Origin of the sequence: Tannerella forsythia (assembly GCF_001006485.1) — a bacterium.
Taxonomy (GTDB): Bacteria; Bacteroidota; Bacteroidia; order Bacteroidales; family Tannerellaceae; genus Tannerella; species Tannerella forsythia.
On the sequence record NZ_JUET01000129.1, the window covers coordinates 1 to 115343 of the forward strand.

Sequence of the window (115343 nt, forward strand, 5' to 3'; positions counted from 1 at the left end):
TGACCTTTTGGTTACTTTTGGGTCAAGCCAAAAGTAACAGAAAGAGATTCTTCGCTTCGCTCTGAATGACAAATTAATGGTTAATTGTCAATGGTTAATTGTTATGCGTGGTACACGCCGAATCATGAAATTAATTGTTAATTGTCAATGGTCAATGGTTATGCGTGGTACACGCCGAATCATGAAATTAATTGTTAATTGTCAATGGTCAATGGTTATGCGTGGTACACGCCGAATCATGAAATTAATTGTTAATTGTCAATGGTCAATGGTTATGCGTGGTACACGCCGAATCATGAAATTAATTGTTAATTGTCAATGGTCAATGGTTATGCGTGGTACACGCCGAATCATGAAATTAATTGTTAATTGTCAATGGTCAATGGTTATGCGTGGTACACGCCGAATCATGAAATTAATTGTTAATTGTCAATGGTCAATGGTTATGCGTGGTACACGCCGAATCATGAAATTAATTGTTAATTGTCAATGGTCAATGGTTATGCGTGGTACACGCCGAATCATGAAATTAATTGTTAATTGTCAATGGTCAATGGTTATGCGTGGTACACGCCGAATCATGAAATTAATTGTTAATTGTCAATGGTCAATGGTTATGCGTGGTACACGCCGAATCATGAAATTAATTGTTAATTGTCAATGGTCAATGGTTATGCGTGGTACACGCCGAATCATGTACCTGGTATAACAATTAACCATTAACAATTGAATTATGTTATGCCGTGTAGGGGCGAACCTTGTGTTCGCCCTTTTTTTGTGTGGTGTCGGCAATATCCGAACGCAAATTTCGCAAATGACGCAAATCAACGCAAATAACTGTGTTTGTCATTCTGCCTCCCCCCTTTGTCATTCCGAACGTAGTGAGGAATCTCGCCTCGAACGCCCTCGGCGTTCGTCCCTTCGGCCTCGGGCGGTGAGCCGACGGAGCAGCGAGCAGGGCGAAAGAAAATCAGGCTGTCCGAAGCGAAGCAAGTTACCTGATTTTCCGACCTGCAAGCGTCGCGAAGGCGTGTGAAGCGCACGAAGCCTTGACCTTTTGGTTACTTTTGGGTCAAGCCAAAAGTAACAGAAAGAGATTCTTCGCTTCGCTCTGAATGACAAATTAATGGTTAATTGTCAATGGTTAATTGTTATGCGTGGTACACGCCGAATCATGTATTTAGAAAATAACAATTGACAAATTAATTTCGTCCTTGGGCCTCGGGCGGTGAGCCGACGGAGCAGCGAGCAGGGCGAAAGAAAATCAGGCTGTCCGAAGCGAAGCAAGTTACCTGATTTTCCGACCTGCAAGCGTCGCGAAGGCGTGTGAAGCGCACGAAGCCTTGACCTTTGGGTTACTTTTGGGTCAAGCCAAAAGTAACAGAAAAGAGTGCTCTGAATGACAAATTAATTGTTAATTGTCAATGGTTAATTGTTATGCCGGGTACACGCCGAATCATGTATCTAGAAAATAACCATTGACAAATTAATTTGTAGGGGCGAACCTTGTGTTCGCCCGTCATAACGCCGACATGTACATCCCCCATCCCCCCCTTCCAAGGGGGAAGAGCGAAGCGAAGGGGGATGTTACCCCTTCCAAGGGGGAATTTGCAGGGCTGACTGCTGACTGCTGGCAACTGAATAAAGCATTGGGGACGAGAAAAACCTCAAACACTCTTTGACTTATTGACACACGACGGAAAGGGAAAATACGTCTTACGCTTGGACGATTGATGGAAAAGTTGTAAGTTTGCACTGAAACAAGAGAAAAGTAATCAGGAGGCAAGAGAATGGCAACTTATACTATCCATATCAATGAGCAGACGCAGGAAGGCCGCAGTCTGGTCAATTATCTTCGTGAGTTGGGACTTATCGCCCCCGACTCCGTAGATGACGGCATCGAGGCTACCCGCCGGGCAATGCGTGAACTGCGCCAAGGCAAAGTAACGCACTGCAAGGATTTCAATGAGTATCTCGACAGCGTCAAATAATGCGACAGATTGTCTATACAGGGCAATACAAGCGCGACTTGAAGCGTGCCCGTAAACGCAGATTGTCGGAGGAAGACCTTAACGAGGTCATTCTGTCGCTGGCTGAGGATAGAGCCTTACCACCGGAAAGGTGCGACCATGCGCTCAGCGGTGAATTTGCAGGGTTGCGAGAGTGTCACATCCATCCGGACTGGCTTCTGGTATACGAAAAGGAGGATTCCGGTGAACTGCACATCCTCAATCTCGTCAGAACCGGCAGCCATGCCGACCTGTTCTAACCGCCGTGTTGCCAAGGTTTGCGTCTCTACAATATGTACCACGCATAACCATTGACAATTAACCATTAGAGAAGAGCCCTGAAAGGGCGCGTTAATTCAGCCCAATGTGGAGCGAAGCGAAGCGTTGGGGAAAGAGCGACCCCCTCAGCGGAGGGCTGAAAGCCTGACGTAATTCAATTGTTAATTGTCAATGGTTAATTGTTATGCCGGGTACACGGAATCCGAACGCAGAGGAACATCCCCCCTCCCCCTTTCAAAGGGGGGAAAGAGCGAAAGCGAAGGGGGGATGTTATCCCTTCAAAGGGGGAATGCGGTGCGGTCAGCCATCAGCAAACAGCGTGTGGTATGCCGTGTAGGGGCGAACCTCAGTGTTCGCCCTTTTTTTGTGTGGTGTCGGCAATATCCGAACGCGAATTTCGTAAATGGGCGCAAATCAACGCAAATAACTGTGTTCGTCATTCCGAACACCGTGAGGAATCTCGCAGGGGAAAGGGAAGAGATTCTTCGCTTCGCTCTGAATGACAAATTAATGGTTAATGGTCAATGGTTAATTGTTATGCCGGGTACACGGTATCCGAGCGCAGAGGGGGCTGAATGCTGACGGCTGAACGCTGACTGAAACCTTACGATCCTTGCGATTTATTCTTTACCGCAAAGAACGCAAAACGATTTACACCTTTTCCCGATGGTGGATGATCAGTGTGGAGGGCATATCCTGAAGGGCGTCTTTGCATTCTTCCGAAATAATGTTCCACGCCGTATAGCTGACGAGCATAAAATCATGATCGCTGAACGATTCGCTCATCACGTTCTTTTCGGGCAGTATGTGCGCATTCTCCGTCTCGTTCGTGAAATCAGTCAGGGTACGGACGATGTGGTCGTTTGGGTCGGAGACGAAATTCGTCCGGTTCAGAAGGCTGACCGTGCCATGCGTCGACCGCAACAGCACGTGCACGTAGTCGAGCAGGATCAGATCGTCCGACGAATTGATCAGGATCAGGATATGGTTCGCCTGTACGAACCCTCGGTTGATGAAGACCCCCACCGACGAGTGACTCCGCTCAATGAATTCCTTCGTTTTATCATGAATCAGCGATCCGGGCGAGAACAGGTCTTGCACCTTGAGTTTCTTGAAGATTCCGAAGAACGACTTTTGGATACTCCGTGCATCCATATCGGACGAGAGGTTGCTCATCGAGATACCGGCGCCCACAAGCAGGAAGTCGAACGGCTCGTCATTGACGATACGGACGATGGATTCGCTCGCATGATCCGCCACTTCATAACGCGTATGTATCTGCATATTCAGTTTGCGCGCCTCGTAGAGGATGGGACCGAAACTGACACGCTCAAAATTATCGGTATGCAGCGGGTTAACATCCGCCCCGACCGTCAGGTGCAATGCCGTCAGATCAAGTTTGTCCTTACCCTGCGAGAACATCTGATGCGCCACATCGAGCATAATCTGTCCGTTGCCTGCCCGCCCGAAAGAGAGCAGCACCTTAAACCGTCCTTCTTTAAACTGCTCCATCCGTTGCTGTTTGATCTTCTCACCCGTGCGGAAGCAAAGATGGATGAACTTCAGGAGCGGAGTCGTCATAAACGTGGTGACAAGCGTCATCAAAATTAACATCACGAAGATGGGTGGCGGGAGGATTTTCATCTCATATCCGATGGTAAGCGCAATCAGCTCCATCAGTCCATGCGTGTTCATCAACGCTCCGAGCGAGAAGCTGTTTTTCCAGCTTTCGTGCTCAAATCGTGCCGAGAGCAACGCGCCACCGAACTTGCCAACAGTCGAAAAAGCGATGAAGAGCAGGCAGGTCAGCCACATGTCGGGCGAATCAATCAGCCCGATTTCGGTACGCAACCCTGTCGATGCGAAAAACAGCGGAAGGAACAGCACAAGTGATATATCTTCGACCTTTTCCGTCATAATTTTCCGGAAACGCAAATTCTCCGGCATTACCAATCCTGTGACAAAGGCGCCGAACAGCGCATGCAAACCCAAGATTTCGGTTAGATAAGAAGACATCAGCAAGAGCAGGAACATCAGCATCACGAGCGGTTTACTCACCACCTCCTTGTTATGATACAAGTTGCCGACCATCCGCAACAGCGGACGTACAACAGTAAACATCATCAGGATGTACACGGCTGCGGAAACGATATTATAAACTGCGCTTAGCATCGTACCGGCCTGTGCCACTGCCACCACGATAGCCAGCAGACACCACGCCGTAACATCGCCGTTGGCTGCGCTGGCCAGCGCCACCGTGCCCAGATGGGTACGCGTCAGACGATGCTCCTGAATGATGCGTGCCAGCACTGGGAAAGCCGTAATACTCATCGTGATGCCGATGAACAGGGCAAAAGGCAGAAAAGGCGTATGCTGATCGGCATACCGGTCATAGACAAGATAGGCGGCCAGCATGCCGAGGAAGAACGACATCAACATGCACGTATAACTGATCATCATCGTCTCCCGCAATTTCTTGCGTACCACTCCCATGTCTAATTCCATCCCGATGGTGTACATGAAAAGCATCAGTCCGAACTGACTGAACAGGTTGATGTTCGATAACGATTCTTTGGGAAACAGGAACTGTGAAAACTCCGGTGTGAAATGCCCGAGCACAGACGGCCCCAGAATGATTCCCGCCAAAATCTCACCGATCACCATCGGCTGTCCGATCTTCTTGAAAAGTACTCCGACAATGCGGCATGTAATCAGAATGACAATGATTTGCAGCAACAACAATCCGAACGAAGAGTGAACATGCTCAGACACCAGTTGCAGAAAAACGGTAAACCCCTCGGCCAGATTCTTCGGCGCATCCGCCTGCATGACTGCCTCCGTCACCCTCTGATGGCTTTCGCCTTCGCGGATGACGACATACATCAACGACCCGAAAACCAAAATCATCAACGCATAAAACGTGAAACTTTTCGCTCCTTTTTTCATCGACGGATGCTATTTTAGGACAAATGTACACGATAATTTCCAAATTCCGTACTTTTGCATACTTCAGAATACAGCATATTCATGACGAAAAAAACGATACAACAATTACTTGACGAGCGCATCCTGATCCTCGACGGAGGGATGGGGACGATGATACAAGGCTTTAAACTGACCGAAGCGGATTACCGTGGCGAACAGTTTGCCAATTTCACCGGAACGCTCAAAGGCAATAACGATCTGCTCAACATCACACGACCCGAAGTCATCCGTTCGATACATCGGCAATACCTTGACGCGGGCGTCGATATCTTCACTACCAATACGTTTAATGCCAACGCCATTTCGATGGATGACTATGGCATGGCCTCTCTCGTGCGTGAGATGAATCTTGCAGCCGGACGACTCACACGCCAACTGGCCAACGACTACATGAACGAACATCCCGAACGTTCCATTTTCGTGGCCGGATCGCTCGGACCGACAAATAAAACCGCCTCGATGAGCCCCGACGTGAGTGATCCGGCTTTCCGAGCCGTCTCATACATGGATTTGTTTCGAGCCTACCATGAACAGGTAGAGGCGCTGATCGACGGTGGCGTAGACCTCATCCTCTTTGAAACAACGTTCGATACGCTGAACGTAAAAGCCGGCCTCGAAGCTGCATTGGACGTGATGCGCACCCCAAACCGGGAACGTCCCATCATGCTCTCCCTGACTTTGTCCGGACAGGGAGGACGTACATTCTCCGGTCAAACGCTCGCTGCTTTTCTGGCCTCCGTCCAGCATATTCCGCTGATGAGCATCGGGCTGAACTGTTCATTCGGAGCAGCCGATATGAAACCGTACCTCAAAGAGCTGGGCGACATTGCCCCATACTTTATCAGCGCTTATCCGAACGCCGGTCTACCTAACCAGTTCGGACGATACGACGAGACCCCGGAGAAGATGGCTGCGCAAATCAAAGACTTCATCGACGAGGGACTGGTAAATATCGTCGGGGGATGTTGCGGGACAACCCCCGAGCATATTGCCCAATATTCCGAACTCATCCTCCATGCACGTCCACACATGCCCGTACCTCCACCGGATGCGCTTTGGCTCTCCGGACTCGAACTGTTGGAAGTCAAGCCGGAAAACAACTTCCTGAATATCGGCGAACGCTGTAACGTGGCCGGTTCACGCAAGTTCCTCCGCCTGATCAAGGAGAAGAATTACGAAGAGGCGCTGACCATCGCCCGCAAACAGGTTGAAGACGGCGCGCAAGTGCTCGACATCAACATGGACGACGGACTGCTCGATGCCGTAGAAGAGATAAAAACATTCCTCAACCTGATCGCCTCCGAGCCCGACATCTCACGTGTGCCCGTGATGATCGATTCATCTAAATGGCAAGTCATCGAAGAAGGGCTTATGTGTGTGCAGGGTAAAAGCATCGTCAACTCCATCAGTCTAAAAGAAGGAGAAGAAGAGTTTCTGATACGTGCCGCGAGGATACGGCAATTAGGGGCGGCAACCGTTGTGATGGCGTTCGACGAGCAGGGACAGGCAGACGTTTTCGAACGCAAAATCGAAGTCTGTGAACGCGCTTACCGTCTGCTGACCGAAAAAATCGGGTTTCCTCCACAGGACATCATCTTCGACCCGAACGTGCTGGCTATCGCGACCGGTATGCCCGAGCATAACGGCTACGGTCTCGACTTTATCCGCTCTGTAGAATGGATCAAAAAACATCTGCCCGGAGCGAAGGTAAGTGGCGGCGTAAGTAACCTCTCGTTCTCATTCCGCGGAAACAACTATGTGCGCGAAGCCATGCACTCCGTCTTTCTCTATCACGCCATTCGCGAAGGTATGGATATGGGGATCGTGAATCCGTCGGCATCGGTCACGTACGAAGATATTGAACCATCGTTCCGGAACCTCCTCGAAGATGTGATCTTGGCACGTCGTCCCGAGGCGGCCGAAGAACTGATTGCCTATGCACAGAGTCATATCGAGCAGGCCTCCGGCGAGCAGGAAAAGACACATGACGCATGGCGCGACCGGTCGCTCGACGAACGACTCGAATACGCGTTGCTGAAAGGAATCGGCGATTTCCTTGAAACAGACCTGAAGGAAGCTCTGCAACGGTACGGACAAGCCGTTGCCATTATCGACGGGCCGCTGATGAACGGGATGAACCGCGTCGGCAAATTGTTCGGTGCGGGAAAAATGTTCCTGCCGCAAGTCGTGAAAACGGCACGTACGATGAAGAAAGCCGTCGCCATCCTTCAGCCGGCCATCGAAGCGCAAAAAACATCGTCCGGTGCGACCAAAGCCGGCAAGGTTGTCTTTGCCACCGTTAAAGGCGATGTGCACGACATCGGCAAAAACATCGTCTCTATTGTATTGACATGTAATAATTACGAAGTGATCGACCTCGGCGTGATGGTGCCGGCGGAAAAAATCATCGAAACGGTACGTAACGAAAAGCCCGACCTGCTCTGCCTGTCGGGACTGATTACCCCGTCGCTCGAAGAGATGGTACACGTAACCGACGAGATGCAGAAGGCCGGCTTCTCTACCCCGATTATGATTGGTGGCGCCACCACCTCGAAGCTGCATACCGCACTGAAAATAGCACCGCATTACGACCATCCCGTGATTCATGTCGTTGATGCCTCGCAAAATCCGCTGATTGCCGCCAAGCTGCTCAACCCCGCCACGCATGATGCCTATGTGACCGAACTGACGGATGAATACGAGCGTCTGCGTCAAGCCAAATCGAACGAGGAGGTAAAACCCCTCTTGCCGTATGCCGAGGCACAGAAGCTCAAGTTACAGACGGATTGGGCGAACTATACGCCTGCCGAACCGAAGAAGAAAGGCTTACAGCTGCTCGCCATCCCTGTGGCCGAAATTGTGCCGTACATCAACTGGGTATTCCTCTTTACGGCATGGCGGATAACCGGCCGTTACGACGATCTGATGCAACTGCATGACTGCCCGGCATGCCGTGCTGCGTGGCTCGAAAAACGTCCGGAGGCGGAACGTGCCAAGGCGAAAGAAGCGCTTAAACTCTATAACGATGCACAGGCTCTCTTGAAGCGGCTGATAGCAGGAAACGCTTGCTGTAAGGCTCTTTATGAGATTTTTCCATCGGCAAGCGAAGGCGACAATATCCGCATTGCCGACACAGTCATCCCTGTCTTGCGCCAACAGTCGCCGAACGACAAAGGACAGTGCCTCTCATTAGCCGATTATGTCATGCCGGCTTCGGAAGGACGGAACGATTATGTCGGTGTATTTGCGGTAACGGCTGGTGATTGCATGGAAGAGTTGCGTGCACGGTATGAACAGGAAGAAGACAGTTATCACCTGATGTTGCTCCAGACTCTCTCCGACCGGCTGGCCGAAGCATCCGCCGAATATCTGCATACGAAAGTGCGTCGTGAATATTGGGGATATGTACCGGACGAAGAGCTTTCCGTCGACGAGATGTTTCGCGCCCATTACCGAGGCATCCGGCCGGCTGTGGGATACCCTTCCCTTCCCGATCAGGGATTGATATTCAGTTTAGACCGATTGATCGGAGTCGACCGCATCGGGATCGCCATCACCGAGAACGGAGCGCTCTCACCCACGTCGTCCGTGGCGGGCTTCTATTTTGCACATCCCGAATCTCGTTACTTCATGATCGGTCGCATCGGAGAGGACCAGCTGACGGATTATACGGCTCGCCGGGGTGAGACAGTCGAACATATCAGGAAATTTCTGGGGAAAGTAACGGAATGAAGGAAACGGAAAAACCCAATCCTTCTCCGTCCCGCTTACTTTACGATCCGCATCTCACAACGCCGACAATCGAACTCAAGCCTTAAAGAGGTGTCTTTATATTTGAGGTAGAAAGGTTCTCTATACGGCGATTTCCGTTTGTGATGCACCGGACACCACCCCATGCTGTAACGCAGGCAATGTTTGGTGTACATCAGCGGCACGCCGTCAAGCGGTCTTTCTTCGTATGCACGCTCAAGCCGCTGCACGCCGTGCCGGCGATAAAACGCTTCGGCTTGTGCGTTATAAATGTTCGCCGTATAATCGAGCGTCGTGGAAGGGAATGCAACGGTTTCATTGCACACCGGACGCTTGGCATACCGACGGGGATAGCGAATCCGACGCACGGCGAGCAGTTTTTCTACCGCCTCGCGACGCATCTCGCCCAAAAACGATGAAGGCACGAAATAGTTTTCGCGCATCGTCACCGTAATATCTTCGGCTTCGAACGGTGTCTCTCCGAGTTTCGATAACTGCATGCGGATATTGTCGGACTGCGGCTTCCGTGCCGACTCATGCGCAAACGTCCGAACGACGGTTACGCAAGCATCCGTCTCGTCCGTTATCGTCAAAGCAAACCCTGCGGGACAATCGCTCCATTCCATCGTGACCTTGATCTTACGTTCGGCCGACGGCTTCGCCAGCACCGCCTCGAAATCATGATCGAAATTGCGGTATAGAACCGTCTTCGATCTTACGGACGGCATCTGAGCGGGAAAGATGCGATGAGCTTCCGTTCGGTTCACACGAAATCCTTCCAACTCGCCCCGTGCATTGAGGAAGACAAGGCCGTCGCCGTTATGTAAAGGCTTCAGTCCCGATACGGTCAACGAACATCCCTGCACCTCTTTCACCGTTCCGACCGGTTCGCCGATCGATTTAGGCGTATCAAACGACGTGATCTCCGCCTCCCGACCGTGCAGAAAATATCCCGTAAAGCCCCGGTTGAAACTCTTCTCCGGACATGGTTCAAACGTGAAAGACGAACGTCCGGCAGAAGCGCGGAAGAACACCGGATGCTTGGCCATGATGGCATCTAAGCGGCGGCGGTAAAAAGCCGTGATGTTCTTAACATACGACATATCTTTCAGGCGTCCCTCGATCTTGAACGATGTAATGCCGGCATGCATCATCGCTTCGAGATCGTCCGAGCGGTTCATATCGCGCAGTGAAAGCAAGTGCTTACCGGATGCGATCGTCTTGCCATCCGCATCAACCATCGTATAAGGCAGGCGACAACATTGTGCGCAGGCACCACGATTGGCGCTGCGCCCCGTAAGCGCCTGACTCAGGTAACAGCGACCACTGTAACTGACGCATAATGCACCGTGCACAAACGCTTCGAGCGTCACGTTCGGGGCATGCGCGGCAATCTCCCGTATCTCTTCGAGCGTCAACTCACGCGCCAACACCACCTGCTCGAAGCCTATACGGCCGAGAAACGCCACTTTTTCAGGAGTACAGTTATCCATCTGCGTACTCGCATGCAACGGAATCGGCGGGATATCGAGACGTGTAATCCCCATATCCTGCACAATCAAAGCATCTGCACCGGCATCATAAAGCCGATGGATCATCCGTTCCGCATCCGTCAACTCCCCGTCTCTAAGGATCGTATTCAGAGCAACGTAAATCTTTACATTATATATATGAGCAAAGTCACACAGCGCACGGATGTCGTCGAGCGAATTACCGGCCGCCGCACGCGCGCCGAACTTCGGCGCACCGATATATACGGCATCGGCCCCGTGAAGCACAGCCTCCTTCCCACAGTGCAGGTCTTTGGCCGGCGCAAGTAATTCTATCGGTTGAGCGATCATCATTCAGGCATTAGGGCACGACAAATCTCCGAGCCGGCCGATGTCGGCAGCGCAAAAAGGAGTCTCCTGATAGACATAGTAGTTCAGCCAGTTGGCAAACAGCAAGTTCGCATGCCCGCGCCAACGCACCAAGGGGGGCTTCGACGGATCGTCGTCCGTATAATAACCGACAGGCTTTTCAATAGGTAATCCTTTGGCCACATCACGCTTATATTCGCCGTCGAGCGTATCGGGCGCATACTCCGAGTGACCGGTAATGAAGAACTCGCGTCCTCCGCGTGCCATCATCATGTAAACACCGGCTTCCTCACTCTCGGAAAGGATTTTCAGCTCACGAACTTGCATGATATCTTCGCGTCGCACCTCCGTGTGGCGACTGTGGGGGACGTAGAACTCATCGTCAAAGCCCCGGAAAATGGAGAGAAACGGATCATTCAGGGTGTGACGGAAAATACCAAATTGCTTCGCGGGCAAGTCATGCTTCGGTACTCCGTAGAAATGATACAAGGCCGCTTGTGCCGCCCAGCATATATATAAGGTAGAAGTAACATGTGTCCGAGCCCATTCGAGAATCTGCGTCAACTCATTCCAGTAGGTAACCGCCTCGAAAGGCATCTGCTCGACAGGAGCGCCGGTGATAATCATCCCGTCGTAGAAACACTCGCGCATCTCATCAAAGTCCTTGTAAAACTCACGCATATGCTCGATCGGAGTATGTTTCGGGGTATGTCCCTTGATCTTCATAAGCTCCAACTCGATCTGCAAAGGCGAATTGCTGAGCAATCGTACGAGATCGGTTTCCGTTGTAATCTTCAACGGCATCAGATTGAGCACGATCACACGCAACGGACGAATATCCTGCTTCGTTGCCCGTAACGAATCCATCACGAAGATTCGTTCTCTCTTCAACAGCTCAATGGCCGGCAAGTTAGGAGGTAAGTTTAACGGCATAAAATATTGAATGAATTATATAAACGGTTATATCGGCAGAGTCCATTGACGCTATGGTTGACGATCTCTCATCTCGTTCAACAGCATAAGCAGAGACATGTTCACTGTCCGGCGAATATTTTGATCACGAACGTTCGAGAAACGAAATTCGTTGGAAACGACATCGTCTCCGTGAGCGACAGCGATCCATACCGTTCCAACAGGCTTCTCCGCCGTACCGCCTCCCGGCCCCGCAAGACCAGAAGTGGCCACCGCATAATCGCAGCCCAAAACCCGCAAGGCTCCGCGTGCCATCTGCTCGACCACCGGCCGGCTGACAGCCCCGTACCGCTCCAGATCCGTTTCGGAGACATTCAGAAGTTTATGTTTCAATGCATTCGAGTATGACACCACACCGCCCACATAGTAGTCCGAACTTCCGGCTACAGATGTCAGCGCCGCGGCAATGGCACCGCCGGTACAACTCTCAGCCGTTCCGACCGTCTGTCCTCGCGCACGCAGACGCTCACCGACCAGGACTTCGATATCCTTGTCTCCTTCCGGATTGATCTGTCCGTGCAATCTCTGTTCAAGCTCTTTCCGCAAAGCCGCAAGCGTTGTTTCCGCTTCTTCCGACGTCCGGCTATATGCCGACAGTCGCAGACGAATGATACCAGCCTGCGGCAAATAAGCGAGTTTTACAAACGAAGGCAGACGTTTCTCAAAATCGGCCAATTCAATTGCCAAAGCCGACTCGGTATATCCCGTCACCCAACATGTATCATGCTTGATATACAAATCTTGACGGAATCTTTTTTTCAGACGGGGAATAACTTCATGCGTCATCAACCACTTCATCTCGGCCGGAACACCGGGCATCGAAACGAAGACTTTGCCGTCGCGCTCGAACCATGTGCAGGGAGCTGTCCCTGCTTCGTTCCGAATCACAGTCGCTTTGTCGGGCACCAGAGCCTGATTCCGGGTCAGTTCGTTCATCGTCAAATTCCGACGTGAGAAAATCTTTTCAATATGGGCATACACCTCTTCCGAAAAACGTAACGATGCGTCGAAACAGTCGCATAGCGCGTGCAATGTCAAGTCGTCCGAGGTTGGCCCTAATCCTCCGGTAATCAAAATCACATCGGCACGACATCCTGCCGCATTGACGGCTGATACGATATTCTCTGCCTTATCGCCTGTAACCGTCTTATGTACCACCTCGAATCCGTTATCATTCAATAGCGAACCCATCCATGCCGAATTCGTATCTACCACCTGTCCGATAAGCAGTTCATCTCCGATCGTTATAATCTCTACAGTCATTTCTTTGTACAATTAAGATTTCGCTTCCCCGACTACAATTCCACCCGCGCGAATGGCGTAGCATCCATCGGACAAAAGATCCGATCCCAATATTTAAAATATCCGGTCATGGCCACCATCGCCGCATTATCGGTCGTAAAAGCGTTCGGCGGCAAGTAAATCTTCCAACCAAACCGACGGGCATGGTCATGAAACGCATCGCGCAGACCCGAGTTAGCCGAAACCCCTCCGGCCACGGCAACCTCATAAATGCCGAAATCATCGACAGCCTTCCGCAATTTGTTCATCAGGATGTCGATGACCGTAGCCTGAAGCGAAGCGCAGAGGTCGGCTTTCCGTTGTTCGATAAAATCGGGATTCGTCTTCAACTCATCACGTAACGTATAGAGAAATGATGTTTTCAATCCGCTGAAACTGTAATCGTATCCGGGAATATGCGGCTTGCTGAAAACAAACGCTTTCGGGTTGCCCTCATTCGCCAGCCGATTGACGACCGGCCCGCCCGGATAACCCAGCCCCATCACTTTGGCACATTTGTCGAACGCCTCTCCGGCAGCATCGTCGATCGTTTGGCCCACCACTTCCATCCGGTCGTAGGCATCCACCTTGATAATCTGCGAATTTCCCCCGGACACCAACAGACAGATAAAAGGAAATGACGGGTGATCGTGGTCTTCGGGAGACCGCTTGATAAAATGTGCCAACACATGAGCTTGCAAATGATTGACCTCAATCATTGGAATCCCCAGCGACAAAGCCAGTCCTTTGGCAAAAGAAGTGCCTACTAATAACGAGCCTAACAAGCCCGGCCCGCGCGTGAAAGCAATGGCGCTCAATTCCGATTTGTCAATGCCCGCCCGTTTGATCGCTTCCGAAACGACCGGTACAATATTTTGCTGATGCGCCCGCGACGCAAGCTCCGGCACAACACCGCCATACGCCTCATGTACTGCCTGACCTGCAATCACATTCGAAAGCAGCACCCCGTTACGTATCACGGCGCATGATGTATCGTCGCACGAAGATTCGATCCCCAATATCGTTACATTATTATTTGTCATACTAAAGTCTTCGGTTTCGCTTAACGAAAATTAGGGCACAAAATAACAAAATCTACGGCGATAATGATTAGTTTTGTGAGTTAAATTTGATTTTCAGGCCGTTCATATAAACAGATCGCAATATTAAAGCTTTAAAATACATCGTTATATCAGCACTCATCATCGGGTGGATAGGCTATGCGTTTCCCGCATTGCTACTGCATATCCCGATGGTACAGGAGAGGATTGCATCGGAGGCGGAGAAAGAACTCTCCGCCCTGCTCCACGCGCCCGTTACCGTAGGCAGAGCCGATATCGAATGGTTAAACCGTCTCGTGTTGGGAGATGTTTCAATCGACGATCAAAACGGACAGAAGATGTTTGAAGCTGATCATATCTCGGCCGGATTCAAAATCTGGCCGTTACTCCACGGACAATGGGTTTTCACGACTGTCCGCCTGTTTGGTTTCTCGCTGAACATCGAACGGGAGACGCCCGACAGTCCTTTAAACCTTCAATTTGTTATGGATGCCTTTGCATCAAAAGATACGCTCTCCAAAACGAGTATAGACCTAAAAATCAATTCAATTATGATTCGTCGGGGGCGACTGAGATATGATGTGCTTAATGTACCCTTTCCGGATAATCGATTTAGTACCGGACATATTCATTTAGAAGATATTAACGGAAAAATAATATTGCCGTCCTTGCACGCTCCGACCTTTTCGGTAGAGATTCATAAGCTCAGTATGAAAGAACGATCGGGATTCCGGTTGAATAAGTTATCCGCTTTCGTAACCGGTAATCAGGACAGTGTCACTGTTCGTCAGTTAAAGATACTCTTGCCACAGACACAATTGCATATTGCCGGCGCTTCCGTCCGAAGCAGCATCGACCGGCTGGTGAAAGGACAGACAGAAGCTCCCGTAGCAATACAGATCGCTCCTTCTAAAATCAGTCTCAGTGATTTGTCCGCATTTGTGCCGGCCTTTCAACATGCTTCGGAGCCTTTCCGGCTGTCGGCTTCCGCATCGGGAACAGTCGACAATCTGACAATTAACAACTTAACAGTAACGCAGGGCCGTACCCTATCGCTGAAAGCACAGATGAACCTGAAAAATATCCGGCATCCGAAAAAAAGCTATTTATTCGGAAAGGTAAGCAGCTTACAACTGGCGTCAGAAAACTTAGGACGGCTCATCCATAACTTTCAAGAAACGCCCGTCTCGCTTCCTGCCCCCATCAACCGACTCGGGATGATCCGTTTTACCGGAGAAATTTCCGGATTTATCGATCAGTTAGTGGCTTTCGGGAAGCTGTCTTCCAACATCGGATCGCTTGAGATGGATATGCTTATCGGTCGGGAGAAGGAACACCGATTTGCGACGTATCTGAAAGGTAAAATCTCATCTTCCGAATTGGATATCGCACCTCTGTTCGACGAAAACACCCCCTATGGAAAAGTTCAATTCAAGGCGGAGTTGGATGCTTCCAAGCCGGCCAACGGGGCGTTTTCCGGCACTGTTCAGGCCAAAATCGACCGGTTTGAATACGAAAAGTATACATACGAGAACATCTTACTCTCCGGGGGCTTCCGTCCGAAAGAATTCAACGGTACCATCCGCATCGATGACCCGAACGGGAAACTTCATGCCGAAGGGCTCTTCAACAACAATGGAGAACAGTCGGAATTCAATTTCTCCGCCACGTTGGAACATTTCCGTCCGGACAAGCTACATCTCACCGAAAAATATGATTCGCCCGAGCTTTCGTTCCAAGTAAATAGCAATATCACCGGTAACCATATCGATAACTTCCAAGGACAGATTACCATCGACAATCTGTCATTCCTGACACGTACCGATACTTTTCTACTGAATACGGCACACATTCAGGCATCGGGAATATCCTCCGAACGGAAACTAACAGTCTATTCGGATCTTTTGAACGGAGAAGTAACCGGCTCCTGTTCTTTCACTCATCTTCTACCTTCGCTGGTGAATCTTATTCGTCCTTATCTTCCTTCGCTGAGCACGACTTTCCCTCCAAGTACTTCTATCGGAATAGACAGTTATTCCTTTACGATAAACATTGAGAATACCGAACGACTCTCTAAAGCGTTGAAGCTCCCGGTCGCCTTGTTAGCTCCGTCGCGCATCTTCGGGCACTACGACAATCCGAATGGACGATTCCATCTCAATGCTTCATTACCTCGATTCGAGGTTTCCCAATCCGTCTTCAAAGATGGTTCCATCGTGTTAAACAATCCGAATGGGGCTATGGAGGCAGAAATACGAACGACTCAACTGCAACAGAAAGGCTCTCGGAATCAAATCCACATCAAGGCCGATGCCGCCAACGACCGATTGAGGACTTCTTTTACACTGGAAAACAACCGGAAAGACGGAGTTAAAATAGCCCTCTCTTCTTCCACGCAATTTTCCATAACGGAAGAAGACGGAAGCCAAAGGCTGCTTTCGAAAATCTCTATCGAACCGAACAGAATCATCGTCAAAGATTCCACCTGGGATATCCGGCCGGCCTCCATCACCATTGATAAAGAAAAGATATCCGTAGACAACGTTCATCTATCTAAAGGCGATCAGTACCTCCGAATCAACGGGACAATCTCTTCTTTCAGCCCTCAGGAAACCCTCACACTCGATTTGAACGACATTGAGTTAAGCTATATTTTCGACATTGTCAACATTCCCGCTCTGCAATTCGGCGGACGGGCTACCGGAACTTTCCGCCTGAATGATCTTTACGGAAGCCGCATCATCAATACCAATCTTGAAGTGCACGATTTTTCGTTTAACCGGGTCGTGCAGGGGCGCCTGAATCTTTTCAGCGAATGGGATAACGACCAGAACGGTATCCTGCTGCTGGGCACCATCTACAAAGACCGGTCTACATGGACGGATGTGAACGGATACATTTACCCTGTCGGCGAAAAAGAGGGACTTTCTCTTTATTTCGATGCAAAAGATTTAGATATCGGTCTGTTACGTCCATACCTCAGCTCTTTCACCCAAACCTTTGAAGGCAGTTGCTATGGGAACCTCCATCTATATGGACCTTTCTCCGACCTCTCCTTCAAAGGAAAGGCGTTGATCCGGAATGGCCGTATTGGAGTCGATTTTCTTCAAACGGCATATTCTTTTTCCGATTCGATATTTCTGACTCCGACCACCATCGAAGGCCGAAATATTGTTATTCACGATAAACATGGAAATAAGGGAGCTGTCGACTTTACCGTACAACACCATCACCTTCGGGATTTCGGTTTTTCAGCCGACATCAAAGCAAACAATCTATTGTTATACGATGCTTCGGAAAGAATAAACCCCAACATTTACGGAGTCTTATACGGAACGGGAAATGCCAGCCTTCGAGGCACCGAACGACTTATCCATATCAACGCCAATATGCGAAGCGACCGCAATACGACAGTCGGCTTCAACTTTGCCAACGGATCATCAGCCGAAGAGTACGATTTCATCCGATTTAAGGACAATCCGACGACAAAAGACAGTACCCTTACAAGAACAATCGCACAGGCTGCCAATGACGATGATGAAGGAACGGAAATACGCATCAACATCGTTGCCGATGTAACTCCGGACGCCAAGCTGGAACTGATTTTAGACCCTGTCAGCGGAGACAAAATAAAAGGCGACGGAAGCGGCAATCTCCAAATCCAATACGGAACAAGCAGCAATTTGGCCATGTATGGAGGATATACGATCCGTGAAGGAAGCTACAATTTCAGTCTGCAACAATTAATCCGCAAAGACTTTAAGATTCGGGAAGGGAGCCGCATCGATTTTCGTGGCGATCCGCTGAGTGCACTGCTTAGTCTGGATGCAAGCTATCACTTGAAAGCCAATATCCAAGATTTGGATGAACGCTTGGCTGTGGAAAGCGGTATTCAACGTAACATCCCAGTAAACTGCCTGCTGAAACTGAACGGACGACTACAAAACCCGACGATCTCGTTCGATATGGAGTTCCCGAATTCAACCCATGAACTGGCGCGGCAAGTACGTTCGTTCATCGGCACGGAAGATATGATGACGCGACAGATCGTCTACCTGCTTGTACTCAACAAATTCTATACCCCGGACTACTCAAAAAATGCGTATCGGTCGAATGAGTTCAGCGCCATGGCATCTTCGGCTTTGTCGTCGCAGCTCTCCGGCATCCTGAACAGTCTGACCGATAAGGTGCAGATCGGAACGAATATCCGCTCTCGTCAAGATGGGGTCACGGATACCGAAGTGGAGATGCTTCTTTCAAGCCAGTTATTAAACAACCGTTTGTTATTTAACGGAAACTTCGGTTATCGCGACAATTACATTCAAAATAATGCTTTTGTCGGAGAATTTGATCTGGAATATAAACTGACTCCTTCCGGCGAAATACGTCTGAAAGCGTACAGCCATGCCAACGACATGTATTACCGATATAATATGAAGTCACCGACCCGACAAGGGGTGGGGCTGATGTTTCACAAAGATTTTTCTACGTTATCGGAGATTTTCCGGAGGCGAAAAAAGCGTACCGCAAACCTGTTCTAAGTAAACAAGTCTTCCGCTCTTTTTTAGAACAGAATACCCACCGACATGCTCAACCCGTTCAGGTATTTACTGATATGCAACGATGAGGCCCTCTCCGTTCCTCCCGAATGATATGAAAACGGGTCGAAATCAGAATGCAAGCGATTCAGGCCGTATTCATAGCCGATATCGAAAGTCAGTTTGCCGATCAGTACTTCCATCGCCGTGTAGGCCGCCCAATGATAAGGCGATGTATCCCCGTTATATGAGAAAGAAGTATGCGGACTATTCGCCGTAAACTGCACGTCGTAATTATATTTTAACTTGACTCCGCCCATAAGACTAAACACATACGGACGTTGTTTAATCAAATGGTAACCTACCACCACCGGTACTTCGAGCGATTTGATCTCCATCGTCATCGCCTGGGGAAATTCCATGGCTGATTCGTTTGTCTGCTCCGAAGCGGGACGAATCACATCGAACCGAATGTCTCCGCTCGAATAATTCCAAAAAGCCGACGGCTGAATAAAAAAACGGTCGACATTGACCCGTATCAGAAAACCAGCCATATAACCTACATCGTGTTTGAGGTGGATATCTTCAAACCTGACCTCATCCAAGTCAATCGATGAAATATCCGACTGTAAAGCCCGCAACCCGACCTTTACTCCCAGATTCACCACCTTATGATCCGGCTTGATAAGTGACTGAGCTGGTGCCGCAATATAGCACATCGCGCTTAATATCAAGAGAATAAATCTCCCCATGTGCTTATTTTTTCTTTTTTACCGACCAACCGAAGAAACCGAGCAAGTCTCCCATTCCATAGTATTTACCATGCACATACGTCAGTAAATCTGCCTTCTGCATATCGAAAGCACCGGTCTCGGGATGAAGGTATTTCTCATCGGCCTTCACATTGACTACCTCAGAGATAAACATGTCGTGTGAGCCAAGTCTCATCACCTCTTTGACCCGGCATTCGATGCAAAGCGGCGATTCCTCGATCAACGGAGCCCGAACGATAGAAGCCCGTCCGGGAGTAAGTTTCATCTCCTCGAATTTACAATGGTCCTTCCCCGAAACAACGCCGCACCAGTCTGTTGCAAATGCCATATCACGAGTCGTCAGGTTAATCACGTATTCCATATTCTTTTTCAGAATGGGATATGAAAAGCGTTCGGGACGCACCGAGATGTAGCACATCGGCGGGTTCGAACAGATTGTTCCCACCCAGCTTACAGTCAAAATATTATATTCCGACGGATCACTTCCGCACGAAATCATCACCGCCGGCAGCGGATAAATCATAGTTCCCGGTTTCCAGTCTTGTTTCATAATCATTTGTTTTACAGTAAAATTCCCTCGCAAGCCGGCATCGACTTACTATTTAATTGTAATTTCTTCCTTATTCGTTTTACGTTCACAATAACGGCATTTGACGGTGCCAGTCTCTTTATCTGTCACATAGAAATGTGATTTCATCGGCTCATTGTTCGTGATACATTTAGGATTGTTGCATCGGATGATATCAATCAGTTCATCGGGCAGACGGACACATTTCTTTTCTACGACTTCATAATCTCGGATGATGTTGAGCACAACATTCGGTGCAACAAGTGCGATTCGGTTGATCTCGTCTTCCTCAAAAAACTTATCCGCAATCTTAATCATGCCCTTGCATCCCATCTTCTTACTTTCAAAGTTGTTACCGATCGTAATGCGGTTGTCCATCTTATCAAGTCCAAGCAATTCGGCCACCTTAAACAATTGAGCCGGGGGAATATGGTCTATGGCCGTACCATTTTCAAGCGCGGCCACCTGCAATTCTTTTCGTTTACCTTTGTTTGACATCTTTATCTCTGATTAATTGTCGATTTTCGTCTTTATATCAATGCCCAGCACATCGCAGATAATCGCCTCGCGGGTAAAAAGACCGTTCCGCGCCTGCTGGATGTAATACGCCTTCGGATTACCATCCACATCGTAAGCGATCTCGTACACACGTGGCAGCGGATGTAATACGCGCAGATTCGGACGCGAATGTTCGAGCATCCTGTTATGCAGAACATAAACATTTTTGACCCGTTCGTATTCAACAAGATCTGTAAAACGTTCCCGTTGTACACGCGTCATATAAAGAATATCCGTCTGGTTGATAATATCTTCCGAAAAGACGGTATGTTCATGAAACCCGATGTCGTGTGTACGACAGAAATGCTTCTGTTCTTCCGGCATCTTCAATTCCTCCGGAGCGATAAAATGGAATGTCGGATGGAAGTGCGACATGCCGACAATCAGCGAATGAATCGTACGTCCGTATTTCAGGTCGCCTACCATCGTGATGGTCAGGTTATCAAGAGTCCCTTGCGTCTTTTTGATCGAATAGAGGTCGAGCAGCGTCTGCGAAGGGTGTTGATTGGCGCCGTCACCGGCATTGATGATAGGTACCTTCGTCACTTCGGAAGCATAACGGGCAGCCCCTTCAAGATGGTGGCGCATGATGATCACATCAGCATAATTGCTGACCATCAGAATCGTGTCTTTAAGGGTCTCCCCTTTCGACGAGCTGGTGGTCGAGGCGTCCTGAAAACCGATAACACGTCCTCCCAAACGATTCACCGACGTCTCGAAACTCAGACGTGTACGTGTCGAGGGTTCGAAAAAGAGTGTGGCCGCGATCTTGCCTTCAAGCAGGCGGCGGTCGGGATTTTCTTCAAACTTCCGGGCGTTCTCAAGAATACGCAGAATATCTTCTTTCGTACATTGATCAATCGATACTAAACTTTTATTCAACATAACGGGATGATTGTATGACCACAAATGTAAGAAAAAAAAATGATCCGCTGCGAAGATGTGAAAATAAGTTTCTCGTATGCAAAAATACGTGCCTCATTGGGATATATACCCAATGAAGCCGTTTCTGACAATCCGACGCCTTCCCAAGCATCGGGAACCGATGAGGAAGACTGTTCTTCGTCGGGTATCTTCCAGTAAGCTTCCATATCTTCATCCGGTTCTTCGTCTTCGCCTTCAAAAGGATCGGGTGGAGGCGGCGGGCCCCAACGACGTACATAGATCGCCAGAACAATACCCGAGACCAAGCCGGAGAAATGTCCTTCCCACGAGATGGTTGTATGCCTGTAGAGCGAAGGAAAGAATGCCCATACGAATCCACCGTACAGAAAAGCGACTAACAGGGCGAAAGCCATCTGCCGGGGTACTCGCCGGATCATGCCGGTCACGAAATGGAACGCCGCCAAAGCATAGATCACTCCACTGGCTCCGATATGGACGGAACCGGCCGAAGCAATACTCCACGTGAACAATCCGCTCATCAAATAGAGGTAAGCAAAAATCGTCCGGCTTTTTTCACGATAGAACAGAATGAGTCCGAAAGTGAGCACCCATAGCGGCGGCATGTTGGAGAGCAGATGATCCCATCCCGCATGCAGCAACGGCATCGTAAGAATGCCGGACAATCCTCGAAGATCATGCGGGGCCAGCCCAAAACGTTGCAGCCGCAGCGAGAAGCACGCATTGACGATATGTACCACACAGGGTACAGCGACCAAAAGACTTGCATACAACGCGGCGCGTCGTGTTTCTTTCTTATCGTTACCTTCCTTCACGAATGTACCATTGTCTCCCACCACGGAACAAAGATACGATTTCCGAATCTATTCTCGCTACGATCACAAGTGTGGGACAAGGCTCGCGCTATTGTACATTGTGCATGGCCGAAAATTGTTTTTTCTTTTGTTTATGTACCGTATGCGGTTATTTCCGTTGAATCGTTTATTTTTGCATCCGGAATTTAAATACAAGAATAAAGATGAGATTGATACGGGCAGGCGGTCTGTTGTTAAGCATTGCATGGTGCTCCTGTTCTGCAGCAACAGCGCCGGATGAGCATGATACGAACAGGATCTCCGAAGAGGCGATATCCGCTTTCTTTGCCGACCGTCTGGCAGGTAAAACAGCCACTTTCGCAGGAGAGAAAACTATGAACCTATGGGAGGTCGAGCAGCAGCGCCAATGGGTGTGGGAGACATGGAAAGCAGCCAACGAAGCCTTTGCCGAAGAAAAACTAATCGACTTGAAGCCTTTGTCGGAAACGTCGTTGGGGCGCTGGGTATTACCCGAAAACCTGGAACGTGATGCCGTCATGCCCTACTATTGGGGAACAAAAGGAGAAGGTAAGCCCAAGGACGGTTTTCCGCTCTACCTGTATCTGCACGGTTCGGGCGATAAGCATCAGGAATGGGCAACAGGGCTGACCCTTTGCACCCGGTTCGACGATGCTCCTTCGGCCTATTTCATTCCTCAGATACCGAATGAGGGCGAATATTATCGCTGGTGGCAAAAGGCCAAGCAGTTCGCATGGGAGAAGCTGCTGCGACAGTCACTCGTATCGGGGCAGATCGATCCCGACCGGATGTATATCTTCGGTATCTCTGAAGGGGGATACGGCAGTCAGCGGCTCGCATCGTTCTACGCCGACTATCTGGCCGGCGCCGGACCGATGGCGGGAGGAGAACCGCTCAAAAACGCTCCGCCCGAGAACTGCCGCAACATAGCATTTTCCTTACTCACAGGCGCGGACGACAAGGGTTTCTACCGGAATACGCTGACATCGTATGTGCAAGAGGCTTTCCGACAACTCCATACGCAAGACCCTGAACATTTCATGCATCGCATCGAACTGATTCCCGGCAAAGGACACAGCATCGACTACCGTCCTACGACTCCGTGGCTAAAACAGCATGTACGAAACCCGCATCCGAAGCATGTGACGTGGGAAGACTATGAGATGGACGGCCGGCACCGTCCGGGCTTTTACAACCTTTACCTTCCCGAACGGGCAGATAACGCCGGACGGAAACGTTACGAGATGAATATTACGAACAACACGATCACCCTGCAAATCGACGATGTAACCTATGAGACGGTTGAGACCGATCCGCATTGGGGCATCGAAATGAAGTTCAAGAAACATTATACCCCTTCGCGTAACGGGAGACTGATACTCTATCTGTGCAACGAGCTGGTCGACCTGAACCGTGAAATAACCGTAACGGCAAACGGCGAGCAAGTATTCAAAGGTACCGCCACACCCGACCTGAAACATTTAATAAACAGTTGTGCCCGATTCTTCGATCCTCACCGGCTCTATCCCGTTGCGATCGAAGTAGCCTGGTGATCCCAAAGCGAACGGAAAGTATAATCTGAAAAAAAAGGATTATTTTTGCGGCACGGTTTCCCGACGCAAACGGACATGGACATACGGACAAAAATCATCTCTCCCTTTTTTGCACGACGACAACGCGCAATCGAATCGTTCGGAAAGCGGACTGTCGACATCCAGCGGCAGCAGCTGCGTTACCTGCTCGGCAAGGCACGCAACACCGTTTGGGGGAAACGTTATGCTTTCGTAGAAATCTCCGGGTACGACACCTTTCGCGAACGTATCCCGCTTCAGAGTTACGAAGACTTGCACCCGTTCATCGAACGGATGATTAACGGAGAGAAAGACGTGCTGTGGCCCTCGACCGTGCGATGGTACGCGCAAAGCAGCGGCACAACGAACGACCGCAGTAAATACATCCCCGTCACGTCCGACATCCTGCGCCGCTGCCATTATGCGGGAGGCTTCGACACCGTTGCGCTTTACCTGCATAATTGCCCCGACACGCGTTTCTTTTCGAAGAAAGGGTTGATCCTTGGCGGCAGTCACAGCCCGTCGCCCCTGAACAGGCGGGCACATTGCGGCGATCTCTCGGCCGTGCTGCTGCAAAACCTGCATCCGCTCGTCAACCTGATACGTGTGCCGCGCAAAGAGATCATTCTAATGGACGAATGGGAAAAAAAGATCGAGGCGATTGTGGAAAACACATGGAAGAAGGATGTAGTCAGTCTTTCCGGTATTCCGTCATGGATGCTTGTGCTGATCAAAGCCGTTTTGCAGCGAGCAGGCAAACAGACGCTGCCCGAAGTATGGCCGAACCTCGAAGTCTTTTTCCACGGCGGGGTCGGGTTCGAACCGTACCGCACACAGTACGAACGACTGATACCGTCGGACCGAATGCACTATATGGAGACGTACAACGCTTCGGAAGGATTCTTCGGGTTACAGGACGACCCGTCGGACAAAAGCATGCTCCTGATGCTCGACTACGGGGTGTTCTACGAATTTATCCCCACGGGCGAATCCGGGCGTCCGGACGATGGGATCGCTATCCCGCTCGAAGCGGTCGAGACCGGCGTGAATTATGCGATGATCATCACCACAGCCGGCGGACTGTGGCGTTACCGCATCGGCGACACGGTGCGCTTCACGTCTACCTTCCCGCACAAATTCGTGATCACGGGACGTACCCGTTTTTTTATCAATGCTTTCGGCGAAGAGTTGATGGCGGACAATACCGAGAAAGGCATCCGAAAAGCTTGCGAAGAAACAGGCGCCTTAGTGAGGGCGTATACAGCCGCCCCCTTGTTCCTGCTCGACAAGGCAAAAGGACGCCATCAGTGGGTGGTTGAGTTTGAGACACCGCCGCCCTCCATCGAAACATTCGCCACCGTGTTGGACGATGCTTTGCAGACACTTAATTCCGACTATGCCGCTAAACGTTACAAGGAAATCTCCCTGCAACCCCTCGAAGTAATTCCCGCCCGCGAACATTTGTTTTACGACTGGCTCAAGAAACGCGGCAAATTGGGAGGACAGCACAAAGTACCTTGCCTGAGCAACAGCCGGGACATATTGGAAGAACTCTTGTCGATGAACGGCTGATCACGAAAAGAAGACCTCACATAAGGTCGGAAACTATCCGTATTCTTCAAGCAGAGTACGAATATAAGCCATTTTGTTCTCCTGATCCCACGAATAGGTTTTGCTGTTCTGTTGCAAAAATTCGAGCAGAAGCAATGCTTTCTCCAACAAGTCGTAGCGCAGGGAACCCTCTTTTTTGATCAGTGCGTCACGATAGAGTAATTCCGAGAGCATGCGCATTTTGGCTAACGCTTTCTGTTCACTGTTTTCCGTCCACAGGTCGTTAAGCAGGTCTTCTTTTTCGATTTCATAGAAATGATGTGCCGGACAACGGAAAAATTGCTCGTAGATGGCATTATAACGCGCCTGCATGTCAGCCGTAGCAGCCTCGTCATCCTCATCACTGCGCCGCACCACTTTGGCGATGGCCTCGAAGAACTCCTGTAAGATCTTCAGGATGTAATCTTGTTCTATCATTGTCTCTGTCGTTTATTTTATCTACCGAAACACAAAAATATGAAACATGGTAAGATTTGCCAAATCCCGGTACGGCAAATCGGTTTGCCCATATCGGCATGTCCTGCCGCTCTTTGCAGGACGAAACACGATACAGTCAAATGCGAAATACCGTATTTTTTCTACCTTCGTTGTAGCAAATCGCCCTTTACCTCGTTATAGGGATGAACAGTCAAACGAATGGATAACGAATATAAGAACCTCGTCGATGGCGTGCGAAGATGCGAGCAACAGGCGCAGATGGCTTTCTACGACCGCTTCTTCCGTCCGGTTTATCAGAGTGCCGCAGCTGTTGTCGGCAATCGCGACGAAGCCGAAGAGATCATGCAGGACACTTTGCTGAAAATCTTCGTCCGTCCCGAACTGCTCAACGACGATCCGCAGGCGATGGAACGCATCCTGCGACGGATCGCAACAAATGCGGCCATCGACACCATACGAAAGCAGAAGAACTTTTACACTTCAATCAACGAAGAGCAGGTGTCGGAACCGGCCGACGAAGACGAGCCGGCCGATGAGCAGCCCGACATCGATGAAATACGTACCGGCATCGGACGCTTACCTGTCGGTTACCGAAGCATCCTCAGCCTGCGTCTGTTCGGCGATATGAACTTCGCCGATATCGCCGCAAGGCTACAACTTAACCCCTCCACCGTGCGCGTACAGTACACGCGGGGATTGTCTCGGTTACGAAACTTATTGAATCAGACCCAACGGATATGAACAAAAAGAATAACATATTAGAACATACGATCAAAACGCATTCGCACGAAATTTTTGCCAGTGGCGAACCGAAAGACGGACACCGCGAACGCTTTGCCCGACGACTCGAAGCGTTGCATGCCGAAACGATATCGGAAGTCGAGACCGATACACACGTAACGCACGAAGCGAAAGCAAACAACGGACGGAATCGCGTCTTGCGTGTCCTTATCGGAGCTCTCACAACGGCTGCCGCCGTGATGACCGCCTTCTGGCTGTTCACTTCACAACCGGAGATGACCGAACCGATCTCACCGGAAGACTCGCCGGCCGATGTGCAAAACCATTATGCCATGCTGTTTGAAAACGAACTGGAAACAACGAAACAAATGCTTACCTTAATGGACGGAAGCGAACGCTCTAAAGTACTCCAAGAGTTAGAGACGATGAAAACGGAGCCGGTACCGGAAGTCCAGATGCCCGATGAAAATAAGATTACATTGATCGTCAGCATCTATTCGTCCAGAATTAGTGCTTTACAGCAAATACAAATGAATTTAATAACCTCTCAAATAGAAACATCATGAAGAAAATTCTGTTTATTTTGGCCATCACCTTGCTGGCAACCGAAGCTTTCGCCGCGCGGAAAGAGTATAAAAGAGAAATCGTCAAGGAGTTTTCCGTCGGCGACAATCCCGTTCTTTCCATCGAAAACAAATACGGCAATATCCGGATCATCGAAGGAACGAACCGCAAAATTACGTTCAAGATCGAGATCAGAGGCGAAGGACGCACCGAGGAGGCCGCCCGGAAATATGCCGAGAGCGTATCGGTCGATTTTTCCCACAGCGGCAATCAGGTTTCGGCCCGGACCAAGTTTGAGTCGCTCAACTGCAACAACTGCGGACGTTCGGTACATTATATCGTTACCGCTCCTAAGAGCGTCATTCCTCTGCTGGAGAACAAATACGGGAATATTTACCTCGATAACCTCGTGCAGCCGCTCACCGTCGAATTAAAATACGGAGATCTTTTCGCAAACGCCCTCAATAAAGCGACGATCGACATCCGTTATGGCAAAGCGACGATGAACAAATGCAAAAATCTTTCCATCGAGAGCAAATACTCCGGGATCAAAATCGACGAAGCCGGGCAAGTTGTAGCCGATTCGAAATACGATAACTACCGGATCGAATCAGTGAGCGACTTCGAAATCGAAACCGGCTACACCGATGTGCGAATCGGCAAGTTGAACAAACGCCTGACGGCCGATCGGTTGAGATACGGAGGGTTGAAAATCTCCGAAGTAGCGAAAGATTTTTCGGAAATCCGGGTCGACGCGGCATACAGTAATGTAAAACTCGGACTGACCGAAGAGCATGCCTTCAAAGCCGCTCTTTATACGAACTACGGAAATATCGACACCGGCAACCTTACGTTCCACAACGTATCGTTGAAGAAGAAAGGATGTATCGTCGGTACGGCGGGTAAAAGCAATAACCCGAACGCTTCCGTCAATATTTCCGTCTCGTACGGAGGAATCGTATTTAAATAAATTGTCACACCCATCGACTTACAGCTCTCTAATAATCGCGTATATTGATTTTTATATCGAGCTGGCCGTCCGTAATCATTTTGATGATTCAGCTGGTTTTATGTTGTTATTTTAGGAATATCCCTATGTGAGCCGCTAAACCGATACAGCACGATACGGATCGGGCGAATGCCGTCATCACTGTATCGTGCCGTCGATAAGGTCGGTGCCGGAGAGCATACGGTCATTCGTTGCGGGTGTGGACGACCTTATGGGTCGCCACGGCCTGTCCCGCCTGAATTCGGACGAAGTAAACGCCTTTTGCTTCGTTGCCGAAAGGAATCCGGGTTTCGTAACGATTCTGTTGCTGTTGCGCCACAAGCATTCCCTGCGCGTTGAAGACAGCCACATTGAACATGCGACCGTCTTCAAGCGATACGGTCAGTTGTCCGTCCGAAAACCATACCTTAGCCTCCGATAAGCCGCCTGTGATGATTACGTTGGATACCTTCTGTCCGTCGCAGTTTTTAAATGCCGGATTCCGGTACAGCAATCGGTTGTCTACATGGCAACACATAAAGGTTGGCCGGCTCGGCATTGTTGGAAGAGCGTGGGCAAGCATAAAGAAAGGAGAATAGCGGTCGTTGCCCAACCCTTCGATATAACTGTAATATTCTCCGACATGTATTCGCTTGTGTTTGTGGCCGTCTTCGAACATGACGGAATCGATTTTCGTAACTTTCCCCGACGGAACAATGCCGATTGAAGGGATACTTTCTCCTACCTTCAGCGAGAAGTCGTAGATGACAGTCTCCTGCTGTTTCAGGTAATCCGGGTGCACCTTATTTTCATATCCGGGATACGGTTTGAACATGACTCGATTGTTTTCGGAGCGAATCAACCCTTTCAATGCTTTTCCTTGGCGGATGATTCTCCATTGCTTTCCGCTGACTACGGTGTCGCCATGCAAAACGGTTTCATCGAATGGGTCTTCGAGTTTTATTTTTTCCTCGCTAAAATCCCAATAACATTTCCAAACCACGGAATCTGCCTTAAAGGCATTTACATACTTGCCGCCGAAAGCGTTTTCTTGCGGCCAAACTCCTGCCGATACCAACAGCATCAGCGAAAATGATAAAAAGATACTTTTCTTCATGATTATACTATTGAACAGTTCATTTTTTTCGAAAGTCGATATATACGGAAAAAAGAAAATTTCTACCCCTATTATTTTACCGAGAACCATACATGGCATCGGGAGCAAAAGAGAAATGCCCTCCCGAAGCTATATCAAGATTTTTGCAATATAATTTAGATCGACTATCAATGATTAATTTACCACCGGGCTCAACTGTGATTTTTTTAGCCGAAACATCTAACGTAGCTCCATTGGTGATACATAATGTCGCTCCGCTTTTTACGATGATATCTCGATCGTATTGCCTGTCCGAATGGATGTTTACCGTACCGGTAATGACGACGTCTGTCGGAACACTGTTTATTTCCCGAACCAGGAAAGATGCTGCTGCTTGGAAATGCGTATGTTCTTGATTCGATGCCGGCATATAAGACCTCATAAATTTTGTTTTACCTGCTTGATGAAGATTCTGACCGGTTAGCCTGCTGTTCAATTGACTTTGCCAGTCTGATAATGCTAACGCACTTACTGTTGGAACAAAAGAAAAGTAATTCTTCAACAACAGTCCGTCGGGAATTTTGCCTGCAACGTTGCTGACGTTGTAAATCCCAGCCGGGGCACCATCTAATGGATATACGAAAGCATTGCTGTCCATGCTTTTTTCTGAAATATCCAATTTTATATTTATTAAAAATAGAATTTTTTTATGTATCCGTATCCTGCCCCAATAAACATTCGATGTATTTCTGTTTGGTGCCGCATGGATTTTTACATCACTGACGACATCTGCACTTCCTGGTATTTTCAAAACAAACAGCTTCGGAAAATTCGTCAGAAGAAAAAACTTTCCATAATAATAAGTCAATAAATGCATCCAGATGGAAAATTTATATGTTTCCCGATGGTCAACCAACATCGTACCTGGCTCCATCACTTTCGTTCCGTTTCCGGTACCGTTAGTTATCGCCACATTTTCGCATTGCAGGGGAAATCCTACATTATCATACTCTGTCTGAAATGCATTATGTTCGTTACCGTCAATTTGCAAACGACTGTCTACATGATAAACCAGCATCTGTTTGGCCGCTTTGCTGTCTAATATTTCGAGCCCTTTTTTAATCATATCGATATTCTTTGCCTGAAAAATCTTGATGAAGGCTACCGAGAATTTTACGTCGGCAAGATGACGAAGCATTGCCTGCATGCCGATCGGAACATTGGCTCCTTTATGAGGAGAATCGACACTGATAAATTTCCATGTATCATGTTTTCTGTTTTCCAATTCCATCTTTCTCAAAGCATATCTCGCCACAAGTCCTCCCATGCTGATTCCCATAACGACATTGGGAGAGGCTCCTTTCTTATTTCTATTAACATAGTCGATCACTTCCTGAAAAAGAACTGCGTTTCTTCTGATATCATCCAATCCGTCATTATAATCCAAATAAATGATATCGAAAGAACTTATGTTTTCCCATATATTGGGATCACCGATATTCAAAGTCCCGATCTCTTCTTCATCAATACTTAGGTTGGTTATATCCATATTCGTTGTTCCCAGCACATGGCTCGGGTCAAATCCTTCGGCTATAATCAACGGTTTTCTTATTTTCTGCGAGGTGTTGCCTTCCGCATATTTTATCTGTATCTTCCCTCCGGAATGTCGGGAAGAAGCGGGTATATCCGATGTCAGGTCGGCTGATTTTAATGTGACGGGCGGCTCTTCCCCTATGGATATTTTCGTTCGGCATGTATATGTCGTATTATCTGTATACGTTATTCTGAAGTAAATATCTTTAATGCCGGTCGATGAAAATGTATGGGTAATGTCGTTGTTCCACGACGCCGTTCGATATCCTCCCTCGTTGTTGAAGTTGACCTGGAGGTTTTTAACGACTCTGCCCGTATTGTTTACGAATAAATTCGAACTGAATTTAAAACGTATGGTTTTACCGTGGTAATACTTTTCTTTGGGAGCGACGGCGAAGAGCATCTTCTGTTCGTATGGATTCTTGCCATTGACGTCATAAATCTGTTCATTGACAACTTTTACCGAACCGGAACCGATGGCATCCTTACGATACATATCATATCTAAGATGTATAACTGCAAGTGATGTGGCTCCCTCACTTGAAATTCGGGCATTCATTTGGTCCGGAGTCGGCAAAGAGATATTGCCGTTTACTTTCGAGCTGTACATCCCCCCGTAAAGAGCGTTCCATATCGATATAGTTTTCGTCGGTCAATGCCACCCCATCATAATATACCGGGTCTATAAGATGCAGTCCGTAATCATACAGTAACCCCGTGGTTACTCTGCTTTTGTCGACATGCTGAAACACCTTGCTTATTTTAGCATTATATTCGGCAACCTCCTGCGCAATCAGGATATAAATTGGGCTTATTGCCATTATTATTATGGTACGTACCCTGTTTCTTATTCTTTTTATCCTATTTTTCTTAGTCATGAATATTAATTTTGATATCGAACCGTCCGTCCGTAATCATTTTGATTTCACCGGTTTCTGGATTCTTTACACTGAAAGAAAAAGTCCCGCTTATAATACCATTCTCTTTGTCGAATTTCAACAAACAATATTCGCTCGGCAGGTCTTTGCATAAACGGTAATACCTATTATTATCTTCATACATTGCACTGGATATTTTATGCTTAAATCCGACTTTTACGATGCTGTCCGTAATGCTGATAAAGCGACCCTTATTAGCGTATGAATAAAAACCTAAATATTTCCCTCCTTCACTGTAGTAGCCGCTGATAGGACTGTGTCCCAACACGCCGCTGCCACGGGTATATACAAACAATTCTTTGTCTACATAGCAACCGAACGTATTTTTGCCGGAAGTCGAAAATTCCGGCAGTTCGAATGCTTCTTCTTCTTCGCAACGAGGGAAAAAGAAGCATAAAAGAAGAATGAAAAAGAAACTGTTGAGTCTCATCCCTATATTTTATTTATTCACCAATTTTTTTGTTCCCACTACGACACCATTGGCGATCAGTTTGTAGATATGCAGTCCGGAGGCGAAATCGGCTGAAGAAACGGTTATCGAGCCTTTTCTGCCATGTACGTCGAGCGGTATGTTTTTTACTTGTGTTCCGTTGATCGAATAGAACGCGATAGCTGCGCTTGTTGTTCCTTCGGGCAAGGTGTAATCGATTCGGGCGTTACCGTTTACCGGATTGGGCACATTCTGCGACAGATACTCCTCCGTATCGAGGATTTTTTCATTGGTTGTCGTCGCTTCACCGCTCTTGAAAGATATCTGTCCCTGATTCTCTAACGTTTCCACTCTGGCCTGAAGTTCTTTGATCGCTTCTACAAGTACCGGTATCAGTCCGGTATAATTTACCGCATAGATACCCTCGGCATCCTGCTCTACCAATTCCGGGAAAAGCTCTTTCACTTCTTGTGCGATAAAACCGAATTCTTTCTTATATGCTTTGCTCCCCGACAGATTGAATGGTTCTGCCAATGCGCTTTGGGCATTTTCCTTACTGATTTTACCCTGTGCAATCATGGTTTCCACCTCCTTGCGTCGGTCTGCTTCGGATGCAATTTGTTTCTCGTAAAATTTACCGTGGAGGCGTTTGAGTCTACTCAGATATGAACTGTTGATATTGATAATGTTCCTTTTGAGTCTCTCATCCGAAGTAATCAACAACCCTTGTGTGGTCCAAACTTGTCCGTTCACTTCGAGGGCATACGTGGTCGGCTTCCGCCCGATACCGATTTTGCCGGTTTGATCAATAAACAGTTTGTAATTTCCCCAATTTGAGGATCCATGTGGTCGCCAGATATTTAATCCGCCTTCGGAGAATTCCATGCCCCAATTGGGACCGATGTATACTCCGGGGGCACTGCCGACACTATTCCAGTTATTCGGCTTCTGACCGATGAACAGATGGCTGTCCTGATAAAACAACTGTGCCTTTAAAGAAGGCATCCAACACATCGCCAAAACTACGACTAAAGTCGTCCGTAAAGTAAAAATTTTTTTCATGATTTCAAATTCTTTGATTATTATACGATAGCAAACGTAAATAAAATAATTTTGTTACAGTTTCTTTATTACAAAAGATTAACTTTTATTATTATGGTTGGTTTTATGAATAAATGATTAAAGTTTACGCTCTTTTTCGGACGTGTATCGGCATGTACAAGTTGTATCATCCGTATACGTTATTCTGAAGTAAATATCTTTAATGCAGGTCGATGAGTTCGCTCGACAGCCCTATACATAAACGGTAATATTCATTATTGTCTTCATACATTGCACTGATGTGTTTTTGATATTCCGAAAAATAGCCTACTTTTGTAACTCAAAAATCAAACATTAAAAACAACGTATACTATGAAACAACGTATTTTTTCTACATTTCTGTTTTTACTTCTGGCAACTGCCTCGTATGCCCAAAAGAAGCCCCTTGATCATTCGGTCTATGATGGCTGGAAAAGTCTTTCGAACATCCGCATCAGCAAGGACGGTAAAATCCTGACGGCACTGATCCAGCCGCAGGAAGGTGATACAACCCTATGGGTTAAAAACTTATCAAAGAATCGAGCGCTCACGATCGAGCGGGTCAAAACGTATGTCGTCTCGCCTGACGGAATATTTACGGTAGGACTTGTAAAAGCTCCCTTTGCCGAACGGCGCGAGGCGCGGATTAAAAAGAAAAAGAAAGAAGACCTGCCGAAAGATTCACTCGTTATCGTAGACAACCGGACATTGGCCATACGGAAGATTGCGGGAGTGAAAGCATTCAAGGCGCCCGAAGAGATGAGCGGTCATATTGCTTATACCGTTACAGCGCCGAAAGATACGGCCAAGAAAGACAAAAAAGAGAAAGACCTGCTGATTCTCCACAACCTGATTACACAGTACGAAGATACGATTCGCAATGCCAAAGACCATCTATTCAATAAATTCGGGAACGCTTTTGCCGTGAACACCGAGCCGGACAAAAAAGATACGACCCGAACACCCGAGGTCCTTTTCTTTGATCTGAAGAATGATGTACGCCAAACCATCTCGAAAGAGAAGGCCGAATACAAATCGTTCGCGTTCGACGAGCAAGGAAAACAACTCGTTTATCTCGCCACGAAAGATACGTCAAAGATCGAACAGAAAGCATTCGAGGTGCGTTATTTCAAAAAAGGCGCCGACTCGGCAGTAGTGATCGCCGGAAAGAACGTTGCGGGACTGCCCGCAGGATGGATATTCAACGAGTTTTCAACCCCGCGTTTCAGTAAGAATGGCGAACGGATTGTGATCGGGGCTGCCCCGAAGCAGGCAGCCAAAGACACGACAATCATCGACTTTGAAATGGCAAAACTCGATATCTGGCATTGGAAAGACCCGCTCATCCAGCCGCAGCAACTTGTAGAATTGAGACACGAACAGAGCCGTACCTACACAGGAATCATCGACCCGAAAAAACCGAATGCTTTCCTTTCCGTAGCAACCGAGGAGATGCCTTTCTGTAGCATCGCCAACGAGAATAACGGCCGCTTTGCACTTCTCGGATCCGACAGACCCTACCGGCTGGAAACGCAGTGGGATGTATCGCCCCGGTTCGACACGTGGACATACGACTTTGAAACCGACCGTCTGCAACCTGTGGCACGTGCCATGGGAGGCCGTCCGACGCTCTCGTCGCAAGGAAATTATACGATCTGGTGGGACGCCGCTCAACGTCACTGGTTCGCTTTCGACAATCACGCCCGCACCACGGTAAATCTGACCAAAGACATCGGCGTGAATTTCTGGAACGAAGAGCATAATACGCCTTCTCTGCCCGGTTCATACGGACTCGTAGGATGGGGCGAAAACGACGAATACGTACTGCTCAACGATGCATTCGATATCTGGAAAATCGATCCGAAAGGCATCAAAAAACCGGAAAACTTTACGCTCGGAAAAGGACGGAGCAACTCCCTCGTGTTGCGCTACGTGCGTACCGACCCGGAAAAACGTTTCTTCGCACCGAACGATCTGCTGCTGCTCTCGGCCTTCGACAAGCGCAGCAAAGAAAACGGATTTTATACGCTGAAGACAGGTCGGCGAAACCTGCTGCAGAAGCGACTCATCGATACGTATACGTTCCCGTCGGTCGTGAAAGCCAAAGAAGCCGATGTGTTTGCTTTTCTGAAAGGCAACTTCCAAACATCGCCCGATCTATACGTTACGAGGGACTTCTGGAAATCGACCGACAAACTGACCGACATCAATCCCCAAATGCGTGATTACAGATGGGGCACGGCCGAACTGTTCGCGTGGACGTCTTTCGCCGGCATCCCCTTGCAGGGCCTCGTCTACAAACCCGAAGACTTCGATCCGCAGAAGAAGTATCCGGTCATGATCTACTTCTACGAGAAACATTCCGATGAGCTTTATCGCTACTATCCTCCCGCTCCGAGCCGTTCCATCATTAACATTCCTTTTTTCGTCAGCCGGGGATACGTGGTTTTTGTTCCCGATATTCACTATACGGTCGGCCATCCGGGCGAAGACGCTTACAACGCCATCGTCGCGGGAGCGGAAGCGCTGGCACGGAACGCGTGGATAGACAAAGCAAACATGGCCATTCAGGGACAGAGCTGGGGAGGCTATCAGGTCTCTTATTTAGTGACGCGCACCGATATGTTTAAGGCGGCCGGTGCAGGTGCGCCCGTGTCGAACATGACGAGTGCATACGGCGGCATCCGCTGGGAGTCGGGACGCAGCCGCCAGTTCCAGTACGAGCAGACACAGTCACGTATCGGTGCGACGATGCAGGACTCATTGAATCTGTATATTGCCAACTCGCCGGTGTTCTTTGCCGACAAAGTGCGCACACCGTTGCTGATTATGCACAACGACAAAGACGGCGCGGTGCCCTGGTATCAGGGAATCGAATATTTCATGACACTGCGGCGTATGGGCAAACCCGTGTGGATGCTCCAGTACAACAACGAGGCGCACAACCTCCGCGAACGCCGTAACTGCAAAGACCTCTCCATCCGTCTGCAACAGTTTTTCGACCACTACCTCAAAGGCGCTCCCGCTCCGGTATGGATGACAAAAGGACTCCCGGCCACCGAAAAAGGCAAGTCGTGGGGCTACGAATTAGATACGGACAAGTAAGAGCAATCGATTCGGACGATTCGGAGGATGTGCCGGAGCTTCTCGTTCCGATACATCCTCCGATGGTCTGTAAAAGTGTGAGGAATGTCCGGCGAAGAGAAAGAACTGACCGCCTTAAAGAATGGCTCGTATCAAGCGTTCGAGGCCATTTATAAACGGTATGCGGGCAAGCTTTACAACTTTATCATGACTCTCTCGCACGGCGACTGCTATATGGCAGAAGAGATCGTGCAGTCGGTTTTTATCAAATTATGGGAAGTGCATCGTGAGATCGATCCCGAAAAATCTATTCTTTCTTTCCTTTCCGTGATCGCCAAAAACATGCTGATCAACAAATATCAGCGACAGACGATGGAATACTTGTATCAAGAATTTGTGCAGAATGAAGAACCTGCCTGCGATACCATCATGGAAAAGGAAATCGACGCCAAATGGCTCGAACAATTTATCGACGAGCTAATCGAACAGTTGCCTCCGTCGCGCAAAAGAATCTTTATCCTGAGCCGGAAAAAATATCTATCGACCAAACAAATCGCCAAAATCATGCAGATTTCCGTAAGTACGGTAGAAACGCAGCTATGGCTGGCGGTCAAATTCATTCGTAAGCATTTTGAAAAGAACTTCCATCGATTATTTCTTCTCGGCCTCATTCTGTTAATTTAGTATAATTGTATGATATCGCATTCGGGGAATTGGCGTCATCGATTGTACTGTGTATATCATCATATAAGGAAAAATGAAAAAAAACGATTATATCCGTCTATCTGAAAAATATATCCGCGACGAAGCCACGGAAGAAGAAAGAGAACGTCTCTTCGACTGGATTCGGCACAATGAAAAGATCAACCGGTTAATGCTAAAGCGGCTGGAGCAAGCGGCATGTGACGTAGATCACGACACGGAAATGCGGATGTACGAACACATACGCACGTCCATTCTGCCTAAGAACAAACAGGTATGCCTTAATCGTTCGTGGCGTAAAACGATTCGACAGGCTGCCGTATGGTTGCTCCCGATCTTATCCGCGTGGTCAGTCTACCTCTTTACTTCTCGCCCTTCATCCGAAAACGATCTGCTAACCATCACCGCACCTCCAGGAGAAAGAGCCGAAGTGGTGCTGACGGATGGAAGTCGGGTCTGGATCAACTCCGGTTCAACGCTCACCTGTGACGGGACCTTCAACCACAAGGAGCGAAGAGTTTTTCTGAAAGGAGAAGCCTATTTCGAGGTTCAAAAAGACGCGCGATGTCCTTTCATCGTACATGCCGGTGAGATGGAGATAGAAGCACTCGGTACGTCCTTCAACGTGAACGCATATCCCGATATCAATCACGTTTCTTCCGTTCTATTGGAAGGAAGTATTCGGGTCAATGCAGAGGGAGAAGAACACATCCTTTCCGAAAACGAACAGATTATTTTCGATCGTTCGAGCCACACATTATCGACCGGTAAGGTCTATGCGGCCGACTTCATCCAGTGGAAAGAAGGGAATCTATACTTTGAGAACCGTTCGTTCGACGAGATTGCCCTTACGCTCTCGCGCGTTTTCAATGTCGAAATCCGGTTCGCCTCCGAAGAGCTGCGTGCCGTCCGGTTCTCCGGCACACTGGGCGGAGGAAGTATCCGGAACGCGCTCGACATCTTATCGCTGACTTCTTCGATGTGTTATGAAATGAACGGTACGACCGTAGTGTTGTATTGTAAATAACCGTTTGTGGCGGAATCTCTCTTGCATTCCATAACGGGAGAACTGCTCTCGGGCCAGCCGTATGCTCTGATCGGCAGCTTGGATAAAAAAGCTGTTTGCACCGATACGGAAACGGTCTTGAGTGATTACAGCCTGACTTGAACGCTTGCCATGATGCTCCGCCCACGTATGTTATACGTGTAACCCGTTTCGCTCAACAACCCATAGTTCGCATAGTGGTATGCTCTTCGATTCAGAAGATTCATACCCGTCAAACTGAAATCGGCACGCTTTGACACGGTCCACCTTACCGACGCGTCGAGCAATACGAGATTCGTTGAGTTTCCCGAACTGAATCGGGTATAGTAATGTTCACCCCCTATACCGATTTGCCAGGCTTTGTCAGGTATAATCGTAAAGGCAAGATATTGCTTCCATACATCATGAGCGCTCTTTCCGGAAGATTCAATATCCATCGTATTCCTTGTATACAGTAAACGATAATCCATCGACAACCCATTGGTAAAAAAGCCTTTCAGATACGGTTGTACAAAAGTCTTTGTCAATACATACGATGATTCTACATGCTGCTTCATGGAAGTAGTCCAAATCCGTACATGGCCGGCATCAAGTCCTAAAGTCAGTTTACCCGACATCAATCCTTTGCTTATGCTTCCATTTACCGCTAAATTTCGGCTCTCATTCTTGATCGGAACGAACGAGTGAAGGATATAATCCCCCATAAATAATTGACTCCTCATTGATGGATAACGATTCCATTCCAGTCTTCCCATCCCATAAAAAAACAACGAAGTAATGGGATTCCGATATCTGACGTTTAAGGTTGCGGTACGTTCTTCTTTGTATTCGGAAACATCTTCGGGAACAGTTAAATTTCTAAAATCATTCATCATGACATTCCGGAGATGCATATCTGCCTTAGGCGGGCTCAGGGAATACTTGAACTGTGCCGCCATATCCATCTTCGCACTGATTTGATGGCGGAGAGAAAATGCCGGAGCCACGGAAGCAAAATGTTCCGTACCACTCTCATCAGTCAGCTTATTTCTGATGTGATGCAAATGATAGCTCACAGGAACAGATAAGGTAAACAACCATCTGCTTGATCGAAACGAAACGTCCGGAGAGAAGTAGGGATTCAACAAGGAGAAACCCATCTCGTTTCGTGTGGGATAAGAAAGCGCTATTCCGTGCAAATCTGCGTCGATGTTATGATGATTGAAATCTATTCCTCCGCGGGCGGATACCTTCCATCGGTTGAACAGCCAACCGTAGCGAGCCTCCGTAACGGAACGATAATCTCCCGTCGTCACCTGCTGTATGGCGGAATTGTCTGCCGTTATATGCAAGGATTGAGGTTTATAAACATAGCTGTTTCGTGACGAAAACGTGAGCAGACGGTTGTTTATCCGTTTTACTGCCTGCACATCATTCGCAGCACGGAAAGACGGCGTTTCGGCATTTTGCAGAAGAGAACGCGTACCGCCTATCGTCGAAGTCGCCTTATCCCAATCGGCATCGAGATACAGATTGTCTTTCAGAAACAGTGCGGGACGATTGACCTGCAACGCCCAATGACCGCCCAGACGGTGCGTCTGCGTCCGCATCGCCTTTCGTTCAGTGAACGACGGGATCTTTTCATCAAAATAATTCGTTTCATACGCCGTCAGATAATCCAACTTGTCCCCCTCGTATGTCAGGTTGAATTTTGCATCTCTGCCTTCACCTGTACGCCACGAGTTCGAGGTATGGGCAAGCATGGAGAAGTTATCACGGGTTCTCTGCTCGTCGATCGGCGAAGACAACCGCCCTGCTGTGACAGGATCGTCCCAAAGCTGATCGGCATACCCGTTGCCCGAAAGGCTGCTTTCGATCTGTCGCCGGCTTTGTGAGGCCGGATTCCATCCGGTACGGTTGATACGAACCGTTTCCATATTCTGCCACTTGCCGGCGATACGCATGGCAAATGCGGAAGCATCGTATAAAAACGGTGATATCCCTGCCCCTCCGTGAAGTATGGCGATCCATTTATGGCGCGCTTCTTCCTTCAGCTTTATATTCAGTCCTGCCCGTTGAGAAAATTCCAGCCCCTTCAGCACCTGAACGGGTTGATGATTCTCCAAGACATCGACACTCGCTACATCCGAAGGAGAGATGTTTTCGGTTGCCAATCCGTAACGACCGTCCATAAAATCGGAACCGTCAATATAGAATTTATTGATCGGCTCACCATGGTATTTGATTTGCCCGTTCTCTTCCACCTTTACTCCCGGCAGGCGTTTAAGGACATCCGAAAGATTCTTATCTGCCGGTGTGGCATACTTACTCATATAGTAAGTCAGCGTATCGCTTCGCTGTTCTATGTCCGGCGCCGTGACGGTTACATCGTTGAGTTGCGTGGGCCGGGGTACGAGATATACGGTCATAGGCGAAGATGACACGCCGATCCTGATGGTTTGAGAAGCATAACTCATACATTGAAACCTTAAAAACAAGTCAGGGACAGACGTAGGATATTTTATGCCAAATTCACCCTGATCATTCGTTATGGTGTATGGATATGGATGATCTGATGAGTCTTTAACCTGTACGATAACCCCGGCAACAGGAGATTGATCGTCCTTATCGAGCACCACGCCACGAACTTCCTTCGTCTGACCATAAACGACAGACAGGCTAAAGAATGCTGCAAATATCGCTGTTATGATTCTCATAAGCCTATTTTTTAATCCTTCCGCCAGTCTGTTTCGATATAATCGTAAGTTAATCCGCGGGGCTTAGCCAGATCGGTTCTCGTTTCTCCGTTATTCGTTACATCCACCTTGATGCCGCTGACCGTTTCAAGATACCCCAGCGGATTGATGTCATACGTATATTTCGTCTGATAAAACTTCACACGCGAAGTCTTGTTATAAGGTACATCCGGCATCGTGATACGACGATCGGACTTGGAATTTATTCCCACGCAAACAAAGGAATAATGGCTCTTGGCATCTCGCACTTCCATGATAAAGCCGGGAAGCCCGCCGAACTTCCATGGGCCGTCGGCTACCGGTATCTCATCGGTATAATAAGCGATGTAGTCTCTGCCCCTGAAAGCGCATCTTGCACTTTTACACTTGTAGCCAAGCACCTCTTTGGTCTCCTCCGTCATCGTCCATGCTTGCACGGGAACCGGTTCTTCAATAAGAAACCAGTCCGTAGCGATCTTGTCCGTCGTCGTGAACTTGCCTGCCGGATAGTTCTTATAGATCGAATACGTCTGCCCTCCGATATAGCGTCCGGGGTCTGCTTGTATCTGGTCGGCAGTAGACATCCGAATCAATGAATCGACCTGCATGGTGCGATAACTGGAAAACTTGGATAACCCCTGCCCCACCTGCAAGATCATACGGTCTGTTACAGCCGGCGACATCCGGGTTGTATCACGCAAATACCTGTAATCGAACATAAATTCCATAACCGTCTTGCCCATCTCTTTTTGTTCAGCCGATGCGACGGAGTTTGCCGACATTTGCCCCCCCTCCACGCGAATCACCTGCACCTTCTGTGCATAACCTGCGACGATAGCACTCAGGCTAAGCGTCATCATCCATACCATTTTTTTCATACGCTATACATTTTGTTATTGATTTAACTTTTCCGCAAAACTACGGGCGATGCTCTCGCGAAAGAAAAATAATCCTTACTGCAACATTGACAATTATTACTAAATTATTACCGAAGTCGCTATTTGCCTGTTCATCGATTCTCCCAAACGAGAAATAGTTTATTTTTGCAGTATGGAGAAGAGGATTAAAATACTGCATGGGCTAACGATAGGAGCCATCCTTGCATTCTGCACGATGCAGAGCTACTGGCTTTATCATCGTTATTCATATACACTGGAAACCCACGAGAACGAATTATATGAAACGGTTCTCGAGGTGATGCAAGAAGAACGGGAGGTAAGGAAATTTAAGAAAAGACCGGATATAAACATCCTGACCAATACGAAAATAACCGCATCGACCGAACCGGGAAAAGCTGGCATCTTAAGCACCGTATTCGACATTTATGCGGTTGACTTAAAGAAAACCGAACGGAAGGATATCACCGAGAAAGACATCAAAAACATCATCCGTATGTATCAAACGGCCCAAACAGAAGGCATCACGCATTATCGTTTCAACATAACCAATCATCCTAAAGATCCTAACGAATATGACGCATTGGAACGCTTTATCATCGATTTTCGCAGTCCGTTCGAAATCGCACGAGTAGATTCTCTGCTCCGTCAAAGAGGGATTACGGCAAAAGATATCCACATAGAACGAGCTGATTCGATGGTTTGGTTGCCTCTGAGATTTAATCATACCTCAACGTTCAACCCGCACATCACCATATCATACCCATACGATATATTTGAAAGGGAGATGGTGAACATTACGTTACCGGTCGAATTATCTCCGGTACTATCCCAAATGATGAATTTATTACTCTTATCGATCGTTCTTTCCGTTTTTCTCATCAGTTGCCTTGTGGCACAGATTGCAACGATACAAAAACAGCGCAAAGTGGAAGAATTGCGGCAGGACTTCATTCATACCATGATCCACGAACTGAAACGCCCCATATCGACTTTAAAGATGTGTATCTCTTTTATGCGTAACGACAAATTGATGGAAGATAAAGAAAGTAAAGAGGCTGTTCTTGCAGATTCCCGTCATGAACTGAATAACCTGTCGTCCTATTTCTCGAAGTTACGAGACCTCACCTTCAACGATGTAACGGAAATACCGCTCACGTTGTCGGCTTTCGACTTGCGGAGTACCATAACCGACTGTATCGAAAAGCTCAGCATCCCGAGCGGAAAAACAGCCGCCATCCATCTCCTTTCTGACACAAAATTGACGGTAACAGCCGATAAAATGCACCTCAGCCATATCATCAGCAATCTATTGGAGAATGCGATCAAATATTCGGGGAAAAAAGTGGAAATAAAAATCGGCTACTGCGAGAATAACCACGAATCCATTGCAATCTCTGTTCAAGACAATGGCTTCGGCATTTCAAAATCAGACCGCAAATACATCTTCGACAAGTTCTTTCGCAGCCCGTCCATCACAGACAGGAATATCCCGGGCATGGGACTGGGGCTGGCCTATGTCAAACAGTTAGTGACAGCTCATAAAGGTTCGATCGAAGTGGAAAGCGAAGAAGGAGCCGGCACCGTTTTCACCATTAAACTACCGCAATGACAGACGCTATACACATTTTATTGGTCGACGATGACATCAAAAATTCCATGCTTCTGAAAAAGTTTCTGGAAGTTGAAGAGTATCGTGTAACCTACGCCAACAATGGAGCCGTAGGTTGGGAACTGTTGCAAACTGTTCGTCCCGATTTAATCCTGCTGGATATCAATATGCCGGAAATGAATGGCTTTGAACTTGCCCGCAAAATACGGGAGGTGAATCAGAAAGTGCTGATTTTTTTCCTGACAGACCGCACAGAGAAGAATGACAGACTGAAAGGATTCAGTCTCAAAGGGAACGATTACATCCCCAAACCCTTCTATCCCGAAGAACTTATCGCAAAAATCAAAGAGCGTTTTGAACATAGAGCAGTGGAAACTCAAAAACAGTTCATCATCGGAAAAACATCGTTCGACAGCAATCTTTCTTCTGTTTCGTATCAGGGCGTCTCACACGTATTAACCGCCAGACAGACCGACATCCTTCTCCTGTTAGCCCAGAATATGGGAACGACGGTTGAACGTGAACATATTCTCAAAACCGTCTGGGGAGATGACAGTCATGCAAACTCATTGGCTCTGAATGTTCAAATCACCTATCTGAGAAGAATACTTGAAGACGATCACAGTATTTCCATCATCTCTTTGAAAAAGAAAGGGTATATCCTTCAGGTCAGCTTGTAAAAACCCGACTTGCCGTGTAATCTCTCCGAAAATCGGCTGAAGAAAAAGAACGTCATCATTCCGATAAAACAGTGCATTTTTGTTCTTCCTTAATTCCGCAACTTTATTATAATCCTTGATATAGTAAAGCACTAATTAAATTTCATAGTATTTTATCAATTTCCTTGTATGATAAATCGCTCATTTATTTGCAGACGCCATAGCTTCCCCTTACCCCACCAAGCGTTTAAGGGGAGGGCTGCGCATGATATCCCCACAAAAACTGAAGGCTTATCCAAAATCAAACTTGAAGATAGAGGCGTATGCGTGTTGGCTTGTGTATATGTTCAGCATATTTTGCCTTGCTGTCTCTATCCTTTTAGCAGGTACTGTGATGAATTTGAATACGAAGGTCTTAATCCTGCTTGTATGCTTCAATCCAAACGCCTTGATGTCCTCGTCCTGCATGAGAAGTTTGTAGAAGTTTCGTATCATGGCGGTAAGAATCAGGAAGACGGCGTTTTCTGCCATGAAGGACTTAGGCAGATGGTTCCAACAAATGTTGGTGTGTTCGTTTGGCATCAAACTTTTCTGCTTCAAGAAACTCATGGTCAAAATCTATAATATAGTCCGTATTGGTATCTAATTGTCCCGATTGTAATAATGTATCCAGAGGAGAGGCTCATTTACTTTCTCTGCGGAATTAAAATTATAAGACTTGTTCAAAGAGTGGACTCATAGGTAATATTGTCTGTCTTGAGCTCATCTATCGCCCTGAGTATAGTATCGGAAGAGCAAGTTCGCAAGGAAGGATGAATTCAGGCGGGACAGGCCGTGGCGACACATAAGGCCGTCCACACCCGCAACGAATAACCGTATGCTTTCCGGCACTGGCCTTATCGACGGCACGATACAGTAACGGTATCCGCCTGGCCTGTATCGTGCCGTATCGGTTTAGCGGCTCACATAGTCGTCGAAGTATTTGCAGTATGTACAGGCATCTTTGTAGAAGGCCGTTTCTTTATACTGCACAAGCTGATTGAAATAATTCACCGTTTCGGCGGGTAAACCCGCGACACTTTATGAACAGAAGATACTCTTCGCCGTCGCTCCCAAAGAAAAGTATTACCACGGTAAAACCATATGTTTTAAGTTCAGTTCGAACTTATCCGTAAACAATACAGGCAAAACCGTTAAAAACCTCCGGGACAATTTTCATCATATTGTATTTGCTGATTGACTCTACCCTGCCCTAATCAAAAACCGGGAATTGGTATATCGGAAAGAGTTACGTATATTTGTCGACTTTAAAGATTTATGTTTATGGAACGTTTCAGTGAACTATGTTATCCGATTTTTGAACAGGCTACCGACGATTACCATTTGACAGACGATGTTGATGCCGTGATTCGAAATCCTTATCCGCAAGAGAACATTGAATGTTATCTCTATTTAAAAAATTGGATCGATGCCGTGCAGTGGCATCTCGAAGATATTATTCGCGATCCGAAGATCGATCCTTCCGAAGCTCTGGCTATCAAACGGCGTATCGATCAATCCAATCAGGATCGCACGGATTTGGTTGAACGAATTGACAGTTACTTTCTCGATAAATATAAAGATGTACGTGTTTTACCTGATGCGACCATCAATACGGAAAGTCCTGCATGGGCGATAGACCGTCTTTCGATTCTGGTATTGAAGATTTATCATATGAAGGCTGAGGCAGACCGTACGGATGCCGAGGCTGGTCATCTTGATGCGTGTCGACGGAAACTGAACGTATTGCTTGAACAGAAAAAGGACCTTTCCACCGCGTTAGATCAGCTATTAGATGATATCCGTCAAGGACGGAAGTATATGAAAGTCTACAAACAAATGAAAATGTATAATGACCCGTCGCTTAATCCTGTGTTATACGGTAAAAAATAAAGCTTCGGTATGAAACCGCAAATTACGATTAAAAGAGCGCTGGTAATCCGTTTTCGCCGAGTGGGAGACTCTGTCTTGGCTGTTTCGGTATGCAGGAGCCTGAAAAAAACATTTCCCGGAGTTCGGGTCGATTTTGTTCTGAATGACCATATCGCTTCTTTGTACGAAGGGCATCCGGATATAGATCGGATTATCACTTTTAGTGACAAAGAAAACTATAACCTACCTAAGTATTTGAAACGTGTCCATCGTTTGATGCGTGATACGCATTACGATGTGATTATTGATATGCGTGCTACGGTTAAAACTCTTTTTTTCAGTCTTTTTTCGTTACATACTCCTTTTCGTATAGGAACGAAAAAAGCGTATAGTCTTTTTCTGAATAATTACCGAGTACCTAATCGGGATGACGCATCGTTAGATATGGTACAATCTAATTTAAGGTTGTTGAAACCTTTGGAAAGAGTTGCCAAAGTAAAATATGACAGTTCGTTTTGCTTGTTTGTTCCCGATGAAGAGAAGGCCGTTTATCGTTCATATATGGAGTATCAAGGGATTGATTTTAAGCGAACTGTAGTCCTCATGGCCGTTACTACCCGTATTGAAGGGAAAGGCTGGGATATGGAACGTATGAAAGTCATTATTGAAAAAACGATCGAAGCCTATCATCCGCAGATCATTTTTAATTATGTCGGCGAACGTGAGAAACGGATTTGTTATCGGTTATATGAAGACTTGGGCAAAAATTCTCATATTTTTATGAATATAGAAGCGAACTCGCTTCGAGAATTACGTGCGCTTACTTCGCTTTGCGATTTCTTTTTTGGAAACGAAGGAGGCCTTCGACATATTGCACAGGCCTTGGATGTACCTTCTTTTGCCGTTTATCCTCCCGGGATAAGTAAAACGCTTTGGCTTCCGGGACATCATGTGCGTTTTCAGGGGATAAGTCCGGATGATATTCTTCCGGACGACGGAACAATGACGAAAGAAGAACGTTTCGGATTATTGACGACTGAACGTGTGTGGGAAGAGCTCGATAAGATGTTAAGCACCTATCTCTTAAAATAGGATATGACAGACTCGTAGCATAGCAGTTGATTCATTGTTGTTTTTCGGGGATCATAATTTTATTCGCACGATTCCGCCATAGGGTGTCAGGTTACGGAGGGCTTCTTCGGGAGGGAGGGCTTCTGCGTAAATCCGGGCAGACATCAACACGCCGCCATGCGTAAAGACGGCAATCCGCTCGAAAGGCAAACGGCGGACCTCGTCGAGAAACGACGCGACACGGCCGAAGAGTTCTTGATATGACTCGCCGTTCGTCGTGGCGACATGGAGGTAATCGTCATACCATTCCTGCATACGCGGATCGGTAATCGCGTCGAAACGCTGCATCTCCCAGTCGCCCATGTGTATCTCTTTGAGGCGGTCGTCACGGAGCGCCTCCGGGTATCCGCAGTAGGCAGCCAGCCTCGTGCAACGGCTTAGCGGACTGGTATAGACGGCGTCAAACGCATAGCGGTCAAGCTCTTTTTTGACTGTCGCGGCTTCCGCTTCGAACGAGGGTTTCAGCGGCACATCCGTTTGTCCGTAGCATGTGCCGGCGGGCACATCGACCGACGTGTGCCGTATCAGATAAATATCCATATCGTGTTTAAGGTGATGAAGTAAGATAATTCGCAAAGAAGGAAAGTCGCGCCGCAGCAGTCGCCCGTGTATCCGCCGATGCGGCGTCTCATGTACTGCACGAGCCACACCATGACGCTGTTCGGGACAGAGGCGGTCACACATATCCATAGAGCCATGTAAGGCATTTCTTTCAGGAAAAGGACGCATCCGAGCATCGGTACGAGGGCGAACAACAGTCCCACGGTAAAAGTTCGGGCCGACATCCGGTCGTAGACCTTTTTAATCTTGCAATCTTCTTCGTTACGGGCATAAGGAAGGAGATTGACGATTTGTGAAGCGGACCACTTAGACCATACATCGGCGAAAAAGAGCAGAACGATCGGCAGGTTGGCCGAACGTTGCGCGAGGGAAACCGTCGAGGTAACCCAAAGAGCTACATAGACGACAAGCGCCAGCACGCCATACGTTCCGATATGCGAATCTTTCATGATGGTAAGCACCTGTTCCCGCGACCGTCCTCCGCCGAATCCGTCGAAAAAATCCGCCAGCCCGTCTTCATGCAAGGCGCCCGTCAGCAATAACCGTCCGGTGAAAACCAGCAGGATAGCTAAAACAACAGGCAGATGAAAGAATAACGCTATTCCGTAGATAGCCGTCATCACGCCGCCTGTCACCCAGCCGGCGACGGGCCAGTAGCCGACGATGCGTTTGAAACTGTCTGCCGGCACACGCCGGAGCTTCCACCACGGCAGCCGGGTGAAGAACATCAGCGCGGCAAAGATATCGTCGATCATCTTCAGAAGTATTTCGTGATTCTGCCTTTCCCGAACGAGTCCATCTCGTTGATCATCCGTACGGCTGACTCAATCAGCGGATAAGCGCAAATTGCGCCCGTACCTTCGCCCAGACGCATCCCGAGGTCGAGCAGGGGACGCGCTCCCAACGCCTGCAGCACCAGACGATGCCCCGCTTCGTCTCCACAGTGCCCGAAGACGGCATACGACAAGACATCAGGGTACAGACGCGCCGCGGCCAGCATGCAGTTCGTCATGATGAACCCGTCTACCAGAATCAGCATCTTGGCCTCCGCTGCCTGCAACATCCCACCCACGGCCATCACCATCTCATACCCTCCGAACCGGCTCATCACCTCTTCCGTCGAACGTTCGCCGCGAGCCTGCTCCAATGCCCGGCGGAGCACGTCGTACTTGTGCCGGATGCCGGCGCTGTCCAGCCCTGAACCGGCGCCGACGCATTGCTGTAAGGGAATATCCGTCAGGCAGGTCATCCATAGCGATGACGACGAGCTATTACCGATTCCCATCTCACCGAAGCTGACGACGTTACATCCTGTAGCATGCACGTCGCGTACCACGGCAGCTCCACACTCCACGCACAGTTCCATCTCCTCACGCGTCATTGCCGCTTCATGCAGGTAGTTACGTGTGCCTTTGCGCACTTTCCGATCGATGATACCCAGTCCGGGCGGAAAATCATAATCTACTCCCGCATCGATCACTTTCAGCATGAAGCCGTGCTGACGACAGAGGAAATTGACGCCTCCTCCGCTACTTTTTATGAAGTGAATGCATTGCTGCCAAGTTACTTCCTTGGGCGATATGCTGACACCCTCTTCCGTAATGCCGTGATCGGCCGCAAAAATAAGGTTGAAGGGACGTCGCAACGAGGGGCTGAGTGTCTGCTGAATCAACCCTGCTTGTAATGCCAACTCTTCGAGACGCCCGAGCGAGCCTTTCGGCTTCGTCAGGTCGTCGATTTTTTCCTGTAACGCTTCACGGATATGCTCGTCAGGCTTTTGGATATGGAATTGCTTCATGATGGAGATCCTTTATCTGCAACAAATTTACGCAAACAAAAAAGAATTGTCGTTATAAAACGATCGGAAGTTACCATGACTGTGCAGCGCTCATCGTTTGTTTACAGAATTCGCCCCGTTAAACGAAACGAAAGAACGGGATAGACGACCCATTTCTGCAACGTGTACGAAAACTCAGGCCGGTTGATGTCTGCCTTGCCCAGATTCGTTCCGTGCCTGTCATAAATATCGGGCTTACCTTGTACCATCGCTCCCAACTCCATCCGGAAGCCGACTCTTCGCACGGGAATGGCACGTCCGTAGCCAATGGCCGCATACGGCTTAAAAACGCTCGCGCGCACTTCTGCCTCGATTCGTCCATGCTCCGCCGGAATGATGTAACCATCCCATTTCAGATCGCGGTCCGACTTTCCGTTCAGTTTAGCAATCGCCCTGTTTCCAAGATAGAAACCTCCCGATACGAAAAATGCCGAACGGGTCGGATAGAAATCGAGCAATATCTTGCTGTTCACCATCCGGACCTCACCGTTTATATCGGTTCTGTTGGCGTATTCTTTCCCATGATCATACAGATTCATCTTTGCGGTGAAATCTACCGCAAGCGCTGATACGCCGCCCCGCAGCATCCATTTCGGATGCAGCGAAGTGACCAGCTCCGCATCGATCCCCGTCGTACCCATCGAGAGTCCTGCGCCCAGCGATGAGAAAGTCCCTCCGCCTTGCGCTGCCGTATGCATGGATACCATCCATCCGCATACCATTAATAATACCGTAATCTTTTTCATCTCTTTTTCAAACTTGCAACAAAAATACAACAGCTTGTGATGATTCCGAGTTGAATTCGTTATTTTTCTCGTTTTTCTTGCATGTTACCTATCGGTAACGTAACTTTGCGGTTACTTATCGGTAACATTACAATTGAGAAGGAGACATGAAAGATAGAGAACGTACGGAGAAAAAGATTCTCGACGCAGTCGGAAGCATTATCGCGGGCGACGGCTTCGAAGGGATAGGGATAAATGCCGTAGCCCAACAAGCAGGAGTATCTAAGATGCTTATATATAGGTATTTCAAAGGGTTGAACGAGCTGATTTCCAGTTATCTTCTCCAAAAGGATTACTGGGTAAACACAAACATCGATTTTAGGGAATCGTCCGACATCGGCGAAAGTCTGAAACGACTGTTCCGTGAACAGATCCGGCAGATGCGCGGCGATATTACACTGAGACGATTGCACCGATGGGAATTGTCCACAGCGGATCAGACGGTCCGCCTGTTGAGGGAAAGAAGGGAACGGAACGGCTGTGAGCTGGTAAAAGCGGTGGGTGAGCTGACCCATTCGCCCCATGCGGAGGTCGCCTCTTTGGCAAGCATCCTTTCGGCATCCATCAGCTATCTGGTCTTGATGGAAGAACAGACGGCCGTGTATAACGGCATCGATTTGCAGAGCGACACGGGATGGGAGCAGGTCGCGCAAGGAATCGACCTGATGATTGATTTATGGATGAAACATGTACGACAATGAGAAAGATAGTATTCATCGTTTTATTTTTAGGAATAATGAACCGTATATTCGCACAAAACACAGATTTTCTGTTCATGATTGAGCAGGCAGTGAAAGCTCCTTCGGGACACAACACGCAGCCGTGGCTGTTTAAGACAGGAGAAACAGAGATAGAGATCCGTCCCGATTTTACCAAATCGTTGCCGGTCGTCGATCCCGATAATCGGGAACTGTTCGTCAGTCTCGGATGCGCCGCGGAGAACCTTTGTATCGCGGCGTCGCACAAAGGATATCGCACAAAGGTTGCTATCGAGGAAAATGGAATTATCCGCATCATCCTTTCCAGGGAAGAGGAGGACATTCCTTCTCCGCTGTTCTCTCAACTGTCCGTCAGACAAACGAACAGGAGTATTTATAACGGAAAGATCATCCCTGAGGACAGCATCCGACGCCTGAAATCCATCGCGACGGAGCCTTGTATAGGCATTCATTTCTTCCAAAACGGCTCCTCGGAGTTTGAGGCCATTTCGGAACTGATTTATGAGGGAAACAGTCGGCAGATGCGAGACCAGCACTTTCTGGCCGAATTGCGGCAATGGATGCGCTACAACAAGAAGCATCAGAACACGACAAGAGACGGGCTGAGTTATGCCGTATTCGGTGCGCCCAATCTGCCGCGTTTTATCTCAGAGCCTATTATCTCTCAAGTGATCAATGAGAAATCTCAAAACAAAAATGACCGGAAGAAGATCGCCTCCTCTTCTCATTTTATCCTGTTTACCACCCGAAACAATACGATCGAACAGTGGGTAAACGCAGGCAGGACCTTGGAGCGCATCCTTCTGACAACTACAGCTATGGGGATTGTTCATGCGTATATGAACCAACCCAATGAGATTCCGGAACTTTCACGAAAGATGGCCGAAATGCTGGGTATGACCGATGAATACCCTACCGTCCTGATACGCGTAGGGTACGGAGAAAAAATGCCCTATTCCTTAAGAAAAAGCATAGAGGAGCGGATGGTTAAGGAGTAGTCACGGAGCAACGCGCATTCCGATAATCGCTCTTCTTGCTGCTCAGAACGAATTGCTCGGGACTTTTCTGTGATTTCTGATCAAAAAGACGTACCTTCGAAGTCTGAAAAACATTATGTCTCATTTAAAACGCAATCGTCATGAAAAAAATCGTTATTCTTACAGGAGCCGGAATGAGTGCCGAAAGCGGAATCTCTACGTTTCGCGACTCGAACGGATTATGGGAAAATTATCGGATTGAGGACGTGGCTACGCCCGAAGGGTTCATGAAAAATCCGCAGTTGGTACTTGACTTCTACAATCATCGCCGGCGCGAATTGCTGAACACCCAACCGAATGCCGGACATCGTGGTCTGGCTGATTTGGAAAAAGATTTCGAGGTACATATCATTACACAGAACGTTGATAACCTGCACGAACAGGCAGGCAGTACCCACGTTACTCACCTGCATGGGGAGCTGATGAAGTCTTGTTCAGTCAAGAACCTCAATCGTCCGTACGATATTTCGCCCGAGCAGCCCGATCTGCATGTCGGAGACAAAGCGCCCGACGGCGGACAGCTGCGTCCCTTTATCGTCTGGTTCGGTGAGCCTGTGCCGAAAATTGAAGAGGCGATCCGATACGTCGAGGATTGTGATATTTTCGTCGTGATCGGCACCTCGCTCAACGTTTATCCTGCGGCCGGATTGTTGAACTATGTCCGTAAGGAGCAGCCCATCTTCCTGATTGATCCGAAAGAGGTGAAAGCGTATCGCAGCGATATCGAATTTATCCGGTACGGCGCTTCGGAAGGTGTAAAGCGACTCACCGAACGGCTGAAAACGATGCGGTAAAAAAGTTGTAACAAAATATGCGCTGCTCCGTCTTCTCCATGACGGGGCGGTCTTCCGATCGGCCGAGGAAAGCTGTCCTGTCTTTGCAATAAATTACTATCTCATTATTCTGGTTTACAGCCTGTTTATTTCTTCCAGCAGAAAATCTTCGATGTTGATGTACCGCACACCTCGATCGTCTGTCCATGGCAGGATATCGTCGCGTACCACGACGATTTTGGTATAGGAGTCGTCGGTGCGGTTGAGGGAATTGACCTCCTGCCGCCGTTTTTCTTCATCGGCCACGGTCAGGGCCGACTGGATGTAGTAACGTTTGTCCGTCAGATTGACCACGAAATCAATTTCGAGCTGCGTGCGTACCTTCTTCCCGGCGACGGTGTGGTTATACTCGACCACGCCGACATCCACGTTGAACCCCCGTGCCGTGAGTTCGTTGTAAAGGATGTTCTCCATGATATGGTTTTCTTCCTGCTGACGGAAGTTCAGGCGGGCGTTGCGTAACCCTATGTCCGTGAAATAGTATTTCAGAGGCGTGTCGATATAGGAACGCCCCTTTATATCGTAGCGGTACGATTTACCCAGAATGTACGCATCGATGAAGCAGTCGAGGTAGGCGGAGACGGTTTCGTTCTTTATCTTCAATCCCTTGACCGACCGGAACGTATTGGACAGCCGAGTCGGGTTGGTAAGCGAGCCCACGGCGGAAGCCACGACATTGAGCAGCTCGTCAAGGGTCTCCGCATCGGCGCGCAGACGGTTGCGCTCGATAACGTCTTTGATGTAGGTAAGCCGGAAGAGGTCTTGCAGGTACTTGGATTTCTCCCCGTGGGTACTTTTCTGCATGACAAGCGGCATTCCCCCGTAGGTCACGAACTCACGCCACGCGAACCGTTTCTCCTTGGGGTAGGCGGCGTGAAACTCATCGTAGGTAAGGGGCGTGATATGTATCTCCTCGCCCCGGTCGCGGAAAGCGGTAGCCACGTCGGAAGATAGCATCTTGGAGTTGCTACCCGTTACATAGACATCGACGTTCGACAGACCTTTAAGCCCCAGAAGCACATCTACGAAGGTGATTTTGGAACCGGAGTTTCCAGGCAGATAGGGATTGTCTACCTCCTCCACCATCTGTATCTCGTCGAGCAGGACATAGTAATCTTTCGCGGTGTCGCCGACCAGCTGCCGGAGGTATGCCCCCAGTTCCAGCGGATTGCGGTAACGTGCGTTGATGTCGTTGTCCAGTTCGAGCATAACAATTTGCTCCGGCGCGATGCCCTCCTGCAGGAGATAGTCGCGGTAGAGGACGCCCAGCAAATACGACTTTCCGCACCGTCGGATGCCCGTTATAATCTTTATCTGACCGTTCTTGCGGCTTCCGATCAACCGCCGAAGGATTCTTTTGCGTTCTATTCTCATCTTTGTAAAGGCTGTTTTTGCGGTTGTCCGCACTTTTACCCTGCAAAAATAGGAATAATATCCATAACTCGGTTGTAATCACCCGGTAATTTTTCGTCTATCCCGTTTCTGTTTCGGCAATTCCCTGATTCTACACCGCTGGCGTCGGCGTGACCGGTTTCGCCCTGTCCCGTGTTTCCGGCTGTCTCCGCCTGCCGCATCGCCTTGTTTACGGATGTTTTCTACGTTGTTTCCCTTCTGTTTTACACCTGTTCCGAAGCCATTGCCGCGTCGCTTCCCATGTCTTACTTTGCAGCGTCTTCCCCTTCGGGAAGCGACATTGACAACACGAGTATTTACTAAAAAAAGGCGCAGGGATGGAAAGCATCGGCCACTCCGGCATATCCGTACTGGACAGGCAAGCGGAACGGTCTGCTTTATCGCTCCGATGATGCAGTGTTGAAAAAGAGGTGAAAATCTCTGAACTAAAACGTTTCACAAATGCCAGACCGCCTCACTCCGTCCGACTCTCCTTTATCTCATAAAGTCCGTCCGTTATTTTCTCTATTCTGCTTTCCGATTCGAATTGTTTGAGATACGATTCAAGACGAAAGCTAATGGTAGGCACCAGTATATATTTCATTTCCTCTGCCGGCAGACTTTGGCAAAAAGCCTTTACATCATTCACGAACTGCCACTGCTCTTCCCACCCCCTATCAACCAACCATACGGACAAACGTCTATCTTTATCCTGAATTGTCAACAACCTTTTATCACTATCATAGTAAACATCTTGCCCCTCTGTTAAACACATAGATGCTATTGGTGCCCATGTTGCCCAGCTACATGCTATGATATTTGAAGAAGAAGGGAAGGTTTCAATAGCTCTTTTTTGATTTTCACAGTCAGTTTTCAATTCCGACTTAAGGGAATGAATATACCATGGATAGAAGATATGCCCGGAAGCAAGGCACAGTTCATCTGCGGTAGCTACATACTGCCCGGCCCCTATGCCAAGAGACAACGCAGCACCTGATGAAGAGAACGAAACAGAACAAATGTCAAGAACAAGACCTTCATTGTATCTCCTATCTTCATACGTGTATGACAGATTCGGATTCGGAACCCATAATCTTACCGACACCGTGTAGTAACCAATCACACACACCACCACAGCGTATCTCAATAACCTGCGGTTCGAGAGTGTGCGGCAAATCCATGACAACGCCCTGACGCCTGCTATAATTACAAAAGGTGCGATGTAGAGATAGTGTTTGCTAGCGCAGCCCATCTTGCGAAAGAAAAAATGCAGAAGCAGAATGGGCAGCAAAACGAGAAAGAGCTCTCTCCACATACGCTGACTGCACAGTCTGCATATTCCAAGTGGAAGCAAGAGCAGATATGGAAGGGAGTAGAAGCCGAAAATGGACATCATATTCTGTGTCAGCGTAATTATACCATTCCATGCTTCATAACTATTTGCAGAAGAAAAGAAGTCCGCTTTAAGAAGCCGGAAGAAAAAGATATCTACTGTAACAACTGATGCGGCATAGACAATCGAAAGGATTATGCTTTTTTTCGAAGTCTTGCCCTCGAACAGGAATAAGGGGAGAATGGCGGGATAGGCTATCATGACATCCGCCCGCAGCAATGGAGCCGCACACATAAGCAGGCCGGCTGTCCAGTACCGTTCCTTTGTCAGGCATATCATAGCCCAGACAAAACAGGCGGCGGCCGGAATGGCGGAATTAGGATACATAGCTATGGCATACATTTCAGGCAGGAGCATTGCGGCAATCAGCACATTTACCCGCCTCCCGTTTGTGACGTGACGGGCAAACTCAACGCATCCGATTAGAAAAATAAGACTTGAAACAGCTGTCACAAGACAATATATCTGCTCGCACGTCAGGATGGGCATCAGGTGTTTCAACGCAACCACCATAATGATTGTCAGCGGTTGCATATAGTACGCGTAACTAATGACAGGGGGAAACTCCAGCCCATGACTGTACGCATAATCGCATCCGAGTATAAGCTGCAAACTATCAGTTTCATAGCATGCAAGCGGAAATACACCTAAGGCACACCATACTATGAATACCGACATCAATATAAGGTAGGCATGTCTGTTGGTAAAATTCCACCAAAAGGAAAATAATTTCATAAATTATTTATATGTTTCTGTTTATACATTTTGTAGGCTTCTTTCAGCATATCTTCATCGTTGTAGCGGGGGGCCAGTCCAAATCAGCAACTGTGTCGGAGATGTCCAGCACATATCCCTCGTCGACAATCATATACTGCTCTTTGTACATAATGAGAATACCGAGCGAGGCGAATATCCCGAGCATAGACTTGACAAGCCCCCCGGAGTAGGCAGCACGAATGAGCGAGAGCCCGCATCCCGAATCACGCCCCGCAGCAGATGACAATACACATTCATCTTCTTCATTTATAATTTATAAAGTAGTGTTCATCTGCGTAAGAAAGCATCTCTCTGTCGCCTCGGCTGTCGCCATATGCAATCAGACGGTACTCCTTCCGGTCGGGATATGCCGATTGCAGCCGCCTCACCTTTTCTGTGCCATAGCAATTCGGTGTAGAGAACCGTCCTGTCAGTACGCCGTTCTCGGTTTCGACCTCGGTACACAGCAGCCGGGTGAATCCGGCGGTTTCCGCCCACGGACGAATCCAGCGGTCTATCGATGCGCTGACGACGCACAACTCATATTTCCCGCCGGTATACTCTCTTACGGTCTGCAGCAACTGTTTTCTGAGCATTCGGGGTAACCGGTCTCTGCAAAAATCCTCACAATATGCGTCGAAGCGTCCGACAGACATCCCTTTAAAAAAATGGGAGAATACCCTTTGCTTGGCTTTCCAGTTGGGATAAAACCCTCCTTTCATCGCCACCAACATCGGGGCGAAGAGGGCAAGTCCCACCGCGAAACGCCAAAAGCCGAGGCTGAAGCGGATAAATGCAGGGAATGTGTCCCGCGTCGTCAATGTCCCGTCGAAATCGAAAGCTACCACTGTCCGCATGACCTCACAGATAAATGATTATACAGAACACCGCAATCCAACCTGCTATGGTGCATTGGATAAAACGATCCTCCATCAGAATCCGCGTCGGAGAGCCGCTCGCGCCATCTACCAGAATCCGCTGCAGATAGCGAAGTATCCCCAAAAGCACGAAGACACTCGTCACATACAAATGCTCCGAATTGAGCCGGAGTATTACCTCCGGACTGACGGTGTACATAATATAGCAGACCAATGTCACCGAAGCGATAATGACGATAGCAGCATTGAGAAAGGAGAGGTTGAAACGGGAAACCGTCTTGCGTACTTTCATTCCGGTCTCATTGTAAATCAGCACATCGTCTCTGCGCTTGGCAAATGCAAGGAAGAGAGCCAGCAGGAAGGTCATCAGCACAATCCAGTTCGACAACGGGGTTTGAGTCGCTGAAGAACCCGCTACAAGCCGGAGGACGAAGCCCATGGATACGATAAACACATCGGCAATGGCAACTCTCTTAAGATAAAGACAGTAAGCGATGTTGAGAAGGATATATACGGCAATAACTGACAGCACACTACCCGAATGTGCCCCTCCGGACAAGAGTTCGATTGCTGCGGACAAAAGCAGGAGAGAGCACATGATAGCCCAGCCGATGTTCCTTGACAGGATGCCGGCAGCAAAAGGTCGCTTGCATTTTCGGGGATGGGCACGGTCTGCCTCAATGTCCACGATGTCGTTAAGGCAATAGATGGAACTTGCCGCGAAAGAAAAAGAGAGAAATACCGAGAGCGTTACGGTAAAGTTCGCTATGTCGAACAGACTGCCGTTGAAAAACAAAGGGAGAAAAACAAAGGCGTTCTTTACCCACTGCTGCGGCCGCAATATGCGGAAAACGGCAAGGATTTTCTGTATGTACATAACCTGTATTCATGCGACCCCAGTTCCTAAGACCAATTATAATAAAACAGAGAGCGTGGAACTGTATGTGCCACGTCTTAACGAGAAGATGATAGGAAAAACCTTTGTAAGCAGATGTGGATTAACAGTCCCACGCGGATGTGTGGAGACCATTACACCATTCTCTTACTTACGTGAGTTAAGTTTCCTAGGCTTTTCTCGTACAAGAAGAAGACATAACGCCTCTAAATATTCTGTCCGAATATAGCTTGTGCCAAATTCGTTGCAAAAGTAATGTTTTTTTTATTGAGATTTATACCTTTATACGGATTTTTTCTTACTGGCACATCTCTTTTCAAACCGTCAGACTCCCTCCCCCGTTTTCCAAAGGATTTTGTCCTCTGCCTGTTGCACCAGCATTTGCAGATTCGCGTTCTCGGCCGGTCGATAGTCAATAATCGCATTGATTCTGTCGACTTTTTCAGAAAAACAATTCCCTATCGCAAATTGTAACCATTATGTTACCTAACCACTCGAAAACACAATATAACAGATTGATAATGCGGATGATATAAATTTATTTGGCATATCAGCCCATCTTCCTGATTGATCCGAAAGAGGTGAAAGCGTATCGCGGCGATATCGAATTTATCCGGTACGGCGCTTCGGAAGGTGTAAAGCGACTCACCGAACGGCTGAAAACGATGCGGTAAAAAAGTTGTAACAAAATATGCGCTGCTCCGTCTTCTCCATGACGGGGCGGTCTTCCGATCGGCCGAAAGGATCGCCCTGCCATTGCAATGAATTAAAAAGAAGAACAATGAGAAAGAATGTTTTAATCATGCTGGCAGTAGTCTGTATGTGTCAGGGCTGCTTGCCGAAAGGAAAGAAAGAAATAGCCGAACACACGAATAGTCCGGTAGAACAGCTATTCCGTGATTTTGCGAATGAGAAAGGCGCTGTGCGCGTCGGTGTCGGAGGGATGATGATGGCGTTTGCGCGTTCATTTGCCGATACGAAAGGAGTGACGGACGTGAAAGTCTATTCGTTCGGTGAGTGCAATCAGGAGGTAAAAGACCGTCTGAACGAAGCGATCCGCTCGTTAAAAGACGATACGTATGAGGCGCTTGTCTCGACGAGTCAGGACGGAGAGCGTACGAAAGTGTTGGTTAAGATCAAAGAAGATCGGATTCGTGAGCTTATCGTTATAACCGGCGGAAACGATCCGGCGCTCGTACAGATCAAAGGAAACATCAAACCGGAAGATATCGAAAGCCTGATAAAAGAGCATTCATAAGCGTCGCATATGATGACGGCAGAGAGCTTTAAACAGCGCTACTTTTCTTTGCATCCGAGGCTGTACCGGGTCGCGTTCACGATCTTGAAGAATGAAGATGATGCGGCCGATGTGCTACAGGACGCGTACTGTAAACTTTGGGACAACCGTGAGCGATTAGGCGCGGTCGATCATCCGGAAGCTTTTTGTGTCACGATGGTAAAACGCCTCTGTCTCGATCTGCTCCGGTCGCCGAAGTCGGCACAGAAGAGCGCGGTGGAAGAAGCATTTATCATCAATGATCAGACGCCCTGCGAAGCGTTAGAGCAGAAAGAGTTGCTGGGAAAAGTCAGGATGTGGATGCAACGACTGCCGGAAAAACAACGCCGCGTACTTGAATTGCGGGGATACGCCGACTGCTCATTGGAAGAGATCGGGCGCATCATGGGCGAGACTTCCGCCAATGTGCGGGTGTTGCTCTCGCGGGCACGAAATACATTAAGAATGAAAATAACGAACTGAACGATGGGAGACCGAAGAGAAATAAATGAATTACTGGCCGCTTTTTACGCGGGTACGACAACGCGTGAGCAAGAGGCGCGACTGAAAGCATTCTTTGACGATGCAGACCTGTCCGAACGATGGCATGCCGACCGCGATATCTTCCGCGCCCTCTACGATCCCGCAGACATCGTACTGCCGGAAGGCCTCTCCGACCGACTCGAACAGGTGCTCGACCGATATATCGGAGCTCTGCATCGTTCGAGGAAGCAACCGAGCGGGATCAGGAAACTCTATGTCGCGGTCGGGAGTGTGGCGGCCGCCGCATTGCTTTGTGTGACGCTGTTCTTTATCGGAGAGCATCGACAGCCCGCGCCTGTTACGGCCGATACGTTTACCGACCCACACGAAGCGGAACTTGTAGCGACAGAAGCCTTAGCGCTTGTCTCGATGCATCTGAACAAAGGACTGTCTCCTTTCGAGAAGGCGCGAAAGAATATGGACAAAACGAATGAAGTACTTGAAAAACTAAATTTGAAATGAGATGAAAACGAAATATCTACTGTTCATCCTGTGCTTCGTATGCAGCGGATGGGCTTCGGCTCAGCGATATAGCCTGTTCGACAAATATGCCGATCAGGACGATGTGACCGTCATCAACATCTCGAAAGCGATGTTTAAGATGATGGGGGGCAGCTTTAAGAAAAGTTCCAATGCCAAAATCGATAAGGTCGATATAACCGGTATTGTCGATAAGATAGATAACCTGACGATTCTAACTTCGGATAAGAGCGGGCTGAAAGAGAAGATGTACGCCGACTTCAGCGCGATGATTGCCAAAGATCGCAACTATGAGGAGTTGATGAGAATCAAGGACGGCAAGTCTCGCGTGACGTTTAACATCAAAAAGCGAGGGGCGCTGATTAACGAGCTGATTATGCTTGTCAATGATGAAGATGATTTCGTCATTATTCAGATTGCGGGAAGCTTCACGCTGAAAGATGTGCAGAACATCACCTCACATGTACAATAAAATAGGGCCGGACTACGTTCAGTCTACAACATGATTCCGGAAATATGAGAAAAGACAAAATACTTTGGGCAGACGACGAGATAGATTTGCTGAAGCCTCATATTCTTTTCCTCGAAGAGAAAGGCTATGAGGTTACGCCTGTTATCAGCGGCCAGGATGCCATCGACAGTTGCAGGGAGCAGACTTTCGACATTATTTTCTTAGATGAGAATATGCCCGGTCTGACCGGCCTCGAAACGCTCTCCACCATTAAAGAAATCGCCCCGACAGTGCCGGTCGTGATGGTCACCAAGAGCGAAGAAGAAAGCATTATGAATCAGGCTATCGGAAACAAAATCGCCGACTATCTGATCAAGCCGGTCAACCCGAATCAACTGTTTCTTTCGATCAAGAAAAATCTGCATAAGGACGATATCATCACTTCCGCCACAACGGTTAGTTACCAACAGGAATTCGGACGTATCGGGATGCAGATCGGCGACTCATTGACGGCCGACGATTGGATGGAAATCTATAAGAAGATCATCTACTGGGAGCTGGAGCTGGAAGAGAATCAGGTGCAGATGCAAGACATGTTGATCATGCAGAAGCGGGAGGCCAACAATGCTTTCGGTAAGTTTATCAAAAAGAACTATCTGGATTGGATACGCTATCCTGACCAGCGTCCGCTGATGAGCCCGGACTTGTTTAAGAAGAAAGTCTTTCCGTTATTGGACGAAGAAGAGAAAGTCTTTTTTATCCTGATCGATAACTTCCGGTTCGACCAGTGGCGGGTGGTGAAGAATCTGTTGTCGAGCTTCTTCACTGTCGATGAAGAGATGTATTACAGTATCTTGCCGACTGCCACACAATATGCGCGGAACGCGATCTTCTCAGGCCTGATGCCGGCGCAGATCGAGGAAATGTTTCCCGAACTGTGGGTCGATGAAGAGAGCGAAGAGGGGAAGAACATCAACGAAGAGCCGCTGATCCGTACACAGATCGAGCGATTCCGGAAAAGATATTCGTTCTCGTACCACAAAGTATATGACTCGCATTTCGGAGAGAAATTGCTGAACAACCTGAACGAACTTATGCACAACCAACTCAATGTGATTGTGATTAACTTCGTCGATATGCTTTCGCATGCCCGTACGGAGAGCAAGATGATTCGTGAACTGGCGCAGAGCGAGGCGGCATACCGCAGCCTGACACGCTCGTGGTTTCAGCATTCTACCACGCTCGACCTGTTCAAAAAGCTGGCGGACAAAGGGTATAAAGTAATTGTTACCACCGATCACGGAACGATTCAGGTCGACTCGCCGATTAAAATTACCGGAGATAAAAATACGAGCACGAACTTGCGTTATAAGCTCGGCAAGAACATGTCTTGCGATTCCAAGTATGTTTTCGAGATCAAAGATCCTGCCAAGGCCGGACTGCCTTCTCCTCATCTGAGTACAAGGTATGTCTTCGCAACGAACGAGTTCTTCTTTGCTTATCCGAACAACTATAATTATTATGTTCCTTACTATCGGAATACCTTCCAGCACGGAGGCATTTCGATGGAAGAGATGATGATCCCTTTCATAACGATGCAACCGAAATGAAAACGCTTTATATTACAGACCTGAGCGCCATCCGTGAGGCGGCGAGAGAATTTATCGGCGATATGAAGACATGCGGCCGCGTTGTCTTCGCCTTTTACGGAAAGATGGGCGCCGGAAAAACGACATTCATCAAGGCTGTCTGCGAAGAGCTTGGGGTTAAAGACGTGATCAACAGTCCCACCTTTGCCATTATCAACGAGTATGCTGTCCCTGCATCCGGACAGTCAATTTATCATTTCGATTTTTACCGTATCAATGAAATCGGTGAGGCGCTCGACATCGGAACGGAGGATTATTTCGACAGTGGAGCATGGTGCTTCATCGAATGGCCGGAGAAGATCGAACCGCTCCTGCCCGACGATACCGTCTGCGTGACTCTTACCGAACAAGAAGACGGTACACGCACCGTAGCTTACTGAACCACCTGAAAGAACTCGCGGATTTGCTCTGTGATGTAAGCCTGCATTTCTTCCGTCAGTTCCGTATGCATCGGCAACGACAATACCTCGCGGCTTAGCCGTACCGACTCCGTCATATCGCCGGAAGTGCGGGCAATCCATTTATACGCTTCCTGCTCCTGTACAGCCATCGGGTAATAAACCATTGAGGGGATGCCTTTTTCTTTCAGGAAAGCTTGCAGGGCATCCCGCCGTCCATTCTTCACTTGCAGCGTATATTGATGATAGACATGCGTCGAGAAAGGCGACCTTACCGGGATGCAAACACCGGAGAGCGAACTCAACTCCTTATCGTAATATTGCGCCGCCGTCTGACGCGCTTCGGTAAAACTATTCAGATGGCGTAGTTTGACCTCTAAGACAGCCGCCTGCAACGTGTCGAGACGCGAGTTGCATCCGACGATGTGATGATGATACTTTTGACTTTGGCCATGATTGGCGAGCATCCGGACGCGTTCCGCCAATCGTTCGTCGGAAGTGATGACGGCTCCTCCGTCGCCGTAGCACGCCAGCGGTTTGGTCGGGAAGAAGGATGTTGTACCGATATGTCCGATCGTGCCGGCTTTTTTTACCGTTCCGTCGGAGAAAGTATAGTCGGCGCCGAGCGATTGAGCATTGTCTTCAATCACGCCGATTTTGTATTTCGCGGCGAGCTTCATCACCGGCTCCATGTCGCAGGTCTGTCCGAAGAGATGAACGACGACTATGGCCTTCGTTTGTCGTGTAATGGCTTGTTCGAGTCGTTCCACATTCAGGTTGAAGCTGTCGGGACACACATCGACGAGGATCGGCGTGATACCTAACGCGGCGATCATCTCGGCGGCTGCAATGTAAGTAAACGCAGGGAGGATGACTTCGTCTCCGGCCTGTATATCCCATGCCTGCAGGGCCAGACGGAGCGCGTCCGTTCCATTCCCGCACGGGATTACGCAGGGCACTTGCAGGTAATCGGCCAGATGCTCGCAAAATGTCTGCACCTGAGGACCGTTGATAAAGGCCGTGGAGTTCAGTACCTCTTTTATCGCTTCGTCGATTTCTGTTTCGAGCCGCCGATACTGGCTTTTCAGGTCGACCATTTGTATTTCCATCATTTCACTTCGCTTCCGGGTTCAACTGCTTTCTGAGGCATCACGACGGACAGGCTTCCGTCGGCGTTTTCGGCCGAGAGAATCATCCCTTCGGAAGGGATGCCTTTGAGCTGCCGCGGGGCAAGGTTGGCGATAAAGCATACCTGTTTGCCGACCAGTTCTTCGGGTTTATAATGTTTGGCGATACCCGATACGATCGTGCGCCCGCCCAATCCGTCGTCGATTTTGAATTGCAGGAGCTTGTCCGCTTTGGGCACTTTGGTACATTCGAGCACTGTGCCTACGCGGATATCGAGTTTGGTGAAGTCGTCGAACGCGATGGTGTCGCGTATCGGGGCGGCACGGCGTTCGGCTGCTTCGTTCGCTTTTTTCGTATCGAGCAGTTTTTGTATCTGCCGGTCGATAACGGCATCTTCGAGCTTCTCGAACAGCAGTGCGGACTTGCCGAGCTGATGACCGGCTTCGAGGAGATCGACCGAGCCTAAGCGTTCCCAATCGAAACGGCCGATGTTCAGCATCCGGTTCAGCTTCTCCATGCTGAAGGGTAAGAAAGGTTCGAAAACGATGGAGAGGTTGGCCGTGATCTGGAGCGCGATATGGATAATCGTCTCGACGCGTTTCATCTCCGTCGCGGCGAGTTTCCACGGCTCGGTATCGGCCAGATACTTGTTGCCGATGCGTGCCAGATTCATCGCTTCGCGTTGTGCGTCGCGGAAATGGTACGTATCGAGCAATCGTTCGACCGTTGCTTTTACATCGGCAAACTCGCGGAGCGTTTCGCGGTCGTAGTCGGTCAGTTCGCCGCAAGCCGGCACTTTCCCGCCGAAGTATTTCTCCGTTAAGACGAGGGCTCGATTGACGAAGTTGCCGAGAATGGCGACCAACTCGTTATTGTTGCGTGCCTGAAAATCTTTCCACGTAAAGTCATTGTCTTTCGTTTCAGGAGCGTTCGCCGTCAAGACGTAGCGCAGGACGTCCTGCTTGCCGGGCATTTCTTCCAAATATTCGTGCAGCCAGACGGCCCAGTTGCGCGAGGTAGAGATTTTATCGTTTTCGAGATTGAGAAACTCGTTGGCCGGTACATTCTCGGGCAAGATGAACGAGCCTTCGGCCTTGAGCATGGTCGGGAACACGATGCAATGGAAGACGATGTTGTCTTTGCCGATGAAATGTATCATCTTTGTTTCGCGGTCTTTCCACCACGTTTCCCATTGGCCGTATTTTTGCGGATCGGAGTCGCACAGTTCCTTCGTATTGCTGATGTATCCGATGGGAGCATCGAACCATACGTATAATACTTTTCCTTCGGCGCCTTCGACGGGTACGGGGATTCCCCAATCGAGGTCGCGGCTGACGGCGCGCGGTTGCAGACCCATGTCGAGCCAGCTCTTGCACTGTCCGTACACGTTCGATTTCCACTCTTTATGGTCTTCGAGAATCCATTGACGGAGGAACGGCTCGAAGCGGTCGAGCGGCAGATACCAGTGCTTCGTTTTGCGCATGACGGGCGGATGGCCGCTGATCACCGACTTCGGATTCTTCAGGTCGGTCGGGCTGAGCGAGGTACCGCAACTCTCGCACTGGTCGCCGTAGGCATGTTCGTTGGAGCAATGCGGGCAGGTGCCGGTGATGTAGCGGTCGGCGAGGAACTGTCCGGCTTCCTCGTCGTAGTATTGTTCGCTTTCTTTTTCGATGAAAACGTTGTTCTCATAGAGTGTCCGGAAGAAGTCGGAAGCCATTTTCCGATGCGTATCGGAAGTGGTTCGCGAGTAGATGTCGAACGATATTCCGAAGTCCTCGAACGTTTTCCGGATCAGGCTGTGATAGCGATCCACAATATCCTGCGGCGTGACGCCTTCCTTCTTGGCGCGCAGCGTAATGGGCACGCCATGTTCGTCTGAACCTCCGATCATGAGCACGTTCTCGCCTTTGAGGCGGAGGTAACGCGCATAGATGTCGGCCGGAAGATATACGCCTGCCATGTGGCCGATGTGTACCGGTCCGTTGGCATAGGGAAGCGCCGTAGTCACCAATGTTCTTTTGAAATGCTTTGTTTCCATCTTTTTCTTATCTTCGGGACGCAAATTTAGATAAAATCCTCGAGATTTTACACCGGGCAGATAAAAACACAAGGCCGACGCTCTGTTTTCTGTCCCCTCCTCTGCGTGTTCTTAGCCACAATTTTACTATCTTGGAGGAAAAAAATTCATAAAAATAATTATGAACAGAAGGGGAAATTGAGCAGGAATGTAAAGAATCCAACAAAATACGTTTTAGAGGAAAGGTAGTTAAAAAAGAACGAAGATGAGGAAGAGGCGGCGGAAATTTACGACCGTCCGCGGTTCTTACGGCGCGAGGACGCTTGTCGCCATGGCTTTTCGCGCCCCGGACGGCGTGATGCACCCCCTCGGCTGCTGGGTTGTTCGGTTTTCCGTTCTTTTCGCCGCCCTTTCCCTTCGTTCGCGGAATCGTTGCCACGAGTCAGCTCCACGAAGATGGGGCGTCCGTCGACTTCATACTGATTCATGCTGTCGACTACCCGTTGTGCTTCGCCTTTGTCGACCTCGAAATAGGAAACCTTCTCGCGCAAGTCTATACGGCCGATCTCGACCTTGCGGCCGGGCACGCATCGGTTGATGAGTTCGATGACTTGGGCCGGGAAGATACCGTCGGCCTTTCCGAAGTTCAGGGTAAGGCGTTTGAAGCCGTTCTCGGCTTTCTGTGCGCGGCGAGCGGAGCGTTCGGACTCTTTTTTGCCACGAGCCGAGGGTTCGTCTACGTCTTCAATCTCTCCGGCGTCGCGATAATAATCGATCATCCGGTTAAATTCGAGCGATATCAGGCGTTTGATAATATCTTCCTTTTCGAGCCATTCGAGTTTGCGGAACACGGAGGGCATGAGCGAGGCGATCTCATCTTCGTTTACTTTCACTTTTTCAAGCTGGTCGATGAAGTAGAAGAGTTGCTTTTCGCAGATGGCGTTGCCCGAGGGCAGCGTACCTTTTTCGAATTGCTTGTTGACGATTTTTTCAATCTGCCGTATTCTGCTTTTCTCGCGGACATGGCAGATCGAAATAGAGATACCCGTTTTTCCGGCGCGTGCGGTACGTCCGCTGCGATGCGTGTATGATTCCACATCGTCGGGCAAGCCGTAATGAATCACATGGGTAAGATTGTCTACGTCGAGGCCTCGCGCCGCCACGTCGGTAGCCACAAGCAACTGCAGGTTGCGGAGGCGGAACTTCTGCATCACGTAATCGCGTTGCGCCTGACTCAGTTCGCCATGGAGCGAGTCGGCATTGTAGCCGTCCTGAATAAGTTTGTCGGCGATCTCCTGCGTCTCTTTGCGGGTGCGGCAGAATACGATCCCGTAGATGTTGGGATAGAAGTCGACGAGCCGTTTAAGCGCGAGGTACTTGTCTTTGGCATGCACCATATAATAAAGGTGGCGGATGTTTTGATTCCCTTCGTTTCTGCGTCCGATGATGATTTCTTTCGGGTCACGCATGTATTCTTTCGTGATCCGCGCAATCTCCTGCGGCATGGTGGCCGAGAAGAGCAGCATGTTACGCCCCTCGGGTACTTCGGCCAGAATGGCGTTGATGCTTTCGGAAAACCCCATGTTGAGCATCTCGTCGGCCTCGTCGAGGATGACGTGCTTAATCTCTTGCAGGTTTACCGTCCGCCGGTTCATCAGGTCGAGCAGGCGTCCGGGCGTAGCCACAACCACGTGTACCCCTTTTTTGAGTGCTTTGATCTGACTGTCGATGCTTGATCCCCCATAAACGGGCAGAACCTTGAGCGCATCAATGTATTTGGAGTAATCGCTCAGGTCGCCGGCAATTTGCAGACACAGTTCGCGGGTGGGGCAGAGGATGAGAGCCTGCGGTGTCTGTTTGTGTATGTCTGTTTTTTGCAGCACGGGCAGACCGTAGGCCGCGGTTTTTCCCGTACCGGTCTGTGCCAATGCGATGACGTCGTTATCTTCTCCCAGCAGAAAAGGAATCACTTCCTCTTGTACCGGCATGGGGGCTTCGTAGCCCATCTCGCGGATCGCCTTCAAAACAGGTGAGGCAATCCCTAATTCTTCAAATGTTTTCAACTGATTTCTTTCTTGATAAGGCCGCAAAGGTACGGATTAATTCGGAATATCAGGGAGAAAGACAACGTATTTTGCATTTTCCCGAAAAAGGAGAGGTGCGGATCATTGTTTCACATCAAAGTCCGAATGAAACAAGTCTCAACATTCGTAACCGATAATCTATCCCCCTCCTCAAAAAGCAATAAACACCTGATATTCATATATAATCATCCGGAGGAAATATCCTGAGACTTAAACAATATGCCAGATTTCGAGGCATACTGCCGATACAGTTCGTTGAGCCGGCTATCGGGGGCGATATATCCGAAGACTATCTCGTCGGCGAGCTCGGCGATATATCGGTTTCGCTCGTCGGCGGCAGTTTGGCTCGCCCGCGTCGCTTTCGGTGCGGTGCTGACTATAAGCAGTCGCCCCGCGTCCATCGCGGATTGCAGTTCGGAGGCAAGGACGGTATACATTCGCCGAGCAATAACCACGATGAGAGGCTTCTGCCCTTGCAGGAGAAAATGGAGCACGTCTCGCTCTATTCGCGACTGGAAGCCGCTTACGACCACCCCGTCGGATCGACACGCCTCGGTCGCCCAGTCGTAACAGCGCAGCACCGCCGGACTGCTCACCCTGCGTGAGCAGAGAAAAGCCGTCTTGTGTGTCTCGAGCAACTCACGATTGCCAAGATATTCTTCTACTTTGATTGGCATAAGATTATTTCTTTAGAATTTCTCCGTCGTCGCTTTTCTTTCTATTGTTCGTACGTGCTGCGATACGTTTGAGGTCTTGGTCGAGCTGCTTGATACTCTCGAAGCGTTCTATTTGCCGTTGCTGCTCTTTGTAAGCGATGTACTCCTCTGTGGCTTTCGCTACAGCCATCTCGTGAGAAATTTTTCCGGCATGTTCGAGGATACTCTTCTCGTTCATAGTAAGCACAAGGCGGAGTTTCTGCACCCAATCACGCATATACATCGGTTTCTCGGCTAATGCCTGAGCCTCGGCATAGGCAAGGAATTGCTCTACGATTAGTTTTAGTTGACCAATCTCTTTCTCATTCAGATAGTTCTTACCTATCAGAGCATCGCCCTTGGTAACCTTTCCATCCTTCTCCGTAGACGTAAGTCCCATCATGGGCAGCGAAGCATTAGCACGAATACATAAGTTCGGCAGCAGTCTTGCCGCTGACAGCCCAAAGCAGCTTGTTTTGTATCTCCTTAAAGAAAGCCAAGGTAGTCGCAGCAGAAGGATCATAGTCGATACTGGTAGCATAAATATCCTTTATCTGTTGATAGAAAACCTTTTCCGAAAGCCGTATCTCACGAATGCGTCCTAAGAGTTCCTTAAAATAGTTGTAGGAAGACCCCGTCTTGAATCGCTCATCGTTCAGTGCAAAACCTTTGATGATATATTCTTTCAATCGTTGTGTAGCCCAGATGCGAAACTGTGTGCCTTGCTGCGACTTGACACGATAACCTACCGAGATGATTACGTCAAGGTTGTAGAACTTTACAGGCTTATCGGAATTTGCAATGTGCAAAATTTGCACATTGCTATTCTCATCAAGCTCTTTTTCTTCGAATATGTTCTTTACATGCTTGGTAATTACACTACGCTCGCGACCAAAGAGCACGCACATCTGCGACTGTGTCAGCCAAACCGTTTCATTTTCAAATCGGACATCTATCTTTATCTTGCCATCTGCCGACCTGTAGATGAGCATATTATCGTCTCTGTTTGCTTCCATCATGATTATATCTTTTATTCTTCATTTAGCCCGCCACCCGTGCAGTTTATTTATTGTATCTTTTGGACACGTTTTGTACATTTCCAAACGCCTTTATATCAGACAATTATTCAATAAAAAGGTCTCAAAACACCCATTATAAGATGTTTTTTGGACACGTTTTGGACATTTCGTTCATCGTTGAATTTCTCCACGTTTCTTCATTTTCTCATATAAAAGCAGCCTCGTCTTTCATCTGGGCGGAAAGGCGACGAAGCGTAAACTCATCTTGCTTAGTTGGCATTCCTAGCTGAAGCTGGCGTCTGAAGCCACGAGCTATCTCTAACTTGCATTTATTTACATAATTAACATCAGGCAAGGGTTGCTCTGTATAAAGCTCTCTTATTAGCTCCTCCGCAGGACGATGCATGCCAATCAATAATCGACATTTTCGAAAAATACGATTGTTGTTTTCATCGACATAATCCCCCGGCAATGTATCTACTTGGTCGACTACAAGGTTCCAGCCTCGCAGATTGAAATAGCCGACGCAGAAATCCACACGCTTTACCCTATCATTGGTAATAATCCCTTGCAGCCCTTCGGCAAATTTAGTTTCTATATTATCGTATATTCTTGCCATACTTGATCTGTTTATCTCATTTTCATGTCTGCGTTTTGGCCGGTATGATCCGTTTGTGGGCATTCGCGTACGATTTTCCCCTCAAAAAATAAATAAGACATACTCGTTTAATGGTCATCTTCGCCTTTTTTTGCAAATGCCGGTTACGGATACATATAGTTCTATCCGCTATTTGAGTACGAAAGTGCGCAGAATTTCCCTTCCGGCCGATTGTGCGGGATTATCGTCCGCGATTACATAGCTGAAAGCGAGCATGTATGCTTTTCCATTTTTTACCCAGATATATAGTTCGTTTTTGGTCGTGAACTTCTCCGGAAAATTTTGGGTATAGACGACCATTTGGCAGTCGCGTCCGGCACGTTGGATGCGCTTGCTCTCAATGATGTTTTCCCGAAGCATCTTCAGGGCGGCCTTGACATACTGGTCGAGGTCATATCCCGTGCCTTTCAGGTTCTCGGTAACGAGCGAGATATTTTCCCGGAACTGATCGTCGGCATCTGTTTGCGGAGAATAGATGAAAAACTCCGACCCTTCCACATCGGTTTTCCGCATCCAGTCTTTCGGATAGCGGATGGTGTAATCTTTTTGGTCGATGACTTTCCAGTCGGTATACAAAGAACGTAATCCTTCGTCGGACAAGCTCGTCGAATCTTGCTCGGCCGCGTTGTCCTGCCTTGCTTTGCCCGTTTTCTGGTTGCAGGCTGTGATCATGCAGAGTGTACAGATCAATAAAAAGTACTTTTTCATACGGTTTGGAATAATAAAGGGCGGTAAAATCCTTTTTCAAGATTTCGCCGCCCTTTGGGTATAAAAACAAAACGATTATCGAATCACGTCTATAAAAGTCGAGTTCGTTGCGTATTTCGCAAATTCGAGATCGTTGGCTGCCTCTTTGGCCAGCGACTGTTTTTTACCGATCGCGGCTTTCAGATTGTTGATCACGCCATCCGTATCGTTGGTACGCGCGGCTACGACGGCTTTCAGATAATCCGTTACGGCATCCGGGCGCGTCACCGCATTGAGTGTTTGCGAAGCCTTGCTATAATCCTTCGTCATAAGTTGAGCCAAAGCGGCATTGTTCGTCTTCGCCGCGCCGAACGAGCTGACCGCCTTCGCATAGTCGCCCTGTTCAAGGTAAAGGATGCCCAGCGCTTCGCCCAGCCCGGCTACGTCCGAAGCGCCGCCAATCAGTTGCTGAGCTTTTTCCTTCTCTCCTCTCGTGAGGGCGATGAGACCGAGGTTGATGTTCGCCTCACTGTTCGGCTTCACACTGTTCGATTTATTAAACATCTCTTCTGCTTTCTTCAGATCGCCCGCATAGAAACGCTGCATCCCGATATTGTTCCATGTACGGTAGTCGTCCGGAAATTGCTGGCTGGCTTTCGTATAGATGGCTTCCTTATCCGTGTCGTTATCCGTCAGGGTAGCGGCATACAGCAGCTCTTCCACATTCAGCGCTTTGGGGTCTGCCTGAGCCAGACGGCTGATTTCTTCGTCCGACTTACCGATGATTTCGATATTGGCCGTCAGACGTGAGCGGCGCAGCTGTGGCAGAATCTCGTCGGCCAGCGATTTGAATACGGACGAGATGTTCTTGATCTCGCGTTCACGTTCTTCCGGATCTTTGTACATCGACAATACGCGGAGGACCAAATCCTTGTCCTGCAAGTTCGATTTTGATACCAGCTCCTTGAAGCCTTCCCAGTCCTGAGCCGTGTAATTGGCATCAACAGGGATGTCAATCTTCTGTTTTTTCAATTCACCTTTCACGTAGCGGGTCGTATTGGCTTCACGTTTCTCAGCCAGTGTTTCGTTCAGTTTCAAGCCGCCATCGGGCGATGCATAAGCAGAAACTTCAACCGATACATTCTGGTTGGGAGCGTCATTGGCACTTTTGATCCGGTCTTTCCAGTCACTCAGCTCGTTCTTTTTCAGTTCATTCGAACGAAGTTCGGCTTGTTGAATCAGGAACAGGATATTTGCGTTGTGAGCTTCTTTGATGATGCGTTGAAACTTGTCTGCTCCGACTGCCGGATTAGCAGTTGCCGCATTGGCAAGCGCCGATGTGGCTATAATCCCGTCGGCAATCTTGATGTCCGGCAGACGTACGACCTTATTTTTAATCTTAGCATCGAACGTCAGATACAGCGCCGACTTTTTCATCTCCGGTTTGTATTTGAACGACGACTTCATCGTCACATTCCCTCCCGTACCGTACCGTATCATCGGGTTATTAGCTCTTACCTTTTCTCCTTGATAAGTATAAGCCGTCCCCCAAGTCTCGCCGGTGGCATAACGCAGTACCGGCGTAATCGTCACCACGGCGTTTTTGTTAAACCACTTCGCCGGATAAGCAATGTTGATGGTGACAGGCACCTGGCCACCCACTACTTCGAGCGGCTGAGGGTCAGCTTTGATATAATCGGTGGATAACGGCTTTAACTTCCCCGAACAGGAAGTCAATGCAAAAATTACGGCCATTGCAAGGAATGGCGAAAAAATCTTTTTGTTCATGATGCGTGTTGTTAAGTTTGTATATTTGTTTATATGTCTTCCTATAGATTTCGTCACATCTTTTTTCCCATGCGTCCTGAATACGGACTGCAAAGCTAAAATAAATTCTCGGGATTCACATTCTTTAGAGGCTTAAAAGTGCGGATTTAACATGAATTAAACAAGTCGTTCCTTCAACATCTGCTTCGTTTTCGATCTCGTTACGAAGAATTGTGTAATTTTGCGGTCGATTATGGATTTAACAGTCAAAGCCTCCAATAATATCTGTGCAACGATTTTCCTGCCGGCCTCCAAAAGCATCAGTAATCGTGTGGCGATACTCAATGCTTTATCTCCCGTTCCGCAGCCGCTGTACAATCTTTCCGACAGTGATGATACGGCTGTGATGCTCGATGCGCTATGTACCGACCGCGAAACCGTAGACCTTCGGGCTGCCGGCACTGCCATGCGCTTTCTCACGGCCTACTTCGCTTCCCGACCCGGTCAGCGAACGCTCACCGGAACGGATCGGATGCGTAACCGGCCTGTCCGCGCACTGGTCGACGCCTTGCGTACGCTCGGTGCGGAGATCGATTATATGGAAAAAGAAGGCTTCCCACCGCTGAAGGTTACCGGAAGACGCCTGCCTGGCGGGGAAGTAACCCTTGACGCAGGCGTCAGTTCGCAATATATCTCCGCGTTGCTGATGATCGCTCCCTCCATGACGCGCGGAATATGTCTGCACCTGACGGGTACGCTTGTTTCCGAACCGTATCTTCGATTGACTGTCGCACTCATGCGACAATTCGGGATCATCGTCGAAGAAGAAAGACAGACGTTTACCGTCCGTCCACAGACTGTTCGTCCCATACCGTTTACGGTCGAAGCCGACTGGAGCGCTGCCTCTTACTGGTACGAAGTAGCGGCCCTCTCGCAGACGCCGGTCGAAATCGAACTGCCCGGATTGCTTCCCGACAGTTTGCAGGGCGATGCAACCATCGCATCACTCTTCCGATCGTTCGGTATACACACCGACTTTACGTCCGAAGGGCGTGTCAGGCTTACGCGACGCGGTATGGCCCTACCGAACCGTTTCGACTATGACTGTGTACGCATCCCCGATATGGCTCAAACGCTTGCGGTGACTTGTGCCATGCTGCATGTCCCGTTCCGGTTAAGCGGATTGCAAAGTCTGAGGATCAAAGAAACCGACCGGTTGAAGGCATTACAGACGGAACTGTGCAAACTCGGCGTCGTGCTCACAGAGCATGACGGCAAGGTTCTTGAATGGGATGGCAACCGATGCGACGCCGAACCGGAACCGGTCATCGCCACTTATGACGATCACCGGATGGCCATGGCTTTTGCTCCCGTCGCACTGCGCCGAAAAGGCGGGATCAGCATCGCAAACCCCGAAGTCGTGTCGAAAAGCTATCCCCGCTTTTGGGACGATCTTCAAACCGCCGGATTCCAAACAAACCCTTAACCGAACAAACAAAAGAAGTAAAATGATGATTATAGGGTATATTCTGCTAAGCATCGTCGTGCTGGGATTGATTGCCGCAGGACTGGGACAATGGGAACGGTATGTGCGCCGCCGCAGATATGAGCGCGGCGAAATTGAGCATGTTGACGACGATGAGCCGTCGGCTGATATCGCAGTTTCCTCAGAATGCTGCGGGCAGCATGAGTTATGTGAACGGGAGAGCCTTCTGGCGGTCGTCAGCCGGGCTGTCGAATATTATAACGATGAAGAGCTGGACGGCTATCGCGGTACACCGTCGGACGCCTATTCCGATAATGCTGTGGAAGAATTTCGAGAAGTCCTCTACACACTGCGTGAAGATGAAGTCTCCGGCTGGGTACGCAGTCTCCAATTGCGAGGCATCTTTCTCCCTGACGCAATCAAAGATGAAACTTTCCTGATCGTAGGCGAACGAAGAAAATAACGCAAGGCCAGCCTCCAGTTCTCCGACAGACAAATACGGCAAAATCAACCTGTGCCTTCAAAAACAAATTAGAAATAGAGAAAAATTTCTTTAATTGAATCGTCTATTCCGAAAAATCATCGTACTTTTGTAACCTGAATAAGGAAAAGGTTATCATTCCTGACAAAAACAAAGCAAAGAAACAAAGAGCATTACATATTTTAATCAATTAATTCTTAAACGCAAAATGGCAAATTTAGATTTAAGCAAGTACGGCATCAAGGGCAATTTTGAAATTGTACACAATCCGTCGTACGAAGTATTGTTTCAAGATGAGATGAATCCGGCCAACGAAGGATTCGAGAAGGCAAAACTTACCAAAAGCGGCGCTACCGCGGTTTATACCGGTAAATTTACCGGTCGCTCGCCCAAAGACAAATATTTTGTAAAAGACGACGTAACCAAAGATACCCTCTGGTGGGACGGCACCATCAACCGCCCCTGCACGAAGGAAGCATTCAATTACTGCAGAAGCCGCGTAGTAGCCCAGCTCTCGAAAGCGAAAAAACTCTACGTGGTGGATACCTTCTGCGGAACGAACGAAGATACCCGCATGAAAGTGCGTTTTGTGATGGAAGTAGCCTGGCAGGCTCACTTCGTAACCAACATGTTCATCCGTCCTTCGCACTACGAACTGGCGCACTACGGTGAGCCCGATTTCGTTTGTCTGAACGGTTCCAAAACAACCAACGATAAATGGCAGGAGCACGGACTGAACTCCGAAAACTTCACCCTCTTCGACCTGACAGAAAAGATGCAGGTGATCGGTGGTACCTGGTACGGCGGCGAAATGAAGAAGGGAATCTTCTCGCTGATGAACTACTACCTGCCGTTGCGTGGCATTGCCTCGATGCACTGCTCGGCCAACGTGGGCAAAGACGGCGACGTGGCCATATTCTTCGGCCTCTCCGGAACGGGTAAAACGACGCTCTCGGCCGATCCTAAACGCTACCTTATCGGCGATGATGAGCACGGCTGGGACGACCACGGCGTGTTCAACTACGAAGGTGGCTGCTACGCCAAGGTGATCAACCTGAGCGAAGAGAACGAGCCGGACATCTGGCGCGCCATCCGTCGCGACGCCCTGCTGGAAAACGTCACCGTAGACGACCAGGGCAACATCGACTTTGCCGACGGTTCGACGACCGAAAATACCCGTGTCTCCTATCCGATCTACCACATCAACAAGATCGTGTTGCCTTCGCGTGCCGGACATGCCGACAAGATTATCTACCTCTCGGCCGACGCTTTCGGCGTATTACCTCCGGTATCGATCCTCGACGACAATCAGGCGCAGTATCACTTCCTCTGCGGATTCACCTCGAAGCTGGCCGGAACCGAGCGCGGCATCACCGAACCGCAACCTTCCTTCTCGCCCGCATTCGGCGAAGCCTTCCTCACGCTTCATCCCACGATGTACGCCAAACGTCTGGTGGAAAAGATGAACAAGCACAACGCCAAAGCCTACTTGGTGAACACGGGATGGAACGGTACCGGAAAACGGATCTCGCTGAAGGATACCCGCGCCATCATCGATGCCATCATCGACGGCTCGATTGAGAAAGCGGAAACAAAACACATTCCGATTATGAACCTCACCATTCCGGCTAAACTGGAAAAGGTATCCGATATCCTCGACCCGCGCAAGACGTATGCCGATGCTGCCGAGTGGGAAACCAAAGCCAAAAAACTGGCTGCAATGTACATCAAGAACTTCGAGCAGTACTGCGACAACGATGCCGCCAAGGCATTGATCCCTTCGGGACCGCAGTTAGACTAATCCGTCCGTCTGCCTGAAGCAGTGTAAAAAAAGGGCGTTCTTGCAAAAGAGCGTCCTTTTTTCAGTTCATCCAGCACAGGTATCAGCCCTTGTAAAACTTACGGTTTATCTGACCGCTGATCAACTATTCACGTGAAACGGTTTTGAGCTGAAGGAAATATTGTCGTTGCAGTTCGGGGTAATGTTCTATGGCATATCGTAAAGCGGTACGCGGCATCCGGAGCGCATGTTGTTCGAGGAAGCCTGTCAAAGACTCCCGGTCACGTTTGCCGACTTCGCGCAGCATCCATCCGACGGCTTTGTGTATCAAATCGTGCGGATGAGAAAAGAGTTTCTCGGCTAATGCGAACGTATCGGCAAATTCATTGTTTCGGATAAACGAGATTGTCGAAACGATTGCGATGCGCTGCTCCCACAGACACTCGCTTTTCGCCATTCGATACAGGATATCACGCTCTTTATCGAGCAGATACAGACCTACGATGGTAGGGCAAGTCAAGTCTACCAAGTCCCAATTATTCGCCCGGTCGGCATGCTTCAGGTAGAACTTGTAGATTTCCGAGCGTTCTTTTTCGGAAGCTTTTTTGAATCGTTCCGTCAGGATCAGCAGGGCGCAAAGACGCGCCTCGTGATAATCGCTTCGCAGTAATCTGTGCAGCTCCGACACGGGCGTTCCGAGATTAGCCTTGGCAATGCTGCGGATATGCGGCACAACGACCCCGATAAATACGTCACCTTCACCGTATTGACCGGGGCCTGTCTTAAAGAACCGTTGCAGATGCGCCGCCTTGGCCGGTGTGCCGACAGACTGTAATTCCGCAATGATGAAATCGGCGGTCATGGATGCAATACGCGGCTGACGGGACGGTCGTCCTCAAAGAATCCGATGACGTTATCGCTGACGGCGTGCGCCATCTTGATGCGCGAATACGTAGTCTGCGTACCGATATGCGGCGTGAGCACCACATTATCCATAGTCAGCAGCTCGGGAGACGGACGGTCGTTGAACTCGAAGACATCCAACCCGGCTCCGTAAATTTCTTTATTCTGCAATGCTTTGATCAACGCCTTTTCGTCCACCATAGCGCCGCGTGCCGTATTGATCAGGATAGCTGTAGGCTTCATCTTCTTCAATTCCGCCTCACCGATGATATGGTGTGTCTCGGGAGTGTACGGAGCATTCAGCGAGATAAAATCCGACTGGGTAAGTAGTTCGTCCATCGTAACGTATGTTGCCTCGGCCGTTGTTTCTTCATGAAGGTCGAGCCGGCGACGGTTGTGATAGATCACCTCCATGCCGCAGGCTCTGGCACGTTTGCACAACGCTTTCCCGATACGTCCCATCCCGATGATGCCGAGCGTCATGTCCGTCACCGGCATCCCTAAGTTCTCGAGCGTACCTCGTTTCATTTGGTCGCCGAATTGGCGCACTTTACGGTCGCATTCGGAAATGCGGCGAGCCGTATCGAGCAGGAGTACGAGCGCGAGGTTGGCTGTCGGCTCGGTTGTCGGCGCCGGCGTATTGGTCACCGTAATCCCTTTCTCCAACGCATACGCGACATCGATGTTATTGTATCCCACGGCATAATTAGCCACCAACTTCAGGTTGGTCGCCCGATCGATCAATTCCTTATTGACGGGAAAATCCAACATGGAACACAGCACATCGTACTCCGGAATCATCTCCATCACTTCATCATACGTAAAATCTTTGCCTTTCGGCGGGAAGGTCACGTCATACCTGCTTTCCAGCTCCGCAAACCCCTCGCGGAACATGTCATACGTAATTAATATCTTCTTCATGATCATTCAAAAAAACGGTTTACTGTCGGACAAAAATACGCAACATCCGTTGAATCCCATGAAGTTTTACTAATTTTGTGCCCTAAAGAAAGAAAAAATGGCATTGAACTACATTTGGATCGGATTTATCTTAGTGGCTTTCGTGGTTGCTTTGTGTAAACTGATTTTTCTTCAGGACACCGATGTTTTTACACAGATTATCTCTTCGACTTTCGATTCGGCACGAATGGGGTTCGATGTATCCATCGGATTGACGGGCATTCTCTCTCTCTGGCTCGGACTGATGAAGATAGGTGAAAAAGCGGGCCTGATACATGCTTTTGCCCGGATTGCCTCACCCGTTTTCGGGAAACTGTTTCCGGAGATACCGAAAGATCACCCGGCCGCGGGGTCTATTTTTATGAATATCTCGGCCAATATGTTGGGACTTGACAACGCCGCCACGCCGATCGGACTGCGTGCCATGCAGCAGTTGCAGGAGCTGAACCCGAAGAAGGATACGGCCAGCAATGCCATGATCATGTTTCTGAATATCAACGCTTCCGGCCTGACGGTCATCCCGATTACGATCATGATGTATCGTGCCCAATACGGCGCAGCCAATCCGTCGGATATCTTTCTGCCGATTTTGCTTACCACATTCGTCTCTACGCTCGTGGCTATTATAGCTGTCGGCATTGTCCAAAAGATCAACCTCTTCCAACGTAATTTATTACTCTTCTTTCTGGGCGCTTTCACCTTTATCGGCAGTCTGGTATGGTTCTTCCGCTCACTTCCGCAAGAGAAAGTATCGTTATACTCGACGTTGTTCGCTAACGCGCTGCTTTTTTCCATCATCTGCGGATTCATCATTTGCGGAGTACGGAAAAAATTGAATGTTTATGACGCTTTTATCGAAGGCGCGAAGGAGGGTTTCCTCACCGCAGTAAAAATCATTCCCTACTTAGTCGCGATTTTAGTGGCCATCGGGGTGTTCCGGGCATCGGGAGCAATGGATTATCTCGTCGAAGGGCTTCGCTGGTGTGTAACGTCAGCGGGCTTGGATGCCACGTTTGTAGGAGGCGTGCCGACCATGCTGATGAAACCGTTGAGCGGCAGCGGAGCACGGGGCATGATGTTGGATGCGATGGGAACATACGGTGCCGATTCGTTCGTGGGACGGCTGGCCTGCGTGGCGCAAGGCTCGACGGATACGGTCTTCTACGTGGCGGCCGTGTACTACGGCAGCGTGGCCATCCACAACACGCGACATACGATTTCGTGCGCGCTGCTGGCCGATCTGGCAGGGGCGCTCACCGCAATAGCCATGACATATTTATTCTTTTCAGTATGATTACTTACACTACGGAAGACGTAAAAATGCCTGTATTCCCCAAGCGCAAAACAAGTGCCTGGATTAAACGCGTAGCAGCTCTTCATGGCAAAACGGTAGGAGATATCGCCTATATTTTCTGTTCGGACGAGAAGATCCTCGATGTAAATCGCATGTACTTACAGCACGATTATTATACCGACATCATTACGTTCGATTATTCCGAAGACGACATGATATCGGGCGACCTCTTTATCAGTCTCGATACGGTTCGTACCAATGCCGAAAAATTCGCCGTGGCATACGACAGTGAATTGTATCGGGTGATCATCCACGGCGTCCTGCATCTGTGCGGGATCGACGACAAAGCGCCGGGCGCCCGCGCCGTGATGGAACGATATGAGAACGAAGCGCTGCAACTGCTCGACACGCCGGCTACTTGAACAGTTTACCGAGATTAATGATGGGAGAAACGTCGTAAACGGTTCTCCATTTGCCCTCGAACGGATTAAACTCCCGGCCGACCGTACCATAGAATCCAAAGATATCGTTGAACATCGTTGTAGCAGAGACCCCATAGCCGGTATGAGGAACGAAAGGCGAAGATAACATGGAGCCATGTTGCGCATTATGGCTCGCCCCCATCGAGTATCGGCCGTAAGCTCCGAGGGTAAACCATGAGTTTACCTGATACGACGTCATAAGGAAACTTATGCCGTCATAGTACGGGCGATAACCGAAATTATGGGTATATCGCATCGCGTAAAAACCGCTCTGAAGAAGAAACGACTCGTTGATGTGGGCTTGAACGCCGCCGCCGGCCTTATATACGTCACTCACCCCCGGCGACAATTCCCTGCGGTTATACAGAAAGAGTCGGAGCTTCCGGTCTACGGGATACGAAGTCACATGGAAATCGTCCGATAGATTCATCGTACTTAACAGACGATAATGAGAATACTCCCACCGATGATCGGGCAGATTGAGTTTCATCTTTATCTCTCTTTCTTTTTCCATCTCCGGCGGAACCGGCGCTCTCAGATTCAGTTTGCGCTCCTCTTCCTGTGCATGTGACCCGGAAAACAGGAGAAAGAATAGGCACCCTGCCCCCAAAAACTTCCGAAACGCCCCCACCAATGGTAGAATTGAACTCTTGCTTGCTTTCATCCTATTTCCGATCGTAAACATGTTCTTACTTTTACGCTTTAACATATTAACACCCCAAAAGTAAGCAAAAATCTCGAATCGCCTGTTCGCATCGCCATTTTTTCCCCGATTTTCTTTCGGGCTAATGCACGGTCGGACTATTGTATTCCTCCTTTACTTCTCTTAACCCATTCACCTTGTTTTTAAAAGCGACTGTGCGAAGTTTAAAGAAAATCATATAAATTTGCAGCAAAATTAAGAATTATATAAAAAACGTTTAATGGTCGGTTACGCGCCGTATGAGTTCATACGGCAGACGGTTAACCGAATCAAACAGTGAAAGTATGGATTATACATTCAGGGAAATCGAGAAGAAATGGCAGGCACGGTGGGTCGCAGATAAGACTTACGAAGTAAAGGAAAATGACCGTAAGCCCAAATATTATGTATTAGATATGTTCCCCTATCCTTCGGGGGCGGGATTGCACGTAGGCCACCCGCTGGGATACATTGCTTCGGATATTTACGCGCGCTATAAACGCCTTCAGGGATTTAACGTACTTCACCCCATGGGGTACGATGCGTACGGGCTCCCGGCCGAACAGTATGCCATTCAGACCGGTCAGCACCCGGAGGTGACGACGGAAAATAACATCAGCCGTTACCGCGAACAGTTAGACAAGATCGGGTTCTCGTTCGATTGGAGTCGCGAAGTACGTACCTGCGAACCCGGCTATTACCACTGGACGCAATGGGCCTTTTTGCGGATGTTCGACAGCTATTACTGTAACCGCACCCGACAGGCACGTCCCATCGAAGACCTTGTGAAAGCATTCGAAACGGGTGGCACGGAAGAGCTGGATGTAGCCTGTACGGAGGTGTTGACGTTCACAGCCGGCGATTGGAAGGCGATGAGCCGGAAAGAACAACAGGAGACCTTGATGAATTATCGCCTGGCTTACCTTGGAGATACGATGGTCAACTGGTGTCCGATGCTCGGTACCGTATTGGCCAACGATGAGGTGAGCGAAGGTCTCTCGATACGCGGCGGCTATCCGGTAGAGCAGAGAGTGATGCGTCAGTGGTGTCTGCGCGTGTCAGCCTATGCACAACGACTGCTCGACGGATTGGAGCGGATCGACTGGACCGAATCGCTGAAAGAGACGCAACGAAACTGGATCGGACGAAGCGAAGGGGCTCAAATGTATTTTTCCATTGCAGAAAGTGACAAAAAGATAGAAATTTTCACGACGCGCGCCGATACGGTTTTCGGAGTCACCTTTATGGTCCTTGCCCCCGAAAGCGACTATGTATCTGCACTTACGACCGACGAACAGAAGCCGAAGGTAGAGGCTTACCTTGAGTCCGTCAAACGACGCACCGAACGCGAACGCATCTCCGACCGACGCATGACGGGCGTCTTCTCCGGTTCATACGCTGTCCATCCGATGACCCAAGAACCCATTCCCATCTGGATCAGTGATTATGTGCTGGCCGGATACGGTACCGGAGCCATTATGGCCGTTCCTGCGCACGACAGCCGCGACTATGCCTTTGCCAAACAGTTCGGCCTCCCGATTATTCCGTTGATCGAAGGGTGCGATGTCTCCGAAGAGAGCTTCGACGCCAAGGAAGGCAAAATGATGAACTCGCCGATGCCGGGTAAGGAGCTGCCGGATGGTCTGGTGCTCAACGGACTCGATATTCCCGATGCCATCGCAAAGACAAAGCGGTATATCGAAGACAAAAAATTGGGTTATGTCAAAATCAACTACCGTCTGCGCGACGCGATCTTCAGCCGCCAGCGTTACTGGGGTGAACCGTTCCCGATATACTACGATGCCGAGGGTATGCCGCAACCGATCCCCGAAGAGTGTCTGCCGCTCAGACTGCCCGATGTCGATAAGTTCCTGCCGACCGAGACGGGCGAACCTCCGCTCGGACGGGCGACGACATGGGCCTGGGATTGCGAAAAACGGCAAGTCGTAGAAAACACGAAAATCGACCGCCGTACCGTATTTCCGCTCGAACTGTGTACCATGCCGGGGTTTGCAGGCTCATCGGCCTACTACCTCCGTTATATGGACCCGCACAATGACCGGGCGCTCGTTTCACGGCAAGCGGACGAATACTGGCGCAATGTCGACCTGTACATCGGCGGGACGGAACATGCTACGGGACACCTTATTTACAGCCGTTTCTGGAATAAATTCCTGTACGATCTCGGCGTTTCGTGCGAGGAGGAACCGTATAAAAAATTGATCAATCAGGGTATGATACAGGGACGATCCAACTTCGTATATCGCATTGTCGGTACAAATCAATTCGTTTCACTCCATCTGAAAGACAATTACGAAGTGACGCCGATCCATGTGGATGTGAATATCGTTGACAACGATCTTCTGGATATCGAAGCCTTCCGCAACTGGAATCCCGAATATAAGGATGCCGAATTTGTGCTCGAAGACGGTCGGTACGTTTGCGGATGGGCGATTGAGAAAATGTCGAAATCGATGTTTAACGTCGTCAACCCCGACCTTATTGTTGAGAAGTTCGGCGCCGATACGCTGCGTCTCTACGAAATGTTCCTTGGTCCTCTTGAACAGTCGAAGCCGTGGGATACGAATGGTATCGACGGGGTTCACCGCTTCCTGAAAAGACTGTGGGGGATCTTTTACTGCCAATCCGGCGAATGGGGGGTCATCACCGATGAATCGACGGCTGACGAACGGAAAGCGCTTCATAAACTGATCAAAAAAGTAACGTACGACATCGAACATTTCTCCTACAACACCTCCGTCAGTGCATTGATGATTTGTTTGAACGAACTGACGAGCCTGAAATGTCACAAACGCGCTATTCTTGAGCCGCTGTTGATCGTCCTCGCCCCGTTTGCTCCGCATATCACCGAAGAGCTCTGGCATGCCCTCGGCAACACGACGAGCATCTGTGATGCGGCATGGCCGTCGTACGATGAGCAGTACCTGGTCGAAAGCTCGGTAACATATGCCATTTCATTCAACGGAAAGACACGGTTCAGTCTTGAACTGCCGGCCGATCTGTCGCGCGAAGCAGTGGAGAAGGCAGCATTAACCCATGAGAACTCTGCACGATGGATCGAAGGGAAAACACCCCGAAAGATCATTGTCGTACCTCATAAAATTGTAAATATCGTACTATGAAAGATTCGATTCGAAAAATTTATTATCCTTTGAAGGATTACCTCCTGATCTGTCTCGGTACCGCCATGTATGGATTCGGATTCAATGGTTTTATCCTCTCTAATCAGGTGGTTACCGGAGGATTGAGCGGTATTGGCGCCTTAATTTATTTTGCAACGGGCATCCCGGTTTCCACTTCTTATTTCGTAATCAATCTTCTTCTGCTTGCTATTGCATTCAAAGTATTGGGACTTAAATTCTTGTTAAAAACGATCTTTGGCGTAGTCGCTCTGTCGTTCTGGTTCTGGTTCTTCGAACAGCTGTTAAGCGGTAAACCCATCATGGAGAGCGGTGAAGTCTTTATGTCGATCATCATCGGCGCTTTAATCTGCGGTACCGGCATGGGACTCGTGTTCTCGGCCGGCGGCAGTACGGGAGGCACCGATATCATTGCGGCAATCATCAACAAATACAAACATGTATCCATCGGTGCGGGAATGGTCTTGTTAGACCTTGTGATCGTGAGTTGTTCGTATTTTATTTTCCAAAATGTCGACAAGATTGTGCTTGGGTTCGTGGAGATGGGAATCAACTCGTACATGCTCGACCGCATTCTCAATGCCAATACCCAGTCGGTGCAATTCCTGATCTTTTCGCGCAAATATGACGAGATTGTGGAGCGCATCATCAAAGACCTCGGACGGGGATGTACCATCCTCAACGGCGAAGGCGGCTATTCACACAGACCGATGAAAGTGATCGTGCTTATTGCCAAGCGTCGCGAGAGCGTAACGATCTTCCGTCTTATCAAATCAATCGACAGCCAGGCGTTTATTTCGCAAAGTGTCGTACGCGGAGTATACGGTGAAGGTTTTGAACCCATAAAAGCATAGCCATACAATTTTACGATTTTGATTGCGTTCTTTTGATAGGTGAACATTTGTTGAAAGCCGGATGTTTTAAAAAAAAGAAGAAAAAGCAGTGAAAACATTGGTATTTGCTACGAACAACGAACATAAGCTCCGGGAGGTGCGCGCCATGATGCCACCGGAGATCGAGGTGCTCGGTCTCTCGGATCTGAAATGCTCCGACGAGTTGCCCGAAACGTCATCTTCACTCGAAGGTAATGCGATGCAGAAAGCGCGCTACGTGAAAATGAAGCTCGGATACGATTGCTTCGCTGACGATACAGGGCTGGAGGTCGATGCGCTGTGCGGTGAGCCGGGGGTTTATTCGGCACGCTATGCCGGTCCGGAGTGCGACAACATTGCCAACATTCGCAAACTGCTCGGGAACCTCTCCGGGAAGTCCAACCGTAATGCACGGTTTCGTACCGTGATTGCACTAATTATCGAGGGCAATGAGTATCTGTTTGAAGGCATGATTTACGGACGTATCACACAAGTCATGCGGGGTACGAATGGCTTCGGGTACGATTCCGTATTCGTCCCCGACGGGTACAAACAAACCTTTGCCGAGCTGGACGAGGGTGTCAAAAACGGAATCAGTCATCGTGCGCGTGCCGTACGTAAACTGACCGGTTTCTTGAGCGGGCTGTAAACGGCAAGACCCTGTTATACGAAAGAAAGAGCAAGACCCATCTCTTTAACAAACGAAAAACAATCAACAGCAATGAATATCCGACATCTGATTCTTTTCCTGCTGGTTATCAGCACTTCCATCCGCTCACAACAGCATGAGAGATGGCGCACGTATCTGGCGAGTTACAATACGACAGCCGTAGCCGAGGCGGAAAACGACGTGTACGCCATGGCCGACGGTGCACTCTACGGCTACGGCAAAAACGACAACAGCGTGAAGATGTACACGAAGTTGAACGGATTGAGCGATTCCGACATCAAACTGATCCGCTACAACATGGATGTTCATATGTTGATGGTAGTCTATTCCAACGGAAATATCGACTTGATGAATCGCGACGGGATGTATAACCTGCCTTATCTTAAGAATGCAGGGAACATTCAGGATAAAACCCCGAACGAAATCAATTTCGTCGGAGAAAAGGCGTATCTGTCAACTCACTTCGGCATCGTGGTGATTGACATGAAAAAGAAAGAAGTTTTCGAGTCTTATAAGTTAGGCATGAAAGTGTATTCCTCATGCCTGCGCGGAGAGATGATCTATGCTTCTACCGAACGAGGCCTTTACACCGCGTCCACAAAAGATAACCTGATGGATTTCAATAACTGGAAGCAGCTTCCTATTCATGATGCAGACCTTGATAAAAAGAAAATCGTTCGCATCGGTATCTTTCAGGATAAACTCTGCCTCTGCATTCCAGGTGCCGGTCTCTACTACCGGAACGACGACGGACAAATCATACCGTTGGTGAAACAGATTTATATCGAAGGAATGACGATTCAGGGCGACCGTCTGTTGGCTCATACGGGTGGCGACCTTTACATCTACACTTCGCTCGAAAGTCCTGCCGAGACCGTTTCGCCCGGAGATGTCAAAGATGTATCCGCACTTAAGAATACGAATACCTACTGGATTGCATCCGGCACGAAAGGACTGATCGGCATCCGGCGAAAAAATGCGAACTCGTTTGAAACAATCGTTTCAGGGTTGAATATCGAGGGCCCTAAACGAAACTATAATGATCTTATGTTCATAAAAAAAGGAAAACTGCTCATTGCCGGAGGAACATATACTCCTACGGCGCGAGGGTATAGAGCAGGGACTCTGATGTCTTATGAAAACGGGAAATGGACAAACTTCGACGAAGGAGCTGCAGCAAAAGCGATCGGTTACGATATTCGTGATTTCTTAGACATTGCCGTCGATCCTGACGATGCGAATCATTACTTCGTTTCATCCTTTGGCGAAGGAGTCATCGAAATAAAAGATAATGCCTTTGTGCAATTATATAATCATAAGAACACACCGTTGCGACCAGCTCTTGAAACGGAGCAAGAACATTACGTGCGTGTTGGCGGTATTTGTTTCGATAAGAATAAAAATTTATGGATGACAAACTGTAGTGCCCCCAACGGTATTGTTGTACGGACTGTTGACGGGACCTGGAAGTCGTTATTCTTCAAAGGCGTAAGTAATGCTACTTTTATCGGTCGAATCATGATTACCTCCAAAGGGCACAAATGGGTCAATGTTCCGCGCGGCAATACAGGGATTCTTGTATTCGATGATAACGGTACGCCGACAGAACCTTCCGACGATAAGTCGAACTTTTTTGGCACATTAAAGAACGCTCGTGGAGAGGCGCTGAATCTAAATAACATTTATTGTATGGCCGAAGACCTGAACGGTGGAATATGGCTTGGCACAGATCAAGGGCCGATCATATGCTCTGCACCCGAGAATGCAATCAAAGACCCGAAAAACTTTTTTGGGAGTATGATTGTACGCCCCAACGATGACGGATCGAATGGTCTGTTCCTGAGTAGTGAACAAATCAATGCGATTGCGGTGGATGGCGGAAACCGTAAATGGATCGGAACCGGTAGCTCCGGGATATTTCTCATTAACCCCACCGGAACGGAAACCATCGAACACTTTACGGCCGATAATTCTCCTCTCCTTTCCGATAATATCCTGAGTATTGCCATCGATCATAAAACGGGCGAAGTCTTTATCGGCACCGATAAAGGCATCATCTCCTATCTCGGCACTGCCACCGAAGCCCGTTCTAACTACTCCGATGTGTATGCCTTTCCAAATCCTGTTCGCCCTGATTTCGATGGAAGTGTAACGATTACCGGCTTGATGGCCGACTCGAACATCAAGATTACCGATCTGAACGGGAACCTGATTTATCAGACAAAATCGGCCGGCGGCCAAGCTACATGGAACGGCCGTTCACATAACGGTCGACGTGTCGCCGCAGGGATCTACCTTGTCCTGGCCTCTACTCCGCAAGGCGCTGAAAGTGTAGTCACGAAAATTGCAGTCGTTCAATAAACGATTTTTTTAAATAAAGCGCAAAACATGGAAAAAACGGAGCCGCATTCTTAGGTTTCGTGTGTTTTTAACCGGTAAAGACCGAAAACGAAATCGCTGCGATGTTCTTTCAGATAGTCATCTTCGAATTGGAAAAGGCTTTCTAACAATTCACGACTTCTCCTGTCTGGAGTTGCAAAATGAAAAGCAATGTCTTTTAGCGCAAAAGCCAAGATATTGCCGCCAAACGGCTTCTCTTCTATCGTATGATAATATTCATGCACGGCAGGCATGATATTGGCCGAATCTACCGCTTCCGACGGATCAGCTAAGAAAACTCGAAGCCAACCGGTTCCGTAATAACGCTTTTTATACAACGACGTCTTGTAACGACGGCGATACGGTTTGTCTATCAACCGTATCGCCTTATTAATCGCTTGTATTTGCATACGAGAAAACTGAAATCGTGTCGCCCCAACATATTCGTTAATCAGAAGCATTCCTTCCGGCTTCAGACATTGCTTGATCTTTTTCCCCAATAACGTCCGGACATCACGAAAGTGATGGAGTGAATTGTTGAACATAACCATATCGAATCGCTCGGAAGCAAAATCATACTGTTCAATACTTTTACAGCAAAAGCTCAGATTATGCAGTCCTTTTTCCTTAGCTTGAGCAGCCGCCTCATCCAAATTGCCCTGATTGATGTCAAGGCAAACGATTTCCCTGAAGAGCGGACAGGATGCCAACACCAATTCATGCTGACAATATCCTGATCCCAAAGACAGGACACGCAATGGCGATTGAGCACCGGAAAGATATTTATTAATGAAATACGATTTGAAATCAATTTGTGAATCACCGGTTATCATTCGATTCCATCGTTCTTTTATTAATGGTATTTCCCACCAATTGGAAGTTCCTCCCAACGAAGCATCGAAAGCGCTAATGGATTTCTTTGTGCTGTTGAACGTCAGTTTGGACAAAAGAAAACGAATGCCCCGTTGATGCAACTTTACATACACATCAATCAAATCTTCCCATGTAATCCATCGTTTCATCTCTCAGTATACAAAACAGTTAAGATTAAAAACACGGGACAAATATATAAATAAATTTGTAGCAATCCGATTTTCGAACAAAAATTAAGTCAGAAAACAATATTTTTCTTTCAATGCGATTTATAAGTAGTAAGGTCATCATTATCTTCACACACGGTTCTCGATGCCTTGGCAGGAAAGCTGTCATCTCGATTTTTATGAAAAGACCGTTTTTTTGTGTAGATTTGTCCGTTTCAAAAGCAAGAATAAAATAATGAAAGCAGCGAATTACCATTTTGCAGAAATGATATACCGTCAAGCCGAGAAATACGACGATCGGACGGAATTACTTCATCGTGAGCCGAAGAGTGGAAAATGGCTCAAAATTTCATGGGCAGAACTTGCCGACAAGGTCCGTTTGACTTCACAAGCCATGATCGAATACGGGATCGATATACAGGAGAATATCGGGATCTATGCGCAGAACATGCCGGAATGTTTCTTTACCTCATTCGGCGCTTACGGCATCCGTGCGGCTGAAGTGCCGATGTATCCGACAAATTCACCCGATCAGATCGCATACATTATCCGTGAAGCCGAGATACGTCTCCTCTTCGTCGGAGAACAGCAACAATATAACAATGCTTTCAAGGTACAGCAAGAAATGGGCAATACGCTGAAGAAACTCGTTATCTTCGACCGAAATGTGGTACGTTATCCCGAAGACCGGACATCGATCTACTTCGATGAATTCATCCGTCTCGGCGATAATGCGCATGCCGAGACCGGCACCAAAATCCGCCGCAACGAAGCCATCGATGGCGATATTGCCTTGATTGTCTACACTTCCGGCACGACGGGCGAACCGAAAGGCGTCATCCTCACCCACGCCAATCTGCGCGAAATGATGCGTATCCACGACATCCGCCTGCCGATGGTCAACGATCACGACTTGTCGATGTGCTTTCTTCCGCTCGTACATATCTTCGAAAAAGGCTGGGCTTGCTTTTGCCTCTACAAAGGCGTACGGATGGCGATCAACCGGTATCCGAAAGAGATTCAGAAAACACTTCCCGAAATACGCCCGACCCTGATGTGCAACGTTCCGCGGTTCTGGGAAAAAGTATATAGCGGCGTACAGGAAAAGATCGAACAGTCACCGCAAATCACGCAGTGGCTGTTTCGCGATGCGATCAAGACGGGACGGCGTTATACCTTCGACTATCGGAATAATGGCCGGAAACCGCCATTAGGACTGATGTTGAAATATTATCTCTACGATAAAACACTCTTCATCATGCTGAAAAAAGCCGTCGGGCTTCAACGCGGGACGCTCTTTCCCGTTGCCGGAGCCCCTTTGGCCGACAATATCGCCACGTTCCTCCTGTCGGTAAACATTCCGATCATCTATGGATACGGTCTCTCCGAAACAAGTGCCACCGTATGTTGCTATCCGACGAAGGGATATATTGTCGGGTCTATCGGCACCATCATGCCCGGCCTCGAGGTACGGATCGATGAAGCCACGAACGAGATTCTCGTCCGAGGTAAAACCGTCACTGCGGGGTATTACAAAAAACCGGAGGAAACGAAAAAGGCTTTTACCGACGACGGCTTCTTTCGTACCGGTGACGCCGGCCGGCTCGAAGGCAAAACACTCTATTTCCTCGAACGTATCAAAGACCTGTTCAAAACGTCGAACGGGAAATATATCGCTCCGCAGGCCATTGAAATGAGCCTGAGCGGCAATACTTACATCGAACAGTGCGCTGTCATCGCCGACGAACATAAGTTTGTCAGCGCTCTTATCGTACCGGCTTTTCCGGCACTCGAAGCCTACGCCCGCAAGAAAGGAATTGCTTACGGCGATCATCGCGAACTGATCGGGAAAGAAGAAATCGTACGTCTCTTTCAATCGAACATCGAAGAGTGCCAGAAACATTTTGCTTCGTTCGAGAAGATCAAACGCTTTACCTTGCTTTCCGAACCTTTTTCGATGGAGGAGGGCGAACTAACCGATACGCTTAAGCTGCGCCGCGGCGTAATCGCCCGTCGCTATGCAGCCCAGATCGCCGCGATGTATAAAGAGTAAGCAGAAAAGTGTACCTTTGCAAATAATTGGCTCATTCAATAAAACAGGCAGAAGGTCGGTGTTGGCAAAGCACCGGCTGTAAAGAACGATGATTGAACTTTTCTATACGGGTATGATTATCGGTATTCTGGTCTCGGCTCCGATGGGGCCTATCGGGATGCTGTGTATCCAGCGAACCTTGTCGAAAGGACGATGGCACGGGTTTGTCAGCGGGCTGGGTGCGGCGCTGTCCGATGTCCTTTATGCGGCCTTTACCGGTTTGTTTATGGGACTCGTTGTGAACTTCGTGGAAGCTCATCAGCAGCCGCTCCGGATCTTCGGAAGCATTATGCTGGGCGTCTTCGGATATTACATTTTTCGCAGTAACCCGGTGAAACAGTTGAAGAAAAACAGGGAGCATAAGATGTCTTTCGTTCAGGATTTCGTATCAGCTTTTCTACTGACATTCAGCAATGTGTTGATTGTACTCCTGTATATCGGGCTGTTTGCACGGTTTGCTTTTGTCTTTTCGGCCAGCGTGTGGGATGTACCGAGCGGGTTGGGAGGCATTGCCGTAGGAGCAGTCCTCTGGTGGTTTTTCGTCACCTATATCATCTCCAAGCTTCGGCGCTGGTTTAACATCCGCGGTATCCGTATCCTGAACCAGATTGTGGGAAGCGTGATCCTCGTGCTCGCAGTCGTCGGAATTGTCTATGCCTTTATCGAATAAGTAAAACTTCTTAAATATCAGTACCGTCCATCAATTGGTTTAAATGATTTCGTGCTTTTGTGCCCATAATGGGACGAGTAAATACGCCGATATTCATCCCTTCAAAGCCAAGAGTTAGAGCAAAGCTTCAAGCACGTCTTTCGCATGCCTTGCCAAAGCATATCAATCAGAAGATAAAAAACGTGCTCCCCGAAAAGGAATCAATCAAGAAAGCTATGGATTAAGCATTTTCACGCGCTCGGCTACTTCTTCCATCAACCATTTGGGAGTGGATGTAGCGCCACAGATACCTACGCTACGGATATCCTCCGGAAGCGGCTCGGCAATATCGGCTGCCGAGGTGATAAATACCGAATGCGGATTGGCCTGAAGGCACTGTTCGAACAGCATTTGCCCGTTCGAGCTTTTCTTGCCGGCCACGAAATAGATACAATCATGTTGCAGCGCAAAATCGCGTATGTTCGGCAAACGATTGGCCACTTGCCGGCAGATCGTGTCGAAATATTGGAATGTTACGTCGGACGAAATCCTCGCGCGTATGGCTTCCACCACTTTCCCGAAGCCGTCAAGAGGTTTGGTGGTCTGTGAAAAAAGTATTATATCTCTATGAAAATCAAGTTTTTCGATATCGTCAAGCTTCTCAATCACGATGGCCGTTCCTTCCGTCTGTCCGACAAGACCGTTCACTTCGGCATGTCCTTTTTTGCCGTAAATCACTAATTGTGTTCCGTATTCTTTCGTTTCCTGATAACAGCGATGGATGCGTTTTTGCAATTGGAGTACAACCGGGCAGGTGGCGTCGATGATTTTAATCTGATTCTTTTGGGCAAGTGCGTAGGTCGAAGGCGGTTCACCATGTGCACGGAGCAGTACGGTACGGTTACGCAGATGTGCCAGATCCGCATGCCCGATCGTGTGAAGTCCCAATGCCTTCAGGCGCTCCATCTCGAGGCTGTTATGCACCAGATCACCTAAACTGTAAAGCTCATCGGTTTGCTTCAGCTCGCGTTCGGCACTTTGAATGGCTTTTACGACACCGAAACAAAAGCCCGATCCGCGATCTATCGTTACTTCTACCATGGTTTATTTTTCCGTTGCTTTACGAAACTCACGCATCAACCATGCTTGTTGTTCGGCGATGGTCATGTAAGTGTTATCTAATTCGATTGCATCGTCTGCTTTGCGAAGCGGGCTTTCGGCACGGGTCATATCCAACTTGTCACGTCCCTGTACATTCTTCAGAACTTCATCGAACGAAACGGGCTGTCCCTTCTCATTCATTTCTTTTACCCGTCTCTGTGCACGTATCTCGGCCGACGCGATTACGAAAATCTTTAGTTCTGCCTGTGGAAAAACGACCGTCCCGATGTCGCGGCCGTCCATTACGATGCCTCTTGCCTCTCCCATGGCTTGTTGTTTTGAGACAAGTGCATGACGAACAAACCCTAAAGCCGCAACCCGACTGACACGGTTCGATACTTCCATGCTACGAATCTCGGTCTCCACCGGTTCACCGTTCAGGAATGTTTCCGACATTCCCGTTTCGGGGTTCGGCCAAAAGGTAATATCTACGTTATCCATCGCTTGTTGCAATGCCGCTTCGTTTAGTGTGTCGCCATGAAAAAAGCCTTGACGTATCGCATATAGCGTCACTGCTCTGTACATAGCGCCGGTGTCGATGTAGGTATACCCGACGGCCTTGGCGAGCGCTCTTGCCATTGTACTCTTACCGCACGAGGAGAACCCGTCAACGGCCACAATGATTTTTTTCATATGCTCTGTGATGACTATACATTATATATTAAGGGTTCATTTCAGAGAGTGACATCGACAAACTCACCATTAGCGAAAGTGCCGACGGATGATAACGTGCCACCGATGCACCGATATCGAATCGGGATACATGCAAGCCGGCGCCGATCGAAAAACCGCCCAATCTGTTTCCCCCCTCTTTCAGCTTCATGTCCATGTTGGCCTTCGGATTATATCCCAGTCCGACCCAAAAATTGTCGGAGGGCAGAAAATCTACGCCGAACACGAGATGTTTGGCCAGTGTTTGAACAAAACTATCCTCGAGATTCTTTTCCGCCAGCGTCTCGTCTACATATTTGAACTTCCATTGCTTCAGATGCATGGCCGTTACGGATACACGGATCGGAGCATGCGCCATTCTTTTGGAAATTCCCATCTGAATGTCCCAAGGCAACTGCCTGCGTTCCGAATCGTATGCTTTCAGTTGTGCCCCGATATTTTTCAAGGCCACCCCGAAAGAGAGACCCTTTTCTTCGTCGTAATAGCTCAGCCCGGCATCAACCCCGATCCCGAACGACGAATATTCAGCCAGATGAGAGTATAACATCTTCATCGAGAGCCCCCCCCTCCATTTATCCGAAAGATCGTACGAATAAAAAGCCTGTACACTCATGTCTTTAGCCGAGAATTCTCCTTTGATCATCCGTGACGCATCGACTTCTTTAAAGTTGCCATAGCTGATGAAGGACCCTCCGATTCCCCAAGCACCTCGCTCGCGGTGGGCTTTGGTATAGATCGCACTGCCTACATGAATATCGCCAATATAACTCATGTAATTCAGGTTCACCATGCCGTCCATCTCTCCACCTAACAGGGCCGGACTGTGAAAAGCAAGCGACGGGTCAGCTTCGATCAGTGATACGGTATGCCCTCCCAAAGCATTGGCTCGTGCCGAGGTCGGAAAACGTAAAAACGTAAACACTTCGCCACCTTCCTGCGCCGTCAGAAACCAGGGTAAGAGGCACAGTAGCCCTCCGATTAATCGTATATTTCTTTTTCTCATTCTTTCAAAAGCGTGTGCAAAAGTACACAATTTTACCACTATGGTAATCTTTTCATACCACGATAATCATAACGGATAAAAACAAAAAAAGGTATTTGAAGGCTAACTTTTTTTCCGGGAATCAAAAAAAAAGCAAAAAAGCAAGTTTTTTTTCCGCTTTCACATGCAATCTGTAATTTTTTTGTCTATCTTTGCCTCCACGAGAATCAAATTAAGAGTAATCATTACTTAAAGAAGATAGCTATGGAAATCAAGAAATCGCGTAAAGCAGACCTTGAAGGAGGCAAAGGATTAAGCATCCTGATGGGGATAGTCGTTGGTTTAGCTGTGCTGTTTGTCGGTTTTGAATGGGGTACACAGGAAAAAACCATTCAGAAAGACGAAGGTATAGCCGATATCATCGCAGAAGAAGAAATTGATATTACAAGGCAAGAAGAAACGCCTCCGCCCCCTCCGCCTCCGCCCCCTGTGGAGCAAGTTGCCGAGGTGTTGAATGTGGTGGAAGACGATGTCGAAGTGGAAAATACCGATCTGTTGTCGTCAGAAGACAATCAGGCAGAGGCGCAAACGCAGACGTATGTTCCGCCTGTGGTAAAGGTGGAAGAAGAGGAAGAATCTTCTCAGCAGATCTTTATGGTGGTAGAGGAGATGCCCGAATTCCCCGGAGGGCAAGCGGCGTTGATGAGTTTTATTGCCAAATCGATTAAATATCCGGTGGTTGCGCAGGAGAATGGTATTCAGGGACGTGTTACTTGTTCCTTTGTGGTGAATAAAGACGGATCAATCGTGGACGCGGAGGTTATTCGCGGTATTGACCCTTCTCTAGATAAGGAGGCGCTCCGCGTAATCAACACCATGCCCAAGTGGAAGCCGGGTAAACAACGTGGAAAGCCGGTGCGTGTAAAATTTACAGTTCCGATTAATTTCCGTTTAAATCAGTAAGAAGCACATATACAAGCAGTAAAATTCTTTTTTCATTTCACAAAAAAGGTCGCCCTCTGAAAAAGCGGCCTTTTTTTTCATGTCTAAAATATGCTATCATTTGAAGATACGCTGCCGATCATTGAACATGCCGTTCGAGAGCTGCGGTTTGATGACCCACCACAGAGCCTTTTTGATCCGATTGTTTATACGCTTTCGTTGGGAGGTAAGCGCATTCGTCCTGCTTTCACCTTGATGGCGTGTAATCTTTACAGCTCTGAAGTAGAGCAGGCAATCAAACCCGCTCTCGGAATAGAAGTGTTTCATAATTTTACGTTGCTGCACGACGATCTGATGGATGAAGCTCGAAAGCGTCGGGGGCAACCGACGGTGCATGTCAAGTGGAACCGGAATACGGCGGTGCTCTCGGGAGATGCCATGCTCATCACGGCGTATCGTCTTATCGGGGAGACATCATCCGAACTGCTAAAAAAAATACTGGATTTGTTTACCCGGACAGCCTTGGAGATATGTGAAGGGCAACAGTATGATATGGAGTTTGAATCGAGGCCGGACGTGACAGAAGCGGAGTATCTTGAAATGATTCGTTTAAAAACGGCTGTACTGCTGGCTTGCAGCCTGAAAACAGGGGCGCTTATCGGCGGCGCTTCCGAGCATGAAGCGGATATTCTCTATCGCTTCGGCATCTATATCGGGTTGGCCTTTCAGTTACAGGATGATCTGCTCGATGTGTATGGCAGTCCGGAAACTTTCGGAAAGAATATCGGCGGAGATATTTTGTGCAACAAGAAGACATTTCTATTGATTCATACTTTGGCAAGCGCCTCGCCCGAACAAAAAGAACAGATTGTCTATTATCAGCATCCGGATAAAGCGGCATGCTATACGGCCGACGAAAAAATTAAGGCGATTACTTCTATTTATGATCAATTAAACATAAGGGAGCTGACACAAGAGCAGATGAAGCATTATTATAATCTTGCGATGGATGAATTAGCGCTTCTGAAAATCCCTCAGGAGCGATTGTCCGAGTTACATCGTGTATGCCGTAAATTAATGAACCGCGAAAAATAAGTTTCCGGATAGCATGATGAAATGGATCGATACCCATACTCATATTTACGGAGAAGAGTTTAACGAAGACCGTAAAGAGATGATCGAACGGGCAAAAGAGGCTGGCGTTTTTGCTGCTCTGCTTCCGAATATCGATGCACAAAGTATTCCTGCTTTGTTTCGTGTTTGTGATGAATATCCGGATTTTGCTTATCCCATGATGGGGTTGCACCCGACAAGTATAGATGCTCGTTATGTGTCGCAGTTAATGTCGGTTGAGAAGGCTTTGACACGACGTGATTACTGTGGTATTGGGGAAATCGGGATCGACTTGTATTGGGATCGTTCGTTTCTGAAGGAGCAAAAACAAGCCTTTGAAGAGCAGTTGAGATGGAGCATCGACTTGGGACTTCCGGTCAGTATTCATACTCGTGAGGCGTATGAAGAAGTTTTTGACAGTATATATAAGGTGGGAAGTGATTGCTTGAAAGGGGTGTTTCATTGTTTCTCGGGGACATGCGAAGATTTGGAAGAGATTAAACGTCTGAAAGGTTTTAAGATCGGAATCAACGGGGTGCTTACATTTAAGAACTCCGTTTTGCCCGAAATTATTCGGACGGCGCCTCTCGAAATGTTATTGCTCGAAACTGATGCTCCTTATTTGGCACCGGTCCCTTACCGCGGAAAACGGAATGAAGTGGCTTATTTATGGGAGACGGCTTGCAAGACCGCCGAGATATTCGGAATCGATCTTGAAGAGCTTTCGGTTCATACGGAAAAGAATGCGTTAGAATTGTTTAACATTCCGATCGGCATTCCCGGTTTGAATGGCAAATAACACAAGTACAGCCTTTTCTGAATTGTTTTCGGAATACTTTCGTCTTTTAGATCACTGCTCCTGCCGACAAAAAAGTTTGCATATCATATTTTTTTCGTACTTTGCACTCGTTTTTGAAAGGCATACGATTCTGGAGAGATGCTCGAGTGGTTGAAGAGGCACGCCTGGAAAGCGTGTATACGCCAAAAGCGTATCGCGGGTTCGAATCCCGCTTTCTCCGCAGGCCCAATGGGAAATTCGCCAGAAGAAAAGTATAACGCTTATAAAATAATAGAATTTATTAACAAACAAATTAAAAATAACAAAAAAAGAGAATTATTAATTTTAAATTAGCATCACTATGAAAAAGTTGTTTACAAAAGCAGTCTTAGGCGTTTGCGCCTTGGGAATCTCTACAGTAGCATTCGCTCAAGAAGCTGCAGAAGCTGTGGCTCCTGTGGAAGGGAGCATGCATCAAGCGTTAAAAACCAAGTTTATCGAAGGTGATGCCGGCTTCATGAGTCTGGTAGCGATCGCTTTGATCTTGGGTTTGGCATTTGTTCTGGAACGCATCATTTACCTGAACCTGGCTGACGTGAATCCGAACGGCATGTTGAACGATATTGAAGCTGCTCTTGACCGTGGAGATGTTGAAGGCGCCAAAGCGATTGCACGCGATACCAGAGGTCCGATTGCTTCGATTGCTTATCAAGGCCTGATGAGAATGGATCAGGGGATTGATGTGGTAGAGAAGTCGATCGTGTCGTATGGCGGTGTGCAAAGCGGTTTGTTGGAGAAGAACTTGTCGTGGATTACCTTGTTTATTGCGATGGCTCCTTCTTTGGGATTCTTGGGAACGGTGATCGGTATGATTATGGCGTTCGACAAAATCGAGCGCGTAGGGGATATCAGCCCGACGGTTGTTGCCGGTGGTATGAAAGTGGCCTTAATCACGACGGTGGGGGGATTGATCGTAGCCCTTATCCTCCAGGTGTTTTATAACTATCTGCTCAGCAAGTTGGAAGGGATTCTCAATAAAATGGAAGACGCTTCGATAACGTTGCTCGACATGGTTATCAAATACAATGTAAAATACAAAAAATAAGATCAGGCTATGGCAGTAACTAAAATAAGAAAGATGTCAAGTTGGACATTGCTGGGCGTCATGATTGTCAGTGTAATCGTCTTTGCGATGTTCTACTTTGGTGGAGTCGTTGATTCTGCTGCTGAGAAAACCGAACCGATCAATACTTCCTTGTTATTATATTGGTGCTATGTCGTATTTGGCATTGCCGTTGCGCTTTTATTGTTGTTCGGTTTGGCACAATTTCTTACAACGCTCAAGTCAAAACCTAAAGCAGCTGTCAGTTCTTTAGCGGTACTGATCGCTTTTCTGGCGATGTTGGGAATTACTTATGCAATCGGAGATGTAACTCCACTGCCCGGCATCAATGCAGATTCAGCTCAATATAATGTAGCGAGTTGGCTGAAAATATCGGACATGTGGATCTATTCCATTTACATTCTGTTGGGATTGTCCGTTTTAGCCATCATAGGAGGCTCTGTTAAAAAAGTATTCAGCAAGTAAAACGCATAACAAGAAAGAAAATGGGTAAAAAAAGAAAAGTTCCGGGAATTAATGGATCTTCTTCTGCCGACATCGCTTTCATGTTGTTGCTCTTCTTCCTTTTGACGACCTCGATGGATACCGATATGGGATTAGCGCGAAGGCTTCCCCGTCCTCCTGAAAAACAGGAACAGGATCAAGAAATTGATATCAAAAAGAGGAATATGCTTGTCGTGCTGATCAGTTCCACGAATCAAGTATTATGCGGAGACGAATACATGGATGTGAAACAGATTCGGGCAAAAGCGAAGGAGTTTATCGCGAATGTGAATAATGATCCAAACTTGCCGGAAAAAGAAGAAATTGATGTGCCGTTCTTTGGCAAAATGATGGTGACGAAATCGCACATTATTTCATTAAAGAATGACCGCGGTACGCAGTATCAGGCTTATATCAATGTGCAGAACGAATTGGCTGCGGCCTACAATGAATTGCGTGACGAAATATCCAAACAGAAGTGGAATAAAACGTTTGCGGAATTGAATCCGGAGCAGCAAAAGGCTGTTCAGACCATCTATCCGCAGAAGATATCGGAGGCAGAGCCGAAGAATTACGGTGAGAAAAAAACAAATTAAAAAAGGAGGAATATAATGGGAAAGTTTAATAAATCGGGAGGACGTGAGATGCCCGAATTGAACACGGCGTCATTGCCCGACTTGGTATTCGCCTTTCTGTTTTTCATCATGATGGTAACGACAATGCGTGAGGTGACGTTGAAAGTTCAGTTTCGTGCGCCACAGGCTACTGAGCTTCAGAAGCTGGAGAAAAAATCGTTGGTGACATTTATCTATGTCGGAAAGCCGATGCCGGAATATCAGGCTAAGATGGGTTCGGAAAGTCGCCTTCAGTTGAACGATGCATTTGCGGAAGTTTCTGAGGTAGGAAGTTATATTGGTCAGGAGAAATCGAGTATGAAGGAAGAAGATCAACCTTTCATGACCGTTTCTATTAAAGCCGACTATGACACGAAGATGGGACTTGTTACAGACCTGAAGCAGGCTCTTCGTGAGGCATACGCACTCAAGATCAGTTATTCGGCACGCAAGAAAGTCGATTGATCATGAATATTTGAGAGTGATTCGACAAAGGGTTGAACATCTTCTGTAAAAGGAGAATTTCAGCCCTTTGCCTATTTCTTCTCAAACGAATGACTAAAAAATGGGGAGATAAAATTAAATCGATAAAAAGATTCGCACTGTACTAAAGCATCATGCAAAACTCTAATATTGAAAAAACGATGGCATCATACGAATTAGACAAATTAGATGAAAAAATCCTTAAACTTATCATAGGAGATGCACGTAAACCGTTTCTTGAGGTTGCGCGGGTATGTAATGTTTCCGGAGCTGCAATTCATCAACGGGTGCAGAAATTGATCCATACAGGAGTGATTAGAGGCTCCGAATTTATGCTTGACTATCGTATGGTCGGGTATAAAACATGTGCTTATATGGGGCTTTTTCTTCAGGAACCGGGACAATTCACTTCGATCGTTGAGGCGTTAAAGGATATTCCGGAAGTTGTCGAGTGCTATTATACGACAGGTAAGTACGATCTTTTTATTAAAATCTATGCGCGAGATAACGAACATCTGCTTAAGGTTATTCATGACAGACTCCAACCGCTCGGACTAGCTCGTACGGAGACGTTGATTTCACTTAAAGAAGGGTTTCGCAGGCATTTGCCGATCGATTTTAACAGAGAAAACAGTAAAGAAAAAAAGGTAAAGTGAAAAGCTTGGCTGGGCATGTTGTAGCGATTAACGAGGTCCCCCAAAATACGGCTTTTTTCTTATCAATGAGGCATGTTGGCTAAATGATTATTTCCGGGACAGCCTGTTTTTAGCTAATCGCTGTTGATAACAATTTAAACGGTGGTGCATTGTATGTCGAAAAGCAGTTGTCATTCAAATAAAAGACCGTGGTCGAGCAGAATCGGCTACGGTCTTTTTTAGGATGAGGAAACAAGCAATCGATTATCCGCCGAGGAATCCCAGCAGGATACCGGCTGCAACAGCCGAACCGATAACGCCTGCCACATTCGGACCCATGGCGTGCATCAGCAAGTAGTTGCTCGGATCATACTCCAACCCGACGGTTTGCGAGATACGCGCCGAGTCCGGTACGGCCGATACCCCGGAGTTTCCGATCAAGGGGTTAATCTTGTTACCCTCTTTCAGGAAAATATTGAAGAACTTCACGAACAGGATTCCTGCACACGTAGCAATCACGAATGATAAGGCTCCCAGCATAAAAATCTTAATCGAGTCCAAAGTAAGGAATTGGGTCGCTTGTGTAGAGGCGCCGACTGTCACTCCCAACAGAATCGTAATCGTATCGATTAGCGGCCCGCGGGCGGTCTCTGCCAAACGACGAGTTACTCCGCTTTCTTTTAGCAAATTGCCAAAGAAGAGCATTCCCAAGAGCGGTAAGCCCGAAGGAACGAGAAAGCACGTGAGCAAGAGGCCGATGATCGGGAAGATAATCTTTTCGGTCTGTGATACGGCCCGCGGAGGTTTCATCCGGATCAGCCGCTCCTTTTTCGTTGTTAATATACGCATAAAAGGAGGTTGAATGATGGGTACGAGTGCCATATACGAATAGGCTGACACCGCGATGGCTCCCATCAGGTTAGGGGCTAACTTGGATGAGAGGAAGATGGCCGTGGGGCCGTCTGCGCCGCCGATGATGCCGATAGCTCCTGCCTGACTCGGTTCGAATCCCATTTGCAATGCAATGATATAGGCGCCGAAAATACCGAATTGAGCAGCTGCTCCGATCAACATCAGCTTTGGATTCGAGATCAATGCCGAGAAGTCCGTCATCGCGCCAATACCTAAAAAGATAAGCGGGGGATACCATCCTTTCACCACGCCCTGATACAAGATGTTGAGTACGGATCCTTCTTCGTAAATGCCCACCTGCAATCCCGCATCTTTGAACGGAATGTTTCCGATCAGGATACCGAATCCGATCGGAATCAACAGCATGGGTTCGAACTCATATCTGATTGCCAAGAAGATAAACAGGAGTCCAACCAGAATCATGATCAGGTGTCCCCCGGTTGCATTGGCGAATCCTGTATAGGAGAGAAACGTCTGCATGTTCTCTCCCAAAAATGATAAGAAGCTTTCCTGCATGACTTTTCTTATTTAAGAATGATCAAATCGGTACCTTCCAGTACAGAATCGCCTTTGTTTACTTTAATTTCGGCAACTTCTCCGTCGCGGTCGGCCTGAATGGTATTTTCCATCTTCATCGCTTCGAGAACGAGCAATTTCTGACCTTTCTTAACGGTATCACCCGCCTTGCAGTCGATGCTCAGGATTACTCCCGGTAGCGGTGATTTAATAGCCCCTTTTCCTCCGCCGCTTGACGGACGCGCTACGACCGGTGCGCCGGTTGATGTCGTGGGGGCTTGTGCCGGGCGTTTAACGGCGGCTACCGTCTTTTTCGCCGGTTTGTCCATCATTACCTTGTACGGCGTACCATTCACTTCCACTTCTGCGATGTCATCTTCTACGCGGTTTACCGTCACGTTATAGAGGTTGCCGTTGATTGTATATTTAAATTGTTTCATTGATTTAATTGTTAGTAATTGTATAAAATAAGACCTTTTTTCTCGTTCACTTTTTATCCGGCAAACTGCGTAATCCGTAGATTTTAGAACTCCATGGCGAATAATTTCGTGTGACCCTGTGAATCGTCAGTACCGTATTCTCAAAGTCATGCGCATCTTCAGCCACCTCGTAGAGTGCCGTTGCTATGGCGGCAAATACGGCTCCGGGTTCGTTGGTGTTGTGGGTTACCGAACGTCCCCCGCTGACTTTCTCCGCTCTGCGGCGACTCATCTTAATCGCACTGCGTCCCACCTGTTTGAATATGAGGTAGAGCAAGAGCAAGCCGAGGAATACGACGGTCATAGCCGTGAGTGTCATGCCGACTCCGAACGAGTCGTTACGCTGAAAGTTTTCGATTTTTTCGTTCGAATCGAGCGTTTTGTTATTCGTGTCGGGAGTGACTTTCGAAAGTGCTTCCCAAGTGCCCACTCCGTCGAGGGTCAGACCGTAACTGACGTCGGGCTGCTGACCGGTAGGAATGGTAACCTGATCAATCAGGGTCTTTCCATCCGAGTCGAAGAAAAAGAGACGGTTCTCTTTTTGGGGATCGAGTACAAAGTTCAAATGAAACGTTCCGTGAAACGGTCTGTTATCAGCCCAGAATAACACATGCTGACGGGGAGGGATTTTGGTTTTCACGTCTCCTTTCGGGATCATGTATTTTTTGGGATCGCTCGGATCGTTCGAGATGTAACATCCTCTGATGTCGACTGTTCCGGGCGAGTTGTTGTACAATTCAATCCATCCGCTTCGTGAACCGTATTCGTCGACGAAATTATCGACATTGATGACAAGCACTTCGTTCAGGCGTATGGATGAGGTTGACTGCCCGTTGGCATAGAAACCGCCGATCAGCATCAGTATGGCTAAAAATATTCCTGTTTTCTTCATTTTTCAAATTCTGATAATAAATTACAAAGGAATATTTCCGTGTTTCTTTGCCGGGTTCGTCAGCTTTTTCGTATGAAGTTGCTGCAATGCGCGAATGATGCGGAAACGGGTGTTACGCGGTTCGATCACATCGTCGATATAGCCGTATTTCGCTGCGTTATACGGGTTGGCGAAGAGTTTATTGTATTCCTCTACTTTTTCGGTCATCAAGGTCGCGGGATCAGCCGCTTCTTTCAGTTCTTTGGCATACAGTACTTCGGCTGCACCCGATCCGCCCATGACGGCGATTTCGGCTGTCGGCCATGCGTAGTTCATGTCACCGCGCAGCTGTTTACAGCTCATCACAATATGCGATCCGCCATACGATTTGCGCAACGTAACGGTAACTTTGGGTACGGTTGCTTCACCGTATGCGTAAAGCAGCTTGGCTCCGTGCAGGATGACCGCATTGTATTCCTGCCCTGTTCCGGGAAGGAAGCCGGGTACGTCGACGAGTGTGACGATCGGGATGTTAAAAGCATCGCAGAAACGTACGAAGCGTGCGCCTTTGCGTGATGCGTTGCAATCCAGTACTCCTGCCAGAAATTTGGGCTGGTTGGCTACGATGCCGACGGACTGGCCGTTGAATCGAGCAAAGCCAATGATGATATTTTTGGCGTAGCTGGGCTGTATTTCAAAGAATTCGTTATTATCAACGATGGTCCGGATCACTTCGTACATATCGTAGGCCTGGTTGGCGCTGTCGGGGATGATCTCGTTCAGGTTGTCGTCGAGACGGTCAATCGGGTCATTGCATTCCGTATAGGGAGCTTCTTCCAGATTGTTCTGCGGGATATAGCTGAGCAACTGGCGAATCATGGCAAGTCCTTCTTCTTCGGTAGCTGCCGTAAAGTGGGTAACCCCCGATTTCGTAGAGTGAACGCTTGCTCCACCCAGATTTTCCTGGGTCACATCCTCCCCTGTTACGGTTTTCACCACTTTCGGCCCGGTGAGGAACATGTACGATGTGCCTTCGGTCATCAGGGTGAAGTCGGTCAATGCCGGCGAGTAAACCGCTCCGCCGGCACACGGTCCGAAGATTCCCGAAATTTGCGGGATCACACCCGATGCGAGAATATTACGCTGGAAGATTTCCGAATAGCCGGCCAAGGCGTTGATACCTTCTTGAATACGGGCGCCTCCCGAGTCATTGATTCCGATACAGGGCGCTCCCATCTTCATGGCCATATCCATAACTTTGCATATTTTTTGCGACATCGTTTCCGACAGAGAGCCACCGAACACGGTGAAATCCTGTGCAAAAACGTAGACAAGCCGTCCGCCGATCGTACCGCATCCGGTCACCACCCCGTCGCCGAGAATTTTCTTCTTATCTTGTCCGAAGTTCACACAGCGGTGTTCGACAAACATATCCATTTCTTCAAAGCTCCCTTCATCCAGCAGCATGTTAATACGTTCACGAGCTGTATATTTCCCTCTTTCGTGCTGTTTCTCGATCGCTTTTTCACCGCCGCCCAAGCGTGCTTTCTCACGCAGGGCAATCAGTTCTTTTATCTTTTCAAGTTGATTACTCATTATTTTTGATGTTAGTAGTTAATATTTGCAGCATAATTATTTCATGCACAGCTCGGTGAGTACGCCTCGTGTCGATTTGGGGTGCAGGAAAGCAATCTGAAGTCCTTCGGCACCGGGACGTGGGGCTTTGTCGATGAGCTGTATGCCCTTCGAGGCAGCTTCATCAAGCGACTGCTGTACGTCGGGAACGGCAAATGCGATGTGATGAATCCCTTCACCTCGCTTTTCAATAAATTTTGCGATGGTACTGTCCGGGCTGGTAGGCTCCAGTAATTCGATTTTCGTCTGTCCGACTTTGAAAAACGCTGTTTTCACTTTTTGGTCGGGCACTTCTTCAATGCTGTAGCATGTAAGTCCTAATACCTGTTCATAGTAGGGACGATGTTCCTCAATGCTGTTAACGGCAATGCCAAGATGCTCAATGTGCGAAATTTCCATAGTAAATCTTTATTTATATGTTCGTAATTATCGCACAAAGGTATGAAATAAAATTGAGAAATGGGGTGAAAGGAAGGGGTACGAAAGATCTATTTTTTTTACATCTTGTCAGGAGGAGGGAAAGCATACTGCTTCCTGCCGATCATCCGGCATATAGGATTGAGAAGACCTTTCAGCTCGGCCGTCAGTCGTGTACACGGGTGCCGATCGGTTCACCGAGCATCACTTTCTTCAGGTTTCCGACGGTATCCATATCGAATACGATGAGCGGAAGGCCGTTTTCTTTGCACATCGTCGTGGCCGTCAGGTCCATCACCTTCAGGTTGCGACGATAAATTTCGTCGAACGTAATTTCGTCGAATTTGACGGCCGACGGGTCTTTCTCCGGGTCGGCCGTATAGATTCCGTCTACGCGTGTACCCTTGAGCATCACGTCGGCTTCCACTTCGATGCTGCGCAGCGAGGAGGCCGTGTCGGTAGTGAAGAACGGATTGCCCGTGCCGCCGGCGATAATCACGACCTGTCCGGCTTCGAGACGTTCGACTGCCCGTGTCTTGCTGTAATATTCGCCGATCGGTTCCATGCGAATGGCGGTCATGACGTAAGCCTTGATCCCCACGCCCTGAAGTGCCGAGCTTAGTGCCAAACTGTTGATGACTGTGGCCAGCATCCCCATTTGATCGCCTTTGACGCGATCGAAGCCCTTCGTTGTACCGCTCAGTCCGCGGAAAATGTTCCCCCCGCCGATGACGATCGCGATCTGAATCCCCATATCGGCAACCTCTTTGATCTGGGTTGCATATTCTGTGAGGCGCACCTCGTCAATACCGTATCCTGTGTTACCCATCAACGACTCGCCACTTAATTTCAGTAAAATCCGTTTGTATCTCATCATGATCGATTCTTGTCTTGAATTGCGGCAAACATACATAAAATCTTTGGAATATACGCCAGTTTAATCAAAAAGCAGAGACTTCAATCCAAAAAGCATCGAAGAATCATCCATAATCATTGATTGTCAGCCGATTGAAGTTTAGAGCATCCCTATACGATTTATCATTTAACCGCTGAAATGGCTTTCAGACTCCCTTTAAAAATAAAAATAAACGTTCGACTTAAACTTTTTCATTTATTTTTGCACTCGCGTCTCTGATAGGAAGTCACGGATGAAATGAAAAAGATAAATGACATCGCCTCTCTCTATAATCTCTATGTAGACCATCTGTATACGTATGCCCTTTATTTGGGCTTCGATAAAGAGACAATCATGGATGCCATTCACGATGTGTTCTGCAAATTAGCTGCCGACCAAAAAAAACTTCACGATGTATCGAATATAAAATTATACCTTTTCAGAGCCCTAAAAAACAGACTGTACGACATCTTTAAGACTCGACGCGAATATGTCGGGCTATCCATCATCGAATCACAAGAGATGCCCTTCGATATACAGATAACCATTGAAGATCCGCTCATCGACAGAGAAGAGCAGCAGCAAATAGAACATTCTGTAACAGAGATGCTCCGTAGTCTGACCGAACGCCAGCGAGAGATCGTTTATCTGCGTTATATTCAGGAATACGACTATGAACAGATTGCCGAATTGTTGCATATCAGCGTGCATGGTTGCCGGAAGCTGCTTTCCAAAGCGATGCAGAAGTTACGCGATACGTATGGATTTAAGTCTATGCTTTTTCTTCTTCTCTGAAACTTTTGCATTAAATTTTTGATATTTTTCAAAAGAAGGGGATAAAAAATAAGTTCTGTCGTCTTTATAAAGAAAACAGGATTCAAATACATTGTTACATATGCCAAGTTATTCACATTATACGGACTTTTTAAAAGACGAACAGTTTATCCGGTGGCAATTGTTGCCGGATGAAGAGCTGAATGCTCGATGGCAGGATTTTATGGAGAAACATCCGCATCTGGATGAAGAGATTCGGCAGGCCATCCATTATTTGAAGACAACAGGCCTTAATAAGAACAGATTGAACGAAGAAGATCGCAGGCAACTTTTTCGGAGAATACAATCCACTATCGAACGAAACTCGAGAGCGATAAAAGTACGCCGTATGATACGATATGCAGTAGCTTCATGTGCCGCCATCGCATTGGCCATTGCAGGGTTGCAATTGTTCAGGTTCATTCATCCGGAAGAAAGATCGGTAATGCCATTTGGTACGGAGCGGATTGTCGGTAATTTGTTGAACCATGAGGACATTCAACTTATCTCGGGCAAAGAGTCGCGATCCTTCCAAAACAATATTAAATTAAATATCAGTGATAAAGGGGATATTACCGTTATGCAAGAAAATGAAAGAGAAGAGATGATTGATATGGACAAGGCCTCGATCAATCGACTCGTTGTTCCATACGGGAAGCGAACACAGTTAACTTTGTCTGATGGTAGTAAAGTTTGGTTGAACTCAGGTACGGTGCTGGAGTTTCCGGCAGAATTTTCGGCCCAAAATCGTGAAATAAACTTGATGTCCGGAGAGATATACGCCGAAGTGGCTCCTGATAAAACAAAATCATTTTATGTGCATACGTCTGATTTTCATGTAAAGGTGTACGGTACCAAGTTTAATATTTCACACTATTCCGATTCTCCCCAATCTGTAACGTTAGTAGAAGGAAGCGTAGCCCTTCGATCGGGAACTGACAGCGAATGGTTCTTATCGCCCAATGAACAGGCAGTCTACAAGAAGAATGGAATGTTTGACAAACAAGCAGTAGATGTAAATAGCATCATCAGCTGGAAAGACGGGTATTTGACATTGGACAGGACTCCTGTGTCTGAGGTGTTGAAACAGATCGGACGGTATTATAACCTTGCGTTCGATTACAAAGCAGATGTGAACTTGCAGAAACGGACGTGCACGGGGAAGATTTATCTGTCGGATAACCTTGACTATGTAATGACAACCGTAGCCTTGTTGTCGTCGACCGGATATGAGAAACAAGGAAACAGGATATATATCATGAACGAACCGAATTAAAAACCGATGATGCCTATGAGAAAGTTTAAATGACCTTTATAAAAAAAGATAGCCGGGCAGATACCGCAAATATCGCCCGGCCGAAGTGAAATTAATTATCAGGAATATTAATAATTAAAATCGTACAAATATATGAATAAACAATATATTGGGGAAAAAGCATCTCCCAATAAATTTAAATGTAGTTTAAAAATTAAAAGCATAAGAATCTTCACCTTTTGTGTGCTGTTTTTTTCGGCGATGAACAGCTATTCGCAGCAATTTACCTTCAAACAGAAATCGATTACCCTTAAAGATATCTGCAATAAAATAGAGAAGGAAAGCGATTTTATCTTTGTTTTTTCGGATCATAGTGAAACCAAAATCAGTAAGAAAATTGATATTGATGTTCATGCAAAAAACGTAACGGATGTTTTGGATATCATCTTCTCCGGTACGGGGCTTGCTTACAGGATACTGGATAAACAGATTGTCGTTTATGAGAAAAAGAGTATGCCGACGGAGGAGAGGCCCAGGCAGAGGAATGTGATTATCGGAGCGGTTGTAGATGCGAAGACCGGCGATCCGCTGGCCGGTGCCTCGATCCTCGTGAAGAACTCCGATCCTCCGCGCGGAGCGACGGCCGATGCGGACGGAAAATTTGAACTTACAGCGACCTCGGGCGATGTTCTCGTCGTGAGTTTTATCGGATATGTTACCAAAGACGTTCATATCGGGAATCAAAAGATTCTGAGTATTCCGCTCTCGGAAGATGCGCAGGCATTAGGCGAGGTCGTGGTGTCGGCCTTTAATACGGGACAGAAGAAAGCGACCATGACAGGCTCGATACAAACCTTGCGTCCGAGTGATCTGAAAGTTCCGGCCACGAATCTGTCGACGGCTTTTGCCGGGCGTCTGGCCGGAGTAATCGCCTATCAGCGCAGCGGGGAGCCGGGGAGTAACGGTGCCGATTTCTTTATACGCGGTATCTCGACGATGAGCGGTGTGAACAGCCCGTTGATTATTCTTGACGGGGTAGAAGTCTCGAAGGCAGACTTAGACGCCTTAGACCCCGAAGTGATCGACGCATTTTCCGTATTAAAGGATGCAACGGCTTCTGCCATGTACGGTACACGCGGAGCGAACGGGGTGCTTATCATTAAGACGAAAAACGGAGCCGATCTGGATAAACCGATTATAGGTGTACGTATGGAGTCGTATGTAAACACGCCGATCAACGTACCTCAAGTAACCGATCCCATTACGTTTATGCGCATGTTCAACGAGGCTGTCACCAATCAGGGTACCGATGCACTCTTGTATTCACGGGAGAAAATGGAGGGGACTTTGAAGGGACTCGATCCTTATTTGTATCCGAATGTTGATTGGTATAAAGAACTGTTTAATTCCGCCACGTTTAATCAGAAAGCGAATTTTAATGTGCGGGGTGGTACGAGTAAGATTACCTACTTCATGAATGTGAACGGTGTACACGAGAGCGGTATGCTTAGAGGGCGCAGCAAGGATTTCTTCTCGTTCGACAATAACATTAACTATATGAAGTATGCTTTTCAGAACAATATCGACTTCAACCTGTCCAAGCGGTCTAAGATCGGGCTTAACCTGAATGTGCAGCTTAACAGCCTGCATGGCCCCATTACGGCCAGTAACGGAGGAGGAGGGATCGGCAACATCTTCAATGCCATTATGCAGAATAACCCGGTGGACTTTCCGATTATGTATCCGCAAGGAACTGATCCGTGGTATCATTGGGGAGGGACGCGTATCGGTTCTACGCCGATCGAGAATCCGATGATTGTGGCCACTGCGGGTTATAAGGACATGTTCGAGAGTACGGTTGTAGCCATTCTCAATTACAGTCAAAAACTGGACTTTATCACCAAAGGCCTTGGCTTTAAAGCGCTCTTCTCATTCAAGAACTGGAGTCGAACGACGAATTTCCGTTATCAGGGATACAATAAGTATTTCCTTGAAGGAGTGACAACCGGCCCGGACGGTAAGACCGTCTATAAGCAGGTTTCGGAAAGCGGATCGCCTTCCAAGCCGAATTTGAATGCCGGATCAGGAGTGAGCGGAGACCGAAGCTACTATTTCCAGAGCTACTTGGATTATAACCGGTCGTTCAACGATCATAATGTTTCTGCCATGCTGCTCTATAACATGAGCGAATATAATAACAATGTGATCGGGAACAATAATCTCATCGGGTCGCTGCCCAAGCGTAAGATAGGTTTTGCCGGACGTGTTACCTATGATTATGCTCACCGATATATGTTTGAAGTCAATGCAGGATACAATGGCTCGGAAAACTTTGCAGCGGGACACCGCTTCGGTTTCTTTCCGTCCGTCGCTGCCGGATGGAATATCAGTGAAGAAAAATTCTGGAAATCGCTCAAGCCGATCGTGTCGAATTTTAAAATACGCTCTTCGTACGGTTTGGTAGGAAATGACCAGATTGGCGGCGAACGATTCATCTACATGGGAATCGTTACGCTGAATAATACGCCGGGGTATACGACCGGATACGACGGTTCGACGATAGAGCACAAAGGCCCCACTTATTCGCGACTTCAAAACGATAACATCACTTGGGAAATAGGACGGAAGTTCAATTTGGGCGTGGATCTGCAGTTGTTCGATGCGCTGAATCTCACGATCGATATGTTTAGCGAAATACGCAGTAATATCTTCCAGCAAAAACAATCGATCCCGAACTCGTTCGGTACGGCCGACACAAAGATATTCGGGAATTATGCCAAAGTGAAGAACCGGGGATTCGATGCTGCGATAGATTACGGCAAGCGGATTAACAAAGACTTTTCACTGCAATTCCGAGGTTCTTTTACTTTTGCCCGCAATCAGGTGCTCGAGTATGATGAAGCGCCGGGCTTGCGTCCCGCACTTCGCAGAGTCGGTCGCCGGTTGAATACCTATATGGGATATGTGGCCAACGGACTGTATATTGATCAGGCTGATATTGAGAACAATCCCAAGTCTACATTGGGAAACATTACGATTGCTCCGGGCGATATAAAATATGTGGATCAGCCCGATGCCGACGGAAAGTACGACGGACAGATTACGTCGGACGACCGGGTTGAGATCGGCTATCCCCATATCCCCGAAATTATTTACGGCTTTGGCCCTTCCATGAAGTATCGCCATGTGGATCTGTCGTTCTTCTTTCAGGGGCAGTCGAATGTGTCGCTTATGATGAATGGTTTTCATCCCTTCGGCACACAGGAACGGCGGAATGTACTGCAATGGATAGCCGACGACTATTGGAGTAAGGACAATCAGAACGTCCATGCGCGCTATCCGCGTCTGACGCATCATTATAACGATCATAACCGACAATATTCCACGTATTGGCTGCGTGACGCATCATTCTTGAAGCTGAAAAATCTGGAGATCGGTTACACGTACAAATCCGTACGTATCTATGCCAGTGCAACGAATCTGTTCACCCTCTCCAAATTTAAACTTTGGGACCCTGAACTGGGAGGAGGAAGCGGCATGAGCTACCCCTTGCAGCGCACATATAATCTGGGACTGCAAATTAAATTCAACGATAAATAGTGTTTGTTCGATTAATATATAAAGATCATGAAGATAGGATATAAAATACTTGTTTTAGTACTGATTGTGGCAGGCTTTGCTTCCTGCAACTTTTTGGATGTCGTACCTGATGAACGGACTACGGATACCGACACGTATGCCGGACGCAACAACGGGATCGATTATCTGTACTCGTGTTACGCCTACCTGCCTAACCCCGCCAATACGCCGGGAGGACTTGACCTCCTTACGGGTGATGAGGTGATCACCGCTTTCGAGCACGAAACATTCGCTGCTTTCCCGAAGGGAAACTATTCGGCATCGGCACCCGTAATTTCGTATTGGAACACGTTCTTTCAAGGGCTTCGGCAATGTTACATGTTTATGGAAAGAATCGACAAATTTCCCGATACGACCATCGATGAGAAGAAAGATTATCGAGCTCAGGCCAAATTCCTGATCGCATATTATCATTTTTTGCTTGCGCGTGCTTACGGGCCGATTTTGCTCATTAAAGAAACTCCTTCGACCGATATTCTTGCCGCTGACTATCCGGGCCGGGAACCTTTCGACGAATGTGTGAACTGGATTTGCGATCTGCTCGACGAAGCTGCGAAAGACCTTCCTCCCAAACGTGATATCAAGACGCAATACGGTTTGGCAACCAGCGTGATGGCCAAAGCCGTGAAAGCCAAAATGCGACTTTATGCCGCTTCGCCGCTTTTCAACGGAAACAGTATGTATGCCGATTTCAAAGACAGGCAAGGGAGGCTACTCATGCCCGCTGCGTATGATCCGCAGAAATGGGTGAAGGCGCGTGAAGCGATCAAAGAAGCCATCGATCTGGCCGAAACCAGCGGACATGCGCTGTATGCGAATGATGCGTATCGTAACGGCGATAACTCGGCCAATCGATTTCCCGAAGTCGGAGTGGTACGGCGCATGCGTACATTGACGCTCGACTGGAAAGGAGCTGCCAATCCGGAAGTCCTGTTTGCCGATACGCGGGGCGAAGGATATTATGATCTGCAACTCAAATCCATGGCAAGAACATCGGCCGATAACGGAGCAAATGGCGTTTCTCTCACTTGGGCTATGCTCAACCGCTTTTATACGAAGAATGGTCTTCCGTGGGATGAAGATCCGGCATTTAAGTCGGAAAATAAACTTGCGGTCGTCAGTATTGATGCCGCACACGCCGCTTACGGAAAAGAGGGAGAAAAGACGATCGCTTTCAACCTGAATCGTGAACCGCGCTTCTATGCATGGGTCGGTTTTCAGGGCGGTTACTTTGAAATACTGAACGGCGATGACAACGCCTATCCCATTCCTGCGTATATGACGGAGCGAGGACGTGTCATACTGAGTTTTTTTAAGAATGGGAATCAGGGGCGAAAGAACCGTACCAATAACTATTCGCCCGCCGGATACCTGAATAAGAAAGGGACGGACCCGAACATGATCATGAAAAAGTCGGGGTTCACCCGTTTAGTCTATCCGTGGCCGGTGATTCGTCTGGCCGATCTGTATCTGGCTTATGCCGAGGCATGCGTGGAAACGGACGATTTGGAGACGGCCAAGACCTACCTGAATCGTGTACGGGTGCGTGCCGGAATCCCTACGGTAGAGACTGCCTGGAATGGCATCGCCGTACTTGATCAGGCCAAACTCCGCCAAATTGTACGTCAGGAACGTCAGATTGAGTTTTATCTTGAGAATCAAAACTTCTGGGATATGCGTCGCTGGCTGCTGGCAGAAAAGGCTTTCGGCAAAAAAGCACAGGGTTTGAATATCGAGGCGAACAATATCGACGACTTCGCGCAACTCAAAGAAATCGCGTTTGAACGCAAGTTTGAGTCTCCGAAAAACTATCTGTTGCCTATCCCGAGTGCGGATATCAACCGAAATCCCAAACTTGTCAATAATCCCGGTTACTAACATCTAACAATTTATACGGACTATGAGAAAGATATTTTTATATGCTTGCGCAGGCGCTTTGATATTGTTTGCGTATACCGGATGCCAGAAAGAGGATTCAGGTCCTTTGCCTGTTAATATCGATGCATCTTCATTAGCGGTCGAATCGCAGGAAGGCGCCGTTAAGATAAGTTGGAAGATTCCCGAAGCAGCCAATTATCACTATATTCGGGTAACCTACCAACACCCCGGCACTGGAAAAGAACACCGTCGTTTGGCCAGTATGTATGCCGATCATATCGTGATCGACAACTTGTTGAAACGCTATGGCCCCATCGAATTCAAATTAGTGCCCGTAACCGAACGCGGACGTGAAGGTGAAGTACGTACCGTGACGGCCGAGGCACGCGCGTTACCTAAAGTAATGAAAATCGTTACGTCGTCGAAAAAACAGATGACCGTAGACCCGACGCAGATTTGGGCCAGCAATCCTCAAAACGATCAGGAAGGGCAGGTAGCCAGTCTGGTCGATAATGATTACAAAACGATTCTTCATTTCAGTTGGAGCAATCCCAAGCCTTTTCCGCATTATATTGTGATGAAGATGCCCGATCCGGTCCAAACGTTGAGTTTCTTTCTGAAAAATCGCACGCATGCCAACAACAATAATCGCCCCAAGAGTATGAACCTTTGGGTGAGTGCTGCCTTCGACGGAACAACTTTCCGTCCGTCCGATTTCTCGGCACACAAAGTGGCCGAATTCAGAGGAATGCCGGAAGGTAGCGGTACGGAAGTCGTCTCTCCGGGATATCTTCTCCCTTCTCCGATGCAGTATGTCTGGTTTGAAGTACTCGAGCCTCACGGAAGTCAACAATGGTTTTCTGTGGCGGAAATAAAACTTTACCGGTATAAAATAGAAATATATGATCCGGAAACGGGAGAAACGACGGTATTATAATTCACTTATCTTATTGTCTCGGAAAGCACCCTCGCCTTTCCCTTACCTGTAGAGGGTGCTTTCCT

Annotated in this window: 100 protein-coding genes, 1 tRNA gene and 3 pseudogenes; 53 read left to right on the forward strand and 51 right to left on the reverse strand. The window is 48.2% G+C overall.

The window, feature by feature from the left end:
• Positions 1–124 precede the first annotated feature (124 nt).
• Positions 125–709, forward strand: coding sequence for a hypothetical protein (locus tag Tanf_RS15330; protein WP_140230610.1), 585 nt, complete (start codon positions 125–127; stop codon positions 707–709).
• Between the two features lie 115 nt (positions 710–824).
• Here the strand turns inward: Tanf_RS15330 and Tanf_RS14940 are convergent, their stop codons facing one another.
• Positions 825–1043, reverse strand: coding sequence for a hypothetical protein (locus tag Tanf_RS14940; protein ID WP_161794969.1), 219 nt, complete (start codon positions 1041–1043; stop codon positions 825–827).
• Positions 1044–1790: 747 nt separating this feature from the next.
• On the opposite strand from Tanf_RS14940, the gene Tanf_RS12025 reads away from it, so the two are divergent.
• Together Tanf_RS12025 and Tanf_RS12030 are read left to right on the forward strand one after the other, a co-directional pair.
• Entirely contained in the window at positions 1791–1991 is a 201-nt protein-coding gene (locus Tanf_RS12025) for an adenine nucleotide alpha hydrolase family protein (RefSeq protein ID WP_014224268.1), read from the forward strand.
• The gene (locus Tanf_RS12030; RefSeq protein WP_014224269.1) at positions 1991–2269 is read left to right on the forward strand and encodes a type II toxin-antitoxin system RelE/ParE family toxin; all 279 of its coding nucleotides are present in this window, start codon (positions 1991–1993) and stop codon (positions 2267–2269) included. Before Tanf_RS12025 ends, Tanf_RS12030 begins: the two co-directional genes overlap by 1 nt.
• 670 nt (positions 2270–2939) lie before the next feature.
• On the opposite strand, the gene Tanf_RS12040 is transcribed toward Tanf_RS12030, so the two are convergent.
• Positions 2940–5234 carry a cation:proton antiporter gene (locus tag Tanf_RS12040; protein WP_046826029.1) on the reverse strand — a complete coding sequence of 765 codons (2295 nt, stop codon included), beginning with the start codon at positions 5232–5234 and terminating at the stop codon, positions 2940–2942.
• Positions 5235–5315: 81 nt separating this feature from the next.
• Between Tanf_RS12040 and metH the strand changes: the two genes are divergently transcribed.
• Entirely contained in the window at positions 5316–9005 is a 3690-nt protein-coding gene (gene metH / locus Tanf_RS12045; RefSeq protein WP_046826030.1) for a methionine synthase, read from the forward strand.
• Positions 9006–9040: 35 nt separating this feature from the next.
• Here metH and Tanf_RS12050 read toward each other — a convergent pair whose 3' ends face one another.
• Genes Tanf_RS12050 through tsaD form a run of 4 tightly spaced genes read right to left on the reverse strand, consistent with a single transcriptional unit; the run spans position 9041 to position 14178 of the window.
• Complete coding sequence (locus Tanf_RS12050) at positions 9041–10867, reverse strand: peptidase U32 family protein (protein ID WP_046826031.1); 1827 nt, start codon at positions 10865–10867, stop codon at positions 9041–9043.
• Positions 10868–11815: a homoserine O-acetyltransferase MetA gene (metA, locus tag Tanf_RS12055; RefSeq protein ID WP_046826032.1), complete on the reverse strand. Its 948-nt coding sequence runs from the start codon at positions 11813–11815 to the stop codon at positions 10868–10870. It abuts the gene before it with no gap.
• Positions 11816–11866: 51 nt separating this feature from the next.
• Positions 11867–13117, reverse strand: coding sequence for a competence/damage-inducible protein A (locus tag Tanf_RS12060; RefSeq protein WP_046826080.1), 1251 nt, complete (start codon positions 13115–13117; stop codon positions 11867–11869).
• 32 nt (positions 13118–13149) lie between these two features.
• Positions 13150–14178, reverse strand: a complete 1029-nt coding sequence (gene tsaD / locus Tanf_RS12065; RefSeq protein ID WP_046826033.1) for a tRNA (adenosine(37)-N6)-threonylcarbamoyltransferase complex transferase subunit TsaD — start codon at positions 14176–14178, stop codon at positions 13150–13152.
• Positions 14179–14387: 209 nt separating this feature from the next.
• On the opposite strand from tsaD, the gene Tanf_RS12070 reads away from it, so the two are divergent.
• Positions 14388–18737 (forward strand): translocation/assembly module TamB domain-containing protein, encoded by a 4350-nt coding sequence (locus Tanf_RS12070; protein WP_046826034.1) that lies wholly within the window; start codon positions 14388–14390, stop codon positions 18735–18737.
• Positions 18738–18760: 23 nt separating this feature from the next.
• Here the strand turns inward: Tanf_RS12070 and Tanf_RS12075 are convergent, their stop codons facing one another.
• From Tanf_RS12075 to Tanf_RS12095, 5 genes are read right to left on the reverse strand one after another with little or no spacing between them, the layout of a single operon-like run.
• Positions 18761–19486 carry a porin family protein gene (locus Tanf_RS12075; protein WP_080948639.1) on the reverse strand — a complete coding sequence of 242 codons (726 nt, stop codon included), beginning with the start codon at positions 19484–19486 and terminating at the stop codon, positions 18761–18763.
• 4 nt (positions 19487–19490) lie between these two features.
• Complete coding sequence (locus Tanf_RS12080; protein ID WP_014224278.1) at positions 19491–20057, reverse strand: flavin reductase family protein; 567 nt, start codon at positions 20055–20057, stop codon at positions 19491–19493.
• Between the two features lie 48 nt (positions 20058–20105).
• The gene (pyrI, locus tag Tanf_RS12085; RefSeq protein ID WP_046826036.1) at positions 20106–20573 is read right to left on the reverse strand and encodes an aspartate carbamoyltransferase regulatory subunit; all 468 of its coding nucleotides are present in this window, start codon (positions 20571–20573) and stop codon (positions 20106–20108) included.
• A gap of 12 nt (positions 20574–20585) precedes the next feature.
• The gene (gene pyrB, locus Tanf_RS12090; RefSeq protein WP_014224280.1) at positions 20586–21518 is read right to left on the reverse strand and encodes an aspartate carbamoyltransferase; all 933 of its coding nucleotides are present in this window, start codon (positions 21516–21518) and stop codon (positions 20586–20588) included.
• Positions 21512–22375, reverse strand: a complete 864-nt coding sequence (locus Tanf_RS12095; protein WP_052449109.1) for a rhomboid family intramembrane serine protease — start codon at positions 22373–22375, stop codon at positions 21512–21514. The genes pyrB and Tanf_RS12095 overlap by 7 nt, the downstream gene beginning before the upstream one ends.
• 179 nt (positions 22376–22554) lie before the next feature.
• Here Tanf_RS12095 and Tanf_RS12100 point away from each other — a divergent pair, with 179 nt between their 5' ends.
• Together Tanf_RS12100 and Tanf_RS12105 are read left to right on the forward strand one after the other, a co-directional pair.
• Entirely contained in the window at positions 22555–23922 is a 1368-nt protein-coding gene (locus Tanf_RS12100) for a carboxylesterase family protein (protein WP_046826037.1), read from the forward strand.
• A gap of 75 nt (positions 23923–23997) precedes the next feature.
• A complete protein-coding gene (locus Tanf_RS12105) occupies positions 23998–25512 on the forward strand; it encodes a GH3 auxin-responsive promoter family protein (RefSeq protein ID WP_046826038.1) in 1515 nt (504 codons plus the stop codon).
• Positions 25513–25545: 33 nt separating this feature from the next.
• On the opposite strand, the gene Tanf_RS12110 is transcribed toward Tanf_RS12105, so the two are convergent.
• The gene (locus Tanf_RS12110; RefSeq protein WP_046826039.1) at positions 25546–25968 is read right to left on the reverse strand and encodes a hypothetical protein; all 423 of its coding nucleotides are present in this window, start codon (positions 25966–25968) and stop codon (positions 25546–25548) included.
• A 219-nt stretch (positions 25969–26187) separates the two neighbouring features.
• On the opposite strand from Tanf_RS12110, the gene Tanf_RS12115 reads away from it, so the two are divergent.
• From Tanf_RS12115 to Tanf_RS12125, 3 genes are read left to right on the forward strand one after another with little or no spacing between them, the layout of a single operon-like run.
• The gene (locus tag Tanf_RS12115; protein WP_046826040.1) at positions 26188–26730 is read left to right on the forward strand and encodes an RNA polymerase sigma factor; all 543 of its coding nucleotides are present in this window, start codon (positions 26188–26190) and stop codon (positions 26728–26730) included.
• Positions 26727–27296 (forward strand): hypothetical protein, encoded by a 570-nt coding sequence (locus tag Tanf_RS12120; protein ID WP_046826041.1) that lies wholly within the window; start codon positions 26727–26729, stop codon positions 27294–27296. The genes Tanf_RS12115 and Tanf_RS12120 overlap by 4 nt, the downstream gene beginning before the upstream one ends.
• The gene (locus Tanf_RS12125; RefSeq protein ID WP_046826042.1) at positions 27293–28264 is read left to right on the forward strand and encodes a DUF4097 family beta strand repeat-containing protein; all 972 of its coding nucleotides are present in this window, start codon (positions 27293–27295) and stop codon (positions 28262–28264) included. Before Tanf_RS12120 ends, Tanf_RS12125 begins: the two co-directional genes overlap by 4 nt.
• A gap of 223 nt (positions 28265–28487) precedes the next feature.
• On the opposite strand, the gene Tanf_RS12130 is transcribed toward Tanf_RS12125, so the two are convergent.
• The 5 genes from Tanf_RS12130 to Tanf_RS12150 all read right to left on the reverse strand — a co-directional run bounded on the left by Tanf_RS12130 (position 28488) and on the right by Tanf_RS12150 (position 33401).
• A complete protein-coding gene (locus Tanf_RS12130) occupies positions 28488–29399 on the reverse strand; it encodes a T9SS type A sorting domain-containing protein (protein WP_161794970.1) in 912 nt (303 codons plus the stop codon).
• Positions 29400–29475: 76 nt separating this feature from the next.
• Complete coding sequence (locus Tanf_RS12135; protein WP_161794971.1) at positions 29476–30978, reverse strand: esterase/lipase family protein; 1503 nt, start codon at positions 30976–30978, stop codon at positions 29476–29478.
• A 529-nt stretch (positions 30979–31507) separates the two neighbouring features.
• On the reverse strand, positions 31508–31792 hold the full coding sequence (locus tag Tanf_RS14945; protein ID WP_140230613.1) for a hypothetical protein: 285 nt from the start codon (positions 31790–31792) through the stop codon (positions 31508–31510).
• A gap of 49 nt (positions 31793–31841) precedes the next feature.
• A complete protein-coding gene (locus tag Tanf_RS12145) occupies positions 31842–32339 on the reverse strand; it encodes a Riean_0653 family protein (RefSeq protein ID WP_046826046.1) in 498 nt (165 codons plus the stop codon).
• Between the two features lie 9 nt (positions 32340–32348).
• Positions 32349–33401: a T9SS type A sorting domain-containing protein gene (locus Tanf_RS12150; RefSeq protein ID WP_074452927.1), complete on the reverse strand. Its 1053-nt coding sequence runs from the start codon at positions 33399–33401 to the stop codon at positions 32349–32351.
• Positions 33402–33752: 351 nt separating this feature from the next.
• Here Tanf_RS12150 and Tanf_RS12155 point away from each other — a divergent pair, with 351 nt between their 5' ends.
• The 4 genes from Tanf_RS12155 to Tanf_RS15845 all read left to right on the forward strand — a co-directional run bounded on the left by Tanf_RS12155 (position 33753) and on the right by Tanf_RS15845 (position 38373).
• On the forward strand, positions 33753–36524 hold the full coding sequence (locus Tanf_RS12155) for an alpha/beta hydrolase family protein (protein ID WP_046826048.1): 2772 nt from the start codon (positions 33753–33755) through the stop codon (positions 36522–36524).
• An 84-nt stretch (positions 36525–36608) separates the two neighbouring features.
• Positions 36609–37187 carry an RNA polymerase sigma-70 factor gene (locus Tanf_RS12160; protein WP_014224314.1) on the forward strand — a complete coding sequence of 193 codons (579 nt, stop codon included), beginning with the start codon at positions 36609–36611 and terminating at the stop codon, positions 37185–37187.
• Between the two features lie 73 nt (positions 37188–37260).
• Complete coding sequence (locus tag Tanf_RS12165; protein WP_014224315.1) at positions 37261–38232, forward strand: FecR family protein; 972 nt, start codon at positions 37261–37263, stop codon at positions 38230–38232.
• Between the two features lie 6 nt (positions 38233–38238).
• The gene (locus Tanf_RS15845; RefSeq protein WP_014224316.1) at positions 38239–38373 is read left to right on the forward strand and encodes a hypothetical protein; all 135 of its coding nucleotides are present in this window, start codon (positions 38239–38241) and stop codon (positions 38371–38373) included.
• On the opposite strand, the gene Tanf_RS12170 is transcribed toward Tanf_RS15845, so the two are convergent.
• Together Tanf_RS12170 and Tanf_RS12175 are read right to left on the reverse strand one after the other, a co-directional pair.
• Positions 38358–40946, reverse strand: a complete 2589-nt coding sequence (locus Tanf_RS12170) for a carboxypeptidase-like regulatory domain-containing protein (RefSeq protein ID WP_046826049.1) — start codon at positions 40944–40946, stop codon at positions 38358–38360. The genes Tanf_RS15845 and Tanf_RS12170 overlap by 16 nt on opposite strands.
• An 11-nt stretch (positions 40947–40957) precedes the next feature.
• Positions 40958–41842 (reverse strand): GLPGLI family protein, encoded by an 885-nt coding sequence (locus tag Tanf_RS12175; RefSeq protein ID WP_046826050.1) that lies wholly within the window; start codon positions 41840–41842, stop codon positions 40958–40960.
• Between the two features lie 172 nt (positions 41843–42014).
• On the opposite strand from Tanf_RS12175, the gene Tanf_RS12180 reads away from it, so the two are divergent.
• Positions 42015–43472, forward strand: a complete 1458-nt coding sequence (locus tag Tanf_RS12180) for a sensor histidine kinase (protein ID WP_046826051.1) — start codon at positions 42015–42017, stop codon at positions 43470–43472.
• On the forward strand, positions 43469–44152 hold the full coding sequence (locus tag Tanf_RS12185) for a response regulator transcription factor (RefSeq protein ID WP_014224321.1): 684 nt from the start codon (positions 43469–43471) through the stop codon (positions 44150–44152). The genes Tanf_RS12180 and Tanf_RS12185 overlap by 4 nt, the downstream gene beginning before the upstream one ends.
• 270 nt (positions 44153–44422) lie before the next feature.
• Here the strand turns inward: Tanf_RS12185 and Tanf_RS16520 are convergent.
• Positions 44423–44686, reverse strand: a pseudogene (locus Tanf_RS16520) (IS1380 family transposase); the annotation flags it as partial.
• A 762-nt stretch (positions 44687–45448) separates the two neighbouring features.
• Here Tanf_RS16520 and Tanf_RS12195 point away from each other — a divergent pair.
• Both Tanf_RS12195 and Tanf_RS12200 read left to right on the forward strand, forming a co-directional pair.
• Positions 45449–46063: a DUF4254 domain-containing protein gene (locus Tanf_RS12195; protein ID WP_014224324.1), complete on the forward strand. Its 615-nt coding sequence runs from the start codon at positions 45449–45451 to the stop codon at positions 46061–46063.
• 9 nt (positions 46064–46072) lie between these two features.
• Positions 46073–47134: a glycosyltransferase family 9 protein gene (locus Tanf_RS12200; RefSeq protein WP_014224325.1), complete on the forward strand. Its 1062-nt coding sequence runs from the start codon at positions 46073–46075 to the stop codon at positions 47132–47134.
• A gap of 51 nt (positions 47135–47185) precedes the next feature.
• Here the strand turns inward: Tanf_RS12200 and cobC are convergent, their stop codons facing one another.
• The 4 genes from cobC to Tanf_RS12220 all read right to left on the reverse strand — a co-directional run bounded on the left by cobC (position 47186) and on the right by Tanf_RS12220 (position 50317).
• Positions 47186–47713 carry an alpha-ribazole phosphatase gene (gene cobC / locus Tanf_RS12205; protein WP_014224326.1) on the reverse strand — a complete coding sequence of 176 codons (528 nt, stop codon included), beginning with the start codon at positions 47711–47713 and terminating at the stop codon, positions 47186–47188.
• Positions 47698–48489, reverse strand: a complete 792-nt coding sequence (cobS, locus tag Tanf_RS12210; protein ID WP_046826053.1) for an adenosylcobinamide-GDP ribazoletransferase — start codon at positions 48487–48489, stop codon at positions 47698–47700. Before cobS ends, cobC begins: the two co-directional genes overlap by 16 nt.
• 2 nt (positions 48490–48491) lie before the next feature.
• Complete coding sequence (gene cobT, locus Tanf_RS12215; RefSeq protein WP_046826054.1) at positions 48492–49532, reverse strand: nicotinate-nucleotide--dimethylbenzimidazole phosphoribosyltransferase; 1041 nt, start codon at positions 49530–49532, stop codon at positions 48492–48494.
• A gap of 101 nt (positions 49533–49633) precedes the next feature.
• Positions 49634–50317, reverse strand: coding sequence for a hypothetical protein (locus Tanf_RS12220; protein WP_046826055.1), 684 nt, complete (start codon positions 50315–50317; stop codon positions 49634–49636).
• A 146-nt stretch (positions 50318–50463) separates the two neighbouring features.
• On the opposite strand from Tanf_RS12220, the gene Tanf_RS12225 reads away from it, so the two are divergent.
• The 3 genes from Tanf_RS12225 (at position 50464) to Tanf_RS12235 (ending at position 52906) form a co-directional block, all read left to right on the forward strand.
• Complete coding sequence (locus tag Tanf_RS12225; protein ID WP_046826056.1) at positions 50464–51057, forward strand: TetR/AcrR family transcriptional regulator; 594 nt, start codon at positions 50464–50466, stop codon at positions 51055–51057.
• Positions 51058–51092: 35 nt separating this feature from the next.
• Entirely contained in the window at positions 51093–52073 is a 981-nt protein-coding gene (locus Tanf_RS12230; protein ID WP_046826057.1) for an Acg family FMN-binding oxidoreductase, read from the forward strand.
• A gap of 140 nt (positions 52074–52213) precedes the next feature.
• Entirely contained in the window at positions 52214–52906 is a 693-nt protein-coding gene (locus Tanf_RS12235) for an SIR2 family NAD-dependent protein deacylase (protein ID WP_046826058.1), read from the forward strand.
• 114 nt (positions 52907–53020) lie between these two features.
• Here Tanf_RS12235 and Tanf_RS12240 read toward each other — a convergent pair whose 3' ends face one another.
• From Tanf_RS12240 to Tanf_RS12260, 6 genes are all read right to left on the reverse strand, one after another.
• Positions 53021–54319 carry an ATP-binding protein gene (locus Tanf_RS12240; RefSeq protein WP_014224333.1) on the reverse strand — a complete coding sequence of 433 codons (1299 nt, stop codon included), beginning with the start codon at positions 54317–54319 and terminating at the stop codon, positions 53021–53023.
• 35 nt (positions 54320–54354) lie between these two features.
• Positions 54355–54519: a hypothetical protein gene (locus Tanf_RS15190; RefSeq protein WP_161794972.1), complete on the reverse strand. Its 165-nt coding sequence runs from the start codon at positions 54517–54519 to the stop codon at positions 54355–54357.
• Between the two features lie 293 nt (positions 54520–54812).
• Positions 54813–56264 carry a hypothetical protein gene (locus Tanf_RS12245; protein ID WP_140230615.1) on the reverse strand — a complete coding sequence of 484 codons (1452 nt, stop codon included), beginning with the start codon at positions 56262–56264 and terminating at the stop codon, positions 54813–54815.
• Between the two features lie 244 nt (positions 56265–56508).
• Positions 56509–56733, reverse strand: a complete 225-nt coding sequence (locus Tanf_RS12250; protein ID WP_041590659.1) for a hypothetical protein — start codon at positions 56731–56733, stop codon at positions 56509–56511.
• Positions 56734–56749: 16 nt separating this feature from the next.
• Positions 56750–57343, reverse strand: coding sequence for an HAD-IB family hydrolase (locus Tanf_RS12255; RefSeq protein ID WP_014224337.1), 594 nt, complete (start codon positions 57341–57343; stop codon positions 56750–56752).
• 4 nt (positions 57344–57347) lie between these two features.
• On the reverse strand, positions 57348–58241 hold the full coding sequence (locus tag Tanf_RS12260; protein WP_014224338.1) for a decaprenyl-phosphate phosphoribosyltransferase: 894 nt from the start codon (positions 58239–58241) through the stop codon (positions 57348–57350).
• A gap of 569 nt (positions 58242–58810) precedes the next feature.
• Here Tanf_RS12260 and Tanf_RS15850 point away from each other — a divergent pair.
• The 7 genes and pseudogenes from Tanf_RS15850 to tsaE all read left to right on the forward strand — a co-directional run.
• A pseudogene (locus Tanf_RS15850) lies at positions 58811–58933 on the forward strand (NAD-dependent deacylase); the annotation flags it as partial.
• Positions 58934–59040: 107 nt separating this feature from the next.
• A complete protein-coding gene (locus tag Tanf_RS12265) occupies positions 59041–59517 on the forward strand; it encodes a DUF4252 domain-containing protein (RefSeq protein WP_046826060.1) in 477 nt (158 codons plus the stop codon).
• 9 nt (positions 59518–59526) lie between these two features.
• Positions 59527–60018, forward strand: coding sequence for a GFO_1088 family ECF-type sigma factor (locus Tanf_RS12270; RefSeq protein WP_236684442.1), 492 nt, complete (start codon positions 59527–59529; stop codon positions 60016–60018).
• Between the two features lie 3 nt (positions 60019–60021).
• The gene (locus Tanf_RS12275) at positions 60022–60540 is read left to right on the forward strand and encodes a PG0215 family putative anti-sigma factor (RefSeq protein WP_052449110.1); all 519 of its coding nucleotides are present in this window, start codon (positions 60022–60024) and stop codon (positions 60538–60540) included.
• A 1-nt stretch (position 60541) separates the two neighbouring features.
• Complete coding sequence (locus Tanf_RS12280; RefSeq protein WP_046826061.1) at positions 60542–61030, forward strand: DUF4252 domain-containing protein; 489 nt, start codon at positions 60542–60544, stop codon at positions 61028–61030.
• A gap of 44 nt (positions 61031–61074) precedes the next feature.
• Positions 61075–62619, forward strand: a complete 1545-nt coding sequence (gene porX, locus Tanf_RS12285; protein WP_046826062.1) for a T9SS response regulator signal transducer PorX — start codon at positions 61075–61077, stop codon at positions 62617–62619.
• Entirely contained in the window at positions 62616–63038 is a 423-nt protein-coding gene (gene tsaE, locus Tanf_RS12290) for a tRNA (adenosine(37)-N6)-threonylcarbamoyltransferase complex ATPase subunit type 1 TsaE (RefSeq protein WP_046826063.1), read from the forward strand. Before porX ends, tsaE begins: the two co-directional genes overlap by 4 nt.
• On the opposite strand, the gene Tanf_RS12295 is transcribed toward tsaE, so the two are convergent.
• From Tanf_RS12295 to Tanf_RS12330, 8 genes and pseudogenes are all read right to left on the reverse strand, one after another.
• The gene (locus Tanf_RS12295) at positions 63032–64165 is read right to left on the reverse strand and encodes a DegT/DnrJ/EryC1/StrS family aminotransferase (protein ID WP_371706632.1); all 1134 of its coding nucleotides are present in this window, start codon (positions 64163–64165) and stop codon (positions 63032–63034) included. The two genes, tsaE and Tanf_RS12295, sit on opposite strands and share 7 nt — an antisense overlap.
• Positions 64165–66225 (reverse strand): methionine--tRNA ligase, encoded by a 2061-nt coding sequence (gene metG / locus Tanf_RS12300; RefSeq protein ID WP_046826083.1) that lies wholly within the window; start codon positions 66223–66225, stop codon positions 64165–64167. Before metG ends, Tanf_RS12295 begins: the two co-directional genes overlap by 1 nt.
• 266 nt (positions 66226–66491) lie before the next feature.
• Entirely contained in the window at positions 66492–68267 is a 1776-nt protein-coding gene (locus tag Tanf_RS12305) for a DEAD/DEAH box helicase (protein ID WP_046826065.1), read from the reverse strand.
• A 206-nt stretch (positions 68268–68473) separates the two neighbouring features.
• Positions 68474–68965: a DNA-processing protein DprA gene (locus Tanf_RS12310; protein ID WP_046826066.1), complete on the reverse strand. Its 492-nt coding sequence runs from the start codon at positions 68963–68965 to the stop codon at positions 68474–68476.
• Positions 68966–68969: 4 nt separating this feature from the next.
• Positions 68970–69999: pseudogene (rhuM, locus tag Tanf_RS12315) on the reverse strand (RhuM family protein).
• Positions 70000–70207: 208 nt separating this feature from the next.
• Positions 70208–70621: a phospholipase D-like domain-containing protein gene (locus Tanf_RS12320; RefSeq protein WP_046826084.1), complete on the reverse strand. Its 414-nt coding sequence runs from the start codon at positions 70619–70621 to the stop codon at positions 70208–70210.
• Positions 70622–70789: 168 nt separating this feature from the next.
• The gene (locus Tanf_RS12325; protein ID WP_014224356.1) at positions 70790–71368 is read right to left on the reverse strand and encodes a hypothetical protein; all 579 of its coding nucleotides are present in this window, start codon (positions 71366–71368) and stop codon (positions 70790–70792) included.
• A gap of 75 nt (positions 71369–71443) precedes the next feature.
• The gene (locus Tanf_RS12330) at positions 71444–73135 is read right to left on the reverse strand and encodes a tetratricopeptide repeat protein (protein ID WP_046826085.1); all 1692 of its coding nucleotides are present in this window, start codon (positions 73133–73135) and stop codon (positions 71444–71446) included.
• Between the two features lie 232 nt (positions 73136–73367).
• On the opposite strand from Tanf_RS12330, the gene Tanf_RS12335 reads away from it, so the two are divergent.
• The 3 genes from Tanf_RS12335 (at position 73368) to pckA (ending at position 76882) form a co-directional block, all read left to right on the forward strand.
• Positions 73368–74600 carry a 3-phosphoshikimate 1-carboxyvinyltransferase gene (locus tag Tanf_RS12335; RefSeq protein WP_046826067.1) on the forward strand — a complete coding sequence of 411 codons (1233 nt, stop codon included), beginning with the start codon at positions 73368–73370 and terminating at the stop codon, positions 74598–74600.
• Positions 74601–74622: 22 nt separating this feature from the next.
• Positions 74623–75063, forward strand: coding sequence for a phospholipase (locus tag Tanf_RS12340; RefSeq protein ID WP_371327237.1), 441 nt, complete (start codon positions 74623–74625; stop codon positions 75061–75063).
• A 226-nt stretch (positions 75064–75289) separates the two neighbouring features.
• Positions 75290–76882 (forward strand): phosphoenolpyruvate carboxykinase (ATP), encoded by a 1593-nt coding sequence (pckA, locus tag Tanf_RS12345; protein ID WP_046826068.1) that lies wholly within the window; start codon positions 75290–75292, stop codon positions 76880–76882.
• A gap of 124 nt (positions 76883–77006) precedes the next feature.
• Here pckA and Tanf_RS12350 read toward each other — a convergent pair whose 3' ends face one another.
• Together Tanf_RS12350 and Tanf_RS12355 are read right to left on the reverse strand one after the other, a co-directional pair.
• Positions 77007–77723, reverse strand: coding sequence for a DNA alkylation repair protein (locus Tanf_RS12350; RefSeq protein ID WP_046826069.1), 717 nt, complete (start codon positions 77721–77723; stop codon positions 77007–77009).
• On the reverse strand, positions 77720–78685 hold the full coding sequence (locus Tanf_RS12355) for a 2-hydroxyacid dehydrogenase family protein (protein WP_046826087.1): 966 nt from the start codon (positions 78683–78685) through the stop codon (positions 77720–77722). The genes Tanf_RS12350 and Tanf_RS12355 overlap by 4 nt, the downstream gene beginning before the upstream one ends.
• A gap of 97 nt (positions 78686–78782) precedes the next feature.
• Between Tanf_RS12355 and Tanf_RS12360 the strand changes: the two genes are divergently transcribed.
• Entirely contained in the window at positions 78783–80018 is a 1236-nt protein-coding gene (locus tag Tanf_RS12360) for a nucleoside recognition domain-containing protein (protein ID WP_046826070.1), read from the forward strand.
• Complete coding sequence (gene ybeY, locus Tanf_RS12365) at positions 80015–80440, forward strand: rRNA maturation RNase YbeY (protein WP_046826071.1); 426 nt, start codon at positions 80015–80017, stop codon at positions 80438–80440. The genes Tanf_RS12360 and ybeY overlap by 4 nt, the downstream gene beginning before the upstream one ends.
• Here the strand turns inward: ybeY and Tanf_RS12370 are convergent.
• Complete coding sequence (locus Tanf_RS12370; protein WP_140230616.1) at positions 80433–81164, reverse strand: hypothetical protein; 732 nt, start codon at positions 81162–81164, stop codon at positions 80433–80435. The two genes, ybeY and Tanf_RS12370, sit on opposite strands and share 8 nt — an antisense overlap.
• A 323-nt stretch (positions 81165–81487) precedes the next feature.
• Between Tanf_RS12370 and leuS the strand changes: the two genes are divergently transcribed.
• From leuS to porZ, 4 genes are all read left to right on the forward strand, one after another.
• On the forward strand, positions 81488–84325 hold the full coding sequence (leuS, locus tag Tanf_RS12375; protein WP_046826088.1) for a leucine--tRNA ligase: 2838 nt from the start codon (positions 81488–81490) through the stop codon (positions 84323–84325).
• Positions 84322–85197 (forward strand): YitT family protein, encoded by an 876-nt coding sequence (locus Tanf_RS12380; protein ID WP_046826072.1) that lies wholly within the window; start codon positions 84322–84324, stop codon positions 85195–85197. The genes leuS and Tanf_RS12380 overlap by 4 nt, the downstream gene beginning before the upstream one ends.
• An 88-nt stretch (positions 85198–85285) precedes the next feature.
• Complete coding sequence (locus Tanf_RS12385; protein ID WP_014224368.1) at positions 85286–85864, forward strand: non-canonical purine NTP diphosphatase; 579 nt, start codon at positions 85286–85288, stop codon at positions 85862–85864.
• Between the two features lie 72 nt (positions 85865–85936).
• A complete protein-coding gene (porZ, locus tag Tanf_RS12390) occupies positions 85937–88246 on the forward strand; it encodes a type IX secretion system anionic LPS delivery protein PorZ (protein ID WP_052449111.1) in 2310 nt (769 codons plus the stop codon).
• 50 nt (positions 88247–88296) lie between these two features.
• Here porZ and Tanf_RS12395 read toward each other — a convergent pair whose 3' ends face one another.
• The gene (locus Tanf_RS12395; protein ID WP_014224370.1) at positions 88297–89286 is read right to left on the reverse strand and encodes a class I SAM-dependent methyltransferase; all 990 of its coding nucleotides are present in this window, start codon (positions 89284–89286) and stop codon (positions 88297–88299) included.
• A gap of 253 nt (positions 89287–89539) precedes the next feature.
• Between Tanf_RS12395 and Tanf_RS12400 the strand changes: the two genes are divergently transcribed.
• Positions 89540–91357 (forward strand): AMP-dependent synthetase/ligase, encoded by a 1818-nt coding sequence (locus Tanf_RS12400; protein ID WP_046826090.1) that lies wholly within the window; start codon positions 89540–89542, stop codon positions 91355–91357.
• 88 nt (positions 91358–91445) lie between these two features.
• Entirely contained in the window at positions 91446–92066 is a 621-nt protein-coding gene (locus Tanf_RS12405; protein ID WP_046826073.1) for a LysE family translocator, read from the forward strand.
• A gap of 213 nt (positions 92067–92279) precedes the next feature.
• On the opposite strand, the gene Tanf_RS12410 is transcribed toward Tanf_RS12405, so the two are convergent.
• The 3 genes from Tanf_RS12410 to porQ are packed head-to-tail and all read right to left on the reverse strand — an operon-like array spanning position 92280 to position 94881.
• Entirely contained in the window at positions 92280–93146 is an 867-nt protein-coding gene (locus Tanf_RS12410) for a 4-hydroxy-3-methylbut-2-enyl diphosphate reductase (RefSeq protein ID WP_046826074.1), read from the reverse strand.
• 3 nt (positions 93147–93149) lie between these two features.
• Entirely contained in the window at positions 93150–93839 is a 690-nt protein-coding gene (gene cmk, locus Tanf_RS12415) for a (d)CMP kinase (RefSeq protein ID WP_014224375.1), read from the reverse strand.
• Positions 93840–93867: 28 nt separating this feature from the next.
• Complete coding sequence (porQ, locus tag Tanf_RS12420) at positions 93868–94881, reverse strand: type IX secretion system protein PorQ (RefSeq protein WP_041590664.1); 1014 nt, start codon at positions 94879–94881, stop codon at positions 93868–93870.
• Positions 94882–95124: 243 nt separating this feature from the next.
• Here porQ and Tanf_RS12425 point away from each other — a divergent pair, with 243 nt between their 5' ends.
• From Tanf_RS12425 to Tanf_RS12465, 9 genes are all read left to right on the forward strand, one after another.
• A complete protein-coding gene (locus Tanf_RS12425; protein WP_014224377.1) occupies positions 95125–95823 on the forward strand; it encodes an energy transducer TonB in 699 nt (232 codons plus the stop codon).
• Between the two features lie 90 nt (positions 95824–95913).
• The gene (locus tag Tanf_RS12430; RefSeq protein WP_014224378.1) at positions 95914–96897 is read left to right on the forward strand and encodes a polyprenyl synthetase family protein; all 984 of its coding nucleotides are present in this window, start codon (positions 95914–95916) and stop codon (positions 96895–96897) included.
• A 16-nt stretch (positions 96898–96913) separates the two neighbouring features.
• Positions 96914–97714: a TatD family hydrolase gene (locus tag Tanf_RS12435; protein ID WP_041591111.1), complete on the forward strand. Its 801-nt coding sequence runs from the start codon at positions 96914–96916 to the stop codon at positions 97712–97714.
• Between the two features lie 132 nt (positions 97715–97846).
• Positions 97847–97934 (forward strand) — tRNA-Ser (locus Tanf_RS12440).
• Positions 97935–98054: 120 nt separating this feature from the next.
• Positions 98055–98798: a MotA/TolQ/ExbB proton channel family protein gene (locus tag Tanf_RS12445; RefSeq protein ID WP_014224380.1), complete on the forward strand. Its 744-nt coding sequence runs from the start codon at positions 98055–98057 to the stop codon at positions 98796–98798.
• 9 nt (positions 98799–98807) lie between these two features.
• Positions 98808–99281 carry a hypothetical protein gene (locus Tanf_RS12450; protein ID WP_041590665.1) on the forward strand — a complete coding sequence of 158 codons (474 nt, stop codon included), beginning with the start codon at positions 98808–98810 and terminating at the stop codon, positions 99279–99281.
• A gap of 20 nt (positions 99282–99301) precedes the next feature.
• Positions 99302–99895, forward strand: a complete 594-nt coding sequence (locus Tanf_RS12455) for a biopolymer transporter ExbD (RefSeq protein WP_046826075.1) — start codon at positions 99302–99304, stop codon at positions 99893–99895.
• Positions 99896–99910: 15 nt separating this feature from the next.
• Positions 99911–100378, forward strand: coding sequence for an ExbD/TolR family protein (locus Tanf_RS12460; RefSeq protein WP_014224382.1), 468 nt, complete (start codon positions 99911–99913; stop codon positions 100376–100378).
• Between the two features lie 179 nt (positions 100379–100557).
• Positions 100558–101052 carry an Lrp/AsnC family transcriptional regulator gene (locus tag Tanf_RS12465; protein ID WP_041591112.1) on the forward strand — a complete coding sequence of 165 codons (495 nt, stop codon included), beginning with the start codon at positions 100558–100560 and terminating at the stop codon, positions 101050–101052.
• A 243-nt stretch (positions 101053–101295) separates the two neighbouring features.
• On the opposite strand, the gene Tanf_RS12470 is transcribed toward Tanf_RS12465, so the two are convergent.
• From Tanf_RS12470 to pyrH, 6 genes are all read right to left on the reverse strand, one after another.
• Positions 101296–102459, reverse strand: a complete 1164-nt coding sequence (locus Tanf_RS12470; RefSeq protein WP_014224384.1) for a sodium ion-translocating decarboxylase subunit beta — start codon at positions 102457–102459, stop codon at positions 101296–101298.
• An 8-nt stretch (positions 102460–102467) separates the two neighbouring features.
• A complete protein-coding gene (locus Tanf_RS12475) occupies positions 102468–102899 on the reverse strand; it encodes an acetyl-CoA carboxylase biotin carboxyl carrier protein (RefSeq protein WP_046826076.1) in 432 nt (143 codons plus the stop codon).
• A gap of 46 nt (positions 102900–102945) precedes the next feature.
• A complete protein-coding gene (locus tag Tanf_RS12480) occupies positions 102946–103830 on the reverse strand; it encodes a lamin tail domain-containing protein (RefSeq protein ID WP_014224386.1) in 885 nt (294 codons plus the stop codon).
• 21 nt (positions 103831–103851) lie between these two features.
• Positions 103852–105405 (reverse strand): acyl-CoA carboxylase subunit beta, encoded by a 1554-nt coding sequence (locus tag Tanf_RS12485; RefSeq protein WP_046826077.1) that lies wholly within the window; start codon positions 105403–105405, stop codon positions 103852–103854.
• Between the two features lie 36 nt (positions 105406–105441).
• The gene (gene mce, locus Tanf_RS12490) at positions 105442–105843 is read right to left on the reverse strand and encodes a methylmalonyl-CoA epimerase (RefSeq protein WP_046826078.1); all 402 of its coding nucleotides are present in this window, start codon (positions 105841–105843) and stop codon (positions 105442–105444) included.
• Between the two features lie 184 nt (positions 105844–106027).
• Positions 106028–106738, reverse strand: coding sequence for a UMP kinase (gene pyrH / locus Tanf_RS12495; RefSeq protein WP_046826091.1), 711 nt, complete (start codon positions 106736–106738; stop codon positions 106028–106030).
• A 276-nt stretch (positions 106739–107014) separates the two neighbouring features.
• On the opposite strand from pyrH, the gene Tanf_RS12500 reads away from it, so the two are divergent.
• The 5 genes from Tanf_RS12500 (at position 107015) to Tanf_RS12520 (ending at position 115278) form a co-directional block, all read left to right on the forward strand.
• The gene (locus Tanf_RS12500) at positions 107015–107551 is read left to right on the forward strand and encodes an RNA polymerase sigma factor (RefSeq protein ID WP_014224390.1); all 537 of its coding nucleotides are present in this window, start codon (positions 107015–107017) and stop codon (positions 107549–107551) included.
• Positions 107552–107651: 100 nt separating this feature from the next.
• Complete coding sequence (locus tag Tanf_RS12505) at positions 107652–108845, forward strand: FecR family protein (RefSeq protein ID WP_052449112.1); 1194 nt, start codon at positions 107652–107654, stop codon at positions 108843–108845.
• Positions 108846–108977: 132 nt separating this feature from the next.
• On the forward strand, positions 108978–112424 hold the full coding sequence (locus Tanf_RS12510) for a TonB-dependent receptor (protein ID WP_052449113.1): 3447 nt from the start codon (positions 108978–108980) through the stop codon (positions 112422–112424).
• Positions 112425–112451: 27 nt separating this feature from the next.
• Entirely contained in the window at positions 112452–114341 is a 1890-nt protein-coding gene (locus tag Tanf_RS12515; RefSeq protein WP_014224393.1) for a RagB/SusD family nutrient uptake outer membrane protein, read from the forward strand.
• 22 nt (positions 114342–114363) lie between these two features.
• Positions 114364–115278, forward strand: coding sequence for a DUF4959 domain-containing protein (locus tag Tanf_RS12520; RefSeq protein WP_046826079.1), 915 nt, complete (start codon positions 114364–114366; stop codon positions 115276–115278).
• The last annotated feature ends 65 nt before the right edge of the window (positions 115279–115343 follow it).

Excerpts from the sequence above, each read along its gene's own strand:
- Tanf_RS15330 (WP_140230610.1), top strand. The coding sequence starts at position 125 with ATGAAATTAATTGTTAATTGTCAATGGTCAATGGTTATGCGTGGTACA.
- Tanf_RS12025 (WP_014224268.1), top strand. The coding sequence starts at position 1,791 with ATGGCAACTTATACTATCCATATCAATGAGCAGACGCAGGAAGGCCGC.
- Tanf_RS12030 (WP_014224269.1), top strand. The coding sequence starts at position 1,991 with ATGCGACAGATTGTCTATACAGGGCAATACAAGCGCGACTTGAAGCGT.
- Tanf_RS12040 (WP_046826029.1), bottom strand. The coding sequence starts at position 5,234 with ATGAAAAAAGGAGCGAAAAGTTTCACGTTTTATGCGTTGATGATTTTG.
- metH (WP_046826030.1), top strand. The coding sequence starts at position 5,316 with ATGACGAAAAAAACGATACAACAATTACTTGACGAGCGCATCCTGATC.
- Tanf_RS12050 (WP_046826031.1), bottom strand. The coding sequence starts at position 10,867 with ATGATGATCGCTCAACCGATAGAATTACTTGCGCCGGCCAAAGACCTG.
- metA (WP_046826032.1), bottom strand. The coding sequence starts at position 11,815 with ATGCCGTTAAACTTACCTCCTAACTTGCCGGCCATTGAGCTGTTGAAG.
- Tanf_RS12060 (WP_046826080.1), bottom strand. The coding sequence starts at position 13,117 with ATGACTGTAGAGATTATAACGATCGGAGATGAACTGCTTATCGGACAG.
- tsaD (WP_046826033.1), bottom strand. The coding sequence starts at position 14,178 with ATGACAAATAATAATGTAACGATATTGGGGATCGAATCTTCGTGCGAC.
- Tanf_RS12070 (WP_046826034.1), top strand. The coding sequence starts at position 14,388 with ATGGTACAGGAGAGGATTGCATCGGAGGCGGAGAAAGAACTCTCCGCC.
- Tanf_RS12075 (WP_080948639.1), bottom strand. The coding sequence starts at position 19,486 with ATGGGGAGATTTATTCTCTTGATATTAAGCGCGATGTGCTATATTGCG.
- Tanf_RS12080 (WP_014224278.1), bottom strand. The coding sequence starts at position 20,057 with ATGAAACAAGACTGGAAACCGGGAACTATGATTTATCCGCTGCCGGCG.
- pyrI (WP_046826036.1), bottom strand. The coding sequence starts at position 20,573 with ATGTCAAACAAAGGTAAACGAAAAGAATTGCAGGTGGCCGCGCTTGAA.
- pyrB (WP_014224280.1), bottom strand. The coding sequence starts at position 21,518 with ATGTTGAATAAAAGTTTAGTATCGATTGATCAATGTACGAAAGAAGAT.
- Tanf_RS12100 (WP_046826037.1), top strand. The coding sequence starts at position 22,555 with ATGAGATTGATACGGGCAGGCGGTCTGTTGTTAAGCATTGCATGGTGC.
- Tanf_RS12105 (WP_046826038.1), top strand. The coding sequence starts at position 23,998 with ATGGACATACGGACAAAAATCATCTCTCCCTTTTTTGCACGACGACAA.
- Tanf_RS12110 (WP_046826039.1), bottom strand. The coding sequence starts at position 25,968 with ATGATAGAACAAGATTACATCCTGAAGATCTTACAGGAGTTCTTCGAG.
- Tanf_RS12115 (WP_046826040.1), top strand. The coding sequence starts at position 26,188 with ATGGATAACGAATATAAGAACCTCGTCGATGGCGTGCGAAGATGCGAG.
- Tanf_RS12120 (WP_046826041.1), top strand. The coding sequence starts at position 26,727 with ATGAACAAAAAGAATAACATATTAGAACATACGATCAAAACGCATTCG.
- Tanf_RS12125 (WP_046826042.1), top strand. The coding sequence starts at position 27,293 with ATGAAGAAAATTCTGTTTATTTTGGCCATCACCTTGCTGGCAACCGAA.
- Tanf_RS12130 (WP_161794970.1), bottom strand. The coding sequence starts at position 29,399 with ATGAAGAAAAGTATCTTTTTATCATTTTCGCTGATGCTGTTGGTATCG.
- Tanf_RS14945 (WP_140230613.1), bottom strand. The coding sequence starts at position 31,792 with ATGGCAATAAGCCCAATTTATATCCTGATTGCGCAGGAGGTTGCCGAA.
- Tanf_RS12145 (WP_046826046.1), bottom strand. The coding sequence starts at position 32,339 with ATGAGACTCAACAGTTTCTTTTTCATTCTTCTTTTATGCTTCTTTTTC.
- Tanf_RS12150 (WP_074452927.1), bottom strand. The coding sequence starts at position 33,401 with ATGAAAAAAATTTTTACTTTACGGACGACTTTAGTCGTAGTTTTGGCG.
- Tanf_RS12155 (WP_046826048.1), top strand. The coding sequence starts at position 33,753 with ATGAAACAACGTATTTTTTCTACATTTCTGTTTTTACTTCTGGCAACT.
- Tanf_RS12160 (WP_014224314.1), top strand. The coding sequence starts at position 36,609 with ATGTCCGGCGAAGAGAAAGAACTGACCGCCTTAAAGAATGGCTCGTAT.
- Tanf_RS12165 (WP_014224315.1), top strand. The coding sequence starts at position 37,261 with ATGAAAAAAAACGATTATATCCGTCTATCTGAAAAATATATCCGCGAC.
- Tanf_RS12170 (WP_046826049.1), bottom strand. The coding sequence starts at position 40,946 with ATGAGAATCATAACAGCGATATTTGCAGCATTCTTTAGCCTGTCTGTC.
- Tanf_RS12175 (WP_046826050.1), bottom strand. The coding sequence starts at position 41,842 with ATGAAAAAAATGGTATGGATGATGACGCTTAGCCTGAGTGCTATCGTC.
- Tanf_RS12180 (WP_046826051.1), top strand. The coding sequence starts at position 42,015 with ATGGAGAAGAGGATTAAAATACTGCATGGGCTAACGATAGGAGCCATC.
- Tanf_RS12185 (WP_014224321.1), top strand. The coding sequence starts at position 43,469 with ATGACAGACGCTATACACATTTTATTGGTCGACGATGACATCAAAAAT.
- Tanf_RS12195 (WP_014224324.1), top strand. The coding sequence starts at position 45,449 with ATGTTTATGGAACGTTTCAGTGAACTATGTTATCCGATTTTTGAACAG.
- Tanf_RS12200 (WP_014224325.1), top strand. The coding sequence starts at position 46,073 with ATGAAACCGCAAATTACGATTAAAAGAGCGCTGGTAATCCGTTTTCGC.
- cobC (WP_014224326.1), bottom strand. The coding sequence starts at position 47,713 with ATGGATATTTATCTGATACGGCACACGTCGGTCGATGTGCCCGCCGGC.
- cobS (WP_046826053.1), bottom strand. The coding sequence starts at position 48,489 with ATGATCGACGATATCTTTGCCGCGCTGATGTTCTTCACCCGGCTGCCG.
- cobT (WP_046826054.1), bottom strand. The coding sequence starts at position 49,532 with ATGAAGCAATTCCATATCCAAAAGCCTGACGAGCATATCCGTGAAGCG.
- Tanf_RS12220 (WP_046826055.1), bottom strand. The coding sequence starts at position 50,317 with ATGAAAAAGATTACGGTATTATTAATGGTATGCGGATGGATGGTATCC.
- Tanf_RS12225 (WP_046826056.1), top strand. The coding sequence starts at position 50,464 with ATGAAAGATAGAGAACGTACGGAGAAAAAGATTCTCGACGCAGTCGGA.
- Tanf_RS12230 (WP_046826057.1), top strand. The coding sequence starts at position 51,093 with ATGAACCGTATATTCGCACAAAACACAGATTTTCTGTTCATGATTGAG.
- Tanf_RS12235 (WP_046826058.1), top strand. The coding sequence starts at position 52,214 with ATGAAAAAAATCGTTATTCTTACAGGAGCCGGAATGAGTGCCGAAAGC.
- Tanf_RS12240 (WP_014224333.1), bottom strand. The coding sequence starts at position 54,319 with ATGAGAATAGAACGCAAAAGAATCCTTCGGCGGTTGATCGGAAGCCGC.
- Tanf_RS15190 (WP_161794972.1), bottom strand. The coding sequence starts at position 54,519 with ATGCGGCAGGCGGAGACAGCCGGAAACACGGGACAGGGCGAAACCGGT.
- Tanf_RS12245 (WP_140230615.1), bottom strand. The coding sequence starts at position 56,264 with ATGCAACCGCTGACAATCATTATGGTGGTTGCGTTGAAACACCTGATG.
- Tanf_RS12255 (WP_014224337.1), bottom strand. The coding sequence starts at position 57,343 with ATGCGGACAGTGGTAGCTTTCGATTTCGACGGGACATTGACGACGCGG.
- Tanf_RS12260 (WP_014224338.1), bottom strand. The coding sequence starts at position 58,241 with ATGTACATACAGAAAATCCTTGCCGTTTTCCGCATATTGCGGCCGCAG.
- Tanf_RS12265 (WP_046826060.1), top strand. The coding sequence starts at position 59,041 with ATGAGAAAGAATGTTTTAATCATGCTGGCAGTAGTCTGTATGTGTCAG.
- Tanf_RS12270 (WP_236684442.1), top strand. The coding sequence starts at position 59,527 with ATGATGACGGCAGAGAGCTTTAAACAGCGCTACTTTTCTTTGCATCCG.
- Tanf_RS12275 (WP_052449110.1), top strand. The coding sequence starts at position 60,022 with ATGGGAGACCGAAGAGAAATAAATGAATTACTGGCCGCTTTTTACGCG.
- Tanf_RS12280 (WP_046826061.1), top strand. The coding sequence starts at position 60,542 with ATGAAAACGAAATATCTACTGTTCATCCTGTGCTTCGTATGCAGCGGA.
- porX (WP_046826062.1), top strand. The coding sequence starts at position 61,075 with ATGAGAAAAGACAAAATACTTTGGGCAGACGACGAGATAGATTTGCTG.
- tsaE (WP_046826063.1), top strand. The coding sequence starts at position 62,616 with ATGAAAACGCTTTATATTACAGACCTGAGCGCCATCCGTGAGGCGGCG.
- Tanf_RS12295 (WP_371706632.1), bottom strand. The coding sequence starts at position 64,165 with ATGGAAATACAAATGGTCGACCTGAAAAGCCAGTATCGGCGGCTCGAA.
- metG (WP_046826083.1), bottom strand. The coding sequence starts at position 66,225 with ATGGAAACAAAGCATTTCAAAAGAACATTGGTGACTACGGCGCTTCCC.
- Tanf_RS12310 (WP_046826066.1), bottom strand. The coding sequence starts at position 68,965 with ATGCCAATCAAAGTAGAAGAATATCTTGGCAATCGTGAGTTGCTCGAG.
- Tanf_RS12320 (WP_046826084.1), bottom strand. The coding sequence starts at position 70,621 with ATGGCAAGAATATACGATAATATAGAAACTAAATTTGCCGAAGGGCTG.
- Tanf_RS12325 (WP_014224356.1), bottom strand. The coding sequence starts at position 71,368 with ATGAAAAAGTACTTTTTATTGATCTGTACACTCTGCATGATCACAGCC.
- Tanf_RS12330 (WP_046826085.1), bottom strand. The coding sequence starts at position 73,135 with ATGAACAAAAAGATTTTTTCGCCATTCCTTGCAATGGCCGTAATTTTT.
- Tanf_RS12335 (WP_046826067.1), top strand. The coding sequence starts at position 73,368 with ATGGATTTAACAGTCAAAGCCTCCAATAATATCTGTGCAACGATTTTC.
- Tanf_RS12340 (WP_371327237.1), top strand. The coding sequence starts at position 74,623 with ATGATGATTATAGGGTATATTCTGCTAAGCATCGTCGTGCTGGGATTG.
- pckA (WP_046826068.1), top strand. The coding sequence starts at position 75,290 with ATGGCAAATTTAGATTTAAGCAAGTACGGCATCAAGGGCAATTTTGAA.
- Tanf_RS12350 (WP_046826069.1), bottom strand. The coding sequence starts at position 77,723 with ATGACCGCCGATTTCATCATTGCGGAATTACAGTCTGTCGGCACACCG.
- Tanf_RS12355 (WP_046826087.1), bottom strand. The coding sequence starts at position 78,685 with ATGAAGAAGATATTAATTACGTATGACATGTTCCGCGAGGGGTTTGCG.
- Tanf_RS12360 (WP_046826070.1), top strand. The coding sequence starts at position 78,783 with ATGGCATTGAACTACATTTGGATCGGATTTATCTTAGTGGCTTTCGTG.
- ybeY (WP_046826071.1), top strand. The coding sequence starts at position 80,015 with ATGATTACTTACACTACGGAAGACGTAAAAATGCCTGTATTCCCCAAG.
- Tanf_RS12370 (WP_140230616.1), bottom strand. The coding sequence starts at position 81,164 with ATGAAAGCAAGCAAGAGTTCAATTCTACCATTGGTGGGGGCGTTTCGG.
- leuS (WP_046826088.1), top strand. The coding sequence starts at position 81,488 with ATGGATTATACATTCAGGGAAATCGAGAAGAAATGGCAGGCACGGTGG.
- Tanf_RS12380 (WP_046826072.1), top strand. The coding sequence starts at position 84,322 with ATGAAAGATTCGATTCGAAAAATTTATTATCCTTTGAAGGATTACCTC.
- porZ (WP_052449111.1), top strand. The coding sequence starts at position 85,937 with ATGAATATCCGACATCTGATTCTTTTCCTGCTGGTTATCAGCACTTCC.
- Tanf_RS12395 (WP_014224370.1), bottom strand. The coding sequence starts at position 89,286 with ATGAAACGATGGATTACATGGGAAGATTTGATTGATGTGTATGTAAAG.
- Tanf_RS12400 (WP_046826090.1), top strand. The coding sequence starts at position 89,540 with ATGAAAGCAGCGAATTACCATTTTGCAGAAATGATATACCGTCAAGCC.
- Tanf_RS12405 (WP_046826073.1), top strand. The coding sequence starts at position 91,446 with ATGATTGAACTTTTCTATACGGGTATGATTATCGGTATTCTGGTCTCG.
- Tanf_RS12410 (WP_046826074.1), bottom strand. The coding sequence starts at position 93,146 with ATGGTAGAAGTAACGATAGATCGCGGATCGGGCTTTTGTTTCGGTGTC.
- cmk (WP_014224375.1), bottom strand. The coding sequence starts at position 93,839 with ATGAAAAAAATCATTGTGGCCGTTGACGGGTTCTCCTCGTGCGGTAAG.
- porQ (WP_041590664.1), bottom strand. The coding sequence starts at position 94,881 with ATGAGAAAAAGAAATATACGATTAATCGGAGGGCTACTGTGCCTCTTA.
- Tanf_RS12425 (WP_014224377.1), top strand. The coding sequence starts at position 95,125 with ATGGAAATCAAGAAATCGCGTAAAGCAGACCTTGAAGGAGGCAAAGGA.
- Tanf_RS12430 (WP_014224378.1), top strand. The coding sequence starts at position 95,914 with ATGCTATCATTTGAAGATACGCTGCCGATCATTGAACATGCCGTTCGA.
- Tanf_RS12435 (WP_041591111.1), top strand. The coding sequence starts at position 96,914 with ATGAAATGGATCGATACCCATACTCATATTTACGGAGAAGAGTTTAAC.
- Tanf_RS12445 (WP_014224380.1), top strand. The coding sequence starts at position 98,055 with ATGAAAAAGTTGTTTACAAAAGCAGTCTTAGGCGTTTGCGCCTTGGGA.
- Tanf_RS12450 (WP_041590665.1), top strand. The coding sequence starts at position 98,808 with ATGGCAGTAACTAAAATAAGAAAGATGTCAAGTTGGACATTGCTGGGC.
- Tanf_RS12455 (WP_046826075.1), top strand. The coding sequence starts at position 99,302 with ATGGGTAAAAAAAGAAAAGTTCCGGGAATTAATGGATCTTCTTCTGCC.
- Tanf_RS12460 (WP_014224382.1), top strand. The coding sequence starts at position 99,911 with ATGGGAAAGTTTAATAAATCGGGAGGACGTGAGATGCCCGAATTGAAC.
- Tanf_RS12465 (WP_041591112.1), top strand. The coding sequence starts at position 100,558 with ATGGCATCATACGAATTAGACAAATTAGATGAAAAAATCCTTAAACTT.
- Tanf_RS12470 (WP_014224384.1), bottom strand. The coding sequence starts at position 102,459 with ATGCAGGAAAGCTTCTTATCATTTTTGGGAGAGAACATGCAGACGTTT.
- Tanf_RS12475 (WP_046826076.1), bottom strand. The coding sequence starts at position 102,899 with ATGAAACAATTTAAATATACAATCAACGGCAACCTCTATAACGTGACG.
- Tanf_RS12480 (WP_014224386.1), bottom strand. The coding sequence starts at position 103,830 with ATGAAGAAAACAGGAATATTTTTAGCCATACTGATGCTGATCGGCGGT.
- Tanf_RS12485 (WP_046826077.1), bottom strand. The coding sequence starts at position 105,405 with ATGAGTAATCAACTTGAAAAGATAAAAGAACTGATTGCCCTGCGTGAG.
- mce (WP_046826078.1), bottom strand. The coding sequence starts at position 105,843 with ATGGAAATTTCGCACATTGAGCATCTTGGCATTGCCGTTAACAGCATT.
- pyrH (WP_046826091.1), bottom strand. The coding sequence starts at position 106,738 with ATGATGAGATACAAACGGATTTTACTGAAATTAAGTGGCGAGTCGTTG.
- Tanf_RS12500 (WP_014224390.1), top strand. The coding sequence starts at position 107,015 with ATGAAAAAGATAAATGACATCGCCTCTCTCTATAATCTCTATGTAGAC.
- Tanf_RS12505 (WP_052449112.1), top strand. The coding sequence starts at position 107,652 with ATGCCAAGTTATTCACATTATACGGACTTTTTAAAAGACGAACAGTTT.
- Tanf_RS12510 (WP_052449113.1), top strand. The coding sequence starts at position 108,978 with ATGAATAAACAATATATTGGGGAAAAAGCATCTCCCAATAAATTTAAA.
- Tanf_RS12515 (WP_014224393.1), top strand. The coding sequence starts at position 112,452 with ATGAAGATAGGATATAAAATACTTGTTTTAGTACTGATTGTGGCAGGC.
- Tanf_RS12520 (WP_046826079.1), top strand. The coding sequence starts at position 114,364 with ATGAGAAAGATATTTTTATATGCTTGCGCAGGCGCTTTGATATTGTTT.